This window comes from Variovorax sp. LjRoot290 (assembly GCF_964253985.1).
Lineage (GTDB): Bacteria > Pseudomonadota > Gammaproteobacteria > Burkholderiales > Burkholderiaceae_C > Variovorax.
Genome location: NZ_CAXURW020000001.1, coordinates 2,789,987 through 2,904,433, shown reverse-complemented (window position 1 = coordinate 2,904,433; position 114,447 = coordinate 2,789,987). Strand labels below are relative to the sequence as shown.

92 protein-coding genes and 1 pseudogene (2 of these 93 only partly in view) are annotated in these 114,447 nt (G+C 67.8%); 52 read left to right on the top strand and 41 right to left on the bottom strand.

Annotated features, from left to right (window positions below):
- The 3 genes from ACSQ9A_RS14485 to ACSQ9A_RS14475 all read left to right on the top strand — a co-directional run.
- Window positions 1–273, top strand: partial view of an EscU/YscU/HrcU family type III secretion system export apparatus switch protein gene (locus tag ACSQ9A_RS14485; RefSeq protein ID WP_436304124.1) — the 3' end only. 762 nt of this gene lie to the left of the window's left edge; only the last 273 of its 1,035 coding nucleotides appear in the window; the start codon falls outside the window, past its left edge; its stop codon occupies window positions 271–273.
- A gap of 28 nt (window positions 274–301) precedes the next feature.
- Complete coding sequence (locus ACSQ9A_RS14480) at window positions 302–14,104, top strand: glutamate cyclase domain-containing protein (RefSeq protein ID WP_436304123.1); 13,803 nt, start codon at window positions 302–304, stop codon at window positions 14,102–14,104.
- Window positions 14,105–14,244: 140 nt separating this feature from the next.
- The gene (locus ACSQ9A_RS14475) at window positions 14,245–15,177 is read left to right on the top strand and encodes an autoinducer binding domain-containing protein (protein ID WP_436304122.1); all 933 of its coding nucleotides are present in this window, start codon (window positions 14,245–14,247) and stop codon (window positions 15,175–15,177) included.
- A 14-nt stretch (window positions 15,178–15,191) separates the two neighbouring features.
- On the opposite strand, the gene ACSQ9A_RS14470 is transcribed toward ACSQ9A_RS14475, so the two are convergent.
- On the bottom strand, window positions 15,192–15,395 hold the full coding sequence (locus ACSQ9A_RS14470; RefSeq protein WP_436304121.1) for a LysR substrate-binding domain-containing protein: 204 nt from the start codon (window positions 15,393–15,395) through the stop codon (window positions 15,192–15,194).
- A 327-nt stretch (window positions 15,396–15,722) separates the two neighbouring features.
- Here ACSQ9A_RS14470 and ACSQ9A_RS14465 point away from each other — a divergent pair, with 327 nt between their 5' ends.
- Window positions 15,723–23,408, top strand: coding sequence for a DUF4781 domain-containing protein (locus tag ACSQ9A_RS14465; RefSeq protein WP_436304120.1), 7,686 nt, complete (start codon window positions 15,723–15,725; stop codon window positions 23,406–23,408).
- 12 nt (window positions 23,409–23,420) lie between these two features.
- Here ACSQ9A_RS14465 and ACSQ9A_RS14460 read toward each other — a convergent pair whose 3' ends face one another.
- On the bottom strand, window positions 23,421–24,338 hold the full coding sequence (locus ACSQ9A_RS14460; protein WP_436304119.1) for a helix-turn-helix domain-containing protein: 918 nt from the start codon (window positions 24,336–24,338) through the stop codon (window positions 23,421–23,423).
- A gap of 158 nt (window positions 24,339–24,496) precedes the next feature.
- On the opposite strand from ACSQ9A_RS14460, the gene ACSQ9A_RS14455 reads away from it, so the two are divergent.
- A complete protein-coding gene (locus ACSQ9A_RS14455) occupies window positions 24,497–25,441 on the top strand; it encodes an autoinducer binding domain-containing protein (protein ID WP_436304118.1) in 945 nt (314 codons plus the stop codon).
- On the opposite strand, the gene ACSQ9A_RS14450 is transcribed toward ACSQ9A_RS14455, so the two are convergent.
- Window positions 25,438–26,469, bottom strand: coding sequence for an aldo/keto reductase (locus ACSQ9A_RS14450; RefSeq protein ID WP_436304117.1), 1,032 nt, complete (start codon window positions 26,467–26,469; stop codon window positions 25,438–25,440). The genes ACSQ9A_RS14455 and ACSQ9A_RS14450 overlap by 4 nt on opposite strands.
- 29 nt (window positions 26,470–26,498) lie before the next feature.
- Entirely contained in the window at window positions 26,499–27,686 is a 1,188-nt protein-coding gene (locus ACSQ9A_RS14445; protein WP_436304116.1) for an MFS transporter, read from the bottom strand.
- A gap of 79 nt (window positions 27,687–27,765) precedes the next feature.
- Between ACSQ9A_RS14445 and ACSQ9A_RS14440 the strand changes: the two genes are divergently transcribed.
- The 10 genes from ACSQ9A_RS14440 (at window position 27,766) to ACSQ9A_RS14395 (ending at window position 37,780) form a co-directional block, all read left to right on the top strand.
- The gene (locus ACSQ9A_RS14440) at window positions 27,766–28,686 is read left to right on the top strand and encodes a LysR family transcriptional regulator (protein ID WP_436306298.1); all 921 of its coding nucleotides are present in this window, start codon (window positions 27,766–27,768) and stop codon (window positions 28,684–28,686) included.
- Complete coding sequence (locus ACSQ9A_RS14435; RefSeq protein ID WP_214693937.1) at window positions 28,683–29,306, top strand: paraquat-inducible protein A; 624 nt, start codon at window positions 28,683–28,685, stop codon at window positions 29,304–29,306. The genes ACSQ9A_RS14440 and ACSQ9A_RS14435 overlap by 4 nt, the downstream gene beginning before the upstream one ends.
- Window positions 29,303–29,980, top strand: a complete 678-nt coding sequence (locus ACSQ9A_RS14430) for a paraquat-inducible protein A (RefSeq protein ID WP_436304115.1) — start codon at window positions 29,303–29,305, stop codon at window positions 29,978–29,980. Before ACSQ9A_RS14435 ends, ACSQ9A_RS14430 begins: the two co-directional genes overlap by 4 nt.
- A 61-nt stretch (window positions 29,981–30,041) precedes the next feature.
- A complete protein-coding gene (locus tag ACSQ9A_RS14425) occupies window positions 30,042–31,673 on the top strand; it encodes an intermembrane transport protein PqiB (protein ID WP_436290319.1) in 1,632 nt (543 codons plus the stop codon).
- Window positions 31,670–32,272 (top strand): PqiC family protein, encoded by a 603-nt coding sequence (locus tag ACSQ9A_RS14420; protein WP_436290320.1) that lies wholly within the window; start codon window positions 31,670–31,672, stop codon window positions 32,270–32,272. Before ACSQ9A_RS14425 ends, ACSQ9A_RS14420 begins: the two co-directional genes overlap by 4 nt.
- A 1-nt stretch (window position 32,273) precedes the next feature.
- The gene (locus ACSQ9A_RS14415; RefSeq protein WP_436290321.1) at window positions 32,274–32,816 is read left to right on the top strand and encodes a methylated-DNA--[protein]-cysteine S-methyltransferase; all 543 of its coding nucleotides are present in this window, start codon (window positions 32,274–32,276) and stop codon (window positions 32,814–32,816) included.
- Window positions 32,817–32,969: 153 nt separating this feature from the next.
- Window positions 32,970–34,136, top strand: a complete 1,167-nt coding sequence (locus ACSQ9A_RS14410; RefSeq protein ID WP_436304114.1) for a DegT/DnrJ/EryC1/StrS family aminotransferase — start codon at window positions 32,970–32,972, stop codon at window positions 34,134–34,136.
- Window positions 34,130–35,080 carry a glycosyltransferase family 2 protein gene (locus tag ACSQ9A_RS14405; protein ID WP_436304113.1) on the top strand — a complete coding sequence of 317 codons (951 nt, stop codon included), beginning with the start codon at window positions 34,130–34,132 and terminating at the stop codon, window positions 35,078–35,080. The genes ACSQ9A_RS14410 and ACSQ9A_RS14405 overlap by 7 nt, the downstream gene beginning before the upstream one ends.
- A gap of 74 nt (window positions 35,081–35,154) precedes the next feature.
- Window positions 35,155–36,360, top strand: a complete 1,206-nt coding sequence (locus ACSQ9A_RS14400) for a multidrug effflux MFS transporter (protein ID WP_093110066.1) — start codon at window positions 35,155–35,157, stop codon at window positions 36,358–36,360.
- Window positions 36,347–37,780 carry an MFS transporter gene (locus ACSQ9A_RS14395; RefSeq protein ID WP_436304112.1) on the top strand — a complete coding sequence of 478 codons (1,434 nt, stop codon included), beginning with the start codon at window positions 36,347–36,349 and terminating at the stop codon, window positions 37,778–37,780. Before ACSQ9A_RS14400 ends, ACSQ9A_RS14395 begins: the two co-directional genes overlap by 14 nt.
- A 16-nt stretch (window positions 37,781–37,796) precedes the next feature.
- On the opposite strand, the gene ACSQ9A_RS14390 is transcribed toward ACSQ9A_RS14395, so the two are convergent.
- A complete protein-coding gene (locus tag ACSQ9A_RS14390; RefSeq protein ID WP_436304111.1) occupies window positions 37,797–39,218 on the bottom strand; it encodes a PLP-dependent aminotransferase family protein in 1,422 nt (473 codons plus the stop codon).
- Between the two features lie 69 nt (window positions 39,219–39,287).
- Here ACSQ9A_RS14390 and ACSQ9A_RS14385 point away from each other — a divergent pair, with 69 nt between their 5' ends.
- The 8 genes from ACSQ9A_RS14385 to ACSQ9A_RS14350 all read left to right on the top strand — a co-directional run bounded on the left by ACSQ9A_RS14385 (window position 39,288) and on the right by ACSQ9A_RS14350 (window position 51,300).
- A complete protein-coding gene (locus ACSQ9A_RS14385; protein ID WP_436290327.1) occupies window positions 39,288–40,676 on the top strand; it encodes an FAD-containing oxidoreductase in 1,389 nt (462 codons plus the stop codon).
- On the top strand, window positions 40,673–42,277 hold the full coding sequence (locus ACSQ9A_RS14380; protein WP_436304110.1) for an MFS transporter: 1,605 nt from the start codon (window positions 40,673–40,675) through the stop codon (window positions 42,275–42,277). The genes ACSQ9A_RS14385 and ACSQ9A_RS14380 overlap by 4 nt, the downstream gene beginning before the upstream one ends.
- Window positions 42,278–42,424: 147 nt before the next feature.
- The gene (locus ACSQ9A_RS14375) at window positions 42,425–44,950 is read left to right on the top strand and encodes a hypothetical protein (RefSeq protein ID WP_436304109.1); all 2,526 of its coding nucleotides are present in this window, start codon (window positions 42,425–42,427) and stop codon (window positions 44,948–44,950) included.
- 20 nt (window positions 44,951–44,970) lie between these two features.
- The gene (locus ACSQ9A_RS14370; RefSeq protein WP_436304108.1) at window positions 44,971–46,842 is read left to right on the top strand and encodes a GMC family oxidoreductase; all 1,872 of its coding nucleotides are present in this window, start codon (window positions 44,971–44,973) and stop codon (window positions 46,840–46,842) included.
- Window positions 46,843–46,903: 61 nt separating this feature from the next.
- Complete coding sequence (locus tag ACSQ9A_RS14365) at window positions 46,904–47,335, top strand: hypothetical protein (RefSeq protein WP_093110073.1); 432 nt, start codon at window positions 46,904–46,906, stop codon at window positions 47,333–47,335.
- Window positions 47,336–47,369: 34 nt separating this feature from the next.
- Complete coding sequence (locus ACSQ9A_RS14360; RefSeq protein ID WP_436304107.1) at window positions 47,370–48,647, top strand: hypothetical protein; 1,278 nt, start codon at window positions 47,370–47,372, stop codon at window positions 48,645–48,647.
- Complete coding sequence (locus ACSQ9A_RS14355; RefSeq protein WP_436304106.1) at window positions 48,629–50,077, top strand: Dyp-type peroxidase; 1,449 nt, start codon at window positions 48,629–48,631, stop codon at window positions 50,075–50,077. Before ACSQ9A_RS14360 ends, ACSQ9A_RS14355 begins: the two co-directional genes overlap by 19 nt.
- Entirely contained in the window at window positions 50,074–51,300 is a 1,227-nt protein-coding gene (locus ACSQ9A_RS14350) for a catalase family protein (RefSeq protein WP_212733697.1), read from the top strand. Before ACSQ9A_RS14355 ends, ACSQ9A_RS14350 begins: the two co-directional genes overlap by 4 nt.
- A gap of 4 nt (window positions 51,301–51,304) precedes the next feature.
- Here ACSQ9A_RS14350 and ACSQ9A_RS14345 read toward each other — a convergent pair whose 3' ends face one another.
- The 5 genes from ACSQ9A_RS14345 to ACSQ9A_RS14325 form a co-directional block, all read right to left on the bottom strand.
- Entirely contained in the window at window positions 51,305–51,823 is a 519-nt protein-coding gene (locus tag ACSQ9A_RS14345; RefSeq protein WP_093110076.1) for a nuclear transport factor 2 family protein, read from the bottom strand.
- Between the two features lie 423 nt (window positions 51,824–52,246).
- Window positions 52,247–52,954 carry a glutathione S-transferase gene (locus ACSQ9A_RS14340; protein WP_436304105.1) on the bottom strand — a complete coding sequence of 236 codons (708 nt, stop codon included), beginning with the start codon at window positions 52,952–52,954 and terminating at the stop codon, window positions 52,247–52,249.
- Window positions 52,921–54,267, bottom strand: coding sequence for an MATE family efflux transporter (locus ACSQ9A_RS14335; protein ID WP_436306297.1), 1,347 nt, complete (start codon window positions 54,265–54,267; stop codon window positions 52,921–52,923). Before ACSQ9A_RS14335 ends, ACSQ9A_RS14340 begins: the two co-directional genes overlap by 34 nt.
- 74 nt (window positions 54,268–54,341) lie before the next feature.
- Window positions 54,342–54,902 carry a DUF2239 family protein gene (locus tag ACSQ9A_RS14330; protein ID WP_436304104.1) on the bottom strand — a complete coding sequence of 187 codons (561 nt, stop codon included), beginning with the start codon at window positions 54,900–54,902 and terminating at the stop codon, window positions 54,342–54,344.
- A 57-nt stretch (window positions 54,903–54,959) separates the two neighbouring features.
- Window positions 54,960–55,457 carry a hypothetical protein gene (locus tag ACSQ9A_RS14325; protein WP_436304103.1) on the bottom strand — a complete coding sequence of 166 codons (498 nt, stop codon included), beginning with the start codon at window positions 55,455–55,457 and terminating at the stop codon, window positions 54,960–54,962.
- A gap of 94 nt (window positions 55,458–55,551) precedes the next feature.
- Between ACSQ9A_RS14325 and ACSQ9A_RS14320 the strand changes: the two genes are divergently transcribed.
- From ACSQ9A_RS14320 to ACSQ9A_RS14305, 4 genes are read left to right on the top strand one after another with little or no spacing between them, the layout of a single operon-like run.
- On the top strand, window positions 55,552–57,906 hold the full coding sequence (locus ACSQ9A_RS14320; protein WP_436290338.1) for a Tex family protein: 2,355 nt from the start codon (window positions 55,552–55,554) through the stop codon (window positions 57,904–57,906).
- 22 nt (window positions 57,907–57,928) lie between these two features.
- The gene (locus ACSQ9A_RS14315; protein WP_436304102.1) at window positions 57,929–58,975 is read left to right on the top strand and encodes an acyltransferase family protein; all 1,047 of its coding nucleotides are present in this window, start codon (window positions 57,929–57,931) and stop codon (window positions 58,973–58,975) included.
- Entirely contained in the window at window positions 58,972–60,042 is a 1,071-nt protein-coding gene (locus ACSQ9A_RS14310; protein ID WP_436304101.1) for a phospholipase, read from the top strand. The genes ACSQ9A_RS14315 and ACSQ9A_RS14310 overlap by 4 nt, the downstream gene beginning before the upstream one ends.
- 43 nt (window positions 60,043–60,085) lie before the next feature.
- Window positions 60,086–60,307: a hypothetical protein gene (locus ACSQ9A_RS14305; protein ID WP_093110083.1), complete on the top strand. Its 222-nt coding sequence runs from the start codon at window positions 60,086–60,088 to the stop codon at window positions 60,305–60,307.
- Window positions 60,308–60,311: 4 nt separating this feature from the next.
- Here the strand turns inward: ACSQ9A_RS14305 and ACSQ9A_RS14300 are convergent, their stop codons facing one another.
- The 3 genes from ACSQ9A_RS14300 to nthA are packed head-to-tail and all read right to left on the bottom strand — an operon-like array spanning window position 60,312 to window position 61,938.
- Window positions 60,312–60,677: a nitrile hydratase accessory protein gene (locus ACSQ9A_RS14300; RefSeq protein ID WP_093110084.1), complete on the bottom strand. Its 366-nt coding sequence runs from the start codon at window positions 60,675–60,677 to the stop codon at window positions 60,312–60,314.
- The gene (gene nthB / locus ACSQ9A_RS14295) at window positions 60,674–61,336 is read right to left on the bottom strand and encodes a nitrile hydratase subunit beta (RefSeq protein ID WP_436304100.1); all 663 of its coding nucleotides are present in this window, start codon (window positions 61,334–61,336) and stop codon (window positions 60,674–60,676) included. Before nthB ends, ACSQ9A_RS14300 begins: the two co-directional genes overlap by 4 nt.
- Window positions 61,333–61,938, bottom strand: a complete 606-nt coding sequence (nthA, locus tag ACSQ9A_RS14290; protein WP_436304099.1) for a nitrile hydratase subunit alpha — start codon at window positions 61,936–61,938, stop codon at window positions 61,333–61,335. Before nthA ends, nthB begins: the two co-directional genes overlap by 4 nt.
- A gap of 84 nt (window positions 61,939–62,022) precedes the next feature.
- Here nthA and ACSQ9A_RS14285 point away from each other — a divergent pair, with 84 nt between their 5' ends.
- Complete coding sequence (locus ACSQ9A_RS14285) at window positions 62,023–63,009, top strand: tripartite tricarboxylate transporter substrate binding protein (protein ID WP_436304098.1); 987 nt, start codon at window positions 62,023–62,025, stop codon at window positions 63,007–63,009.
- A 9-nt stretch (window positions 63,010–63,018) separates the two neighbouring features.
- Here ACSQ9A_RS14285 and bla read toward each other — a convergent pair whose 3' ends face one another.
- Window positions 63,019–63,897 (bottom strand): class A beta-lactamase, encoded by an 879-nt coding sequence (gene bla / locus ACSQ9A_RS14280; RefSeq protein ID WP_436304097.1) that lies wholly within the window; start codon window positions 63,895–63,897, stop codon window positions 63,019–63,021.
- Window positions 63,898–63,982: 85 nt separating this feature from the next.
- Here bla and ACSQ9A_RS14275 point away from each other — a divergent pair, with 85 nt between their 5' ends.
- The gene (locus ACSQ9A_RS14275) at window positions 63,983–64,855 is read left to right on the top strand and encodes a LysR family transcriptional regulator (protein ID WP_436304096.1); all 873 of its coding nucleotides are present in this window, start codon (window positions 63,983–63,985) and stop codon (window positions 64,853–64,855) included.
- A gap of 43 nt (window positions 64,856–64,898) precedes the next feature.
- Window positions 64,899–65,405, top strand: a complete 507-nt coding sequence (locus ACSQ9A_RS14270) for an autotransporter domain-containing protein (RefSeq protein ID WP_436304095.1) — start codon at window positions 64,899–64,901, stop codon at window positions 65,403–65,405.
- Window positions 65,406–65,579: 174 nt separating this feature from the next.
- On the opposite strand, the gene ACSQ9A_RS14265 is transcribed toward ACSQ9A_RS14270, so the two are convergent.
- Window positions 65,580–66,365 carry a sulfite exporter TauE/SafE family protein gene (locus ACSQ9A_RS14265; protein WP_436304094.1) on the bottom strand — a complete coding sequence of 262 codons (786 nt, stop codon included), beginning with the start codon at window positions 66,363–66,365 and terminating at the stop codon, window positions 65,580–65,582.
- A gap of 92 nt (window positions 66,366–66,457) precedes the next feature.
- Window positions 66,458–67,594 (bottom strand): iron-containing alcohol dehydrogenase, encoded by a 1,137-nt coding sequence (locus ACSQ9A_RS14260; RefSeq protein WP_436304093.1) that lies wholly within the window; start codon window positions 67,592–67,594, stop codon window positions 66,458–66,460.
- Window positions 67,595–67,652: 58 nt separating this feature from the next.
- On the opposite strand from ACSQ9A_RS14260, the gene ACSQ9A_RS14255 reads away from it, so the two are divergent.
- Together ACSQ9A_RS14255 and ACSQ9A_RS14250 are read left to right on the top strand one after the other, a co-directional pair.
- Entirely contained in the window at window positions 67,653–68,603 is a 951-nt protein-coding gene (locus tag ACSQ9A_RS14255) for an alpha/beta hydrolase (protein WP_436304092.1), read from the top strand.
- A gap of 7 nt (window positions 68,604–68,610) precedes the next feature.
- The gene (locus ACSQ9A_RS14250; RefSeq protein ID WP_436304091.1) at window positions 68,611–69,486 is read left to right on the top strand and encodes a YbgC/FadM family acyl-CoA thioesterase; all 876 of its coding nucleotides are present in this window, start codon (window positions 68,611–68,613) and stop codon (window positions 69,484–69,486) included.
- Window positions 69,487–69,496: 10 nt separating this feature from the next.
- On the opposite strand, the gene ACSQ9A_RS14245 is transcribed toward ACSQ9A_RS14250, so the two are convergent.
- The 7 genes from ACSQ9A_RS14245 to ACSQ9A_RS14215 all read right to left on the bottom strand — a co-directional run bounded on the left by ACSQ9A_RS14245 (window position 69,497) and on the right by ACSQ9A_RS14215 (window position 76,842).
- On the bottom strand, window positions 69,497–70,201 hold the full coding sequence (locus ACSQ9A_RS14245; RefSeq protein WP_436290346.1) for an ABC transporter ATP-binding protein: 705 nt from the start codon (window positions 70,199–70,201) through the stop codon (window positions 69,497–69,499).
- 13 nt (window positions 70,202–70,214) lie between these two features.
- A complete protein-coding gene (locus tag ACSQ9A_RS14240; RefSeq protein ID WP_436304090.1) occupies window positions 70,215–70,931 on the bottom strand; it encodes an ATP-binding cassette domain-containing protein in 717 nt (238 codons plus the stop codon).
- Window positions 70,928–71,980 (bottom strand): branched-chain amino acid ABC transporter permease, encoded by a 1,053-nt coding sequence (locus ACSQ9A_RS14235; protein WP_436304089.1) that lies wholly within the window; start codon window positions 71,978–71,980, stop codon window positions 70,928–70,930. The genes ACSQ9A_RS14240 and ACSQ9A_RS14235 overlap by 4 nt, the downstream gene beginning before the upstream one ends.
- Window positions 71,977–72,843, bottom strand: a complete 867-nt coding sequence (locus tag ACSQ9A_RS14230) for an ABC transporter permease subunit (RefSeq protein ID WP_436304088.1) — start codon at window positions 72,841–72,843, stop codon at window positions 71,977–71,979. The genes ACSQ9A_RS14235 and ACSQ9A_RS14230 overlap by 4 nt, the downstream gene beginning before the upstream one ends.
- A gap of 5 nt (window positions 72,844–72,848) precedes the next feature.
- A complete protein-coding gene (locus ACSQ9A_RS14225) occupies window positions 72,849–74,075 on the bottom strand; it encodes an urea ABC transporter substrate-binding protein (RefSeq protein WP_436304087.1) in 1,227 nt (408 codons plus the stop codon).
- Window positions 74,076–74,121: 46 nt separating this feature from the next.
- Complete coding sequence (locus tag ACSQ9A_RS14220) at window positions 74,122–75,639, bottom strand: amidase (RefSeq protein WP_436304086.1); 1,518 nt, start codon at window positions 75,637–75,639, stop codon at window positions 74,122–74,124.
- Window positions 75,640–75,762: 123 nt separating this feature from the next.
- On the bottom strand, window positions 75,763–76,842 hold the full coding sequence (locus ACSQ9A_RS14215; RefSeq protein WP_436304085.1) for a substrate-binding domain-containing protein: 1,080 nt from the start codon (window positions 76,840–76,842) through the stop codon (window positions 75,763–75,765).
- 158 nt (window positions 76,843–77,000) lie between these two features.
- Between ACSQ9A_RS14215 and ACSQ9A_RS14210 the strand changes: the two genes are divergently transcribed.
- The 6 genes from ACSQ9A_RS14210 (at window position 77,001) to ACSQ9A_RS14185 (ending at window position 82,692) form a co-directional block, all read left to right on the top strand.
- Entirely contained in the window at window positions 77,001–77,432 is a 432-nt protein-coding gene (locus ACSQ9A_RS14210; RefSeq protein ID WP_436304084.1) for a MarR family winged helix-turn-helix transcriptional regulator, read from the top strand.
- Between the two features lie 90 nt (window positions 77,433–77,522).
- Window positions 77,523–78,251, top strand: a complete 729-nt coding sequence (locus tag ACSQ9A_RS14205; RefSeq protein WP_436304083.1) for an alpha/beta fold hydrolase — start codon at window positions 77,523–77,525, stop codon at window positions 78,249–78,251.
- Between the two features lie 36 nt (window positions 78,252–78,287).
- Window positions 78,288–79,649: a cache domain-containing protein gene (locus tag ACSQ9A_RS14200; RefSeq protein WP_436304082.1), complete on the top strand. Its 1,362-nt coding sequence runs from the start codon at window positions 78,288–78,290 to the stop codon at window positions 79,647–79,649.
- Window positions 79,646–80,275 (top strand): response regulator transcription factor, encoded by a 630-nt coding sequence (locus ACSQ9A_RS14195; RefSeq protein WP_093110104.1) that lies wholly within the window; start codon window positions 79,646–79,648, stop codon window positions 80,273–80,275. Before ACSQ9A_RS14200 ends, ACSQ9A_RS14195 begins: the two co-directional genes overlap by 4 nt.
- Before the next feature lie 138 nt (window positions 80,276–80,413).
- Complete coding sequence (locus tag ACSQ9A_RS14190) at window positions 80,414–82,480, top strand: carbon starvation CstA family protein (protein ID WP_436304081.1); 2,067 nt, start codon at window positions 80,414–80,416, stop codon at window positions 82,478–82,480.
- Complete coding sequence (locus ACSQ9A_RS14185) at window positions 82,477–82,692, top strand: YbdD/YjiX family protein (RefSeq protein ID WP_093110106.1); 216 nt, start codon at window positions 82,477–82,479, stop codon at window positions 82,690–82,692. The genes ACSQ9A_RS14190 and ACSQ9A_RS14185 overlap by 4 nt, the downstream gene beginning before the upstream one ends.
- Before the next feature lie 13 nt (window positions 82,693–82,705).
- Here the strand turns inward: ACSQ9A_RS14185 and ygfZ are convergent, their stop codons facing one another.
- Window positions 82,706–83,629, bottom strand: coding sequence for a CAF17-like 4Fe-4S cluster assembly/insertion protein YgfZ (ygfZ, locus tag ACSQ9A_RS14180; RefSeq protein ID WP_436304080.1), 924 nt, complete (start codon window positions 83,627–83,629; stop codon window positions 82,706–82,708).
- An 85-nt stretch (window positions 83,630–83,714) separates the two neighbouring features.
- On the opposite strand from ygfZ, the gene mltG reads away from it, so the two are divergent.
- The 6 genes from mltG to ACSQ9A_RS14150 all read left to right on the top strand — a co-directional run bounded on the left by mltG (window position 83,715) and on the right by ACSQ9A_RS14150 (window position 88,266).
- Window positions 83,715–84,713, top strand: coding sequence for an endolytic transglycosylase MltG (mltG, locus tag ACSQ9A_RS14175; RefSeq protein WP_093110108.1), 999 nt, complete (start codon window positions 83,715–83,717; stop codon window positions 84,711–84,713).
- Complete coding sequence (gene tmk, locus ACSQ9A_RS14170; RefSeq protein ID WP_436290354.1) at window positions 84,710–85,348, top strand: dTMP kinase; 639 nt, start codon at window positions 84,710–84,712, stop codon at window positions 85,346–85,348. The genes mltG and tmk overlap by 4 nt, the downstream gene beginning before the upstream one ends.
- Window positions 85,345–86,364, top strand: a complete 1,020-nt coding sequence (locus tag ACSQ9A_RS14165; protein WP_436304079.1) for a DNA polymerase III subunit delta' — start codon at window positions 85,345–85,347, stop codon at window positions 86,362–86,364. The genes tmk and ACSQ9A_RS14165 overlap by 4 nt, the downstream gene beginning before the upstream one ends.
- The gene (locus ACSQ9A_RS14160; protein ID WP_093110111.1) at window positions 86,361–86,735 is read left to right on the top strand and encodes a PilZ domain-containing protein; all 375 of its coding nucleotides are present in this window, start codon (window positions 86,361–86,363) and stop codon (window positions 86,733–86,735) included. The genes ACSQ9A_RS14165 and ACSQ9A_RS14160 overlap by 4 nt, the downstream gene beginning before the upstream one ends.
- Before the next feature lie 65 nt (window positions 86,736–86,800).
- Entirely contained in the window at window positions 86,801–87,607 is an 807-nt protein-coding gene (locus tag ACSQ9A_RS14155; protein WP_436304078.1) for a TatD family hydrolase, read from the top strand.
- The gene (locus ACSQ9A_RS14150; protein WP_436304077.1) at window positions 87,604–88,266 is read left to right on the top strand and encodes an ankyrin repeat domain-containing protein; all 663 of its coding nucleotides are present in this window, start codon (window positions 87,604–87,606) and stop codon (window positions 88,264–88,266) included. The genes ACSQ9A_RS14155 and ACSQ9A_RS14150 overlap by 4 nt, the downstream gene beginning before the upstream one ends.
- A 477-nt stretch (window positions 88,267–88,743) precedes the next feature.
- Here the strand turns inward: ACSQ9A_RS14150 and ACSQ9A_RS14145 are convergent.
- A pseudogene (locus ACSQ9A_RS14145) lies at window positions 88,744–89,001 on the bottom strand (IS21 family transposase); the annotation flags it as partial.
- A gap of 137 nt (window positions 89,002–89,138) precedes the next feature.
- Between ACSQ9A_RS14145 and ACSQ9A_RS14140 the strand changes: the two are divergent.
- The 3 genes from ACSQ9A_RS14140 (at window position 89,139) to ACSQ9A_RS14130 (ending at window position 92,100) form a co-directional block, all read left to right on the top strand.
- Window positions 89,139–89,876 carry a type IV toxin-antitoxin system AbiEi family antitoxin domain-containing protein gene (locus ACSQ9A_RS14140; RefSeq protein WP_436304076.1) on the top strand — a complete coding sequence of 246 codons (738 nt, stop codon included), beginning with the start codon at window positions 89,139–89,141 and terminating at the stop codon, window positions 89,874–89,876.
- Complete coding sequence (locus ACSQ9A_RS14135) at window positions 89,764–90,831, top strand: nucleotidyl transferase AbiEii/AbiGii toxin family protein (RefSeq protein ID WP_436304075.1); 1,068 nt, start codon at window positions 89,764–89,766, stop codon at window positions 90,829–90,831. Before ACSQ9A_RS14140 ends, ACSQ9A_RS14135 begins: the two co-directional genes overlap by 113 nt.
- Window positions 90,832–91,833: 1,002 nt before the next feature.
- A complete protein-coding gene (locus ACSQ9A_RS14130) occupies window positions 91,834–92,100 on the top strand; it encodes a hypothetical protein (RefSeq protein ID WP_093110117.1) in 267 nt (88 codons plus the stop codon).
- 3 nt (window positions 92,101–92,103) lie between these two features.
- Here the strand turns inward: ACSQ9A_RS14130 and fba are convergent, their stop codons facing one another.
- The 10 genes from fba to ACSQ9A_RS14080 form a co-directional block, all read right to left on the bottom strand.
- Window positions 92,104–93,126, bottom strand: a complete 1,023-nt coding sequence (gene fba, locus ACSQ9A_RS14125) for a class II fructose-bisphosphate aldolase (RefSeq protein WP_093110118.1) — start codon at window positions 93,124–93,126, stop codon at window positions 92,104–92,106.
- 62 nt (window positions 93,127–93,188) lie between these two features.
- Window positions 93,189–95,225 carry a transketolase gene (gene tkt, locus ACSQ9A_RS14120; protein WP_436304074.1) on the bottom strand — a complete coding sequence of 679 codons (2,037 nt, stop codon included), beginning with the start codon at window positions 95,223–95,225 and terminating at the stop codon, window positions 93,189–93,191.
- Window positions 95,226–95,235: 10 nt separating this feature from the next.
- Window positions 95,236–96,114: a phosphoribulokinase gene (locus ACSQ9A_RS14115; RefSeq protein ID WP_093110120.1), complete on the bottom strand. Its 879-nt coding sequence runs from the start codon at window positions 96,112–96,114 to the stop codon at window positions 95,236–95,238.
- A 33-nt stretch (window positions 96,115–96,147) separates the two neighbouring features.
- Entirely contained in the window at window positions 96,148–97,221 is a 1,074-nt protein-coding gene (locus ACSQ9A_RS14110) for a class 1 fructose-bisphosphatase (RefSeq protein ID WP_436304073.1), read from the bottom strand.
- Window positions 97,222–97,236: 15 nt separating this feature from the next.
- Entirely contained in the window at window positions 97,237–97,947 is a 711-nt protein-coding gene (locus ACSQ9A_RS14105) for an HAD family hydrolase (RefSeq protein WP_093110158.1), read from the bottom strand.
- On the bottom strand, window positions 97,944–98,654 hold the full coding sequence (gene rpe / locus ACSQ9A_RS14100) for a ribulose-phosphate 3-epimerase (RefSeq protein ID WP_436290357.1): 711 nt from the start codon (window positions 98,652–98,654) through the stop codon (window positions 97,944–97,946). Before rpe ends, ACSQ9A_RS14105 begins: the two co-directional genes overlap by 4 nt.
- 1 nt (window position 98,655) lies before the next feature.
- Entirely contained in the window at window positions 98,656–99,408 is a 753-nt protein-coding gene (locus ACSQ9A_RS14095; protein ID WP_436304072.1) for an HAD-IA family hydrolase, read from the bottom strand.
- Window positions 99,405–100,319, bottom strand: coding sequence for a CbbX protein (cbbX, locus tag ACSQ9A_RS14090; protein ID WP_436304071.1), 915 nt, complete (start codon window positions 100,317–100,319; stop codon window positions 99,405–99,407). Before cbbX ends, ACSQ9A_RS14095 begins: the two co-directional genes overlap by 4 nt.
- 15 nt (window positions 100,320–100,334) lie before the next feature.
- A complete protein-coding gene (locus tag ACSQ9A_RS14085) occupies window positions 100,335–100,754 on the bottom strand; it encodes a ribulose bisphosphate carboxylase small subunit (RefSeq protein WP_436304070.1) in 420 nt (139 codons plus the stop codon).
- 24 nt (window positions 100,755–100,778) lie between these two features.
- Window positions 100,779–102,245 (bottom strand): form I ribulose bisphosphate carboxylase large subunit, encoded by a 1,467-nt coding sequence (locus ACSQ9A_RS14080; RefSeq protein ID WP_436304069.1) that lies wholly within the window; start codon window positions 102,243–102,245, stop codon window positions 100,779–100,781.
- Window positions 102,246–102,364: 119 nt separating this feature from the next.
- Here ACSQ9A_RS14080 and ACSQ9A_RS14075 point away from each other — a divergent pair, with 119 nt between their 5' ends.
- A complete protein-coding gene (locus tag ACSQ9A_RS14075) occupies window positions 102,365–103,339 on the top strand; it encodes a LysR family transcriptional regulator (RefSeq protein WP_436304068.1) in 975 nt (324 codons plus the stop codon).
- A 14-nt stretch (window positions 103,340–103,353) separates the two neighbouring features.
- On the opposite strand, the gene ACSQ9A_RS14070 is transcribed toward ACSQ9A_RS14075, so the two are convergent.
- Genes ACSQ9A_RS14070 through ACSQ9A_RS14045 form a run of 6 tightly spaced genes read right to left on the bottom strand, consistent with a single transcriptional unit; the run spans window position 103,354 to window position 110,500 of the window.
- A complete protein-coding gene (locus ACSQ9A_RS14070; RefSeq protein WP_436304067.1) occupies window positions 103,354–105,648 on the bottom strand; it encodes a TonB-dependent receptor in 2,295 nt (764 codons plus the stop codon).
- Between the two features lie 16 nt (window positions 105,649–105,664).
- The gene (locus ACSQ9A_RS14065) at window positions 105,665–106,660 is read right to left on the bottom strand and encodes a tripartite tricarboxylate transporter substrate binding protein (RefSeq protein WP_436304066.1); all 996 of its coding nucleotides are present in this window, start codon (window positions 106,658–106,660) and stop codon (window positions 105,665–105,667) included.
- Between the two features lie 58 nt (window positions 106,661–106,718).
- Window positions 106,719–107,597, bottom strand: coding sequence for an ABC transporter permease (locus tag ACSQ9A_RS14060; RefSeq protein ID WP_436304065.1), 879 nt, complete (start codon window positions 107,595–107,597; stop codon window positions 106,719–106,721).
- A complete protein-coding gene (locus tag ACSQ9A_RS14055; protein ID WP_436304064.1) occupies window positions 107,579–108,757 on the bottom strand; it encodes a branched-chain amino acid ABC transporter substrate-binding protein in 1,179 nt (392 codons plus the stop codon). The genes ACSQ9A_RS14060 and ACSQ9A_RS14055 overlap by 19 nt, the downstream gene beginning before the upstream one ends.
- A complete protein-coding gene (locus tag ACSQ9A_RS14050) occupies window positions 108,754–109,749 on the bottom strand; it encodes a PQQ-dependent catabolism-associated beta-propeller protein (protein WP_436290364.1) in 996 nt (331 codons plus the stop codon). The genes ACSQ9A_RS14055 and ACSQ9A_RS14050 overlap by 4 nt, the downstream gene beginning before the upstream one ends.
- Window positions 109,750–109,786: 37 nt before the next feature.
- Entirely contained in the window at window positions 109,787–110,500 is a 714-nt protein-coding gene (locus tag ACSQ9A_RS14045) for an ABC transporter ATP-binding protein (protein ID WP_436306296.1), read from the bottom strand.
- A 552-nt stretch (window positions 110,501–111,052) separates the two neighbouring features.
- Between ACSQ9A_RS14045 and ACSQ9A_RS14040 the strand changes: the two genes are divergently transcribed.
- The 4 genes from ACSQ9A_RS14040 to ACSQ9A_RS14025 form a co-directional block, all read left to right on the top strand.
- A complete protein-coding gene (locus ACSQ9A_RS14040) occupies window positions 111,053–112,828 on the top strand; it encodes a methanol/ethanol family PQQ-dependent dehydrogenase (protein WP_436306295.1) in 1,776 nt (591 codons plus the stop codon).
- Between the two features lie 99 nt (window positions 112,829–112,927).
- On the top strand, window positions 112,928–113,332 hold the full coding sequence (locus tag ACSQ9A_RS14035; protein ID WP_436304063.1) for a c-type cytochrome: 405 nt from the start codon (window positions 112,928–112,930) through the stop codon (window positions 113,330–113,332).
- Entirely contained in the window at window positions 113,329–114,219 is an 891-nt protein-coding gene (locus ACSQ9A_RS14030) for a substrate-binding domain-containing protein (RefSeq protein ID WP_093110135.1), read from the top strand. The genes ACSQ9A_RS14035 and ACSQ9A_RS14030 overlap by 4 nt, the downstream gene beginning before the upstream one ends.
- Window positions 114,220–114,247: 28 nt before the next feature.
- Window positions 114,248–114,447, top strand: partial view of a hypothetical protein gene (locus tag ACSQ9A_RS14025; protein WP_436304062.1) — the beginning only. 484 nt of this gene lie beyond the right edge of the window; 200 of the gene's 684 nt are visible here — the first part of the coding sequence; its start codon is at window positions 114,248–114,250; its stop codon lies off the right edge, out of view.

The window sequence follows — 114,447 nt, the reverse complement described above, 5'->3', positions numbered from 1 at the left end:
CGCGCGGCTTCGGCCGTGATCCATTCGCCGCGCGTCGCCGTCGCCCTGCAATACCTCGGCGAGACCGACCTGCCGCGCGTGATCGCGCGCGGCGAGGGCGAAGTGGCAGCGCAGATCCGGCGCTTCGCCGGCGAAGGCCTGGTCCCCACCGAATTCGAGCCCGCGCTGGCCGAGCGCATCTACGAGGACGTGCCGGAGGACCAGCCGATTCCGCGAGCGCTCTATGCGCCCGTGGCCAAGCTGTTGCGCTGGGCGCAGGGCAACGAGTCTTGAGAAACCGTTTGATCGAAAGGAACAGGCCATGGTCATGATTGCGGATGGTGGCAGCAGCGTGCGCGTGCCGGTGAGCACACCCAATCCCGTGAACCCGGCGCAGCAGCCTGCGAGTTCGGGCGAGTCGGATGCCGCGGCGCGCGCGCGCGAACTGCAGCGCCAGCTCGAGGCCCTGCTCGAAAAGCTGCGCGAAGCGCAGCGCCAGGCCGAAGAGGCCCGCAAGCGCGCGATCGAAGCGCAGAAGAAGGCGAAGCAGGCCAAGGAGCACGCCGAGGCCATGGAGGCGCAGGCGAAGAAGAGCAAAAAGGCGACCGACACCGACATCGCCAAGAAGGCCCGGCAGGACGGCACGCTGGAAGATGCACGCGCCAAGAAGGCCAGCGCGGAGGCCAACCTGAAGGACAAGGACGCCACGCTGCTCCAGGCCCACGTCAAGCAGAAGCGCGAAGAGAAGAAGAGTCCGGAGGCCAAGGCCAGCGCCGCCACGCACAAGAAGGTCCAGGACGCACAGACCGAACGCGACGACGCGCAGAAGACCGACGAGCTCTCCAAGCTCTACCTCGACTCGCAGGAGAAGGAGAGCAAGGCGCAGGACGCCGAAGCCAAGGTCGTCGAGCTGACCCCCGTGGCGGGCCGCCCGTCATACACGATCACCGAAGAGGAGAGCACCGCGCTCAGCGAGGCCCAGGCCAAGGCGAAGACGCTGCGCGGCGAGGCCGACGCCGCGAAAGCCAAGTTCGGCGATGCCGCCGGGGCGGAGGCCAGCACCGAGTTCTACGGCAGCCCGCCCGCAACGGCCGATGCCGCGCAGCCACCCGCGCCGACGGCCGACGACCCGTTGCATTCGCCGCTCACGCAGCTGCTTCAGGTGTCGCCGCAGGCCACGACCACGCCGGCCGCCAGCAACAGCCTGCTGTTTTCACCGACGCTCGCGTCCACGCCTTCCGGCACCACCGGCAGCAACAACCTGCTCCTGGCGCCGTCCGGTACCGCATCGACCACGAGCCTGAGCGCGACCACGCCCTTCAACTCCTTGCTGAAGAAGCCCGAGCCGGTGGTCACGCCGCAGGTGAAGAAGACCCTGGGCGACATCGCGGACGGCAAGAGCGTGGACCAGATCGCGAGCGAGCGGAAGCTCAGCGTCGACCAGGTGGTGGCCGAGGCCAGCGCGGCCGGCGTGAAGATCTCGTCGAGCGCGCCGAGCGCCGACGTGCAGGTGACCACCCTTCAGCGCGGCGATGCCTCGCTCACCTACACGCACGACACGAAGCACGACACCATCACCGTGAAAGGCAGCCTGGCCGATCCGCAGGCGCCCGGCGGCAAGAAGACCATCGATGCGATGGAAGACGGCAACGGCCGCTACAGCCAGACGACCAAGGACGCCAAGACCGGCGACACCGTCACCCAGACCATCGACACGCAGGCCGGCACCCGCACCGTGAGCGTGGTGGACAAGAACGGACTGCGAACCGACACCACCACCTCGCTCACCGGCGCGCAGGTGACGCGCCCGGTGGGCGAGTACGAGGGCTACCTGGAAGTGGCCGAGGCCGCGGGCCTGACGCCCGAGCAGTTGCTGGCGCTGAACCCCGACGTCGATTACGGCAAGGCGCTCGAGCCCGGCCAGGAGATGGTGGTGGCCGGCGTGCCCACCACGGTCAAGACCTTCAACAAGGACGGCTCCACCCTCGAGAAGACCACCGCGAGCGACGGCACCCTGCAGGTGGTGGCCACCAGCGCGAGCGGCCGGCGAACCGTGCTGATGGGCGAGCCCGATGCGAAGGACGGGCCCGGCGAAGCGGCGCGCAAGGCGATCTTCGAGGACAACAAATCCGTGACCGAGGTGGCCAAGAGCCTGGGCCTGACCGAAGACCAGGTGCTGGCGTCGCTGCCGGCCGGCACTGTCGACGTGATCAAGCCTACCACCGACAACGGCGACGTCGAGGTGCGCACGCTCTATGACCCGACCACCAACCGCGTGGTGGTGGAGACGCACGACTGGCAGCACGACGACGTCAGCCGCCAGGTCATCGACGACAAGACGGTGTTCAAGGTCCGGCAGACCGATCCGAAGACCCAGAAGACCGAGCTCGTCGAGGTCGCCGGCGGTGTCGGCTATCTGCAGAAGCTGGCAGACGACAAGGCCGCGCAGGCGAGCAGCTACGGCCAGCAGATCAGCGACCTGGACAAGACCATTCGCCTCTACAAGCGCATGGGCGAGCCGGTGACGGAGCTGAACGAGCAGCGCAAACAGCTGGTCGCCCAGCAGAGCACCGCCAGGGGCGAAGCCACGATCGCAAGCACCAAGGCCACCGCGGCGCTCACCAAGCACCAGCAGGTGGTGGTCGACGAGCAGGCCTCCGTGGCTTATCAGAACCTGGCCTACGCGCGTCCGGGCAGCGAGGAGCAGGCGGCCGCGGCCAAGACGCTGGACGAGAAGCTCGCCCTGCTCGACAAGGTCGACCGGCTCGTAGCTTCCGCCGACAAGGACGTGGATCTGTCGAGGGCCGGCCTCGACAAGCAGCAGAAGCACGACGCCAAGCTCGCCGCCGACGACGAGCTGCAGACCGAGTTCCAGAAGTGGAAGGACGAGGTCTGGATGTGGCAGGGCATCGACGAGGAAACCGCGAAGAAGATGAAGGCCGAGGGCCAGATCCCCACGATGCGGATGTTTCCCGATGCCCAGCAGGAGCACGACGCGGCATGGGAGGCCTTCGTCTACCAGCAGGAGTCGATGGACAAGTACGGCGACGAGGACATTCCCGCCGAATGGCGGCCGGCCCGCGATGCCTGGGTCCAACGCAATGCGGCGAGCGACGCCGAGCTGCAATCCAACATCAGGTACGACGATGCCTCCATTGCCAGCGGCGAGGCCAGCAACAGGCTGATCCAGGGCGACCTGGACCGCCTGCAGCAAAAGAAGGACGCCTGGACCACGGCGAACCCGACCCTCTTCTCCGAGAACTTCGGGGAACAGGACCAGCTCGACGCGCTCACGAAGAGCGTGGCCGACGGCAAGATCAGCGGCCTCCAGCTCGCCGAGGACAAGAAGCACACGCAGTACCTGCTGACGGTGTCCGCGCCCGACCGTGCCGATCCGGAGAAGCTCAAGGAGGCCGAGAACAAGTACACCGAAGACAACCAGGAGGCGACCAGCAAGCTCCAGGGGCAGATCAAGGACCTGTCGGAGCAGGCCATGCGCGACAAGACGAGCGCGGTCGACAGCTACATCGCCGATTGGAACAAGCGCAACCCCGATCTCAAGGCCCAGCTCGACCTGCTGGGCACCGACGACGAGCAGCGCAGCCTGCGCGCGGCCGAGCACAGGAGCGAAGAGATCGCCAAGCTGCTGTCCGCCTCGGACCAGGGCAAGGAGCTGCAGTCGGCGATGAACATGCGCTATGCGCTCAAGGGCCAGCTGCTGGGCCTCGGCGACCAGGACGACGCCCGCCTGCAGGAGGACCTCGACGGCATCGAGAAGGGCATCGAGGGCCACACCTGGGTGCGCGATGCCTGGGGCGGCATGTTCGGCGACTCGGCCGACGACGCGAAGGACTACACGCAGGAGCAGCTCGACAAGGCCCGGCAGCTGCGCAACGACCTCGCCTCGGGAAAGATCTCGATCTCCGAGTACGCGCGCCAGGAAGACGCGTTCATGGACAAGTACGACGTGAAGTCGGGCGAACTGGCCGAGAAGGTCGAGGACAGCGACGGCACCTGGAGCGTGGTCGACGACGCGGTGCGCATGACCGTCGTCGCCGCCGCCGGCATCACGGCCACCATCGCCTCCGGCGGCAACGTGGGCCTGGGCTTCGGCGTGGCGATGATCGTCAACGAGGCCTGGGACACGACGGGCGACATCGTCGCGGCTGCGCAGGGGCGCGACATCTACGCCGACGGCCACACCTCGCTGGTGACGCTCGGGGCCAAGTGGCGGACCGGCAACGCGAGCTGGGACGACGTCAAGTTCACGCTCAAGGAGGAGGCCATCGACGTCGCCACCAACGCCGTCACCGCCACCGGCGTGGGCGCGGGCATCAAGACCAGCACCGCCTTGACGGCCAAGCTGGCCGTCAAGCAGACGCTGAACACCGGCGGGCGCGTCTCGCTCAAGGTCGCCTCCGGGAACGAGCTCAACATCGCCGGCCGGGCCGTGGTCGGCGCGCGTGCGGGCGTCACCTCGCAAGCCGTCGACGGCACCGGCCGGGTGGCGGTGGAGACGATGCGCACCGGGCTCGACGGCAAGCTGGGCACGGAGGAGGGCGACAAGCGCATTGCATCCACCATCGTCAGCTCGGTGGCAGGCCTCGTGACCGCGCCGGTGACCGGTGGCGTGTCGGGCGCGATCCCGCTGATGAGGAGTGTGCCTGGCGCGAACCCGCTGAAGGCGAAGGTGTCGGGCGTGGGCCTCGGCGCGCAGTTCGCCAACGACGCCGTGGCAGGCCTGGGCACCGGCGACCTGATCGCGCTGGTGAACGAAGGCCGGCACATGAACCGGGGCGAGTTCATCGCGGCCTCGCTGCAGGTCGTTCCGGGCACGCTCAACAATGTGGCGCTGCACCCGCAGATGGCGGCGCGGGCCAGGAATGCGCAGGCCGGCAACGCCGAGCAGGCCGGATTGCCGCGAACCGGCGAGACCGACGCCTTCGACGTGCAACCCGTCGACCTGAGCACGCAGACGAGCAAGCTGGCGGACATCGACGGGCAGAGCATCACGAACCTGGTGGTGACGGACGTCGAGCTGCCCCATCTGCTGTCGGATGGGGACATGCCGACGCACGCCTCGGACGCGCTCGCGCCGGGCGGCAAGGTCGAGCTGCGGATCGCGCTCGACACGCAGAAGGCCGTGGTGTCGGCATCGGACGGCGATGGCGACACCGGGTTCTCGGGCAGCACGCCAGGCAAGACCAAAGGCACCGGCAGTGCGGTCCCGCGCAAGAGCGAGGAATCGCAAGCGGCTCAGGACCGCGACAACGACCAGGACGTGGCGATCCACGCGCGGCTGCGGGCCGCCGGCTTCGAAGACATCAAGATCATCCGCAACCCGAATCCCGATGCGGAGCATCCCGCGATCGTGGTGCTGGCCACCAAGTCGGCCGGCGAACACGTGGCCGGGGTCGTTCCCCTGCTGTCGCGCCCGGTCCCGCCCGAGTCGAGTGGGTCGGACGATGCGGCCGCGTCCGCTTCCGCGCCCGAATATGTGCTACCCCCGCCCGGCAGCGATGCGCACACCGTCAGCTGGAGCCAGACGCTCAAGGCCATCCTCCAGTCCGGCGGCACGCTCAAGGACACGGCCTTCTACCTGCACGCCGGCCCCTTCGACGAAGACACCGGCGTGGTGCTGAACGCCGCCGATCGCGGCCTGCCGCCGGCCACGGACAAGGTGACGCCGGCCCAGCGCCAGGCGGCCTACGCGGCGAGCAGCTCGGCCGAGGACTTCTTCGCCATGCCGCCCGCGCGCTACGCCACGCTGGACGAGGCGCTCGCCGCCGCGCAGGCGGGCGACAACCTGCGCGGGAACGACAGGATCGCGCTCGTCTACGAGCCGCTGCTTCGGGCCGACGGCTCGGTCCCGCCCGAGTCGGTGTTGGCCACGCTCGGCATCGACAAGAACGGCGCCGAACCCGCGAAGCTCGTCGACGTGTCGCCCAACCCGCACAGCGACAACGCGGAGACGCTGCCTTTGCGCGTGGTGTATCCGCAGGTCGCGCCGCGTAAGTCGGGGCTCATCCTGCCGGGCAGCGTGGCCCGCGACACCTTCCTCACCGTGCCCGACGATGCCACCGTCTACTACGTCGACAAGTCGAAGCGGGTGACGCAGATCGCGGCCAATGACCCGCGCGTGGCCGAAGCGCTCGAACGCGCACAGCAGTCGCGCGCGCAGCTGCTGGCGCTGCCGAGCCGGGAACACGGCCTCGATCTCGACAGCGTGCGTGCATGGGGCGAGCAGCTCGGCATGGCGCCGATCGACCTCCGGGTGGTCGGGCCCGAGACCGTGCCGAACAACCGGGGCATCTACCACCGGCGCGACGGCGTGGCCCTGGTGGTGCGCGACCCCGCGGTCGAGAACGAGCACGGCACCGCACCGACCTTGCGAACCGCCGCGCACGAGCTGGCGCATGGCAATGAAAACAAGCGCAATGTCTTCGTGCTCAGCGAGACGCAGGATTCGCACACGCTCAAGCCGACCTTCGTCATCGAGCCGATGTCGGGCCTGCTGCGCTTCGACCCGGCCCGGCAGCGGCCGACCGGACTGGCACTCGAAGAGGCCTACGCCGAGCGGAAGGCTCAGCAGTTCGCCGAGGCGCGCTTCGGCCCGCGGCCCGGTGACCCGAGCTTCGATGGTCAGCTCGGCCGCTACAGGCTCGAAGACGGGCAGAGCCTCGACCACGGCGCCTACACCGCGGTCACGCTGGACGCGCTGCTGCGCATGAACCCCGAGCTCGAAGGCCTGATGGAGCGCGCACGCTTCTCGAGCGCGGCGCACGAGGAGCTGATCTCGGTGCTGGGCGAGAAGCTCGATGCCTTCTATGCCTACCGCGGCGAAGACCTTTCCACGGCATCGCATCAGGACTGGGCCGAGAAGGTCTACGACGCCGTGCAGCGCAACCAGGCGCTGCCGATGGATGCGGGCGAGGGTCCCTCGCCGACAGGTCCGGTGACGCTGAGCAGCCGCGCGGTGCAACGCGCGGCCGGCGCCGGCGACGACGGCCTTCCGCTCAAACCCTCGGCCTTCGGGACCGACGGCGACTGGATGGCTGCCGCCCTCCATCTCGAAGGCACCATCGTGCAGCAGCGCAAGGCCGGCCAGGCCGACCAGCTGCCGACCGGCATGATCCTGTCGGACGCCGACAGGGCCGTGACGCAGGCGCTCATGAAGAATCCGGCGCCGGGCTCCGAAGAATGCTTCGTGGTGTCGGGCCGGGAACCCAGCAAGGGCATCTTCGCGGGCGACGACGTGCGCGCCAAGCGCCGCGACGTGTTCGACACGATCGAGAAGGCGCTCGACGCGGTCGCGAAGCGCAATGACGGCGCGTGGATCTACCGCGTCGCGCCCGAAGGCGGCATCGGCGCGATGACTTCCGCCGGCAAGGCGCGCTCGCACAACATCCTGGGCGCGTTCTACGCCAACAAGGACAAGAGCACCTTCCCGGTGGGCATCGCGAATCCGCAGTTCGATCGCTGGGACCTGACGGCCGCCCCGCCGACCGGGCGCGCGCACGTGTACAACGCCGCGCTGACGATGCCGGTGGGCCGGCCGGCCGAAGGCATCTTCCGCCAGGGCGGCATCGAGGAGGGCGCCGACGCGGCCACGGCGGCGATCGACCGCGCCGTGGCCGCTGGCCGCAAACCGAGCGTGATGATCGCCGCCGGCTACTCGATCGAGACGGGCCGCGCCGAAACCAGCGGTCCCGGCGGCGCGGCCGTGGCCGGCAAGGCGGTGCGCCTGTACGCGGGCCAGACGCACGGGGTGGACGCCAAGGTCACCTACGTCGCCGCAGGCCGGAGCCAGCGCAAGGTGCTGGAAGCAGCCCTCGAAGCGCTCGGCGAGCGCAAGGGCGAGCATTACGACATCGTGAGCTTCAACGCGCGCGGCAAGCGTGCCGAATGGCGCTCCGCCACCCTGCTCAGGCGGCACCAGCCCGACCTGCTGATGGGCTTCGACGTGCCAGGCCGCACCGAGAAGGGCGAATACCACAACAGCCAGGGCCACGCGATCGGCTACCACACGGCGGCGCGCGACCAGCTCTTCATCGATGCCACGCGCAACGACAACATCACCACCATCGCCGGCTTCGACCTCGGCAACGAGGTGGGTGGTGGGCATCCCGACGTGCACACGCGCGTGCAGCCGGCGCCCAACGGCACGCGCATCGCGTCGATCGTGACCGCCGACGTGGCGATGACGGGTGGCCGCACCAACTGGGTCGGCTATGCCTTCGGTACCGAGATGGTGCGCCGCACCGGTGCGCTGAGCGCCGTGCCCGACGAGAAGACCGTGCGCGGCATGGTGATGGGAATGATGAAGGCCGGCGGCATCGACAGCGAGACCCGCAGCCGCGTGCCCTTCAGCACCGATGCGCGCGGGCGCACGTCGGGTGTGGGCGGCATGTCGCCCGACGTCGAGGCCGCGGTGGCCGCGATGCTGCGGGTTCGCGCGGAGAAGATCCAGATGGCGCCGAGCATCGACCTGCGCGGCGTGCGGCTGCGGCTGGGCGTGTTCGATTCGGGCTCGGGCGGCATCATTGCCGCGGCGGAGATCAAGCGCGTGGTGGAAGAGACGACCGGCGCGCGCGTCGACCTGGTGATGGTGGGCGACCATGGGGCCGGCACCTACGGTAGCCTGGGGGGCAAACAGCCCATTGCCGATCACACGCGCATGGGCCTCGAGACGCTCGACAAGGTCGGCGTGGACCTGATCGTGATGGCGTGCAACACGGCCTGCACATCGGGCAAGGGGGACTACGCGCGCGGCATCAAGGCCCCCGTGATCGACTTGATCGACAGCACGCGCAGCTTCCACGAGAACCTCGTCAAGCAGGGCGAGCATGTGGTTGCGTTTTCCACGGAGCCGACGGCAAGGCTCCCGCTGCCGGACACCGACATCGTTGGCGTCTACCGCGACAAGGACGTGCTTCCGGTGGGCGGAACCGACGAGGGCCTGGACGTCGCGTCGATCGTGAACCAGTTCCTGCCCGACCCGATGAACAAGGACATGCAGCAGCTGATGCAGAGGGCTGCCGACCACTATGTCGACAAGATCCTGACGGCGAAGCCCGAAGTCACGACCGTCTCCTGGTGCTGCACCCACTACCCCGAGCTGGAGCCATTCTTCGCCAAGGCGCTTCAGGCGCGCGGCAGAGGGGACGTGAAGATGATCAACCCGATGGCCCACCAGGCCATGATGGCGATCAAGGTGGCGGCGCAACTGCCACCGGGCACCGGCACAGGGCCGAGCCGCGCCATCGGCATCACCACGGCCGTGGTGGACAAGATCAAGGCCGTCAAGGATGGTCTTGTCGAACCGAAGCAGGCCACGGTGCAGCAGAGCGAGGTGCTGGACACCCTGCGCATCGCACTGCAGCGCGACGACGTCACGCTCGTTCCCCTGAAAAAGCTGGGCGCCGATGTGGACGTCGAGGCAGTGCGCAACTTGTTGAACAAGGACGAGGCGGGCGATCCCATCGACGCGCTGCAGGCCTTCGACCCCTCGGGCCGCGGCTTCCCGATCCACGTGCCCGGCGGTGCCTACGCCGCGGCCAGGTTGCTGGGGGATGCCGGCAAGGTGGTGGTGGTGGCGGGCTTTCCGGTCCGCACCGCCGCCGGCCGTGTGGCACCCGAGTCGGACAGCACCAAGGGCGCGGCGGTGCTGGCCTCCGCGCTGGCCAAGCTGGGCAAGGACACGACCTGCATCACGGTGCCGTCCAACGTCAAGCCGCTGAAGGCCGCGCTGGCGGTGCTGGGGCGCGAGGACATCGAGGTGAAGGCCTTCGGCCTCCAGATCGGCCCGCACGCCAAGGGCGAAGCCCTGCGCATGCTGCAGGATCTGGACCCGGACGCGCTGGTGAGCGTGGAGGCGCCGGGGCGCGATGCGAACGGCGAATACTGGAGCTCCAACGGCGAGCGCATCACCGACCATGTGGCGGCGCTGGACGAGTTCTTCTACGCGGCGCGCGAAATCAACGGCGGCCGCGCCGACGACGCAGCGAAGATCACGCAGATCGCCATCCTCGACGTGGGCAACGAAGTCGGCGGCGGCAGCGTGGACAAGCGCGTGCGCCGTGCGCCCGACGGCCAGCGCATCGCCTCGGAGGTGACGGCGGACCAGCTCGTAACGGCCGGCATCGGCAGCTGGGGCGCGGACGCGACCGTGGCCGCGCTCGAGGTGGCGCACAAGCGCAGCGACCTGCTGCCCTCGGCGGACGATGTGCCGCGCGTGATCCGCGCCATCACCCGCGAAGGCGGCGTGGACAGCCAGTCGCGCACCGGCATCGACAACGCCGCCGGCTACAGCCCGACGGTCCACGTCGGCATGACGGAGTTGTTCCGACAGGCGGCGCTCGATGTCAAGGCCGACCACGGTGCGGACCCTGCGGCGACCGCGGCAGCGCCGAAGAGCGGCACGCCGAAACCCGCCGCGGCGCGCCCGGCCGAGCCGCAGAGCGCCGCCTTCCGCGGCGACGAATGGCCCGAGGTGCATGCCAGGCTGACGAGCGGCGGCTTCGGCAACGACAACGTCTACGTCTACCGCGTGAAGGGCCAGCCCGACCTCTATGCCGACCCGGCCGCGGCCGTCGACCTGAGCCTGCAACAGATCGACGGCAAGGGCCGCGTCGCGGCGGGCACCGACACCGTTCGCTGGTACGGCAACAGCACGCCGGGCAAAGGTGTTGGCGGGCTGATGCCGCGCCGCGAGATGGGGGCCAAGTTCGGGCTGGAGCCGAAGGGCGACAAGGAGACCGTCTATCGCATCAAGAACCGCGAGACGGGCGAGATCACGCGGCAGACCGACAAGCCGACGGCCGAACAGCGCCGGGATCCCAACCTGCTGATCCGCTCGAGCAAGGTGCGGCCGCCGCGCGAGGCCTTGCCGCAATCGACCGACGACTGGTTCATCGTGTCGAACCAGTCGCCAACCCGCGTCAAGGCGGTCAACGGCCTGCGCGACGTGCCGCGCGGCGACGGCAACTTCACGCTGCCGAGCCTGGAGAACAAGGCCAAGCCGCCCACCGGCTGGAGCATGAGCAAGACGATCAAGCGGCAGATCACGCTGGGCCTGGTGGCGGCGGTGGGCATCACCACGGCCAACGCCATCAGTCCGATCGACGTCGGCCATGACGTGCCGACCGGCATCGTCGGGCTGCCGCGCAATCCGATCTCCGCGACCACACCGCATCAGCACAGCGAGCCTGCTTTCCGCGCGTCGCCCGATGCCTTCTCGGTACCGGCCGAAGTGACGCTCGGCCTGGCCCTGCACCAGCAGCACGAGGCCGACGCGCTGGCCAGGCAGCCGGGCCACGATCCCGCAGCCGCACAGTCGTTGCAGGCGACGGCCGACCGCCACTGGGGCGCCTTCTCGGCCGAGATGCTCAAGGCCATCCGCAGCGACGTGCAGCGCGGCGAGAACCCCGTCGCCTCGGCCAACCAACAGCGCGCCCAGTTGATCGCGCTCGGCAAGTTCGACGTGCGCAGCGACATCGCGGTACGCGATGCGCTGCGCGATTCGGGCCTGCTGAAAGGCACCACGGCCGACGTCGAGGCGCAGATGGACTACGCGCAGCTCGTCGCCAAGCATCCCGCGCTGGTGAACGACAAGAGCCGCGAGCTGGCGCGCCAGGACCCGGCCGCTTTTGCCGCCGCGACGCTGATGGAGATCGGCCCGGACGGCCGCGCCTACCAGTCGCTGGTCGGGAACAACGCGTCCATGCTGGGCCGGCTGTATTCCGAAGGCGTGGTCAAGGAGCGCCTGGCCGAGGGCGACGTGGCCGGTGCCGCCAGGGAAGCGCGCACGCGGCTCGATGCCAGCCGCGACGCGGCCGAACGCGACAAGGCCGCAGCGGGCCTGTTGCCGCTGTTCGAGTCGGAACGCACGCGCGCGATGGGCCTGCTCGACGATCTGCAGATGCACGACGTGGGCGACTACCTCGCGCAATACCGCGATGCACCCCCCGAGATCGCCGAGCCGGTGGCGCAGGGCATGCTCGACCTGTTGCACCGGAACCTGCCCCGGGCAAGCGACGATGTTGCCAGCATGACCCAGTTCGAGCAGCTCGTCGAAGGCCTGTCCATCGTGGCCGAGGCCGCCGATGCGCGTTCGCCGACCTCGGCCTGGTCCGAGCGCTTCGCCACCGAGCTGCTGAAGGACCGCTTCGTCGAGCGGCCGGAATTCGTCGTCAGTCTTCAGCGCGCCGTGTCGGGGGCGGTGGAGCAGGGCGGTGCGAAGCTGCCGGTCGAGCTCGCGAATGCGCTGGAGAAGCAAGGCAACCACGACCTGCGCGACAGCGTGCTGGCCGGCATCGACGAGGGCCTGCAGGCGCAGGACAAGCACCTCGCGGAGGCGATGGGCAACCTGCGCGGCAGTGCCGGCTACAACGCGACCGGCGCCTCGATGTCTTTCTACGTGGCGAACTTCTCCGACGGCACGCCGCAGGGCGCGGCCGCGGCGATCGCGCAGTACCGGCGCGTGAATCCGGGCGTGGCGGACAAGGTCGATGCCGCCACGCGCGTGGTCGGCGAGTGGGGCCGCACGCTGTCCGACACGCACGACAGCCTCAACGGCCTGCGGCTCGGCAAGTCGAGCAGCGAGGCCGAGCAGGGTCTGGAAGGAACGCTCGGCACGGTCTACAACAAGTCCGACGTCAACCTGGCCATCAGCCAGAGCCCGCAGCTGCGCCAGGAGCTTCTGAGCCGCAGTGCGCAGGGCGTGGCCGACCCGCGCACGATGGTCGAGTACCTGATCAACCCGGTCATGTTCGTCACGCGCCACGTGTCGGGCACCACCCGGATGGTGTGGTCGATGCTGGCCGATGCACAGTTCAACGGCATGGTGACCGACCCATCCAACTATGCCAAGCGCTGGGATGCCTTCAAGCTGAAGACCGAGCGCATGGCGAAGGTGCTGGGCCTGAACGCGGACGAAGTGAGGCAGGGCACCGCGCTGGTCGACAAGTACGTAGGCATGGTGAAGGAGGTGGATGCGAAGAAGCTATCCGACGCCGCCCGGATCGACGAATATGCCCGCCTGGGTGCCGAGCTCGACAGCGAGCTGCAGAAGCTGCTCGGCGTCGGCGCGAAGACGATCAACAACGTCACCAACGCCAACACCGCCTTCGGGCAGGTCCTGCGCTGGGTCGCCAACGCGGGCTTCGTGACGCACAACGTCAGCACCGAGCTCACCAACCTCAGGCCCATGGCCGACGGCGTGCAGGACTACGCCCAGTGGTACCACCGCGTCTACGCGCCGACGCAGGCCTTCTTCATGGCCAAGCCCTACACCACGCTGATGGCCGCGCGCTCGTTGGCCGGCAACCGGGTGATCGACGGCGCCGCGGCGGACATCGAGGGAAAGATGGCCTGGAAGTACTTCTTCGGCCTCGGCACGGCCGGCGTGGGGGTGGCCGACCTGTCGCTGGCCGTCGGGCAGGCGAACACGGTGCCGGCCTGGGTGACCTATACGAACGTGGGCATGGGCGTGAGCGGGGTTGTGGACGGCGGCGTCGGTCTGATCAATGTCACCGGCGCTGCGCTGACGCGCGCGGGCGCCGTCGAGCTGGGCGCGCTGCTGGCCATCCCGGGCGAGGTGGCGAGCATCGCCGGCATAGGCGTGGCAGTGTTTACCGGCATCAAGCAGTTCTACAACATCGCCCACCACTACGACCAGGTCGATGCCCGCGAGGCACAGCGCGATCCGGCACTGCGCAATGCGCTGATGGACAGGGGATTCACCGACGCGCAGGCCAAGGCCATGCTGGACTGCACGCATGAAGGCGTGTCGCCGATGGTGGCGTGGAACGCCTTGATGAAGACGCAGGGCAGGACGGTGGACGAGGGCCTGGAACTGCTGCGCGACCGGCTGGCGAAGGACGGGCCGCAGGGCATTCCCGCCAAGGACTGGATCAGCGTCATGCACGGGCTCACCGATCGCAGGATGAACGACAACGACAGCAGCTTCCCGGCTACCGATTCGGGCGCGGCGCAGGCCGGGCAGATCGTGGTGCGGAAGATTCGCACGCGCGGCGGCGAGGTGACTTCGAAGTCCACGGTGCTGCCGGAGAGCGTCGAAGGGCTGGACAACTACGCGCGCATGGTCTGGGACCTGCACCCCTGAGCGCCGGGCGCACGCAAGTGAGATCGGGAATGCGGCGCCGCGCCGGGCGCTGCTGCCGCGTGCGGGCTATGCATTTGGGTTATGGCGCATGCCGCAATTGCCATTGGTGCGCCCGTGGGGACGCTCCTAGACTGGGCGCGATGAATGCATTCGCGAGTCTGATCCGCCCTGCGCTGGCAGCCAGCGCCAATCCTCGATCGGTCGCAGCGAGCTCGCGCGCGAGCCAAGACGGCCACCAGCCGCAAGGCGGCGGTCCGCCGCTTCCGCAGTTCTATTCGGAGGCGCAGCTGTATCTGCCGCAAGCGAGGCCCCCGCATGCGGATGGCGCGCCGGGCTTCGTCGGCGAGCTGCTGGACGCGGGCAGCATCGAGGCGCGCGGCGATCTGATTCGCGCCATGTTGCATGCGATCGGCTTCGAATGGTTGAGCTACGGCGTGATCACGCAGCTGCGCGGGCAGCTGCTGCACTTGAGCTTCTTCACCGGCCATGCGAACCCGCAATGGACAGAGCGCTATTTCTCGCAGCGCCATCACGAGGTGGACCCGCGGTTCCGGGACGCGCCTGCGTCCGGCCTGCCGCTGGTGTGGGATATCGATCGGCTCGAAGCCTCGTCAGGTTCTGCCGGACGGCGGCAGCGATTCCTGGCCGACCTCCGCGGCAGCGGCATCCGCAGCGGCGTGTACTTTCGCCTGGCCTCGCCCACGCATGTGAACGAGCACACGGTCATCAGCCTGCTGTCCCGTTCGCCCGGCCGCGACTGGATCACCGACGCCGTGGTCGGCCGCGCCCTGGTGCTCGGACTGAGCCTGCACGACTATCTGTCGCGCCATTCGCGCCTCCCGGCCGCCCCGGCGGCCGCGCGCGCGGAGATGTCCGCCATGTCGGCGACGCAGCAGTACGTCCTTCAGCTTCTGCTCGAAGGCTGCAGCGACAAGGAGATCGCGCACCGGCTGCGCCTCTCGGCCCACACGGTGGACTACCACATGCGGCAGCTGCGGCGCCGTTTCGCAGCGCGCAACCGCGTGCAGCTGGTGAACGCCGCGAGCCAGGGGCAGCAGGGTGAAGGCTCCTGAGCTTTGTGGTCGCATCAACTCCCCAGCTCTGCGACCATGAGATCGATGAACCGCCTGACCCGAGGTTCCAGAAGCCGCTTTTCAGGATAGACCGCCACAATTCTTGCGTCGTCAGTCTCCAGATCGGGTAGCACCCGCTGGAGGCGGCCCGCGGCCGGTTCTTGAGCGACGAGGAAGTCTGGAAGAAGCGCAATGCCGAGACCGCTCGATTGCGGCATCTCGAATCGCTTCTCCGCTATCGGGTCTTAGCCGGCTGCGGCCTTGTGCCTTGACCCAGGTCCCGCCTTCGTGATCTTGCTTGCGAACAGCGCAGGCGGGCCACTACTGCAGCCATCGAAGATTAGCCCAGAATCTTTCGCCGGCGGCCACGTTTTCCTTGGGGATCGGTATCAACTCCGCGCGTTTCCGCTACCGGCGCGGACTCTTCTCGCACCCCACAGACCCGCACTACGAATTCTCGTCGTTGCTGGCCATCTGCCTGTCATTCTTATCGACCATCCTTTGGAGCGAATCGCCACTGAATCAACGCATCCACCGGAGCGCTCATGGTCGCACCCGCCACCGCATCCTCGCCAAGCCTGTCGCAAGCGGCCATCGACCATGCAGCGGCAGTCAGAGCCGCCGAGGAGCAGCGGCGCCGCGCCGAGGAGGCTGCGCGCAGGGCAGCGGAAGAAGCCCAACGGATCGCCGCGGAAGCCAGAAGGCTGGCCGCGGAGGCGCGCAAGAAGGCCGACGATGCGAGGAAGCTGGCGGAGGCTGCCGAGGCCAAGAAGGCGCAGACCCAGGCCGAGCAGGACGCGGCGGCCAAGCTGCGCGCGCAAGCCAAGATCGATGAACTTGATGCGCTGAAGAAGGAGGCCACCGCCAATCTGCGCACCAAGGAAGAGACGCTCGCCAATTCCAAGCTCGACGACGTGCGCCAGCGGCGCGCGCCGAACGATCCGTCGGAGGCCACGCGCGCGGCGCAGAGCGAGGTCGACGCCGCGCAGAAGACGCAGGCGCTGTACGAGCCCGCGGCCGGCGCGCAGGTCGCCGACCAGCCGGCCCCCAGCGCGGGCACGCAGGCCCTGCTCGACAAGGCGCAGAAGGCCGCCAAGCCGGTGTTCGACGCGCAGGCCAGGGGCGGCGACGGCACCAATGAAGAGAAGGCCGCGCTCAACGTCGCCGTCACGGAATGGCTGGAAGCTGCGCAGCAGGACATGCGCATCGCGGGCCTGAAGGCGCAGGTCGAAGGCAAGGACCCGAGCGCCGCCATCGACCAGGAGGCCGCCAGGATCAACCAGGCGATCGACAAGGGCGGCGTCTTCGACCCGGAGGCGATGGGCGCCTACGTCGACAAGGCACAGGCCGGCGTGAAGGCGGAGACGCCGGAGATCCGCCAGCTGCGCAGCGAGCAGTACAACGTCAACCAGTCGGGCAAGAAGCAGGTTGCCGATGCACGCACCGAAGCGACGGATGCCGACGCCGCGGCCGACAAGGCCGAGGCCTACGCGAAGAGCTTCGGCGACGGCCCCGGCGGCAACGACACCATCATCACCGCCAAGCAGAACGCCAAGGACGAGGCCGCGCGCCTGCGCGGCGTGGCGAACCGGGCCGACGCGAAGCTCGACGGACTGAACAAGGCCGTCGGCACCAGCGATCCGGCCGACCCGGCCAATCCGAAGACCAACGTCGTCGGCGCGGTCAACGCGGACTACAACGCGCGCGTGGCCGATCTCGAGGTCAAGGACCTGAGCGCCAAGTACGACCAGGCGGTGGCCGGCGGCGATGCCGGCAAGATCGCCGAGGCCGACGCCGCCCTGCGCGAGGCGCAGGAGGGGCAGCGCTACATGCACGCGCTCGCCGACGACGAGGCCGCCAAGCTCGATCGCAGCGACGCCGAGATCGAGTACACCGATGCCGAGGGCGCCTGGAATGCCGAGTCGCAGACGCGGCCCGGCACCTACACGGTGACCGAGCACGACGGCGACAAGCAGACCACCAAGACCGTCAAGGCCGAGGGCTACGACCCCGCCTTCTGGGCCAAGCCGGGCAGCGAGGAGGGCAAGAAGGTCCAGGCCAGCGACGGCAAGTACTACTACGTCGACGGCGACAAGAAGACCGAGCTCGATCCCGTCACCTCGCGCCTCTGGGCCGCGCACGACAAGCGCGAGGCCGCCACGAAGCGCATGGGCGACACCGGCTCCACTCTGGGCAAGGTCAAGGAGGACTTGATCGGCGGCACCGACGGCAGCGGCCCCAAGCTGGATGCGGCGCGCTACCTCGACAACGCCGATGCCATCAACCAGCGGCTGGCCGATGCCAATGCCGACGTGGCGGCGGCCCCGGCCGGGCTGAATTCAAAGCATCCGCCGGGATTCATCGGTCCGGTGGCCACGCCGACCACGCCGCAGCAGCTCGGCGAGGCGCTGGAGAAGCAGCGCACTGCGCAGGCCGAGGCCGACGCGCTGAAGGCGATGCAGGATCTGCGCAGCGCCGAGCGCGACCAGGCCGCAGGCAAGCCGGTGGATGCGGCGAAACTCGAAGGCCTGCGCGAGACCGCGCGCGAGAAGCAGCACAAGCACGAGGAATCGCAGCCCAAGCTCTCCGCCGCCGACGAGAAGAAGATGCGCAACGAGCAGTTGCCGCAGGCGCGCAGCGACTACCAGGCCAAGTCCGGCGAGGTCGACAAGCTCACCGCGCCCGGCAGCACCGCCACCGAGGCCGAGCGCAACAAGGCGCTGGACGAGCTCGACGCGCTGAAGCTCGCGGTGCGCGACTACGAGACGCAGCTCGAGCTGATCGACGCCGAACGCGACTGGTATGCGGCGCAGAACCAGTACGGCCAGACCGCCTTCGCCAAGCCGCAGCTGTCGATGTTCATGAAGAACGGCGAGTCGGTCACGGGCGACGTCTACCCGCAGAACTACGACCCGACCTGGAACCTCAAGCCCGGCGCGGACGGCAAGGTCAGTGCGGAAGGCCTGCCGCGCGGACTCTCGCCCGACGACATCGAGGTGCGCCACGACCAGTGCGGCGGCGGCTACACGGTGATCATCAATAAGGACTCCGAGGTCATCGGCTGGCAGAAGTCCGAGCGCTACGGCGACATGCGCAACTTCACCGTGCGCGAGGGCGAGTACAGGATGAATCCCGCCACGGCGCGGCTGTGGGACACCTCGGTGTTCGGCAACGGGCGGCTGGCGCAGGCGCGCAGCGAACGCGGAACGGTCGAGCAGCAGTTGGGCGACGCCAGGGCCGAGGCCCCGCCCGCGCCCGGCGAACAGCCGCTGATCGGTCCGGACGGCAAGCCGGTGCCGACGCTGCGCCTGGGCGACGACCTCACGCAGCGCAAGAAGACGGTGGACCAGAACGTCGGCACCGCGACCAGCGAGCGCGACAAGGCGCAGGCCGCCTACGATGCCGGCACCGGCGATCGCACCGAGCTGAAGAACGCCCTGGACGATGCCAACTCGCGCCTCGCCATCGCGAAGAACGAGCAGGCGGCGGTGGACGCGGTGCTGCTGTGGCAGGAGGCGCATCGCACGCGCCAGCTCTACGAGGCCAACGAACGCGCAGGCCGCGCGCAGCCCATGTGCTACGCCAAGCCGCCGGCAGAACTGGAGAGCGATGCACGCGCCAGCGCGCTCGCCGCACGCAGCAAATGGCTGGGCTCGCACAACAAGTTCTACACCGACACGGCCAAGCGCGATCTGGGCGCCGCGCAGGCTGCGCACGACAAGTGGAAGCGCGAGAACCCGGCGCTGGCCGAGACCGGCAGCGACACCTGGAAGGCGCTGCAGGCGGCCCAGCGCAAGGCCGACGTCGCCAAGCGCTACCAGGCGGCCGGCGCCACCGAGAGCGCGAGCGCGCGCGAGCAGAACTTCATCGCCCAGAACCTGCGGCCCGACCAGCACGGCGACGGCGCCGAGCTCTACAAGCTCTTCATGAAGGATCCGGAGCTGATGGCGCAGTCCATCATCAACACCCACTACGTGCAGTTCGGCGGCCAGTTCACGCAGATGCAGAACCGCACGCAGCTCGCGAACCAGGTCGCAATCGCGCTCGGCTGGAAGCCCGACATCGAACTCGATCCGGCGACGCCGGCCAACAACGAGCGCCTGCAGCAGACGCAGAACCTGTTCGGAAATCTCGACAAGGACCAGAAGGAGATCCTCGACAAGACCGTGAACAAGCTCGTCGAGCTGGGCGGCGACAAGGCCAGGGTGATGGTGCTGCCGGTGGTCTACGGACTCGAGGGCGAGCAGGGCGGCATCGTGAAGACCGCGCTGTTCAAAGTCGAAACCAAGCCCGGTGAAGCGAAGTACGTCGACGAGCAGGGCTGGGAGTACGACAGCCTCGACGACTACCGCGCCAACAACAACCTGCCGGTGGAAGGCGTGAACCTCGTGACGCCGGAGGACGGCAACTTCACGCTCGACGCCGACGGCAACGTCAAGCTCTTCAGCGGCGACGCGCGCACCGAGACCGGCTGGGAGACCTTCAGGCGCAAGTCTCATCTCGACGTCGTGGTCGGCGTGGCCGGCCTGGTGGCCGGGGTGGTGCTGACGGTGGGTTCGCTCGGCACCCTGTCGGCGCCCGGCGTGATGCTGATCGCCGGCTCCGCGGCGGCGCTGGCGGCCGGCTACGGCATCGCCACCTCCACGGAAAGCCTGGTCAAGCAGGGCGGCCACGGCCAGGACATCAATCCGTTCACCAGCACGCAGGCGCGGCTGGACTGGCTGAACCTCGGCCTGTCGGCGGTCAGCGTGCCGGTGGTCGGCGCCTCCACGCGCGCCACCATGCAGGCGATGCGCGCGCGCAATGCGCTCAAGGCCGCGACGGCGGCGCGCGGAGCCGGCGATGCGACCGCGGCCGGCAAGCACCTCGACGACTTCGTGCGCTACTCGCAGAGCGCCCAGGCCTGGGGCAAGCCCGCCGCGGCGGCGGCCAAGCCGCTGGGCGTGGGCAGCGTCGCTGCCTTCGAGGAAGGTGCGCGCTACACGATCGACAACTGGGAGCACATGAACTCCGCCGACCGCGAGAAGCAGCTCGGCATGCTGGGCCTGAACCTCGCCGGCTTCGCCTCGCCGGTGTTCGCACGCGGCTACGTCCGCGTGCACAACGCAGTCAAGCCGATGGTGAACACTGCGCACGCGCAGACGCCGCCGGCCACGCACGCGACCCGGGCGAACGAAGGCGCGGCGGACGGCAGCAAGGTCGTGCCGCTGGCCAGCCGGCGCAACCCCGTGGTGATCGACGATCCGCAGCGGGTCACGGCCGCGGCGGCGGAGGACCCGCTGCTGCCCTTCCGTGAACAGCCCGCGCCGCCAAGCGAAGCGCCGCCGGGCGACGTCCGCCTGCTGCATCCGGATGGCCCGCCGGTCATTGCGGCGGAGGCGCCCGACGCGCCGCTGGCCCAGGTGCTCCCGCTGCTCCTGCGCCGCGCCGGCGACGGGCCGGACCCGGGGCCGGGCTCTGTGCCGGCATCGGCGCGCAGGCCGCAGGAGCAGCAGTTGCTCCTGGCTGTCGGTGGAGACGCCCAGGCGCCCAATGCGCCGTTCACGCGTTCGCCGCATCGCCAGGCGACGCTGCGCCAACTCAACCCGCAGGCATCGGCGAACAACCAGGGCGGTACCGGCGCGCATGGGCAGGGCGGGCAGGGGCAGCCGTCGGTCAATCCGCAGAGGCAAGGGCAGCAGGGGTCGGGTCCCCCGGCATCCCTGCCTTCCAGCGGCGCGGGTTCGCGACCGCCCGCCGCGAACCCGGGAGCGCAGGCTTCTTCCGGCACCGGCGGTCGCGCCAGCCCCGGCTTCGATGCCGACGGCGTGCCGCTGCCGCCGACGACGATGGGCCGCGATCGCGGTTGGGAAAGCGTGGCCAATCACGCCAACGGCATGATCCGCCGGCAGCAGCTGGCGGCCGATCCGGATTCGCCCGCGACGCCGCTCGTGCCCTCGGCCGACGAGGCCGCGGTCACGGCCGCGCTGATGGCCGACCCGCCAGAGGGTTCCGGCGTGCGCTACGTGGTCTCGAAGCTGGGCCCGCGCGACACGATCTACGGCAGCGAAGGCGGCGTGCGCACGCGCAACCGCGACACCTACGACAACTTCGCCGACGCCAGCGCGGCCGCCGCGCGCGAGGGCGGTGGCTGGATCAACCGCGTGCAGCCCGATACCGCCTGGTTCCCGCTGGCCGCTCGCTGCCGCGTCGGGGCCGACGAGATCATCGGCGCGGTCCATGTGAACGGCGACGGCCAGGTGCTGCCGATCGGCGTGCCCAATGCAAGGGATGCGGCCACCCTGGCCGCGACCACCCGCGTGCCGAGCTGGAGGCAGGGCATCAAGGGCGTGCTGTCGGAGCAGCCGAAGGACGCGCTGATCCGCGCCAAGGGCATGACCATGATCGCCGGCGGCGTGCGCGTCGGCTTCGAGGCGATGAAGCCGGTGTTCGGCTTGCCGGCGGAGCTGGCCGGCGGGCGCACGGCGGGCTACCTCAGCTATCCGCTGTCGAGCTTCGGGCGCGCCGCCTACCTCACCGCATCGCAGCGCATGAAGGAATCGATGGCCGCGGCCACGCGCGGCGATCGCGCCACGGCCGAGAAGCTGGTCGAGAAGGTGATCAACGGCAGCGGCTGGCGCGGCGACAAGATCATGGATGAGGCCAAGGCCCAGTCGCTGCGCGACAAGGTGGACGAGGTCGCGACGCTGGGCGCAGCCTTCAAGGCCAGCCGCGAGGCCTGGGCCGACGCGCCTTCCGACAGGAACTTCCAGCTGCACACCATTCGATCGCCCGGCGACACCGCCGAGACGCTGGCGCCTGCCCACTACATGAAGGGCGTGCCGGGGCTGCGCGACTTCTTCGGCGGCTTGCGAAGCGAGTTTCCGGGCAGGAACAAGTCGGAGATCCGTAGCGAGCTATTGCTGCGCATCGACAAGATGAACGCCGATCAGCTCCGGATGGCAGCGGATCCTTCGCACGCGGACACCTCGCCAGAGGCCCGGCTCTTGCGCGAGTTTCCGGAGGTGCATGCCAGGTTCAGCGACTCGGTGAAGCATCGGGCGGAGTTGCGCGAGGCGCATGCCGCGCTCTACGAGAAGCTGCAAGCGCTTTTCCCGGGCAAGAAGGGCGTCGATCCGAAGGGGGCCGAAGGCCTGGGCGGCAGCACCAACTCGCCCAACACGCGCCTGGGCCTGTTCAGCCGCCGCGCGACCATCGCGGTGAGCCTCAACACCTTCGTGGGTACCGTCTTCAAGCCGCTGAATGCAGGCGACTCCATCCAGACGCATGCAGGCAATTTCGCCGACGTCCTGTCGATCGGAACGCTCGGCGCGAACTACATCTACAACAACAAGGTGGATGCGCTCGCGACCGTCGAACTCAAGATCGCCAACGAGGCCAAGGCGGCCAACATGAAGGTCGACGACTACCTCGAGGCCCATCCCGAACTGCAGGCCGATAAGGCCGCCGCCCAGACAAAGAAGAACGACTGGAACAAGTACCGCGACTACGCAGGGCTGCTGAGCGCCGGGCGGGCCATCGCGGTGGGCATGGGCTTGATGGAGACGGGCCCCGAGATCCTGGCCTACGGCGCCTTCGCCCAGGCTGCACTCACGGGCACCTGGGTCGGCCTGCAGCAGATTCCGGCGCTGCGCAACGGCGCCTTCCCGACCGCCACCAAGATCCTCAAGTGGTCGGCGGTCGGCTCCATCGCGATCGTGCCGGCGGCGACGGTGCTGTACAAGGCCATCGCCGGCACCGAGCAGGAGAAGAAGGACAGTGTGGTGCAGATGGTCTGGAACGGCTTCACCGGCCTGTTCGAAACGGATCCGGCCAGGCCGGGCCACCCGACGCCTTCGACGGGCACGACGCCGAGCAGCCCGCCTTCGAGCAGCCCGAGCACGCCTCCGGGACACGAGCCTGGCGAGCCGGAAAAGCCGGACGAAGGCGAGGAGCCGAAGCCGCAGAAGGAACCGGTCGTCAAGCCGATCTTCGTCAGCGTCGGCGGCGACCGCCGCGAGACGGCGACGCTGTGGGGCATCACCGAGAACAACCTGCAGACCCTGCTGACGCCGCCCGAGCTCGGTGCCGCGCGGCAGGAGGGCAGCAAGAACCACGTCGTGAATGAAGCGCTGGCGCAGCTCTTCAACCTCAATCCGCGCTTCGACAAGCGTCTGATGGACGGCATCGCGACGAACATCGAAGGAGACCCCGACACGCTGATCGACGGTTGGCAGATCAAGGTCGGTTAGATCGCTGGCGGCCTATCCCGCGGCTGCGTGGTCCTCGACGATGCCGTTCCTCGCCGAGGGCGGCTGCAAGGCATCGTGCACCGAGAGCCTGCGGTACTCGCCGGGCGTCACGGCGTAGGTGCTGAGGAAGGTCTTGTGCAGGTGGCTCTGGTCGCTGAAGCCGGCGGCATGCGCCGCGTAGATCACGCGCGCACCGCCGGCGAGGAGGTCGCGTGCGTACTCGACGCGGTGGCCCACCAGCAGCTCGTGCGGCGTGAATCCCAAGGCGCTCTTGAAGCGGCGCTGAAGATGTACCGGGTGCCAGCCCACCGCATCGGCCAGCGCGTCCAGCGTGAGCCGCTGGCGAAAGCCCTTGGCGATCAGCTCATAGAGCCGGTTCACGCGATCGTCGCCGCTGTCGATCGTGACCGCGTAGTCGCGCGCGTGCGTCCGGGCTGCGGCGGCCTGCGGCGGAATCCATTGCGCCAGCCGCTGGCGCAGCAGGGAGCGGCCGGCCGCACCGATTTCCTCGTTGCCGGAGTGCGCCGCTTCGTACAGCAGCCGATGGCATTCGATGAACTCGCGCGCCGAGGTGGCCTGCGCAAAGATCGATACCGCTGCATCGCCTTCCTCCCGCGCCGTTCGCACGATGTCGTGCGAAGGGTTCACGCAGCGCGCGACGGCGAAGCTGCAGTACATGGCGTCTTCCCGCCAGGGCGCGGAACGCGCCTGCACCGAATGCCACACGTGCGGCGCGATGCGCAGCAGCGTGCCCGGCGGCACGACCGTGATGCCGGCGATGGTTCGCACGCGCAACTCCGTGTCGGAAACCGAGAGCGTGAAGCCGCCGTGCCTGTGCGGCCGGATTTCGCGCTGCAGGAATCGATTGGCGGTGAATTGAAGACCTGCAAGGTCGACATCTCGCCAATAGGAGGAAGCAAGGAGTTCCATCGAGGCCCGAATTTATCGCCTGGTTGTGTCGACGTTAAGAATTTACAAGGCGGCGCAGCCGGCCTTTGGTAATTTGCTGCACAAGTCGCGGCGTCGCCGGGCCAACGAGAACTCTTTTCTTATCGCCGGGCAATCGACGGCGTCGACTGGTCATCAACATGATGCTGTCTTCCTTGTTGCAACGTGCGGCCGCGGCATCGCTGCCGGGCACGCCGATTCACGAATCGCCGCCGCCGAACGACGGTGGCCTGCATGGCGGTCCGGTGCCGCAGCTGTATTCGGAGGCGCAGTTGTGCTTGCCGGAAACGATGGGGCGGCTCGCCGAAGCGTCCGGCATCGTCGGTGACCTGCTGGACGCCGGCAGCAGCGAGGCGCGCGTGCGCCTGGTGCGCGGCATGCTGCATGCGATCGGCTTCGAATGGCTGGGCTACGGCACGATCACCTACCTGCGCGGGCAGCCGTGGCCGCTGAGCTTCTTCACCGGCTATGCGAACCGGGAGTGGGCGCAGCGCTATTTTTCGCAGCGCCATTACGAGGTGGACACGCGGTACCGGGATGCGCCCGCTTCCAGTCTGCCGCTGTTGTGGGACATCGACCAGCTGGAGGCGTCGCCGGTGAACCCGGATCCGAGCGGACGCCGCCGCCGCTTTCTCGACGACCTTCGCGCGAACGGCATCAGGAGCGGCCTGTTCCTGCGCCTGGCCTCGCCCACGCACGTGAACGAGCACACGGTGATCAGCCTGTCGTCCAGCGCACCGAGCCGCGGCTGGATCACGGACAGCGTGGTCGGCCAGTCGCTGATGCTGGGTCTCAGCGTGCACGAATACCTGTCGCGCCACGCGCGCGTGCCGGCCGCGCCGCCGGCGGCGCGGGCCGAGATGTCAGGCATGTCGACCACGCAGCAGTACATCCTCGAACACCTGCTGCAGGGGCGCAGCGACAAGGAGATCGCCTACCGGTTGCACCTGTCGGCGCACACGGTGGACTACCACATGCGCCAGCTGCGGCGCCGTTTCGCGGCGCGCAACCGGGTGCAGTTGGTGAATGCAGCGACGCAGTCGCCGTACGCCGAGAGCAACTTCGGCACGATCGAACAGACCTAGACAGCGATCGGGCTGCGTTCGGCGAACTGGCCGTTCCAGTAGGGGTAGTAGGGGTAGGGCGGCGTGACCGCGCTGGCCGCATCGAGTCTCTCGACCTGCTCCGTCGTGAGCTGCCAGCCGAGCGCGCCCAGGTTCTGCTTGAGTTGTTCCTCGTCGCGCGCGCCGATCAGCACGCTGGCCACGGTGGGACGCTGCAGCAGCCAGTTGAGCGCGATCTGCGGCACGGTCTTGCCGGTTTCCTCGGCCACCTGGTCCATCGCATCGACCACGCGGTACAGGCGCTCGTCGTCCACCGGCGGCGCGAAGCCGGCGGTGTCGTGCAGCCGGCTGCCCGCGGGCAGCGGCTGGCCGCGCCGGATCCTGCCGGTCAGGCGGCCCCAGCCCAGCGGGCTCCAGACGATCGCGCCCACGCCCTGGTCGATGGCGAGCGGCATCAGCTCCCATTCGTAGTCACGTCCTACCAGCGAGTAGTAGGTCTGGTTCGCGACGTAGCGCGAAAGGCCCAACCGGTCCGACGCGGCCAGCGACTTCATCAACTGCCAGCCCGAGAAGTTGGAGACGCCGATGTAACGCACCTTGCCCGCGCGCACGAGGTCGTCGAGCGTGCGCAGCACCTGCTCGACCGGCGTCATCGCATCGAAGGCGTGCAGCTGCAGCAGGTCGATGTAGTCGGTGCCCAGGCGCTTGAGCGCGGCGTCGGTGCCGGCGATCAGGTGATGGCGCGAGGAGCCGACGTCGTTCGGCCCGTCGCCCGCGCGCAGCGAGAGCTTGGTCGAGAGGATCACCTTGTCGCGCCGGCCCTGCACCGCGGCGCCGAGGATCGATTCGGAGGCGCCGCTCGAGTACACGTCGGCGCTGTCGAAGAGATTGACGCCGGCCTCGAGGCAGATGTCGACGATGCGGCGCGCGCCGGCGACGTCGGTGTTGCCCCAGGCGCTGAAGAGCGGACCCTGGCCGCCGAAGGTGCCGGCGCCGAAGCCGAGGGCCGGCACCTTGAAGCCGGAGTTGCCGAGATAGCGATGTTCCATGACGAGTCCTTGCAGTTGGAATGAATGATTCAGGTGCGTGCGGGCGCGCAGGCTAGCGGCAGCTCGCGCCGGTCGAGCGCACGGCTCCAGAGCGCGATCGCGAGGCCTGCCAGCGTCAGCAGCGCGGCGACCCAGCCGAGTGCGCCGAGCCCCGGGCCGCGGTCGATCACCATGCCGCCGACCCAGGCGCCGAGCGCATTGCCGAGATTGAAGGCCGCGATGTTGAGGCTGGACGCCAGGTTCTGCCCGGCGCCGGATGCTTTCTCGAGCACGCGCAGCTGGAGCGGCGCGACCGTGGCGAAGGAAGCGATGCCGAGCAGGCCGACGAAGAGCGCCGCCGTCACGCCCGAGTGGAGCGCCGGCTGCATCACGGCCAGCACCACGGCGAGCGCCACCAGCGTGCCCAGCACGGCCGGCATGAGCGCGCGGTCGGCCAGCTTGCCGCCGAGGATGTTGCCCACCGCGAGGCCGCCGCCGAAGAGCAGCAGGGTCGGCGACACCGCCGCTTCGGACAAGCCGGTGATGCGGGTCAGCAGCGGCTGGATGTAGGTGAACACCGCGAACACGCCGGCAAAGCCGAGCACCGTCATCGCGAGCCCGAGCAGCACCTGCGGCCGGGCCAGCACCGCGAGTTCGTCGGCGAGCGAGGCGGGGGCCTGCTTGTCGGAGGCCCGATCGCGGGGCACGAAGACCGCGAGCACGGCGAGGGCGAAGACGCCGATCAGCGCCACGGCCCAGAAGGTCGAGCGCCAGCCGAACTGCAGGCCCAGCCAGGCGCCGGCCGGCACGCCGAGCATGGTCGCGGCCGTGAGGCCGGTGAACATGATTGCGATCGCCGAGGCGCGCTTTTCCGGAGCGACCAGTCCGGTGGCAACGACGGAGCCGACGCCGAAGAAAGTGCCGTGCGCGAGCGAGGTGATCACGCGCGCGGCCATCAGCATCTCGTAGCTGGGCGCCAGCGCACAGGCGATGTTGCCGAGCGTGAAGATCGCCATCAGCGCGAGCAGCACGGTCTTGCGCGGCACGCGGCGGGTGGCGATGGTGAGCAGCGGCGCGCCGACCGCGACCCCGAGCGCATAGCCCGAGATCAGCAGGCCGGCGGCCGCGATGGAGACATGAAGATCCGCCGAGACCTGCAGCAGCAGGCCCATGATGACGAATTCGGTGGTGCCTATTCCGAAGGCACCGGCGGTGAGGGCGAGAAGAGCGATGGGCATGATGCCTCGTACTGTGCGGGCGCTGGGCTTGCGTGACTAGAATGCCGCTCGGACACACAACTGTGACTTGAATTCACATATGGCGCGCATCGAGGTCAACCGCTCCGGCGAGATGGAAGCCTTTGTCCAGGTGGTCGACCGCGGCAGCTTCTCGGCCGGCGCGCGCGTGCTGGGCATGACGCCTTCGGCCATCAGCAAGCTGGTCGCGCGGCTGGAGGCGCGGCTGGCCACGCAACTGGTGCACCGCTCCACGCGCAAGCTGCAGCTCACGCCCGAGGGCCAGAACTTCTACGAGCGCAGCGTGCGCGTGCTGGCCGACATGGACGAGGCCGAGCGCTGCGCCGCGGCCGGCGCCGCGCCGCGCGGGCGGGTGCGCATCAACGCCAGCATCTCCTTCGGCCACCGCCTGCTGATGCCGCTGGTGCCGCGCTTTCTGGAACTGCATCCGCAGGTGACGCTGGACATCGTGCTGACCGACCGCGTGGTCGACCTGATGGACGAGCGCACCGACATCGCGATCCGCTGGGGTCCGTTGCCGCCCTCCGACCTGGTGGCGCGCCATCTCTTCGATACCGGCCAGGCCATCGTCGCTTCGCCCGCGTACCTGGAACGCTACGGCACGCCGCGCACGCCGCAGGAGCTGGAGGCGCACAACCGCATCGGTTCCAGCTACCACCGCAGCGCACCCGACTGGCCGCTCGCGGTCGACGGGCGCGTGGTCGAGATGCCGGTGGTGGGCTCGGTGCGTGCCGGCGATGGAGAAACACTGCGCCGGCTGGTGATGGAGGGGGTCGGGCTGGGCCGGCTCTCGCTCTATCACATCCAGCCCGACATCGACGCCGGCCGCCTGGTGCCGGTGCTGGAGGAATTCAATCCGCGCGACATGACGCCGGTGCATGCCGTCTACCTCGGCAAGCCGGGCCGCCTGCCGGCGCGGGTGCGCGCCGTGCTCGACTACCTGTCGACGCGGCTCGCGGACAATAGCCGTTCACGACCATGAAGGAAGTTCCCGACGCCATCGTCTGCGAGGGCTGCGACGCGGTCTACCGCCGCACGCCGCTGCGCCCGCGCGAAGTCTCGCATTGCGCCCGCTGCGGCACCGAGCTCGACCGGCATGCGGGCGACCAGGGCGCGCGCGTGCTGCCGCTCACGGTGGCGAGCCTGATCCTGTTCGCGATCGCCAACCTGTTTCCGATCGTCGAGATCGAGTTGCGCGGCCTCAGCAGCGAGACCACGCTGGCCGGCGCGGTGATCGTGCTCAGCACCGAGGGCATGTCGGTGGTGGCGCTGTTGGTGCTGGGCACCACCATCCTCTTTCCCTTGCTGCAGCTGTGCATCCTGTTCTACCTGCTGGTGCCGATGGCGCGCGAGCGGCGGCCCGCCGGCTTCGGCGTGCTGGTGCGGATCCTGCAGTCGCTCAGGCCGTGGGGAATGATCGAGGTCTTTCTGCTCGGCGTGCTGGTGGCCATCGTCAAGCTCTCGAGCCTGGCGCAGGTGGTGGCCGGACCGGCGCTGTGGGCCTTCATGGGCCTCACGGTGCTGCTGACGGCGGTGCTGTCCTTCAATCCGCGCACCTTCTGGGAAATGGCCTTCGAGCCGCGGCCGGGGCAGAAGGCATGACGGCAACGGCGCCGATCAGGACAGCGGCGCAGCTCGGGCTCTTGAGCTGCCCCCACTGCGGCACGGTCTGGCAGGGCGCCGCGGAGGGCGAGGCCTGCGGGCGTTGCGGCACGCACCTGCATCGCCGCAAGCCTCACAGCATCCAGTGCACCTGGGCCTTGCTGATCGCGGCCTGCATCATGTACGTGCCGGCCAACCTGCTGCCGGTGATGATCACCAAGAGCCTGCTGGGCACGCAGTACGACACCATCCTGAGCGGCGTGATCTACTTCTGGGTCTCCGGCGCCTACGGGCTGGCGGCGATCATCTTCATCGCCAGCTTCCTGGTGCCGTTGTTCAAGCTGACCGCGCTGATGCTGCTGGCTTACATGGCCCAGCGGCACCGCCCCGCCGGGCAACTCGAACGCGCGCGGCTCTATCGCATCCTCGAGGTGATCGGCCGCTGGTCGATGCTCGACGTCTTCGTGGTGTCGCTGCTCGCCGGCCTGGTGCGCATCCAGGGTTTTGCCGAAATCACCGCCGGCGTCGGCATCGGCGCCTTCGGCGCGGTGGTGGTGCTGACGATGCTGGCCTCGCTGAGCTTCGATCCGCGCCTCACCTGGGACAGCGAGGACGTCATGAACGAAACGGAGCCCGCACACGACATGCACGCAAGAAACGAAAGAACCGCATGAGCGCTGCGCCGGGCCGCTCCAAGCAAGCTCGCACCGCAGTGCGAAGCACGAAGATACTCCAATGAGCGATGAAGACAAGACGTCGGCGCCCTCGCTGGCCGAACCGGTCGTCGTGAAGCGCCGCAACTGGCTGCCCTCGCTGATCTGGCTGATTCCCATCGTGGCGGCGCTGGTCGGCATCGCGCTGGTCGCGCGCATCCTGCTCGATCGCGGGCCCGAAGTGGTGCTGACCTTCAAGACCGCCGAGGGACTGGAGGCCGGCAAGACCGCGGTCAAGTACAAGGACGTGCAGATCGGCACGGTGCAGACCATTCGGCTGGCCGGCGACCGCTCGCATGTGCGCGTGCTGGTGCAGCTCACGAAAGAGGCCAAGAGCTTCACCGCCGAGGACACGCGCTTCTGGGTGGTGCGGCCGCGGCTCGACACCTCGGGCATCTCGGGCCTAGGCACCTTGCTGTCGGGCGCCTACATCGGTGCCGACGCCGGCAGCTCGAAAGAGACGGCCGGCGAGTTCACCGGGCTCGAGGTGCCGCCGATCGTCACGCGCGATGCCTCGGGGCGGCAGTACCTGCTGCGCGCCCGCGACGTGGGCTCGCTCGACATCGGCTCGCCGGTGTATTTCAGGCGCATCAAGGTGGGCCAGCTCGCGGCCTACGAACTCGACGGCGACGGCCGCGGGGTCACGCTGCGCGTGTTCGTCAATGCGCCCTACGACAAGTTCGTCGGCGTCAACACGCGCTTCTGGCATGCGAGCGGCTTCGACGTGGAGCTGAGCGCGAGCGGTGTCAAGCTGCGCACCCAGTCGCTGGCCACCGTGCTGCTGGGCGGCATCGCCTTCCAGGCGCCCGACGATGCGATGGGTCCGGCGGCGCAGGAGAACGCCGCGTTCACGCTGGCCGCCGACGAAACCGCGGCGATGAAGGCACCGGACGGGCCCTCGCAGACGCTGCTCTTGTACTTCAACCAGTCGCTGCGCGGCCTGTCGCCGGGCGCGGTGGTCGACTTCCGCGGCGTGGAGATCGGCGAGGTCAAGTCCATCGGCGTCGAGTTCGATCGCCAGGAGAACCAGTTCAAGATGCCGGTGCTGATCCAGGTCTACCCCGATCGCCTGCGCCGCGGCGCGGGCAACGAGCCGGACGAGTCGCGTTACGCGCAGACGGAGCGCCTGCGCTTCCTGGTCAACAAGGGGCTGCGGGCGCAGCTTCGCACGGGCAACCTGCTCACGGGCCAGGTGTACGTGGCGCTCGACTTCTTCCCGAAGGCGCCGCCGGCGAAGATCAACATCAACCAGAACCCGATCGAGATGCCGACGGTGCCCAACAGCCTGGACGAGATCCAGGCGCAGATCGGCGAGATCGCGAGCAAGCTCAACAAGGTGCCCTTCGAGGAGATCGGCGCCGACCTGCGCAAGACACTGGTCACGCTCAACAAGACGCTCGGCAGCGCCGAGCAGCTTGCAGGCCGGCTGAACAACGATGTCGCACCCGAGATGACGGCCGCCATGAAGGATGTGCGCAAGACGCTCAACGCCGCCGACAAGACGCTGGCCGACGATTCGCCGCTGCAGCAGGACATGCGCCAGACGCTGCAGGAAGTCACGCGCGCGGCCGGGTCGCTGCGCATCCTGACCGACTACCTGGAACGCCACCCCGAATCGCTGATTCGCGGCAAGCCGGAGGACAAGAAGAAATGAGAACGACAAACACCCGGGCGGCGGCCTTGCTCGCTGCCGTGCTGCTGGCGGGCTGCGCCAGCACCGCGCCGCAGTACTACAGCCTGGCCGATGCGACGCCGGGCGCGATGCCCGCGTCGGGCACGGCGCCTGCCTTCGTCGAGCTCGCGCCGGTGGCCATGCCCGAGCGCTTCGCGCGCCCGCAGCTGGTGGTACGGCAGAAGGCCGCCATCGACGGGCCGCAGGTCGACATCCTCGAAGAGCACCGCTGGTCCTCCTCGTTTGAGAACGAACTGCGCGACGCCTTGAGCAGCGGCATCGCGGGCCGCCTCGGCGCTGTCGATGCAACGAAGAGCGGATCGCCGCGCGGCCAGGCCGTGACGCGCATCGCGGTGCAGTTGCGGCAATTCGATGCGGTGCAAGGCAGCCGCGTCGATGCCGGCTTCAGCTGGACCGTGCGCCGCGGCGATCAAGGACCGTCGCTCGCTTGCCAGCGCTCGCTGTCGGAGCCGGTCGAGGGTGCCGGCATCGATGCGCTGGCACGCGGCGCCCAGCGCACTACGGCGAAGCTGGCCGACGCTATCGCACGCAGCGTGACGGCGAACGCCTGCCCGGGTTGAGATGAACGACACCGGTTTCGCACTGTTCGACACTGCCATCGGCGCCTGCGGCATCGCCTGGGGTCCGCGCGGCATCGTCGGCGTACAGTTGCCCGAGGTCGGGGAGGGCGCGACGCGAGCGCGCATGCTGCGGCGTTTTGCGCAGTTGAACGAGACCGAGCCGCCGCCCGAAGTGCTGAGGGCGACGGCCTCGATTCGCGCCCTGATGGCGGGCGAGCCGCTGGACCTGGCGGAGATCGTGCTCGACTACGCGGGCGTCTCCGACTTCCATCGCCGCGTCTACGAGATCGCACGCCGCATCGTGCCGGGCTGCACGCGCAGCTACGGCGAGATCGCCGCCGAGCTCGGCGACAAGGGCCTGGCGCGCGCCGTCGGCCAGGCGCTGGGCCACAACCCTTTCGCGCCGGTGGTGCCCTGCCATCGCGTGCTCGCCGCCGGCGGAAAGCCCGGCGGTTTCTCGGCGCACGGCGGTGCGACGGCGAAGCTCAAGATGCTGATGATCGAAGGCGCAAGGCCGCAGAGCGATACCGCGTCCTTGTTCTGAAATACCGCGCAACTGCCATGGCAAGGCGAGCAGTTGTCCGACATCACATACTGTTGAGGGTGCGACATTTCGTACTAGTGTTCGACTCAAGAGCAGAAGCATTTGTCCGCGTAAGCGGGGGACTCGATGCCGATACGAAGCAAGGACAATTTCTTGATCTTCGGTTCCCCGAAGATCGAAGAGGACGAGATTCTGGAGGTCGAGGCCGTCATGCGATCGGGCTGGCTCGGCACAGGTCCGCGGGTGGCGCAGTTCGAGCATGAGTTCGGCCTGTACCGCGGCGCCGCGCATGCCGTTGCGCTGAACTCCTGCTCCGCCGCCCTGCATCTTTCCTTGCTGGCCTCCGGCGTCGGGCCGGGCGACGAGGTCATCACCACGCCGCTGACTTTCTGCGCAACGGCCAATGCCATCATCCATACCGGAGCGACGCCGGTGCTGGCCGACATCGATCCCGACACGCTGAACATCGATCCGGCGCAGGTGCGCGCCAAGGTGAGCAAGCGCACGCGAGCCATCGTGCCGGTTCATTTTGCAGGGCGGCCCTGCGAAATGGACGAGCTGATGTCGCTGGCGCGGCAGTATGAACTCAAGGTCATCGAGGACTGCGCGCATGCCATCGAAACGCAGTACCACGGCCAGAACGTCGGCACGATCGGCGACTTCGGCTGCTTCTCGTTCTACGTGACCAAGAACGTCGTCACCGGCGAGGGCGGCATGGTCCTGGCGCGCAAGGAGGAGGACGCCGCCCGCATCAAGGTGCTCGGCCTGCACGGAATGAGCAAGGACGCGTGGAAGCGCTTCGGCGACGAGGGCTACAAGCACTACTACGTCGTCGAAGCCGGGTTCAAATACAACATGATGGACCTGCAGGCGGCAATCGGCCTCAAGCAGTTGGCGCGCGTGGAGGTCTACTGGCAGCGGCGCAAGGCCATCTGGAAGCGCTACGGCGACGAACTGGCGGACCTTCCGCTGGCACTGCCCCCGAAGCCGGCGCCGGACACGCGCCACGCGCACCATCTTTTCAACGTGCAGATCGACGCGGCGCGTTGCGGCATCTCGCGCGACGACTTCCTCAACGCCATGACGGCGCAGGGCATCGGCGTCGGCGTGCACTACCTGGCGCTGACCGAGCATCCTTACTATCAGCAAAACTTCGGCTGGCGGCCCGAGGACACGCCGCATGCCACGCGCGTGGGCAGGCGGACCGTCTCGCTGCCGATCTCGGCCAAGCTGAGCGATCAGGACGTCGGCGACGTGATCTCCGCGGTGCGGCTGATTCTGGAGCAGCATGCAGCGCTGGCATCGGCTGCGCCGTGTTGATCTCCATCCTCATCCCGGCCTACGCGCGGCCGGAACAGTTGAGTGAGGCGCTGGGCAGCATCGCGCAGCAGGACCGCTCGCTGATCGGCGAGATCATCATCGGCGACGACAGTCCGCGCTCCTACTGGGCAAGCAACCAGGCGGTCATCGCGGCGAGCGGCCTGGCGGAGCTCATCGAATATCTGCCGAGCGAGCCGTCCAAGGGGACTTACCCCAACCAATGGTTCCTGGCTTCGCGGGCGAAGTTCGACCATCTGCTTTTCCTGCACAACGACGACCAGCTTTGTCCCGGTGCACTGAGCCTGCTGGCGAATGCCTGCGTCAGCGAGACCGATCCGCGCGTGAAGCTGTGGTTCGGCACGCACCTGATCATGGACGCGGCGGGCGTGGTCGACCCCGAGCGATCCGCCGCCAGCGACCAGTGGTTCGGCAGACAGGGCCCGGGCGCGACGCGGCCGGTGTGGGAGTGGTGCTTGACGGAATCCATCCCCCCCGATGCCTTCCTGGTGGAGAGGGCGACCTATCTGCAATACATGCGCGGCGAACGCGACGGCAACGTGGGGGACTTGGCCTTTTCGGTGCGTCTGGCCAACAACGGCGGCTGGGCGCGCTTCATTGGGCAAACCGTGTCCCGCTACAGGGTGCAGGCCGGATCCGTCACGAGCGCCGGGCGCGGCGTCGACGCTCACCGGGCCTACGAGCTGGCGCGCGAGTTGCGCGTGCCCCCCGAAATGGAAGCCGCGAAGCGCAAGCGCTTCAACCGATACATGCTGGTGGTGGCCGTGCGCTATGCGCGGGATGGCGAACGCATGAACGCATGGCGAGCCTTCCTTTCGCCCGATGTTCCCTGGCGGGAGAGATTTTCCCTTCGCGCGGGCCTGGTGCTCTCGATGCTGCTGACGCCGCGGCCGCTCTGGCTCTGGGCGCTGCACTACAAGACCTGAGCGGCGCCATCGCTAGCACAGCGCTCGGCATCGTGCTGCGCAACGCCCATTGCCTCCTTGGAGACAATGGGCGCATGACTTCATCGCGCTTCTTCAAGATCGCGCTCGTGCTGGGCCTCTTGTCGGCCATCGGCCCGTTCGCGATCGACATGTACCTGCCCGCGCTGCCGGAGATCGGCGCGAGCCTCGGTGCCGGCATCGGCCCGGTGCAGATGAGCCTGACGGCCTTCTTCATCTCGCTCGGCGTCGGGCAACTGCTGTACGGGCCGGTGTCGGACATGGTGGGACGCAAGCCGCCGCTGTACTTCGGGCTCGGGCTGTTCGCGCTGGCCAGCATCGGCTGCGCGCTCGCGACCGATATCCAGACCCTGATCGCGCTGCGCTTCGTGCAGGGCCTGGGCGCCGCGGCCGGCATGGCGATTCCGCGCGCGGTGGTGCGCGACCTGCACACCGGCAACGATGCGGCGCGGCTGATGTCCTTGCTGATGCTGGTGTTCAGCGTGTCGCCGATCCTGGCGCCGCTGGCCGGCAGCGGCGTGATCGCCTTCGCCGGCTGGCGCGGCGTGTTCTGGGCCGTGATGCTGGCCGCCGTGGCCGGCCTCGCAATGATGAGCGTGATGCTGAAGGAAACGCGGCCGGCCGAAGAGCGGGTGGAAAGCAGCCTGGGCAGCGCGCTTCGCGCCTACGGTGTGCTGATGCGTGACGCGCACTACCTCGGCCTGGTCTTCATCGGCGCCTTCGCGATGGCCGGTTTCTTCACCTACCTGGCCAACTCCTCCTTCGTGATGATCGACCACTACGGCCTTTCGCCGACGCTCTACAGCCTGGCCTTCGGCATCAACGCCGCTGCGTTCTTCGGTGCCGCGCAGCTCAACGGCGCGCTGTGCGAGCGTTTCGGCATCGTGCGCGTGGTCAAGGCCAGCGTGAGCGCCTGCGGGCTCGTGATGGCGGCGATGTTCGCCTACTACCTGGCCGGCGGCGACCGCCTGGCGGTGCTGATCGTGCTGTACTTCGTTGCCAGCGGCTTCATGGGCTTGGTCATTCCCACCACCTCGGTGCTGGCGCTCGAGAAGCACGGCGCGATCGCCGGCACCGCATCGGCCCTGCTGGGCACGCTGCAGATGCTGACCGGCGCGGTGGTGATGGCGGTGATCGGCCTGTTCACCGACGGCCGGCCCTTGCCGATGGTGACGGGCATGGCCGCCGGTGCGCTGATCGCGGTGGTGCTCACATGGTTCACGCTCGGCGGTCGGCAACCGGCGCCTTATGCAGCGCGCTGAGCCGGTGACCGGAACGCCAACGCCCGTGCTCGACGGCCTGCCGCTGCCGCAGCGCCGGCACGCGATGCTGGTGATCATTCTCGGCATCGCGGTCGCGGTGCTCGACGGCACCATCGTCAACCTCGCACTGCCCGGGATCGCGCGCGAGCTCCATGCCGATCCGGCGCATGCGATCTGGGTGGTCAACGCCTACCAGATCGCCACGCTGGTGATGCTGCTGCCGCTGGCCTCGCTCGGCGACCTGGTGGGCTACCGGCGCGTCTACCTGGTGGGCATGGCGCTGTTTGCCTTTGCCTCGCTCGGCGCCGTGCTGGCCGATTCGCTCGCGACGCTGATCGCGGCGCGCGCGGTGCAGGGGCTGGGTGCGGCCGGCATCATGAGCGTCAACGCGGCGCTGGTGCGGCTGATCTATCCCAGGGCGCAGCTCGGCCGCGGCATGGCGATCAATTCGATGGTGGTGGCGACCGCATCGGTGGCAGGGCCCTCGGTGGCGGCCGCGATCCTGTCGGTGGCTTCCTGGCCCTGGCTGTTCGTGCTCAATGTGCCGCTGGGCGCGCTGGTGCTGGCGCTGGGCTTCTACGCACTGCCGGCCAATCGCGTGGCGGCCGCGGCTGGCGCGCGCTTCTCGTTCGTCGACGTGGCGCTCAACGTGCTGATGTTTTCGCTCATCTTCATCGGCGCCGACCGGCTCGGCGTGCGCAGCAGCGACGCAGGGCAGGGCGCGCAGCCCATCGCCTGGGCGCTGCTGCTGGCCGGCGTGGCGGTGGGCTTCGTCTACCTGCGGCGCCAGCGCGCGCTGGCCGTGCCGCTCTTTCCGGTCGACCTGCTGCGCATCCCGGTGTTCGCGCTCTCGATGGGCACTTCGGTGGCGGCCTTCTGCGCGCAGATGCTGTCCTTCATCGCGCTGCCTTTTCTGCTGCTCGACACCTACGGGCGCTCGCATGTGGAGGCCGGCCTGCTGATCACCGCCTGGCCGCTGGCGATCGTGGTGATGGCGCCGATCGCGGGCCGGCTGATCGGCCGCTATCCCGATGGCCTGCTCGGCGGCATCGGCCTCGGCCTGCTCGCCGTCGGCCTGACCTTGCTCGCGGCGCTGCCCGCACAGCCGGGCAATGCCGACATCGTCTGGCGCATGGCGCTGTGCGGCCTGGGCTTCGGCCTGTTCCAGTCGCCCAACAACCACACCATCGTGACCTCGCCGCCCGCGCATCGCAGCGGCGCCGCGAGCGGCATGCTGGGCACGGCGCGGCTCACGGGCCAGACCCTGGGCGCCGTGATGCTGGCCGCCATCTTCAGCGTCTGGAGCCCGCACGACGGCAAGGGCCAGGTGATCGCGCTGGGGCTGGCCGCCTGCTGCGCGGCCGTGGCGGCGGTGTGCAGTGCGTTGCGCACGCGCGAACCCAGCGCCCGCCACGCCTGAGCGGCGCTCCCTTGCTTCAGCGCCGTGCGGCGGCCGTGACGATGCGCCCCAGCGTTGCCACCGCCCGCTCGCTGCGCGCATCCCACGGATGCCCGTAGTTGAGCCGCAGGCAGTTCGGGAAAGCGCGCTGGGCCGAGAAGATCGGTCCCGGCGCAATGCTGATGCCTTGCGCGAGCGCCTCGCGGTGCACTGCCAGCGCGTCGACCTCGGGCGGCATCTCGATCCAGAGGAAATAACCACCCGCCGGGCGCGTGGCGCGGGTGCCGGACGGAAAGTGCTGCGCGATGGCCTGGGCGTAGGCGGCCTGCTGGTCGACCAGCGTGCGGCGCAGCTTTCGCAGGTGCTTGTCGTAGCCGCTCTTCTCGAGGTAGCTCGCCAGCGCCGCCTGCGCCGGCGCGGAGGTGCTGAGCGAAGTGCCCAGCTTCAGGCGAGCGACCGCGCGTGCCAGGCGCCCCGGCGCGGCCCAGCCGATGCGCCAGCCCGGCGCCAGGCACTTCGAGAACGACGAGCAGTGCATGACGATGCCCTGCGTGTCGAAGGCCTTCGCCGGCGGCGGCCGCTTGTCGCCGAAGTAGAGCTCGCCGTAGACGTCGTCCTCGATCAGGAGCACCTCGTGGCGCGCCAGCAGTTCGACCAGCGCCTTCTTCTTCGCATCCGGCATCAGGCTCCCCAGCGGGTTCTGGAAGCCGGTCATCAGCCAGCAGGCCTTGGGCCGATGGCGCAGGATCGCGCGCTCCAGCGCGTCGAGCTCGATGCCTTCGCGCGGATGGGTCGGGACCTCTATGGCCTCCAGCCCGTTGCGTTCCAGCGCCTGCAGCGCGGCATAGAAGGTCGGCGATTCGATCAGCACCGCGTCGCCCGGGCGCGTCGCGGCCTGCAGGCACAGGTTGAGGGCTTCGAGCGCGCCGTTGGTGATGACGATCTCGTCCACGGGAACGTGCACGCCGTCGGCCAGGTAGCGCCGCGCGATCTGCCGGCGCAGGCGCGCATTGCCGGGCGTGAGATCGTCCACCGCGCTCCACGGGTCGAGCTGCTGCGCGCTGGCGGCCATGACCCGGCCCAGCCGCTGGAGCGGAAAGAGCAGGGGACTCGGGAAGGCCGAGCCCAGCGGCACGACTTCGCGCACCATGGTCGATTCGAGGATCTCGAACACGCGCTCGCTGACGTCGAGCGAGACCGCATCGTCCTCGGGTTGCGACGAGGTCTCGGGTTCGGGAGGCCGCTGTCCCGCGCCCGCGGCCACGTAGTAGCCGGAGCGTTCGCGTGCGCGCACGAGCCCTTGCGCCTCCAGCAGGTAGTAGGCCTGGAACACGGTGGAAGAACTCACGCCGCGGCTGGCGCGGGCCTGGCGCACAGAAGGCAGGCGGTCGCCGGGACGCAGCACGCCGGCGCGGATGGAGTCCGCCATGTCGGCGGCCAATGATTCGTAGCGCTTCATGCCGCTTTGGTTATCTGCATTTCGCATCTATCCTGAGTGTCCTGTTTCCCTGATTGGAGCAGCATCCAAATGAGCGAGAGATACGATTCCATCGTGATCGGGACCGGGCAGTCCGGGCCTTCATTGGCCGTGCGCCTGGCGCAGGCCGGCCGCAAGACCGCCATCGTCGAGCGCAAGCTGTTCGGCGGCACCTGCGTCAACACCGGCTGCATCCCCACCAAGACCTTGATCGCGAGCGCGCGGGTCGCTTACCTGGCGCGCCGCGCGGCCGACTTCGGCGTGATGGTCGAGGGCTTGCGCGTCGACATGGCGCGCGTCAAGGCACGCAAGGACGCCGTGGTGCGGGCCTCCAACCAGGGTGTGGAGCAATGGCTCAAGGGCACGCCGAATCTCACGGTCTACCAGGGACATGCGCGCTTCGAAGGCCCGCGCACGGTCCGGGTCGGCGACGCGCAGCTCGAGGCCGGCGAGATCTTCATCGACGTCGGCACGCGGGCACATGTGCCGGACCTGCCCGGCCTGGGCGAGGTCGACCATCTCACGAACGGCGCCATGCTCGAGCTTGACACCTTGCCCGAGCACCTGGTGGTGGTCGGCGGCAGCTACATCGGCCTGGAGTTCGCCCAGATGTACCGGCGCTTCGGCGCCCGCGTCACCGTCGTCGAGATGGGCCCGCGGCTGATCTCGCGCGAGGACGAGGAGGTGTCGGCGGCGATCCGGGAGATTCTCGAAGGCGAGGGCATCGAGGTCCGGCTCAACGCCAAGTGCATCACCTTGGCGCGGCGCGGCCGCGGCATCGGCGTCGGACTCGACTGCCAGGACGACCCGCACGAGATCGAGGGCTCGCACCTGCTGCTCGCGGTCGGACGCCGGCCGAACACCGACGATCTCGGGCTCGACCAGGCGGGCGTGAAGACGGATGCGCGCGGCTACATCACGGTCGACGAAGAGCTGCGCACCAGCGTGCCGGGCATCTGGGCGCTGGGTGACGTCAACGGCCGCGGCGCCTTCACCCACACCTCGTACAACGACTACGAGATCGTGGCGGCCAACCTGCTCGACAACGATCGCCGCCGCGTCTCCGATCGCGTGCCCGCCTATGCGCTGTACATCGATCCGCCCCTGGGCCGGGCCGGCATGACCGAGCGCGACGTCATGCAGGACGGACGCCGTGCGCTCGTTGCCAGGATGCCGATGAGCCGTGTCGGCCGCGCGAAGGAGCGCAGCGAAACGCAGGGCTTCATGAAGGTCCTGGTGGACGCTTCGAGCCAGAAGATCCTCGGCGCCGCGATCCTCGGCATCGAGGGCGACGAAGTCATCCACTCGATCCTCGACGTGATGGTCGCCGGCGCACCGTACACCGTGCTCCAGCGGGCGATGCACATCCATCCGACCGTCTCGGAATTCATTCCCACGCTGCTGGGCAAGCTGGAACCTCTGGGAGCGCTCGCCTCATGACGCAGATCGGCAAGCCGCCGGGCGACGACACGCTGATCCGGCACGGCTGCGAAGCGATGCCGTGCCCGAAGGCCTCCAAGCCCTGGGTGCTGGCCGCGGCGATCGTCGGATCGAGCATGGCCTTCATCGACGGCACGGTGGTGAACGTGGCGCTGCCCGCGATCCAGAACGATCTGCGCGCGACGGCCTTCCAGGCCCAGTGGGTGGTGGAGTCCTATGCGCTCTTCCTCGCCGCGCTGCTGCTGGCGGGCGGCGCGCTCGGCGACCGCTTCGGACGGCGGCGCATCTTTGCCCTCGGCGTCGTGATCTTCGCGCTGGCCTCGGTGGGCTGCGCGCTCGCGGGCAGCGTGCAGCAGCTCATCCTCGCGCGCGCCGTGCAGGGCATCGGCGGCGCCCTGCTGGTGCCTGGCAGCCTGGCGCTGATCAGCGCCTCCTTTCCCGAGAAGGAGCGCGGGCGTGCGATCGGCACCTGGTCGGGTTTCAGCGGCATCACGGCCGCGGTTGGGCCCGTGCTCGGCGGATTCCTGGTCGACCACTACTCGTGGATCTGGGCCTTTCTCGTCAATGTGCCGATGGCCATCGCGGTGCTCCTGATCGTATGGCGTCATGTCCCGGAAAGCCGCGGCAGCGCCGCCGATGGCGAGCTGGATTTCTGGGGTGCAGCACTCGCCACCGTCGCGCTCGGCGGCATCGTCTATGCGTTCATCGAAGCGCCCACGCAGGGCTGGAACTCGCCGGCCGTGCTGGCGGCGCTGGCCGCGGGCATTGCGACGAGCGCGGCCTTCGTGGTGGTCGAAGGCCGTGTCCGATCGCCGATGCTGCCGCTTTCGCTCCTGCGCATCGGCAATTTCGGCGGCGCCAACCTGCTGACGCTGCTGCTCTATGCGGCGCTGGGCGGCGGGCTCTACTTCTTTCCGCTCAACCTGATCCAGGTGCAGGGCTACTCGGCCACGGTGGCCGGCGCGGCGCTCCTGCCCTTCATCCTGATCATGTTCGCGCTCTCGGGCTGGGCCGGGCAACTGGTGGACCGCTTCGGCCCGCGGCTGCCGCTGGTGGTGGGCCCGGCCATCGCGGCGGCGGGCTTTGCGCTGTTCGCGGTGCCGGGCGTCGGCGCCAACTACTGGACCGCCTTTCTTCCGGCCGTGGTGGTGCTCGGCTTCGGCATGACGATCACGGTCGCGCCGCTCACCACCACGGTGATGAACGCGGTCGGGCCGGATTCGGCGGGCATCGCCTCGGGCGTCAACAACGCGGTGTCGCGCGCGGCCGCGGTGCTCGCGATCGCGGTTTTCGGCGTGGTGATGGCCTGGGCCTTCGATGCGATGCTGGCCCAGGGCCTGCGCGAGGCGGGCGCGTCGGCGGAGACCCGCGCCTTCTTCGAAGACCAGCGCAGCAGGCTCGCCGGCGCAGAGATGCCGCCGGGCATCGACGCGGCCGCTGCGGCGGCGCTCAAGAAGGCGGTCGCGGAATCCTTCGTGGCCGGGTTCCGATGGGTCATGCTGCTCAGCGCCGGCCTGGCGCTGCTGAGCGCACTGAGCGCCTGGATAATGATCGGCCGCGACCCCGATCGCGCGGCTGTTCCCGCCTCTGCATCCCGATAGCGGGTTAGCGCGCGGCGTCTTCCATCGGCCTCGGCCTACGTCCTTTGCGTTAGCGCGCATGGCCGATAGGCAAAGCACTACCCCGCATCGACACTGCGCCTCGTGTTTGCCCATTCACCGACGTTGTCGGACGCAGGAGGAATGGCAATGATCCAAAGTTGCTGGGACGCCGCGAAGTTGTTGCCGCTTGTTGCCTGCATGCTTCTCGCGGCATGTTCTGACGCGCCGCGGCCCGGTGAGGTGTTCGATGAGGCGAAGCAAGCCGGCCGCGATGCGGCCTCGTTCCCGCATGCCTCGGAGCCTTACTTCCGCGACATGGACGGCGGCATCGCGCTCTCGCCCGAGGAGGAGAAGGGGCGCAACATGTGGCTGGTCTGGAGCGGCGGCAACGACCGCTTCTGGACCCAGATGACCGACTACACCTTCGGTGCCTTCGACCTGCTGAAGGTGGTCAGCACCCATCCGAGCCTCGGCTACTCGCGCGCCAGCCGCTGGGAATATTTCGGCCTGGTCAACGAGCCCTGTTTCCAGCCTGCCACCGGCCCCGACAAGAACCGCCGCGGCCTGTGGCTCGACCTGCGCAGCAAGGACTGCGCGCCCGACCCCTTCGAGAACGAGAGCAAGTACCCGGGCGTGAAAATCGGTTCGCGCGGCAAGCCGCTCGGCGACGGCAGCACCCAGCCGGTGGGCTCCTTCTACGGCTGGGGTACCGGCATTGCCGGCCTGCGCCTCTTCCCCAACCCGGCCTTCGACGAGAAGGCGGCCAAGGAATGGGACGCCGAGAAGTACTACACCGACCCGAACTACTACAACCGCAAGGATCTGGTGCGGCCCTACCGCGTGGGCATGTCCTGCGGCTTCTGCCACATCGGGCCCAGCCCGGTGAAGCCGCCGGCCGATCCGAACAACCCGAAGTTCGAGAACCTCAGTTCTTCCGTCGGCGCCCAGTACATGTGGGTGGACCGGCTCTTCATCTACAACGCCAACAAGCCCGAGGGCCGCAAGAATTACATGTACCAGCTGGCCCACACCTACCGCCAGGGCACCATGGACACCTCGCTGGTTTCCACCGACAGCATCAACAACCCGCGCACCATGAACGCGGTCTACGACTTCGTCGCGCGCCTGGAGATAGCCAAGCGCATCGGGCAGGAAAAGATCGACGGCGGCGAGCTCGACAACAAGCAGTTCAACGACTATGTGACGAGCGGCCCGCTGACCGAATTCTTCAACAAGTCCGAGGCCACGGTTCGCACGCCCCATGTGCTGAAGGACGGCGCCGATTCGGTTGGCCTGCTGGGCGCGCTCAACCGGGTCTATCTCAACATCGGCCTGTTCAGCGAAGAGTGGCTGCTGCACTTCAATCCGGTGGTCGGCGGCAAGACGATCAGCCCGATCCCGATCGTCACCGCGCAGAAGAATTCGAGCTACTGGCAGGCGACCGAGGCGGGCACGCCGAACACGGCGCTGTTCTTCCTGAAGGGGGCGAAGCCCGATCGCCTGAAGGACGCGCCAGGCGGAGACAAGTACCTCGCCGCCGGCGAGACCACGCTGGAGCGTGGCAAGGTGGCCTTCGCCGACACCTGCGCGCGCTGCCATTCGAGCAAGGCGCCGTTGCCGCCGCCCACGCTCGAGCTCACGGCCGGGAAATGCGCCGGACCCGGCTACGTCGATTGCTTCAAGCGCTACTGGACCTGGACCCAGACCGACGACTACAAGGCGCAGATGCGCAAGATCGTCCAGGCGCCGGACTTCCTGAAAGACAACTACCTTTCCACCGAAGCCCGCGTTCCGGTGACCCTGCTGCGCACCAATATCTGCAGTCCGCTCGCGACCAACGCGATCAAGGGCAACATCTGGGACAACTTCTCCTCGCAGACCTACAAGAGCCTGCCCTCGGTCGGCACCGTCACGCTGCGCGATCCATTCACCGGCGAGCTGCGGCCCTACGCCATGCCGGGCGGCGGGCGCGGCTACACCCGCGTGCCCTCGCTGATCAGCGCCTGGTCGACCGCGCCCTTCCTGCTGAACAACACGGTCGGTCCCTTCGACAGCAGTCCTTCGGTCGAGGCTCGCCTGAAGGTGTTCGAGGCCTCCATCGAACAGATGCTGTGGCCCGAGAAGCGCGAGCGCGATTCGGAACTCGGCGGCAAGGCGGTCGGCTTCATCGACCGCACCACCGAGCGCAGCACCGTGACCGTGCCGATCGGCTTCGTGCCCGAGGCGATGCAGCCCCTGCAGGGCCGGCTGCATCGCTGGTTCCCGTGGCTGGTCGAGCAGGACGGCGACATCGTGCTCGGGCCGATTCCGAAGGGTGTTCCGGTGGCCTTGCTGGCCAACCTCAAGCTGCGTGCGGAGGGCGATGGCTTCGGCGAAAAGGCCTCGCATGTGCGCGACGTGGGCGAGCTGCTGATCAAGCTCAAGCTCGCACTCAAGAGCGCGCCGGACGGTGCCTCCGACGAGCAGCTGCGCGAACACTTCGCCAGCCTGCGCGGCCCGATGATGGAGCTGAGCAAGTGCCCGGACTTCGTGGTCAACCGCGGCCACTATTTCGGCACCGCGCAGTTCAACCAGCAAGAGGGCTTGAGCGAAGACGAAAAAGCCTTCGGCCGCGAACCGGAGCTCGGCGACGACGACAAGCGCGCGCTGATCGCCTTCCTCAAGACTTTCTGAACATCACCTGCGCCGAGGCCATGTCCGATGCCGAATCAGCTGTCTGGGACTACGTGATCGTCGGCTCGGGCGCCGGCGGCGGCACGCTGGCGGCCCGCCTGGTCGAGGCCGGCATGCGCGTCTTCCTGCTCGAAGCTGGAGGCGATCCGCGCGCGGCTGCCGAACGCCTGCCCGAGGACTACGACGTGCCGGCCTTCCATGCCTTCGCCTGCGAGAACGCGGCAATGAGCTGGAACTTTCGCGTGCGCCACTACGCCGACGAAGGCCGGCAGGCGAAGGATTGGAAATACGAAGCGGGGCAGGGCGTGCTGTACCCGCGCGCGGCCGCGTTGGGCGGATGCACCTCGCACAACGCGATGATCTTCATGCTGCCGCACGATGCCGACTGGAACCACGTCGCGCAGCTCACCGGTGACCGTTCCTGGCGCGCCTCGCGCATGCGCCGCTATGCGCGGCGCGTGGAAGATTGCCGCCACCGGCCGGTATGGCGAGCCCTGCGTCATGTGGGGCTCGATCCGACGGGACATGGATGGGGCGGCTGGCTGCGCACCGAAAAATCGATCCCGCTGTCGGTGCTGGGCGACGAGGGCCTGGTGCGCGTGCTGCGCGACACGGCCAGCGTCTTCACGAGCAGCCTGCCCACGCCCTTGCTCAGCACCCTGCGCTGGCTGCGTAGCGGACTGGGCGACCCCAACACGCGCCGCCTGCGGCCGGGCAGCTTCGAAGGCATCTGCTACACGCCGCTCGCCACCTCGGAGCACCGGCGGGCCGGCGTGCGCGAGCGGCTGCTCGATGTGGCGGCCAGGCATCCGGGCCGCTTGCAGCTGGAGCTCGATGCGCTGGCCACGCGCGTCCTGTTCGACGCCGACGGCGCGGCTTGCGGCGTCGAGTACCTGAAAGGCAAGCGGCTGTACCGGGCCCATGCGGCACCCAGCAGCGCAGAAGGCGTGCGGCGCGACGTGCGCGCGCGGCGCGAGGTGATCCTGTGCGGCGGCGCATTCAACACGCCGCAGCTGCTGATGCTGTCCGGTATCGGCCCGGCCGCCGAACTGGAGGCGCACGGCATTCCGCTGCAGAAGAACCTGCCCGGCGTCGGCCGCAATCTGCAGGACCGCTACGAGGTCGCCGTCACGCACCGCATGCGCGAGCCCTGGGAGGTGCTGGAGGGTGCGCGCTTCGATCGCGACGACACGCTGTGGCGCCACTGGCACGAGGAGCGATCGGGCATGTATTCCTCGAACGGCGCCGCGCTCGGCGTGGTGAGCCGCTCGGCCACGGCCGATCGGACCGGACAGGAGCCCGACCTCTTCTGCATGGCGCTGCTGGCAGGCTTCGAGGGCTACTTCCCCGGCTTCTCGAAGCGGGTTCGCGATCAGCCGGACCAGCTGACCTGGGCCGTGCTGAAGGCGCATACGCTAAACCGCGCCGGCACCGTGCGCCTGCGTTCGGCCGATCCGCGCGACACGCCGCTCGTGAACTTCCACTACTTCGAGGAAGGCGACGACCAGGCCGGCGAGGACCTGCGTGCCGTGGTGCAGGCGATCCGCTTCGTGCGCCGGATGACGGCGCCGCTGCTCGCCAAGGGATGGATCGCCGAGGAGCTGGCGCCGGGGCCGGCCGTGCAGAGCGACGAGGCGCTGGCCGACTACGTGCGCAACACGGCATGGGGCCATCACGCTTCGTGCTCCTGCCCCATCGGCCCGCCTGAGAAGGGCGGCGTGCTCGACAGCGCCTTTGCCGTGCACGGCGTGCCACGGCTGCGTGTGGTCGATGCCTCGGCCTTCCCGCGCATACCCGGTTTTTTCGTGGCGGCCGCGGTCTACATGATCGCGGAGAAAGCGGCCGATGCGGTGCTGCGCACAGCGATGCGCACACCACTTTCGGCAAGTTGACGGCCTCCCGACCCAGGGCCGACACTCTGTGAACGACGGGTCTTCAACGAGGGGAAAGCCCATGGCCTATGACGTACAGCAACTGCTCGACATGTCGCAAGAGAAGCTCGACGAGCTCTTTCGCGCCAGCCCGCCGGGCGACATTCCCTCGGGCGAAGCCGAGGGCACCGCGATCATCGCGCCCGGGACCCGCTACACCGAGTCCATCGCCAAGATGATCAACTTCTTCGGATGGCAGGGGAAGGTGTTCGATGCCGAGAAGGGCGTGCTGAAGAACAAGGTCAGCCCCTTCGGCGTGCAGGCCATCGTGGCCAAGGTCTACAAGGGCGACAGCTGGCTGGACCAGAAGGAGTGCATCGTGCTCGACTACTCCGAGACCTCGCTGGTGGCCCACTGGATCCGCGACGAGATCCGCCTGATCTCTCCGGGCTTCTATCTCGGCAAGGTGTACTGGGGCAAAGAGCGGCTGATCGATTTCTGCCTCAAGTTCTAGCGACGCCGATGCGGTGACTCCCCAATCACACTTCATGGTGGTCGCAGCCATCGCCCCCGGCCGCGAAGCCAGCCTCCGGAAACTGCTGGCCACCATGAACGTGAGGCCCGGTGTGGTCGACCCGGCCAATACGCTGCTGCCTTTTGCTGCCTTCCCGCGATTGCATTTCGCGCGCTTCGCCGTGCTTGGCGATGCGACCATGGCCGACCTCGAGGTCTTCGGCCTGCCGCGGCCCAGGCTGCCCATCTATCTGGTGTTCATGGGCGACTGCGACGGGCCCGGACGGGAGCAGCTGGCCGAGCTGGTGCAGCGCGCCGGCGAGGGTCTGCGCCGCATCTTCTCGCACTGCAAGGCCCTCGATCTGCGCGACGATCTGCTCGACTGGCTCATCGAACACGACCGGCCGGTGGCTGCGCCCTACGTCAACTGGATCGGGCGCACCGTGCAGCAGATCCGCGAAGAGAGCGCATTGCAGCGCGCCTTGTCGGCGCGGGTGCCGCGCGGCGTGACCGACGCCGCCGTCGATCCGCAAACGATGCGGCGCCAGCTGCTGGCCTTCGCGCGCGCCGAGCAGGCCGCCGGACGCCTGGTGCTGACTCCGCCCGCGCAGACGCCGCTCGACTGGCAGATCCGCAATCTCCTCCATGCGATCGGCCTGCCGCTCGCCGGGCTGGTCCTGCTGCCGTTGCTGATCGTGCTGCTGCCGGTCTTCCTGGTGCTGCTGCGCCGCCACGAGAAGCGCGACCCCGAATACTGTCCGCGGCCGCGCGCAGCCGCCGTGCGTGAGATGCAGGAGCTCGAAGACCACGACCTGAGCAACAGCTTCACCGCGCTCGGGCCGGTCAAGCCGGGCTTGTTCCGGCGCTGGCTGGTGCAGCTGCTGCTGGTGCTGATCGCCTACGCCTGCCGCCATGTGTTCGGCCGCGGCCACCTGGGGCGCGTGCGCACCATCCATTTCGCGCACTGGGTCTTTCTCGACGACAAGACCCGCGTGCTGTTCGCGAGCAGCTACGACGGCAGCCACGAAAGCTACATGGACGACTTCATCAACAAGGTCGCATGGGGCCTCAACCTGATCTTCAGCAACGGCTTTGGCTGGCCGCGCACCGACTGGCTCATCAAGGGCGGCGCGCGCCATGAGCTGCGCTTCAAGTACTACCAGCGCGGCCACCAGCTGCCGACCCAGGTCTGGTACAAGGCCTACCCCGGTCTCACGCTGGCCGATCTGGACCGCAACCGGCGCATCCGCGAAGGCTTCGAGCGCGTGGAGATGAGCGATGCGCAGGTGCTCGCATGGCTGAGGCTGCTATGAGCATCGAGTTCGAAGACATCCAGGGCCTGGTGCGCTTCGGCTACAAGCACCTGACGCAGGCCTGCTTCCTGCTGCTGCGCATCCGCGATGCCGAGGCCGCGCGTGCCTGGCTCGCGAACGCGCCGGTCACCAGCGCCATCATGCGCAAGCCGCCGCCCCGGACCGCCGTGCAGATCGCCTTCACTTGCGCAGGCCTGCATGCGCTGGGCGCTGCGGAGGACATCGTCGAAGGCTTCTCGGCCGAGTTCCTGGCCGGCATGAGCAGCGACGAGAGCCGCGCGCGGCGGCTCGGCGACCTCGGCGCGAACGACCCCGCGCACTGGCAGTGGGGCGGCGCGCAGGACCGCATGCCGCACGTGCTGGTGATGCTCTATGCGGTGCCCGGCGGGCTCGACGAGTGGCTGCGGACCGTCCGTGCGCAATGCGAGGCGGGCTTCGAGCAGTTGGACTGCCTGAGCACCTGCGACATGGACGGCGTCGAACCCTTCGGCTTCGTCGACGGCATCTCGCAGCCGCGCATCGACTGGGCGCGAGAACGCGCGGCGCACGACGAGGAACAGTTCGATTACACCAACCTGTCGTGCCTCGGCGAGTACCTGCTCGGCTATCCGAACGAGTACGGCGCCTATACCGATCGGCCCCTGCTGGACCGCGTGCGCGATCCCGCGGCGCTGCTGCCGCGCGCCGAGGACGACGCGGACAAGGCCGATCTCGGGCGCAACGGCAGCTACCTGGTCATGCGGCAACTGCGCCAGGACGTCGAAGGCTTCTGGCGCTTCGTCGGCGGCCAGGCCGGCGGCGACGCTGCCTTGAGCGAGAAGCTGGCCGAAACGATGGTTGGCCGCACCAAGAAAGGCAAGCCGCTGGTGGAGCCGTCCGGCGAGACGGACGATCTCAATGCCTTCACCTACGACGGCGATCCCGAAGGCATGCGTTGTCCCTTCGGTGCGCACATCCGCCGCAGCAATCCGCGCAATGCCGATCTGCCGCCCGGCTGGTCGGATCCGATCTCGCGCCTCGTGCGCAGGCTCGGCTTCGGTTCGGACGCGCTGCGCAACGACCTGATCGCCTCGACGCGCTTCCACCGGCTGCTGCGCCGGGGCCGCGAGTACGGCGGAGCCCCGGGCGAAGACGTGGGACTGCACTTCATCTGCCTGGGCGCCAACATCGCGCGCCAGTTCGAGTTCGTGCAGGGCGCCTGGCTGGCCGGCACCAAGTTCGACGCCCTGCCCGGCGAGGGCGATCCGCTGCTCGGCCATCGCCTGGCGGGGGCGGACGGCATGCCGACCGATGGCTTCTCGATGCCCGCGGCCTCGGGGCCCGATCGGCGCCTGACGGGTCTTCCGCAATTCGTGACCGTGCAAGGCGGTGCCTATTTCTTCCTGCCCGGCATCCGTGCCTTGCGCTATCTGTCAAAGGTGCAGCCATGAATTCGAATGTCAGCCGTCCCGCGCCGCGGGCCAACACGGGTTCTTTGCTGAAGAATTTCATCAGCGATTCGGGCCTGGCCCTGCTGCGGCTGGAACGCAGGTTCGATCCCTTCGTTCGCCCGGCCTTCGACGCGGTGCTGCGCGATCCGCTCGCGCGCCTGACCACGGCGCTGATCAACAGCCGGCGGCCCGACGAAGGGCTCGCGATCGCGCAAGAGAAGCTCATGGTCGACGAAGAGAGTTTTACCGACTCGATCGTGCGGAGCTTCACCCGGCAGATGGGCGACCTCTGGAAGCCCGGCGGCTTCGAGCGCGGCGGCAACACCAAGACGCAGGGCATCGTGCGCGGCGAGTTCACCGTGCACGAGGACATCCCCGAGCACATGAAGCGCGGCATCTATGCCAGGCCCCAGACCTTCAGAGCCTGGGTGCGCTTCTCTGGGCCCGGCCCCTACATCACGCCCGACATCGACGACGTCGGCTTCATGAGCATCAGCATCAAGCTTCTGGGCGTGCCCGGCCCGAAGCTGATGGAGGAGGAGAAGCACACGCTGGACATGTTCGGCGTCTCCACGCCCACCTTCGTGACGCCCGATGCCAAGGCCAACGCGGCGCTGCAGATCGAAAGCGTGAAGAACGCGCAGATCTTCTACTTCGTCAACTTCCGCGACTCGCATGTGCTGGACCTGATCATGCAGTCGCTCTTCATCAAGACGCAGTCCAGTCCCTTCGAGGCGCCGTACTTCAGCTGCGTGCCCTACCTGATGGGCGAGGGGCAGGCGATGCAGTACTCGGTGTGGCCGAAGACGAAGAAGCGCACGCCGATCCCGCGGCTGCCGCTGCGCCCGCCGGACGACTACCTGCGCCAGGCCATGGTGGCTTCGCTGGCCGAGGGCGACGTCGAGTTCGACATCCGGCTGCAGATGCAGACCGACCCGCATCGGATGCCGATCGAGAACGCCGGCGTGCTGTGGCCCGAGAAGCTGTCGCCGCGCATCACGGTGGCCACGCTGCGCCTGCCGCGCCAGACCTTCGATTCGCCGGCGCAGATGGAATTCGCGAAGAGGCTCTCATACAACCCCTGGCACACGATTGCCGAGCATCGGCCGCTGGGCAACCAGAGCCGCGCGCGCAAGAGGATGTACTGGGAGCTTTCGCAGCTGCGGCACCGGATGAATGCGGTGCCGCATTTCGAGCCTACGGGGGATGAGGTGTTCGAGTAGGCCGCTACTCCAGTCCGTCCTTCTTCATCTCGGCCAGCGCCCAGCCCTTGTGGGAGGTGAAGAAGAACAGCCGCCACTTGCCGCCCTCGAAGCGCCAGCGGCTGAAGCTCGGATCGCTGACGTCCTCGCGCTTGTATTTGCCATCGGTCTTGGGCGGAATCAGGCCGACGTGGCGCAGCACGACGCTGGCGGTGCCGTCGGGCATCATGCGCACGCGTTTCACCTCCCATTTCAGGTCGGTATTCTTGACGTCGTATTCGAAGGTGGTCTTCACCGCCTTCTTGCCTTTCATGCGCTCGTAGAAGTCCTGCGCTTGCGTGAACCAGACGTCATCGGTCATCAGCGCCAGCCAGGCTTTTACGTCGTGCCGGTTCCAGGCCTTCTCGAACTCGGCGATGGTGTCGCGCAGCGTGGCTTCGGTGCCGGCCGCCTGGGCCTTCTTCGCGGGTTGCGCGCGGGCGCCGCCACCGATCGCCAGCACCGCGGCTAGCGCCCCGATCAGGAGAGTGCGTCGCTTGTTCATGGCCGGTACCTCCTGACGCGAGCATGGGCTAGAGCGCAATCTTTTTCAACTGGCCGGCCATCGCGGCCGCAGGGCAACGGCGCTGGATTGCATCACGTCGACAACGCGACGTGCGACCTTCGATGAGGAGGCTCACCATGGCGATGCGCTTGGTTCCCGCCCGTTTCCGCCCTCTGGCGGGTGCCTTGCTGGGGCTGACGCTGGGTGCCCCGGCCACGGCCGCCGCGCCCCCGGAGGGTCGTGCGAAGTGCGCGGCCCGTTCGCAGGGCAAGCTTCATGCGTGGTGAACGTCCAGCTCTCGCCCAAGGCCAAAGGTGCACGGGCGGGCAAGCTCGAGTTTCTTTTTGCGCCCCCGCCGCCGGTTTGACGCCGCAGAAAGCGCGTCACAGCCCTGACCGGCGCAGGCGTGGCGCGCTGATCGCTTCAGGAAACCGGCAGGCTCTGGCCGGGAAAGGCGATGCCGGGCTGTCCGGTCCGCCAGGGCGTGTACTTGGCCATCACCTGCGTGAACACCGGCGCATCGAGCCGCGCGGCCAGCCAGGCCCGCAGCCGCGGCCAGGGCTGGGCCTCGAACCAGGCTGCATCGACCTGCGCGAACTGGCGCACGAACGGCGCGATCGCGATGTCGGCGAGCGCTGCATGCTCGCCGTGCAGACAGCGCGTGACGACAAGCCGGGTCTCGAGCCGCATCAGGAAGAGGGCGCCCTGCGCGCGATGCGCCTCGCCATCGGCGCCCGGATGCCGCTCGGGGTACTTGTAGCCGTCGAGATGCCGCTTGAACTCGCCGTCGCATTCGGCGACGAGCGCAAGCATCTCGTCCAGCGTCGCGCCTTCGGCTTGCAGCCAACCTTCGGGATCGTTGCGCCGCAAGGCCCACAGCATGATGTCCAGGCTCTGGTCGATCACCATGCCGTCTACGTCGACCAGCACCGGCACCGTGCCCTTGGGCGATGCAGCCAGCAGCTCGGCCGGCTTGCCGCGCAACACGACCTCGCGCAGCTCGCAGCGCTGGCCGCTCGCGGCGATCGCCATGCGCGCGCGCATCGCATAGGGGCAGCGGCGGAACGAATAGAGCACCGGCCGCGTGCTGCCTGCGCTCAGATCAGCCTGCGGATCGTCTTCTTGCGCCATGCGAAGCGGTAGTAGCTGGCCTGCAGCGTCAGCATCGCGATGAAGGCCACCGGGTAGGCGATCCAGATGCCGTTGAGCCCCATGCGATGGCTCAGCCACCAGGCCACCGGCACCTCGATCAGCGCGATGCAGAAGATCGAGATCGCGGTCGGCACCAATACCGAGCCGCTGGCGCGCATGATCCCCGACAGCGCCGCGCCCATGCCGAAGATCACCGTGCTCCACAGCATGATGTGCAAGAGCGTCTGCGCCACCTCGATCACAGGCTCGCTGGTGATGAAGAAGCCCATCAGCGGGCGCGAGAACAAATAGCCCAGCAGCACCAGGCCGCCGGTCAGCACCAGGTTCATCTGCAGCGCGGTGCGCGTGATGGCGCCCAGGCGCTGCGCCTGGCCGGCGCCGATGGCCTGCGCGCCGAGGATCGAGGCGGTGATCGCGATCGAGATCGCCGGGAACTGCACATAGGCCACCACCTGGTTCACCGCGCCGTAGGCCGCGGTGGCGCTCGAACCGTAGGCATTGACGAAGGACAGCAGCGCGAGCTCGGCCAGCGAGACCACGATCATCTGCACGCCGGTGGGCACACCGACCTTGAGCACCGCCTTCAGCAGTGCCGGCCGCACGCGCAGGTGCCGCACGAAGTCGGCGTCCGGCGCGAGCGGACTCTTCGTGCGCCGCAGGTGAAAGGCCAGCCAGGCGGTCGCGACCACGAAGGAAATCACCGTGGCCCAGGCGCCGCTCGCCACGCCGAGCATCGGCAGGCCGAACCAGCCGCGGATGAGCGCCGGCGTGATCATCAGGCCGAGCACCGTCGAGATCATCAGCGTGTAGAGCGGCGTCACCGTGTCGCCCACGCCGCGCAGCATGGCGGTGGAGAGCAGGAACACGAACAGGCCCGGCATCGCGATCAGGATGATCCGCGCGTAGGCCGTGGCATCGGCCAGGATGTCGGGCGGCGTGCCCAGCGCTGTCAGCATCGGCTGCGTGAAGGTGCCGCCGAAGACCGCGACGGCCAGCGCGAACAGCACGCCCACGGCGAGCGTGGTGCCGGCCACGGCGCGCGCCTTCTCGGGCTCGTGCGCGCCCCAGGCCTGGCCGATCAGCACCGAGGCGCCGGCGCCGAGGCCGATGGTGAAGGCGATGAAGAAGAACATCACCGGAAAGAAGCTCGACACCGCCGCCAGCGCGCCGACGCCGATCATCTGCCCCAGGTAGACGTTGTTGAGCGTCCCCGAGAGCGACTGCAGGATGTTGCTGAGCAACATCGGCGCGAGGAAGAACAGGAAGGTCTTCCACAGCGGGCGCGAGGCCATGGCCGCCGCACGCGGGTTGAGGTGCGGGGCCGGTGGCACCGGTTCGGCGACCGTCGTCGCGGGCGTGTCGCCGTTCATTGGGCGCTCCAGGCGTTCGCCGCCAGCTTGTGCAGATGCAGGCGCACATCCTCGGGCCAGGGCGCGACGAGCTCTTCGAAGCGCGCACGGTCGCCGGCGAACAAGGCGCGCGTCGATTCCTCGAAGCCGGGCAGGTTGCCCGCGATCGCGGTCATGAAGCGGTAGGTGGCTTCGCGCGCCGCGCGCTCCGCATCGCGGTCGGCGTGCACGCGCCGCGCCTCGTCGATCAGCCGGCGCAGCGCCACCGAGGCGCCGCCGGGCTGGCGGTTGAGCCAGTCCCAATGGCGCGGCAGCAGGGTGACTTCGCGCGCCACCACGCCCAGCTTGGGGCGGCCGACGCCGCGCGTCGCGAGTTCATCGTGTTTCGTGTTTTCGGACACGGTATTGGCGGATTCGCGCAAATCGAGATCGAGCCGCTCGCCCGTGCTGTCGTCGAACACGAAAGGCGGCGGCTCGTCGGCGCGCGCACGCAGCAGGGCGATCACCTCGGCGCGCGGGCCGGCAGCGATGCGCCTGAACCCGGCGAAGGCGGTGAGGGTGGATTCGGAAGAAGGCATGGCGGCGAATAATACCCGGACAAAACGAGTTCTGCAATCTACCCGGGTGAAATATTCTCAGGCCGTTCGGCGCAGGCTGCGCCACCAGCGGCGGGCGCCGTTTTTCAAGCGCCGGGCGGCGCGCCAGGGCGCGCTCTGGCGCACGAAGCCGAGCACGCGATCCTTCCACTGCTTCCAGCGCGGATACCAGCGCGCGAACAACGGGAAGCGCATCAGCGCCGGCTCGACCAGCTGGAACAGCCGGGCCACGACCGCGGTGCCGGCCAGCTTGGCGCCCACCAGCAGCAGCACGGCGCTGGTGGCATGGCCGCGGCCCAGCAGGAAGAGCGCGAGCAGCTTGAGCGGCAGCAGCATCAGCACCGGCACCAGGAACACCAGCAGCGCGCCCCAGGGCGGCAGGGCCTGCACCGCGCGTTCGAGCCGCGCCCACAACGGCAGGCGGGCCAGCCGGGCAGCCAGCGCGGCGAGCGGCTCCCAGCCCCATTCCTCGAACAGCAGCAAGGGGACGAGGAGGGCGGCAGCGAGTGCGCGCAGGAGTTTCTTCAAGATACGCATGGCCGGGGCATTGTGACCCCAGGCCCTATGGCAAACTTCCGCGCTTTACCCGCAAGGCGCCCACGGCGTCGTCAGCCAGGGCCCCCCCTCAGACATGCAGAAAATCATTCGCCAGCTCGCGGCCGAGATCAAGGTCGGCGAGCACCAGGTGAAGGCCGCGATCGACTTGCTCGACGGCGGTGCCACCGTGCCTTTTATCGCGCGCTACCGCAAGGAGGCCACCGACGGCCTCGACGACATCCAGCTGCGCGAACTCGAGGCGCGTCTGTCGTACCTGCGCGAGCTCGAAGAGCGCCGCGCCGCGGTGCTGAAGAGCATCGAGGAGCAGGGCAAGCTCACGCCCGAGCTGCGCGCCGCCATCGACGCCGCGCCGACCAAGCAGGAACTGGAAGACCTCTACCTGCCCTACAAGCCCAAGCGCCGCACCAAGGGCCAGATGGCGCGCGAGGCGGGCATCGAGCCGCTGGCCGACAAGCTCTTCGCCGACCCGACGCTGAACCCCACCGAGGAGGCCGCGGCCTTCGTCAAGCCGGCTGCGGACGGGCTGGACTTCTCGACCGTGCAGCTCGTGCTGGACGGCGTGCGCGACATCCTCTCCGAGCGCTGGGCCGAAGACGCGGCGCTGGTGCAGCGGCTGCGCGAATGGCTCTGGGCCGAAGGCCTCTTCAAGTCCAGCCTGATGGCCGGCAAGGACGAGAACAACGCCGACATCGCCAAGTTCCGCGACTACTTCGACTACGACGAGCCCATCGGCCGCGTGCCCTCGCACCGCGCGCTGGCCGTGTTCCGCGGCCGCGCGCAGGACATCCTCGATGCCAAGCTGGTGCTGCCCGTCGAGCCCGAGCCGGGCAAGCCGAGCATCGCGGAGGGCAAGATCGCATTGCACTTGGGCTGGAGCCATGCAGGCCGCCCGGCCGACGACCTGATCCGCAAGTGCGTGGCCTGGACCTGGCGCGTGAAGCTCTCGCTGTCCACCGAGCGCGACCTGTTCACCCGGCTGCGCGAAGAAGCCGAGAAGGTCGCGATCAAGGTCTTCGCCGACAACCTGCGCGACCTGCTGCTGGCCGCGCCGGCCGGCCCGCGCGTGGTGATGGGCCTGGACCCGGGCATCCGCACCGGCGTCAAGGTCGCGGTGGTCGACGCCACCGGCAAGCTGGTCGACACCGCCACCGTGTTCCCGCACGAACCGCGCCGCGACTGGGAAGGCTCGCTGCACACCCTCGGCAAGCTGTGCGCCAAGCACGGCGTGAACCTGATCGCGATCGGCAACGGCACCGCGAGCCGCGAGACCGACAAGCTGGCGGGCGACCTGATCAAGCTGCTGGCCAAGATGGCGGCTCAGGCGGGGGCGCCGGAGATGAAGGTCGAAAAGGTGGTCGTGAGCGAGGCCGGCGCTTCGGTCTACTCCGCGAGCGAATTCGCCTCGCAGGAAATGCCCGACGTCGACGTCAGCCTGCGCGGCGCGGCGAGCATCGCGCGCCGCCTGCAGGATCCGCTGGCCGAGCTGGTGAAGATCGACCCCAAGTCGATCGGCGTCGGCCAGTACCAGCACGACGTGAACCAGAGCGAGCTCGCGCGCACCCTGAGCGCGGTGGTGGAGGATTGCGTGAACTCGGTCGGCGTCGACCTCAACACCGCGAGCGTGCCGCTCTTGTCGCGCGTCTCGGGCCTGTCGGCCGGCGTGGCCAAGGCGGTGGTGCGCTGGCGCGAGGCCAACGGCGCGTTCGCAACGCGCAAGCAGCTGCTCGAAGTCAGCGGCTTCGGCGGCAAGACCTTCGAGCAGAGCGCGGGTTTCCTGCGCATCCGCGGCGGCGCCAACCCGCTCGACCTGACCGGCGTGCATCCCGAAACCTATCCGGTGGTCGAGCAGATGATCGAGAAGACCGGCAAACCCATCACCGAACTGATGGGCCGCGCCGAGATGCTGAAGACGCTCAAGCCCGAGCTGTTCGCGAACGAGAAGTTCGGCGTCATCACGGTGAAGGACATCCTCGGCGAACTCGAGAAGCCGGGCCGCGACCCGCGCCCCGACTTCAAGGTGGCGCGCTTCAACGACGGCGTCGAGGACATCAAGGACCTGGTCGAAGGCATGGTGCTCGAAGGCACGGTGAGCAACGTGGCCCAGTTCGGCGCCTTCGTCGACCTCGGCGTGCACCAGGACGGCCTGGTGCATGTGAGCCAGCTCTCGCACAAGTTCGTCAACGATGCGCGCGAGGTCGTGAAGACCGGCGACATCGTCAAGGTCAAGGTGATGGAAGTCGACGTGGCGCGCAAGCGCATCGGCCTGTCGATGAAGCTCGATGCGGCGCCGGCGCGGCGCGACGGTCCGCGCGAGAACCGCTTCGAAGGGGCAGGGCGCGGCCAGCAGGGCCCACGCCGCGACAACGCGCCGCAGCCGGCGGGGCAGATGGCCAGCGCCTTCGCCAAGCTGCAGGGGCTGCGCAAGTAGCGGGCCGAACCCGAGGAGCCTCATGCCGGACACGCACAACACGGTCGATCGCGCCGGCACGCGCCTGGATGGTGCCGCTGTCCCTGCTGCCACCGCTGCCGCCGCCGGCGTGCGCGACCTGCATGCGGACTGGCTGAAGGCCGCCGCGATCGTGGGGGTCGTCAGCATCCACGCGGGCTTGCCCTTTCACGACGTGTTCCGTTTCGGCGTGCCGGTGTTCGTCGGCCTCTGGGCCTTCTATCTGGAAAAGGCGCTTTCTCGCCGGCGCCCCGAAACGCATGCGCGCTTCCTGGTGCAGCGAATGGTCGAGCTGGCCGTTCCGTACCTCGCGTGGACCTTGCTCTACATCGAGAAGTTCTACGCCTCGCGCTGGTCGGCCACGCCGCTGCACACCATCGTCGGCGGCTGGTTCGGCGGCTATGGATGGTCGGGGCAGTACTACTTCGTCATCCTGTTCCAGCTCACGCTGCTTTTTCCACTGCTGCGGCGCTGCGTGGCGCAGGTGCCGACCCTGCCGGTGATCGTCGCAGGCGTCGCGCTCAACGTGCTCGCCGGGTACTGGCTCCTCGACCACCGGTGGATCGGGGCCGTCGGCGACCGGCTCTTCATCTACTGGATTCCCTATGTGGTCATGGGCATCGCGCTGGCGCGCGGCCAGTTCCGCCGGACGCCGGGGCTTGTCATGGCGGCCGTGCTGTTGCTGCTCGCAGCGCCCTTCGAAACCGAATCTCCCAGCGAACACTCGGCCTACCTGGCGTCGACCGTGACGATCGCTTCCTTGCTGCTTCTCGTTGCCGCCGTTGCGGCCGATCGCGCGGCGCCTGCTCGCTCGAATCCGGGCCTGCTGGCGCGGGCCGTGGCCTTCGTGGGGAGGAATACCTTCGCGATCTTCGTTGGCAACGTCGCGATGCTGGAGGTGCTGAAAAGCACCGGCTTCACCGCCTCCGCGGTGTCGCGTGCGGGCCCCTTCGGTTTGCTCGCGGTGGTCGCCGCGACGCTTGCCGGATGCCTTTGCATCGGTTGGCTGCTGAAGAGGCTGGGCCAGGGCATCCTGGTCGGCAAGCCGTGAAAGCGCTGCGCATCCATGCCGGCCCGCTCGCGCGCGAACACATCGCCCAAAACGGCCTGCATCCGCAGGACGTGCGCACCATCCCCGGCGCGGCCGGCGGTCCCAAGGGCCTGATCCTCGGGCCCATCGATCGCTTCCTGTTCGGCGAGTGGCTGCCACAGTCGACGCAGCCCATCGATCTGGTCGGCGCCTCGATCGGCGCCTGGCGGCTCGCCAACGCCTGCCTCGACGATCCGAAGACTGCCTTCGAGCAGTTCGAGCACGGCTACATCCATCAGCATTTCGATGTGCCGCCGGGCCAGAAGCGCATGACGGCGAAGCAGGTCAGCGCGCAATTCGGCGAAGGGCTGCGCAACTTCTACGGCGGCCGCGCCGGCGAAGTGCTGCGCCATCCGCGCTACAAGCTGCACGTGATCACCTCGCGCGGGCGCCATATCCTCGGGCGCGAGGGCAGGGCACGCACGCCGGTCGGCTACCTGGGGGCGTTCATCACCAACAGCGTGCACCGCAAGAGCCTGGGCGCCTGGCTCGAGCGCGTGGTGTTCTCCAGCGCCGGTGCGGCGCTGCCTTTCGGCACGCGGGACTTTCGCACGCGGCAGGTCGAGCTCAGCGAAGCCAACTTCGAACTCGCGCTGCAGGCTTCGTGTTCGATCCCCTTCATGCTGGAGGCGGTGCACGACATTCCCGGTGCGCCGCCCGGCGCCTACTGGGACGGCGGCATCACCGACTACCACCTGCACCTGAACTACAGCAACACCGACGGCGTCGTGCTGTACCCGCATTTCCAGAAGGCGGTGGTGCCGGGCTGGCTGGACAAGGGACTCAAGTGGCGTCACAAGCCCACGCGTTTTCTCGAACGCACGGTGGTGCTGGCGCCGGACCCGGAATGGGTGCGCAGCCTGCCGAACGGCAAGCTGCCCGATCGCAACGACTTCGTGCGCTACGGCAACGATGCGCCGGCACGCATGAAGGCGTGGAGCACCGCGGCGCAGGAGGCGCGCCGGCTGGCGGACGAGCTGGCCGAGTGGCTGGAGCGCGGCGACGCCGGCTGTGTGCTGCCGCTTTGAGGGCGGCTAAAGTCGGGCTAGCATCAATCCCGGAGGATCCCCCATGAACGTAACCCGCATCGTCGGCCTCATCCTGATCGTCGCCGGCATCGCCGCCATCGGCCTGGGCGGCTTCAGCTTCACCAAGGAAACCCATCAGGCCAAGATCGGACCGATCGAGCTGACGGTGAAGGAAAAGCAGGACGTCAACTTCCCGACCTGGGCCGGCGTGGCCGCGATCGTGGTGGGCGGGGCGCTGCTGGTGTTCGGCGGGAAGAAGGGCTGAGCCCTCAGCCCAGATCCTGCTCGCGCAGTTCGATCGCCTGCCCATGCGGCGTGCGATCGGCCGCGCGGTCCCAGGCTCGCTGGTAGCGCGTCAGTTCATCGGCGGAACTTGCGCCTTTGCGAGCCACCAGCGTCTCCAGTGCGGCGAGCCAATGACGGTAGTAGGTGTCGCCGAGGTCGGCATCGCCGGCTGCCTGCGCGGCACCGATCTGCTGCGCCAGCGCGTCGGCCCATTCGGGCCAGGTGAAGAGCCCGCGCTGGTGCAGCGAGACGGCCAGCGCAAAGGCATGCGCCTCCCACGGTTCGCGAAACACCGGCTCTGCGCCGTCCACGCGCATGCCGGGCAACAGCGGTGTGGTCGAGGCGCTCATGCGGCCTCCGTCAAATAGCTTTCCCAGGCATCCACCGACACGCGCAGTCCGGGTTCGGCCTCAGCGCCCCACAACTCGGCACCGTCGAAGACCACGGTGTAGAGCCATTGCGGCTGCTCGCCCAGGCCCTGCGCGTGCGCATCGGCGAACACGTGCATGCCGTGCAGGCGTTCGATGGTGCCGAGCTTGCCCTGCACATAGCCGGGCAGGCGAGTGTGGTGGTCGACATGGCCCGCGCGCGTGCGCACCTGCTGGCCGAGGGCGAAGTGCGCAGGTGCAGTCGCCGGGCGCTCGGTTGCGGAACCCTTGGCCAGCGCGGCCGGCACGTCGGCGGCATGCAGCACGCGCCGGATGGGCGCGGCCGCATGCAGCATGCGCCCGGCAGCGATTTCATCGGGCAGGACCTGCGAACGCTCGGCCATGAGCTTCTCGAGCGCGGCGAGCCAGATCTGGTAGTAGCTCAGCCGTGCGTAGGCCGGCAAGGTTTCACGTGCGCTGCGGCTGGCGTCGATGTTCCAGGAGCCGGTGGCGCCCATCGCGAGCGTCAGGGCCAGCGCGCGCGGCTCCCAGCCGGCGTGGAAGAGTTCGCCTTCGGGCTCGGGCACGATGGCGCCGGGCATCTCGCGTCCGCCGAGATCGGCATGCGTGACGTACGTCATGGCGCGGTCTCCGGGCTGCTGGCCAGACCGGTGCCGATCATCGAATCGCGCGTCACCAGATCGGCCAGTGCCTCTTCGCTCCAGCCTTCGGTGCCGGCCGGCCGCTGCGGGATCACCAGGTAGCGCACCTCGGCCGTCGAGTCCCACACGCGGATCGAGGTCGAAGCGGGCAGCTCGACGCCGAACTCGGCCAGCACGCCACGCGGATCCTTGACTGCACGCGAGCGGTAGGGCGCGCTCTTGTACCAGGTGGGCGGCAGGCCCAGCACCGGCCAGGGGTAGCAGCTGCACAGCGTGCAGACCACCATGTGGTGCTGCGTGTCGGTGTTGACCACCGCCACCATGTGCTCGCCCTGGCGGCCGGTGTAGCCCAGCGAGGCGATCGCCGCGGTCGCGTCCTCCAGCAGCCAGTCGCGAAAGGCGGGATCGGTCCAGGCCTTGGCAACGACGCGGGCGCCGTTGCGCGGACCGATCTTGGTCTGGTAGGTGTCGATGAGCACGTCGAGCGCGGTGGGGTCGATGTAGCCCTTCTGCGTCAACACCGTTTCGAGCGCGCGCACGCGCAGGTCCATTTCGCCGAGCTCGCTGTGGTCGTGTGCCATGCGTGCATGCTAGCGCGGAGGGCAAACCCTGAGGGGGTTGTCGTGGCGGCCTTCCAGAATCGTCGCTCCACCGGAGACCCTTCCATGCCGCAAGCCTCGTTGTCCCGCCGTGCCTTCAATCTGTTGTCCGCTGCGGCCGCGGCGTCGGTCGCGGCGCCTTCTTTCGCGCAGGCCGCCTGGCCGAACAAGCCGATCCGCATCATCGTGCCGTACACGCCCGGCGGCTTCACCGACCAGATGGCGCGGCTGGTGCAGGCGGGCCTTTCGACGCGGCTCGGCCAGCCGGTGGTGATCGACAACAAGCCCGGCGCCAACAGCCTGATCGGCGTCGATGCGATCGCCAAGGCGGCGCCCGACGGCAGCACCTTCGGCGTCGTGATCGCGGCCTATGCGGCCAACACCACGCTCTATCCGAAGCTGCCCTACGACCCGAAGAAGGACCTCACCGGCGTCTCGCTGATGGGCATCTCGCCGCTGCTCGCGGCTGTGAACAACGACGCGCCCTTCAAGACCGCGAAGGAGCTGATCGACTATGCGCGCGCGAACCCGGGCAAGGTGAGCTTCGGCTCCTCGGGCAACGGCTCGGCCGCGCACCTGACCACCGAGCTGTGGAAGTCGCTGACCAAGACTTACATGATCCACATCCCGTACCGCGGCGCGGTGCCGGCGCTGACCGACCTGATGGGCGGGCAGATCCAGCTCTTCTTCGATGCGCCCACCGGGCTCATCAACCAGGGCAAGGCCGGCAAGGTGAGGCTGATCGGCGTGGCCAGCGACCGACGGCTGCCCGCGGTGCCGGACGTGCCCACCTTCATCGAACAGGGCTTCGCGGGCTTCACCGGCAGCACCTGGGCCGGCATGCTGGCGCCGGCAGGCACGCCGCGCGAGATCGTCAAGCGCATGTCGGACGAGGTGGCGCGGATCATCAAGAGCGACGAGACCCGCGCCAGGCTCGATGCGATGGGCACCTTCCCGGCCGGCAGCACGCCCGAGGAGCTCGATGCCTTCATCGACGCGGAGACGGCCAAGTGGGCCCGCGTGATCAAGACGGCGGGCGTGAAGGCGGATTGAGACGCGGCCTCAGGAGCCCTTCGTCGCCCATTCCGCGGCCACCGCAGCCACGGACGCCAGTGCGCGGTTGCGCACCGCCGCCGGTGCCCTTGTCTGCGTGAGATAGACGGACAGAAGGATCGGCGCACGTCCCGGCGGCCGCAGGATGGCGACGTCGTTGGCGCCGTTCTCGCCCGAGCCCGTCTTGTCCCCCACCTTCCAGTCCGCCGGCACGCCGGCGCGTATGCGCTCGTCGCCGGTCTTGTTGGCGTCCAGCCATTGCAGCAGCTGGGCGCGCGAGGCGGGCGACAAGACATCGCCCAAGAGAATCTTTTGCATGCTGCGGGTCATCGCGGCCGGCGTGGTGGTGTCGCGCGGATCGCCCGGCCGGCCTTCGTTGAGCGCGGGCTCGGTGCGGTCGAGCCGCGTGTTCGTGTCGCCGATCGAGCGCATGAACGCCGTCAGGCCCGGCGCGCCACCGAAGCTCGCGAGCAGCAGGTTGCCGGCCGTGTTGTCGCTCAGCGTCATGGTGGCTTCGCACAGTCCGGCCACCGTCATCCCGCCGGCGCCGACGTGCTTCTCGGTCACCGGCGAATAGGTCACCAGGTCGCGCGGCCGAATGACGACGCGGCGTTCCAACTGCTCCTTGCGCCGGTCCACGCGGGCCAGCACGAGCGCAGCGGCCAGGAACTTGAAGGTGCTGTTCAGCGGGAAGCGTTCGTCCTCGCGGTGCCCGGCGCGCCGGCCGGTGGCGGTGTCGAGCACGCCGACGCCGAGGCGGCCGCCGCTGGCTTTTTCGATGTCTGCCAACTGCTTCGAAAGGTTGCTGGCCCCTTCGGCCCGGACGCCGAGGGATGCGGCGGCCAGCGAGACGAAAAGGGTGCTTGTGAATTGCCGTCGATGAATCATGGGTGCTCCTGAAAGGAAGCGACTTTCGGCCATACGATGCGGCGGCACAAACGATAGTATTTGCTGTCTCGCACAAGAAAATCTTATGGCGCGTACCCATCTCCCTCTCAACGCGCTGCGGGCTTTCGAATCTTCCGCACGCCACCTGAGCTTCACGCTCGCCGCCGCCGAGCTGAACGTGACGCAGGCGGCGGTCAGCCAGCAGGTCCGCGGCCTCGAGGCGCGGCTCGGCGTCACGCTGTTCAGGCGCCTGCCGCGCGGGCTGGCGCTCAGCGACGAAGGCCATGCGCTCTTGCCGGTGCTGGCCGATGCCTTCGGGCGCATGGAGGCAGTCGTCCAGCAGTTCGACAACGGCCATTTCTTCGAGGTGCTGACGGTGGGCGTGGTGGGCACCTTCGCGGTCGGATGGCTGCTGCCGCGGCTGCGCCTGTTCCAGCAGAGCTGTCCTTTCATCGACCTGCGCCTGATGACGCACAACAACGTGGTCGACCTGGCCGGCGAGGGGCTCGATTTCGCGATCCGCTTCGGCGATGGCACCTGGCAGGGCCTGCAGTCCGAGCATCTGCTGGCGGCGCCGCTCGCGGTGCTGTGCACGCCGGCCATCGCGGCGCGCATCGCGCGGCCGCACGACCTCGCGCACGAGACGCTGCTGCGCTCCTACCGTCCCGACGACTGGCCCGGCTGGTTCGCCGCGGCCGGCGTCGCCTGTCCGGCGATCCGCGGGCCGGTGTTCGACTCGTCGCGGCTCATGGTCGAGGCCGCGATGCAGGGCGCCGGCGTCGCGCTTGCACCGGCCTCGATGTTCGAGCGCGAGCTGGGCGAGGGCCGGCTGGTGCGGCCGCTGGCGATCGAGGTGATGACCGGGAGCTACTGGCTCACGCGGCTGCGCTCGAAGGCGCCGAGTCCCGCGATGCAGGCCTTTCGCACCTGGCTTTCCCGCGCCGTTCTCGCTGGCTAAACGAACGCTTCGCGGCCACACTGGCGCCCGCCAGCGCTACACCGTGCGCCCGGACATCAACCCGAGCATCTCGGGCAAGGCCAGCAGCTTCGCCGCCTCGATCGAAACGGGCAAGCCCTTCGCGCTCAACGAGCGCTGGAGCATCGAGCCGCAGGCGCAGCTGATCTATCAACGCCTGCGCCCGGACGACACGACGCTCAGTGGTGCGCAGGTGCGCCACGATGCAGCGGGCGGCTGGATCGCCCGCGTGGGCGTGCGCGTCAAGGGTGACATCGCGACCGGCGCCGGACGGCTGCAGCCCTACGCGCGACTGAACATCTACCGGGCGAGCTTCGGCGACGACGTGGTCAGCTTCGTCGGCCCGGCGGGCACGACGGCGATTGCAAGCGCGGCCAGCTACAGCGCGGCCGAAGCGGCCGCAGGAGCGACGCTGGCGCTGACGCCGGCCACCAGCCTGTACGGCGAGATCGGCCACCTGTGGAACATCGGCGGCGAGGCCACCGTCAAGTCCTCCGTGCAGGCCTCCCTCGGCATCAAGCTGCGCTGGTAGTGCAGAAGCCGACGCCCCCTACATCGAGGCTTCGAGCATCTGAACTTCTGATGCACCTCCTGCGACGGTCCGCATGCGCATATCCCGCATCTGTCGCTCCAACGGCACGCACTGCGGCCAAGAAGGCAGACGTCGTATCGAAATTCATTGTTCTTACTCCCTGTGCACAAAACGCTAAAGCAAGATGCGTATGCCGGCGATCGCGAGGAACACCGAGAAAACGCGTTTGAGCGTGTCTACCGGGAGTCTGTGCGAAATCAACGCTCCCAGCGGCGTGAAGGCAAGGCTGCAGATCGATATGCCCAACCATGCCGGCCAATAGATGTAGCCGACGCTATGAGCAGGAAGATCGGCTTGCCCCCAGCCCGCGACCACGAAGCCGATCATCCCGGCCAGGGCCAGCGGAGCGCCGCAGGCGGACGCTGTGCCAACAGCGGACTTCATGTTCACGTTGCACCAGGCGAGAAAGGGCACGACCATGCTGCCACCGCCGACCCCGACGATGGCCGATGTCCAGCCGATCAAGCTTGCGGTGGTCGTGGTTCCTAGCACACCGGGTAGCACTCGCTGGGGTGAAGGCCGCAGTGAAAAAGCCATCTGCACCGCGAGGATCAACAAGAAGACGCCGAATGAGATCCGCAAGACCCGCGCCGGGAACAGTCCCGACATGAGCCCGCCGATCACCGCGCCGATCACGATGCCGGGCGCGAGCCTGCGAACCAGATCCCAGCTGACCGACCCACGGCGGTGATGGGAAATCGCAGATGAGATTGAGGTGATGACGATCGTGGCGAGCGAGGTGCCCAACGCCATATGGACCGCAACGACGGGAGCGAGGCCCTTGTGGTGAAAGATGTAAAGAAGCCCGGGCACCACCACTTGACCGCCCCCGACCCCGAGCATTCCCGACAGCAACCCGGCTCCTATGCCGAGCAGCACATACAGTGTCCACACATCCACTTGTCGCCCTCCCTATTTTTTGGGCGCACTATACCTTTACGAGATCGGGGCGTAACGCGTCATCGCCTTGGCCGCTGGCTGGGCCGGGCCCCCTACATCGAGGCTTCGAGCATCTCGCGGTAGTCCTCCCGCGTCGCGACGCGCGGGTTGGTCTTGTGGCAGTGGTCGGCCAGCGCGCCGTCGATCACCTGCTCGAAGATGGCAGGGGTGACACCGACCTCGGCCAGGCCCTTGGGCAGGCCGATCCGCGCGTTCATGTCGCGGATGGCCGTGCCGAGATCGCCGGCCGAGTCGAGGTGCATGGCCTGCGCCATGCGTTGCAGGCGCTGGTCCTTCTGCACCGATTCCGCGCCCGCGTTGAAATGGATCACGGCCGGCAGGAAGAGAGCGTTGAGCGTGCCATGGTGCAGGCGCGGGTCGATGCCGCCCAGGCTGTGGCTCAGCGAATGCACGCAGCCCAGTCCCTTCTGGAAGGCCAGCGCGCCCTGCATCGACGCGCTCATCATGTTGAGGCGCGCCTCGCGGTCGCTGCCGTCCTTGGTGGCGCGCTCGATGTAGGCCCAGGCGCGCTGCAGCCCGTCGAGGCCGATGCCGTCGGCCGGCGGATTGAAGGCGGCCGACATGAAGGTCTCCATGCAGTGCGCGATGGCGTCCATGCCGGTGGCGGCGGTGAGCCGCGGCGGCAGGCCCAGCGTGAGCTCGGGATCGCAGATCGCGGCCTTGGGCATCAGCGACCAGCTGTGGAAGCCGAGCTTGCGATGGTCGTCCACGATCACGATCGCGCCACGCGCCACCTCGCTGCCGGTGCCGCTGGTAGTGGGCACCGCGATGATCGGCGCCACGCGCTCGGTGATCTTCGGCGAGCCGCCTTCAACGGTGGCGTAGGTCTTGAGCGGCCCCTCGTGCGTGGCCGCGATCGCGACGCCCTTGGCGCAATCGATGGCCGAGCCGCCGCCGACGGCGATCAAGCCGTCGCAGCGCCCTTCGCGGTACATCGCCGCAGCGGCGCGCACGGCGGCCTCGGTGGGGTTGGACGGGGTCTGGTCGAACACCGTGACCGGCAGCTCGCCGAGCGCATCGAGCGCTTTCTGCAGCACGCCGGCCGCGCGCACGCCGGCGTCGGTGACGACCAGCGGCCGCGTGATGCCGACGCGCGCGCACTCGCTGCCCAGCAGCTTGACGGCGCCGAATTCGAACTGGATCTGGGTGAGGTACTGGATGAGGGCCATGGGGTGTGAACGGTACGATGCGGGCCTTCCAATTTAACAACTGCCGCCTCTCTTGCCCATGAGCCAAACCCTTGCGCCAACGCTGACTCCCAAGATGACCGGCGTGGTCGACCGGATGGCGCGTGCCCATCAAGCGCCGTTCTACACCCTGACGCCCGTGGAGGCCCGGGCTGCCTACGAGAAGGGCGCCGGCGTGCTCGAGGTGCCGAAGCCGCAACTCGAACGCATCGAAGACTTCACGCTGCCCGCGCGCGACGGCCATGCGCTGCCGGCGCGGCTCTATGCGCCCTCGCGCGCCGTGCTGCCGGTGCTGCTGTTCTTCCACGGCGGCGGCTTCACGGTCGGCAGCGTCGCGACCCACGACACGCTGTGCCGCGTGCTGAGCCAGAAGAGCGGCTGCGCGGTGATCTCGCTCGACTACCGGCTGGCGCCCGCGCACAAGTTCCCGACGGCGTCGAACGACGCATGGGACGCGCTGCAGTTCCTCGCGAAGCAGGCTGGCGAACTGGGCCTCGACGGCACGCGCATCGCGGTCGGCGGCGACAGCGCCGGCGGCACGCTGGCCGCGGTGTGCGCCATCCTTGCGCGCGACGCCGGCTTGCCGCTCGCCTTGCAGATGCTCTTCTATCCGGGCACGACTTCGCACCAGGACACGGCTTCGCACCGGCGCTTCGCCGCCGGCCCGCTGCTCGACGAGCCGCTCATCACCTGGTTCTTCGCCCAGTACCTGAACACGCAGGCCGAGCGCGAGGACTGGCGCTTCGCGCCGCTCAAGGCCGAGGACGTGGACGGCGTCGCACCGGCCTGGATCGGCCTGGCCGAATGCGACCCCGTGGTCGACGAGGGCATCGCCTATGCCGACAAGCTGCGCGCGGCGGGCGTGGCGGTCGATCTGGAGATCTACCGCGGCGTGATCCACGAATTCGTCAAAATGGGCCGCGCCATCCCCGAGGCGCTGCAGGCGCACGCCGACGCGGCCCGCGCATTGAAGGAAGCATTGCAACCATGAGCACCCCATGAGCACCGAGACCCAGCACAAGAAGACCGACTTCCGCTTTTTCCACCGCCTGCGCGTGCGCTGGGCCGAAGTCGACATGCAGAAGATCGTCTTCAACGCCCACTACCTGATGTACTTCGACACCGCCATCGCCGACTACTGGCGCGCGCTGGCGCTGCCCTACGAGGAGGCGATGAATGCGCTCGGCGGCGACCTCTACGTGCGCAAGGCCACCATCGAATTCAACGCCTCCGCACGCGTGGACGACATGCTCGAGGTCGCGATGAAGTGCGTGCGCGTGGGCAATTCGTCGATCGTGTTCCACGGCGGGCTGTTCCGCGGCGACGAGCTGCTGGTGAGCTGCGAGCTGGTCTACGTGTTCGCCGATCCGGCCACGCAGACCTCCAAGCCGGTGCCGCCGCTGCTGCGCGAGATCTTCACCGCCTACGAGGCCGGCGAGACGATGCGCGAGGTCGCGACCGGCAGCTGGGCGCAGCTGGGCGAGGGCGCCGGCGCAGTACGTCGCAGCGTCTTCATCGAGGAGCAGCGCATCCCCAAGGAACTCGAGTGGGACGCGCACGACGAGACCGCCGTGCATGCGGTGGCGCGCAACCGCATCGGCCAGGTGATCGCGACCGGGCGATTGATCGCAGACGCCGATGGCCTGAGCCGCATCGGCCGCATGGCCGTGCACCGCACCCTGCGCAGCGGCGGCCATGGCGCCGCCGTACTGCGCGCGCTCGAGGAAGCTGCCAAGGCGCGCGGCGACCACGAGGTGGCGCTGCACGCGCAACGCAGCGCCGAAGCCTTCTACACGCGGCTCGGCTATCTGCCGCACGGCGAGCCCTTCGAGGAAGCGGGCATCGCGCACATCGAGATGCGACGCAAGCTCTAAAAAAAGCTTCTCAGCCGTGTACGCCGGCGTACTGGCTCATGATCTCCAGGTCGCCCAGGTGCTCGCGCGGAATCTCGCCGCCGATCTGGCCGCGCTTGATGACCAGCACGCGCTGCGAGACCGCGGCGATGAAGTCCAGGTTTTGCTCCACCAGCACGATGGTGAGCTTCATGCGCTTGCGCAGCGAAGCCAGCGTCTCGGCGATCTCTTCGATGATGGACGGCTGGATGCCTTCGGTCGGCTCGTCCAGCAGCAGCAGGCTGGGCTTGCCGGCCAGCGCGCGCGCCAGTGCCAGCAGCTGCTGCTCGCCGCCGGAGAGCGAGCCGCCCGGCCGGTCGAGCAGCGGCTTCAGGCGCGGGAAGTGTTCGAGCAGGGATTCCACATGCGCGAGCGACTTCTCGCCGGTCTTGACCAGGCCCATGCGCAGGTTGTCCATCGCGCTCAGCGTCGGGAAGATCTGGCGGCCCTGCGGCACGTAGGCCATGCCGAGGCGCGCCCGGACGTTGGGCGCCATGCGGGTCACGTCCTCGCCGGTGAATTCGACCGCGCCCGCCGTGGCGTGAAGCGCGCCGATCAACGTGCGCAGCAGCGTGGTCTTGCCCATGCCGTTGTGGCCGAGGATGCCGATCGACTCGCCGGCTGCGATGGACAGCGTGATGTCGTGCAGCACGGGGATTGCGCCGTAACCGGCGCAGAGACCGCGGGTCTTTAGCATGGGCAAACAGGTCCTAGTGCGGTTTCTTGCCGAGGTAGATCTGCTGGATCAGCGGGTCACTCATGATGCGGTCCGGCGAGTCTTCCTTGATGATCGCGCCTTGGTGCAGCACGGTCACCTTCTTCGCGATCATGCGGATGAAGTTCATGTCGTGTTCCACCACCACGAGCGCGTGGCGCTGGTTGATCTCGAGGATGAGTTCGGCCGTGCGCGCCACTTCGCCGTCGCTCATGCCGGCGGCCGGTTCGTCGAGCAGGATCAACGGCGGGTCGGCGGCGATTACCACGCCGATCTCGACCCACTGCCGCAGGCCGTGCGCGAGCACGCCGGCCAGGGCGTCCTTGTAGGCAGTCATGCCGACGCGCTCCAGCGTCTCGCGGGTCACGCGCTCGGCCTGCCGCGCGCTGTTGACGCGGCGCGCCGAGAGCCAGATGTTCTCCCACACGCTCAGGCCGTTGAACAGGCTGGGCACCTGGGTCTTGATGCCGATGCCCAGGCGGCCCGGGTCGTGGGCGCGCATCCTGGAGATGTCCTGTCCGCGGAAGAAGATCTGCCCCGAGCTGGGTTTGACCTGCCCGGTCAGCAGCTTGAAGAAGGTGCTCTTGCCGGCGCCGTTGGGGCCGATCACGCAGCGCAGCTCGGTCTCCGCCAGCGTGAAGTTCACATCACGCGTGGCATGCACGCCGCCGAAGCGCACGTTCAGGTTGCGGGTTTCGATCAGCGGGGTCACGTGCGGGCTTCCTGTGCCTGCGGCAGCGCTTCTTCGCGGTGCGGGCGGCGCGGGCGGCGCTGCAGCAGCCAGTCGATGACCAGGCCGAGGCTAGGCACGATGCCCTTGGGCACCATCAGGACGAACACCATCAGGATGGCGCCGAGCACCAGGTTGGCGTTGAAGGTCTGCTGCGTGCCGATCTGCGTGGTCAGCCACTGGATCGCGACGCAGCCGACCACCGGGCCGATCAGCGTGCCGAGGCCGCCGACGATGACCCAGATGATGATCTGCGCCGACTGCGCGAGGCCGAAGATCGTCGGGCTGGTGAACGCGCCCCAGTTGGCGAACAGGCAGCCCGCCAGCCCGGCGATGGCGCCGCCCAGCGTGAAGGCGAAGAGCTTGTAGGCGCGGGCGTCGTAGCCCAGCAGCAGCACGCGCTGCTCGTTCTCCTTGCTGGCGATGATCACGCGGCCGATCTTGGAACTGATCAGCACGCGCAGTCCGAGGTAGACCACCAGCAGCGCCGCCATCGACAGGTTGAACATGCCGCGCGGCGTGATGACTTCGTCGAGGTTGCCCGGCGCGTTGAGCGGCGGGATCGCCGGGATGCCGTTGAAGCCGCCGAGCGGCGCGCTGCCGATCTTCCATTCCGGCCCTGCGGTGGAGTTGATCAGGTTGAACAGGATCAGCGTCACGGTCAGCGTGATCACGCCCATGTAGACGTCGGACAGCCTGCCGTAGAAGATCACGTAGCCCAGCAGCGCGGCGAACAGCGCCGGCAGCACGATGGCCAGCAGAAAGGGCACGCTGCTGTCGCCCATGTTGATGACCGCGATCGCATAGACGTATGCGCCCAGGCCGAAGAAGGCCGCCTGCCCGAAGCAAAGGATGCCGCCGAAGCCCCAGATGAAGCCCAGGCTCACGCCGAGGATCGACATCACGACGTAGATCGTGACCTGCAGCAGCATGAAGTCGTCCAGCACGCCGGGCAGCCCGAACAGCAGCGCGATGCCGATCAGCAGGCAGGCTGCCGCGCTCACCCACGATTGAGCGAATTTCTGGCTCACAGCGATCCCTTGAAGAAGCGTCCGGTGATGCCCTGCGGCAGCAGGCGCAGCATGACGATGGCGGCCAGCAGCAAAGCCACTTCGCCGATGACCGGCGTGGCGAGGAAGGTGCTGACCTGGTTGATGAAGCCGAACAGCGTGGAGGCGCTCACGAGGCCGGCCAAGATGGCCGGGCCGCCGCCGATCACGGTGATGAAGGCCTTGGCGACAAAGGCCGCGCCCATGGTCGGTACCACGCCGGTCAGCGGCGCCATCAGTCCGCCGGCCAGGCCGGACAGCGCCGCGCCCACCGCGAAGGTCACCGAGTAGACCTTGCTCGGGCTGATGCCCAGCGCATCGGCCATGGCGGGGTTCTGCATGGTGCCGCGCGCGATCAGGCCGAGCTGGGTGCGCGTGAGCACCCAGCGCAGCGCCGCCGCCAGCACCGCGGCCACCGCGATGATCACCAGCGTGTAGCCGCTCACCGAGTAGCTGCCGATCATGAAGCTGCCGAGCGGCGCCGACACTCCCGCCGTGGTGTTGCCGGCGATCGAGGTGACGATGCCCACCAGCAGCAGCGACAGGCCCCAGGTGGCCAGCATCGTGTCCACCATGCGGCCGTACAGGTGCCGGATGAAGAGGCGCTCCAGCACGATGCCGATCAACCCGACCGCGATCGGTGCCACCACCAGCACCGCGATCCAGAGGTTGATGCCGAGCCCGATCGACCAGATGGTGCCGTAGGCCCCCAGCATCATGAATTCGCCGTGGGCCAGATTGATCACCCGCATCATCCCGAAGATGACCGCCAGCCCGGCGGAGATGATCACCAGGCTGGCGACGGCATAGAGCACCTGTACGGCGACGACAGCGACAAGATCCATGGCACTCAGAGCTTGATCACGTACTGCTGGTTGTCCTTCGGGTTCTTCACGAGGTTGCAGACCGCGCTGGTGTCGCTTGGCTGCTGCTGCTCGAACGTCTTGACGATCTCCAGCTGCTTGTTCTTGACCTCGGCGATGCTCACGTTGAGCACGCAGTGGTGGGTGGCCGGATCGAGCGAGACCTTGCCGCTGGGCCCCTGGATCGAGATGCCGGATTCGAGCGCGTCGAGCAGCTTGTTGCGGTCCAGCGTGCCGGCCTTCCTGACGCCCTCGGCCCAGAGCTTGAAGCCCTGGTAGGTGCCCATCGCGAGCTCGGTGATGTTGGGGTAGTCCTTCCCGAAGCGCTTGTAGAAGCGCTCCTTGAAGGCCTTGTTGTCGGGCGAGTCGAGGTTCTGGAAGTAGTTGTAGGAGACCAGGAAGCCGTCGGTTTCGGCCGGCGACAGCACGATGTGCTCGTTGCCGCCGGCAAAGGTGGTGGAGGCCAGCGGAATCTTCTTCTGCAGCCCGGCCGCGGCCCATTGGCGATAGAACGAGATGTGCGCGCCGCCCACCAGCGCCGACACCACCATGTCGGGCTTGGCGGCCTCGATCTTGGAGATGGTCGGGCCGAAGTTGGTCACGTCGAGCGGAAAGAAATCGATGGAAGCCACCGAGCCGCCGTTGTCCTGCACGAACTTCTTCACCCACTGCGAGGTGATCTGGCCGTAGTTGTAGTCGGCCGCGACCACGTAGACTTTCTTGCCCCACTTGGACATCGCATAGGGCACCAGCTTGGCGACCGTCTGCGCCGGCGTCACGCCGGTGCAGAAGGTGTTGCGGTCGCACACGCCGCCTTCGTACTGCGTGTTGTAGAAGTAGACGGTGCGGTAGCGGTCCAGCACCGGGCGGATCACCTCGCGCGAGGCCGAGGTGATGCCGCCGTGCAGCACCGCGACCTTGTCCTTCAGCGCCGCCTGCTGCGCGAACTGCGCGTACATCTGCATGTTCGACTGCGGGTCGTAGCTCATCAGCTTGAGCTTCTTGCCAAGCAGGCCGCCGGCGGCGTTCTGCTCCTCAACGGCCAGCGTCAGGCAGTCCGCCATGGGCTTGCCGTAGATGTCCAGCCCGCCCGACAGGTCGTGGATGCTGCCGATCAGCATCTCGTCGGCGGCCAGCGCGGCCAGCGGAAGCAGGGGGCCGGTGGTGCCGGCCAGGGTCAGGCCGGAGGCCTTGATGAAGGAACGTCGGTCCATGGTGCTTGAACTCCAGGCAATGAGTAAAGAGTGGGAAGCAGGGGGATCAGATCGACTTCCAGTCACCAGCCTGCTCGAAGGCATAGGCGGCGCGGTAGATCGTGGCCTCGTCGTAGTGCTTCGCGACCAGCTGCATGCCGACCGGCAGGCCGTCGACCAGGCCGCAGGGCAGGCTCATCGCGGGGTGGCCGGTGATGTCGAACGCGCAGGTGTTGGGCAGGACCTCGAAGGCGCGCTGGATCACTTCCTCGATCGGCGCGCCCGGCTTCGGGATCGGCGTCGAGGTGATGGGCAGCGTCGGCATCAGCAGCAGGTCGACGTCCGCCAAGGCGGCGTCGTAGGCCTGCGCGAGCTGGCGCGACAGGTTCTGGGCCTTGGCGTAGTAGTGGCCGCGATAGTGCTTGATGAAGTATTCGCCGAGGATCATCGTGATCTTGAGCGTCTCGGACAGCTCGTCGGCACGCTCCTTCCAGCCAGCGTGATGGTCGACCATGCTGGTGACGTAGAGGCCCTTCCAGTTGAAGCCGTGGCCGTTGTCTTTCATCATCTGCTGCGTCGCGCCTTCGGCGGCGATCGGCAGCCAGATGGCCGGACCCACGCTGTGCATCGGCACCGAGATCTCCGACACGCTGGCGCCGAGGCGGGTGAACCATTGGGCGGCCTTGCGGACCTTGTCGTTGACCGCTTCGCTGGATTGCGGCCATCCGAAACCTTCGGTGACGATGCCGATCTTCAGGCCCTTCACGCCTTCCTTCATCAGTTCGGTGTAGGGCTTCGCCGTCTGGCCCGCATGCTGGCGCGGGTCGAGCCCGTCGGGGCCGGCGAGGACTTCGAGCATCAATGCGTTGTCGCTCACGCTGGCCGTCATCGGCCCGGTGTGGTCGATCGTCAGTTCGATCGGCATCACACCGGTGTAGGGCACCAGGCCGTGCGTGGCCTTCATGCCGTAGATGCCGCAGAACGAGGCCGGCATGCGAATCGAGCCGCCCTGGTCGCCGCCGATCGCCATGTCGACCTCGCCGGCGGCGACCAGGGCGGCCGAGCCCGACGAGGAGCCGCCCGCCGAGTAGCCCATGCGATGCGGGTTGTGCACCGGGCCGGTGGCGCTGGTGTGGGAGCCGCCGGAGAAGCAGAAGTACTCGCAGACCGCCTTGCCGACGATGGTGGCGCCGGCGTCGAGCAGCCGGGTCGCGACCGTGGCGTCCACATTCGGCACATAGCCTTCGAAGGTCGACGCGCCATTCATCATCGGCACGCCGGCCAGGCAGACGTTGTCCTTGAGCACGACCGTCCTGCCCAGCAGCTTGCCGCTGGCGGCGCCCCTGACGGTGGTCTTCACATACCACGCGCCGTACTTGTTTTCTTCGCCCGTCGGGCGGTAGCCGGGCGTGCGGGCATAGCTCACCTGCGGCAGGAAATCGGGCATCTCGTCGACTACGTCGTAGGCGTCGAAGTTGCCTTGCAACAGGGTGTTGTAGGTGCTCAGTTGCTCGGGCGAGAGATGGATGCCGAGATCCAGGGCGACCTGGTCGAGCTGGGCGAGGGTGGGGCGTTTGACTGCCATGGCGGGACTCCGTGAATAAGACGTCGATCGGCAGTCAGTGTGGGAGATTTTATTTTCCTGGTCAAGCATTTTGCTTGCCTTGGAAAATAAAAAAGGGATCGGAATCCCTCTGTGGCACGTTATTCAAAGGCGCGCGATCACCTTGTAGTGGTGGCCTTCGGCCTGGGCGAGATAGATCGGCACCTTGCAGGCCTGTCCGCCGGCGTACACGGCGCCGCGCGCGCTGCGGTAGTGAAAGGGCTCATCGCCCAGACGGCGGAAATCGGTCCAGGGCGCGGCCTCGCGCCCCAGCAGTTCCGCGAGGAAGTGCACCCCTTCATAGGTCGACTGGCCGAAGGTGTTCAGCGTCGGCGCGCGTTCGCCGAAATGGCCGTAGTAGCGCTCCTTGAATGCGAGGTTGTCGTCGGTGTCGAGCGTGGCGAAGTAGCCGCAGGCGACATAGAGGTTGTCGGTGTTGTCGGCGCCGATTCCCAGCAGTTCGTTCTCGCCGATGGCGCAGGACAGCCGCACCATGTCGCGCGCCAGCCCTTCGCGCCCGAAGGCCCGGTTGAACTCGATCGCGTCCTGGCCGATCAGCGAGAGCAGCACCGCATCCGCACGGCTTCGGCGCAACTGCGACAACACCTCCGCGTAGTCGCTGGTGCCCAGGGGCAGGTACCTTTCGCCCACCACCGTGCCGCCCGTCTCGGCGACGTAGTCGCGGGCCATCGCATGCGACACATGCGGCCACACGTAGTCGTTGCCGATGAACATCCAGCGCTTTGGCCGCTGGTGCCGGCCCAGCCATGCGATGGCCGGACGCAGTTGGCTCGCCGTGGTCTCGCCGATGGCAAACACCCCGGGCGTGTGTTCCCCGCCTTCGTACAAGGGCGTGTAGACGAAGGGTAGCTGTCCGCCGACTGCCGCCAGGATGCGTTGCCGCACGGCGCTGGTGTGCATGCCGATCAGCGCATCGACATCGTCGTTTTCCACCAGCTCCAGAAGCGTGCGCTCGAGGTCCGGCGCATCGTCCGCCGCGTTGATGGTCAGCAGCTGGCAGGCCTGGCCGTTGATGCCGGCGCGCTGGTTGAGCTCGGCGACAGCCAGCCGCGCCGATGCCAGGGCGGAAGGCCCCCAGATGCCCACCGTTCCGCCCAAGGGGACGCACAGGGCGATGCGCAGATCATGCTGCGGTGGCCTGCGCGGGCGTGCGGCGAATCCCATCGGGCCCGGACTTGCGGATATTGACGCCATGAGTTGCTCCAGGGGGTGCACCAAGATGGCGCCGGATGACCAAACGCCACGCAGCATGCACCGATCCTTTCCAAGGAAATAGATCGGTCCTAAAATAAGCGCCTGCGTTCCGACTCGATGCACTAACCATGCCCACTGAAAACATCTCCAGTTACCTGGCATTCCTGCTGGCCTCGGCCAACCGGCAGATGCGCATCGGCCTGGCACAATCCATCGCCGCCGAAGAAGTGACCGAAGAGCACTGGCGCATCCTCCAAGTCCTGTCGGACGAAAGAGGGCGTTCGATGGGCGAGCTGGCGCAGGCGGTGCTTCTGAACCATCCGGCGCTGACCAAGAACATCGACAAGCTGGTCAACCGCGGCCTGGTGCTGCGCGCCGCCGACAGTGTGGACAGCCGCAAGGTCGTTGTCTACATCAGCGATCTGGGCCTGGAGACCGTGGCGCGGCTCAAGGCCAGCGTGGATGCTCATCATGGGGCCATCGAGGAAGCACTGGGCCCGCGCAAGACACAGCAGCTCAAGCGGCTGCTGGAGCAGTTCATCGAGGATTCGGCTTCCTGAGCGGCGCAGACCACGCTGCCGGGAATACCCCGTGGCAGGTGGTCCGTTCACCAACCAATATTCCGGCTTCCTTTTCTTCGAGGATTCAGCATGGCCAATTTCGTTCTGGTTCATGGCGCCTGGCATGGCGGCTGGTGTTGGCGCGAGACGGCGCAGGCATTGCGCGCGGCCGGGCATACGGTGTTCACGCCCACGCACACCGGCGTCGGCGAGCGCTTCCACCAGTCGGCGGAAAACATCACGCTCGAGACGCACATCCGCGACGTCTGCGGCTGCATCGAATGGGAAGAGCTGCAGGACGTGATCCTGGTCGGCCACTCGTACGGCGGCATGGTCATCACCGGCGTGGCCGACCGCATGAGCGACAAGGTGCGTTCGCTGGTCTACCTCGATGCCTTCGTGCCCGAGAACGGCGACTCGCTCAACGGCCTGCTGTCGAAGGCGCTCGCGCCCGAAGTGGCGGCGCAGTTCCTGGGCGCTTTTCGCGGCACGGCGCTGTCCGGCAACAGCGGGCTGATGCAGCCGATTCCGGCCGAAGCGTTCAACATCGCGCAGGGCAACCGTGACCGCGTCGACCGCCTGTGCCGGCCGCAGGCGCTGGCGACCTTCGAGATGCCGCTGCTGCTCACCGGCGCCGTCGACACGATGGCGAGCCGGCTCTACATCCTGGCCGATGGCTGGGATCCGAGTCCGTTCCGCTATTTCGCGGCCAAGGTCGATGGCGCGGCCGGCTGGCGTGTCCTGAAGATGCCGGTCAGCCACGACGTGATGGTCGACATGCCGAATGAACTCGCCGCGGAACTTCTGAAACTGGCTTGAAAGCGCGAGCGACAGGGGTGGTAGTCTTGCCGCCCCATGAATCTCCGCACCAAGATCGTTGCGCTCGCCGTCGCGCCGCTCCTGATCGCGCTGGTGCTGGTGGCGCTCGCAGTGCGCCACCAGGAGCGCGACCTGGCACAGCGTGAACGCGCCCTGATCGAGCAGACCTACATGGCACAGCGGCGCAGCGAACTGCGCAGCTATGTCGAACTGGCCCTCAGCACCGTGCGGCCGCTGTACGACGCAGGGCTGGACGACGAGGCGACGCGCACCGAGGCCCTGCGCCGGCTTGCCGCGCTCGACTACGGCGACGACGGCTACTTCTTCGTCTACGACCTGCAGGGCCGCTCGCTCATGCACTCGCGCCAGCCCGACCTGGTCGGCCGGAACCTGTGGGAGCTGCGCGATTCGCAGGGGCGCTTCACGATCCAGGACCTGCTCGCGCGGGCCCGCGCAGGCGGCGGCTACGTCGAGTACCAGTGGCGCAAGCCCTCGAGCGCGCAGACCGCGCCCAAGCTCGGCTACGTGACGGCGCTGCCGCGCTGGAACTGGATGGTCGGCACCGGCCTGTACCTCGACGACATCGAGGCGACGATGCAGACGTTGGACCGGCAGGTGAGCCTCAACGTGACCACCACCATGCTGTGGATCGCCGGCATCGCCGCGCTGTGCCTGGGTGTGGTGAGCGCCACCGGCCTGCTGCTGAACCTGAGCGAGCACCGCATCGCCGAAGCCAAGCTGCGGCTCCTGGCGCGCCAGGTCGTGCAGTCGCAGGAAGAGGAGCGTGGCCATCTCGCGCGCGAGCTGCACGACGGCACCAGCCAGACGCTGGTGTCGGCCAAGCTCTTGATCGAATCGGCCGTCGATGCGCTGGAGCGCGCGCAGCAGAACGCGCCGCCGGCGCTCGGTAAAGCCCTGCAGCGGCTCAACGAGTCGCTCGCCGAAGTGCGGCGCATCTCGCACCGGCTGCGGCCGGCCTTGCTCGACACGCTGGGGCTGCCGGCCGCGCTCGAGCGGCTTGCGGCCGAGTTCGGCGAGGAGGGCGCTGTCCATGCGGCGGTCGCCGTCGAAGGCTTGCCGCGCGAGCTGACGGAGGAAGTGAAGACCGCACTGTTCCGCGTGACGCAGGAAGCATTGACCAACGTGCGCAAGCACGCGCAGGCGCGGCAGGTGCGCATCGCGCTCGATTTCTCGGACGATCGCGTGCGGCTCGAGGTGGCCGACGACGGCGTCGGCTTCGACGTGGAAGCCATGCAACTGGACCCGAAGCGCGGCATCGGGCTGCGCAACATGCGCGAGCGCGTGGCCTCGGTCGGTGGACGGCTCGAAATGCGATCCGGCAGCGGCGGAACGACCATCGTGGCCGATGTGCCGGCGCACAGCCTGGAGCTCGCATGACGCAGCCATCCGCGGTTCGCCTGTTCCTCGTCGACGACCATCCACTGGTGCGCGACGGCCTGCGCGCGCGCCTCGATCCGCTGCCGGGCATCGAGATCGTCGGCGAAGCCGGCAGCGCCGCCGAAGCCCTGGTGCTGATCGAGCGACTGCAGCCCGATCTCGTGCTGGCCGATGTCGGCATGAAGGACATGAACGGCATCGAGCTCGCGGCTTTGCTGCAGCAGCGGCAGCCCGCGGTGCGCGTGGTGATGCTCAGCATGTACGACAACCCCGAGTACGTGCAGCAGGCCCTGCAGGCCGGCGCGCGCGGCTATGTGCTGAAGGATGCACCGGCGGCCGAGATCGTCGCCGCCATCGATGCGGTCTCGGCCGGCGGCACTTTCCTGAGCCCGGCTGTTTCGCAGCGGCTGTTCCGCAACCAGGCGCCCAAGCCGCTGCTCACGCCGCGCGAGAGCGAGATCCTGTCGGCGCTGGGCCGCGGCCAGTCGAGCAAGCAGATCGCGCGCGAGCTGGGCTTGAGCGTGCGCACGATCGAGGCGCACCGCCAGAGCATCAAACGCCGGCTCGGCATCGAAGGGCAGGCCGAGCTGATCAAGTACGCGGTGGAGCACGCACGCATCAAATAGCTCTCCCCCAGGCTTGGTGTTCCTGGAACTAGGGTTTCCCATTACGCAATGCCACGTGGGCGATCCGCGCGGTGTGACGGATGCCGGCGCGGCCAAGGCTCGCCAAACTCCCGGGGTTCAAATCAAGGAGACATCCGCATGCACAGCATCCGCCGCCACCTGGTGTGGCTCGTCGTGGCCGTGATCGGCGCATTCGCGCTGGGAACCGTGGCACTGGCCCGCGGCGAGGCGATCAGCGCCTTGTGGGTCGTGATCGCAGCGATCTGCACCTACCTAATCGCGTACCGCTACTACAGCCTCTTCATCGCCGAGCGCGTGCTCCGTCTGGACGGCAATCGCAAGACGCCGGCACATCGCCACAACGACGGGCTCGACTACGTGCCGACCGACAAGAACGTGCTGTTCGGCCACCACTTCGCGGCCATCGCGGGTGCCGGTCCGCTGGTCGGGCCGGTGCTCGCCGCGCAGATGGGCTACCTGCCGGGCCTGCTGTGGATCTTGGCCGGCGTGGTGTTCGCCGGCGCGGTGCAGGACTTCATCGTGCTCTTCATCTCGACGCGGCGCGACGGCCGCTCGCTCGGAGACCTGATCAAGCAGGAGATGGGCACGGTGCCGGGCCTGATCGCGCTCTTCGGCACCTTCATGATCATGATCATCATCCTCGCGGTGCTGGCGCTGATCGTGGTCAAGGCGCTGGCCGAATCGCCGTGGGGCACCTTCACGGTGGCGGCCACGATTCCGGTCGCGGTCTTCATGGGCGTCTACCTGCGCTACATCCGGCCGGGGCGCATCGGCGAGATCTCGGTGATCGGCTTCGTGCTCTTGATGCTGGCGATCTTCGGCGGCCAGGCGGTGGCGCAGAGCGCGACCTGGGCGCCGCTCTTCACCTTCGACGGCAAGGCGCTGACCTGGATGCTGATCGGCTACGGCTTCATCGCCGCCAGCCTGCCGGTGTGGCTGCTGCTGGCGCCGCGCGACTACCTCTCGACCTTCCTGAAGATCGGCACCATCGTCGCGCTGGCGATCGGCATCGTCTTCGTCGCGCCGACGCTGCAGATGCCTGCCATCACGCAGTTCGCTCAAGGCAATGGTCCGGTGTGGTCGGGCAGCCTGTTTCCCTTCCTCTTCATCACCATCGCCTGCGGCGCGGTGTCGGGATTCCATGCGCTGATCTCCTCGGGCACCACGCCGAAGATGCTCGACAACGAGCGCCATGCACGCTTCATCGGCTATGGCGGCATGCTGGCCGAGTCCTTCGTCGCGGTGATGGCGCTGGTGGCCGCCGCCTGCATCGAGCCGGGCGTCTATTTCGCGATGAACAGCCCGGCCGCACTGGTCGGCAACACGCCGGCGGCGGTGGCGCAGACCATTTCGAGCTGGGGCTTCGTGATCACGCCCGAGATGCTGGTCCAGACCGCGAAGGACGTGGGCGAAAGCACCATCCTCGGCCGCGCCGGCGGTGCGCCGACGCTCGCGGTGGGCATGGCGCACATCCTGCACCAGGCCATCGGCGGGCCGGCCATGATGGCCTTCTGGTACCACTTCGCGATCCTGTTCGAGGCGCTGTTCATCCTGACCGCGGTGGATGCGGGCACGCGTGCCGGGCGCTTCATGCTGCAGGACCTGCTGGGCAGCTTCGTGCCGGCGTTGAAGCGCACCGACTCGATGGTCGCCAACCTGATCGCGACCTTCCTCTGCGTCGGCGCCTGGGGCTACTTCCTCTACCAGGGCGTGGTCGATCCGCTGGGCGGCATCAACACGCTGTGGCCGCTGTTCGGTATCTCCAACCAGATGCTGGCCGCGGTGGCGCTGATGCTGGGCGTGGTGGTGCTGTTTCGCATGAAGCGCGAACGCTACGCCTGGGTCGCGATCCTGCCGGCCGCCTGGCTGCTGGTGTGCACGCTGACGGCGGGCTGGCAGAAGATTTTCTCGGCGGACCCCAAGGTCGGCTTCCTGTCCCATGCCGCGAAGTACGCCGACGGGCTGGCGCAGGGCGTGCTGATCGCGCCGGCCAAAACGCCCGAGGCCATGGCGCGCATCGTCTTCAACGACCGGCTCGACGCCGGGCTGTGCGCGCTCTTCATCTTCGTGGTGCTGAGCGTGCTGTTCTACAGCGTGCGTGCCTGTCTTGCGGCGCGCGCGGCCCACAAGCCGACCGCGCGCGAGACGCCCTTCGAGCCGCTGGCGCCGTCGGCCGCCGCATGAGAACGGCGAGCGCCACCTTGCCGGAAGCCGGGCGCTATCTCGCGCGCTCGCTCGGCGCCACGCTGCGCCTGATGGTGGGCTTGCCGGACTACGACGCCTACCTGAGCCACATGGAACGCACGCATCCGGAGCAGGCGCCGATGAGCTACGAGGCCTTCTTCCGCGAACGTCAACAGGCCCGCTACGGCAGCGGCAGGGGGCGCTGCTGCTGACGAGGCCGCGGCCTCAGATGTCTTCGAGCAGCGGGTAGGGCAGGGGCTCGACCGTGAGCGCCGGTCCGTCGGGCGCGCCCGCGCGCAGGCCGCCCGCATCGAGCGCCGCGATCTGGATCGAGATCAGCGCGGCCGACCCGCCGCCCGGCGCCGGCGCGGCCTGCGCCACGGTGCCGACCGGCTGCTCCGGATCGTTGGCGGCAAAGACCTCCTGGCCCGCGGCGATCGGTGCATCGGCCTGCACGAGGTAGGTGCGGCGCTTCAGCGTGCCGCGGAACTGGCTGCGCGCCACCACCTCCTGGCCCGGGTAGCAGCCCTTCTTGAAGTTCACGCCGCCGACCGATTCGTAGTTGAGCATCTGCGGCACGAAGGTTTCGACGATCGGCGTGCTCAGGGTGACGATGCCGCTGCGCACTTCGCTCCATTGCCACAGCGCGAGGTCGAGGGCAGCGCCCTCGGGCGCGGCGCTGCCGGCCGGCGCGATCCAGAACGCACGCGGAATGCCGTCGGACGGATAGAGCGAAACCACATTGGCGTCGCCGATCTGACTGCAACGGCCCGGCACCGCGCCGGCATCGACGCCATTGGCGGTCAGCGCAGTCCCGGCCAGGCCGTAGAGCGCAAACTCCTCGCTGGCATCGCTGAGCTTGACCTTGGCGCGCAGCACGAACATCGAAAGCCGCTTCAGGGTGACGGCAAGGATGTCGCGGCTCACGGCCAGCAGCACGCGCTCGGGCTCGGGCCGGATGCCGATGAAGCTCGCGATCATGCGGCCCTTGGCCGTGCAAAGCGCGGCCAGGCGCGCTTCGGAAGCGCCGAGCAGTGCGAAGTCCTGGGTCAGCTGGCCATTGAGGAAGTTGGCGGCTTCGGGGCCCTCGGCGCGAATCACGCCGAGGTGGGAGAGGGCTGTTACGCCATTCAGAACGACTGAGGTCATCGCTGAATTATCATGGTCGGCCTCGTCCCGTTCAGTCCGCAGGGCTACCCCGCGTCTCTTCCTCTCCGTCTTCTCCATCGGACCCGTGCGCCGCTTCTTCCTCACCATTTTTCTTCTCGCCGCCTTCATCGTGCTGGGCGCCGGCGCGGCAGGGCTTTGGTGGTTGCAGCAGCCGCTCGAGCTGCCAGCGCCCACGGTCGATCTCTCGGTCGAGCCGGGCACCACGCCGCGCGGCGTCGCGCAGGCAGTGGCCGACACGGGCACGGACGTGTCGCCGCAGCTTCTCTATTGGTGGTTCCGCTTCTCGGGCCAGGACCGGCAGATCCGCGCCGGCAGCTACGAACTGGAGCGGGGCATCACGCCGCGCACGCTGCTCAACGTGCTGGTGCGCGGTGAAGAGGCCACGCGCAGCCTGGTGCTGGTCGAGGGATGGAACTTCCGCCAGGTGCGTAGCGCGCTGGCCAAGGCCGAGCAGCTGAAGCCCGAGACCTTCGGCCTGGCGGACGAAGAACTGATGGCCAGGCTCGGCAAGCCGGGCCTGCACCCGGAGGGCCGCTTCTTCCCCGACACCTACACCTATTCCAAGGGCTCCACCGACATCGCGCTGCTGCAGCGGGCGATGCGCGCCATGGACAAGAAACTCGACGCCGCCTGGGCCGCGCGGGCCTCCGATGTACCCCTCAAGACGGCCGATGAGGCGCTTATTCTGGCCAGCATTGTCGAAAAGGAGACAGGAAAGGCCCAGGACCGGACCCAGATCTCGGCGGTGTTCGCCAACCGCCTGCGCGCGGGCATGCCGCTTCAGACCGATCCGACCGTGATCTACGGGATGGGCACGCGCTTCGACGGCAATCTGCGCAAGAAGGATCTGCAGACCGATACGCCCTGGAACACCTACACCCGTCCTGGCCTGCCACCCACCCCGATCGCGATGCCGGGCAAGGCAGCGCTGCTGGCGGCGGTCCAGCCGGCGCAAAGCAAGTCGCTGTACTTCGTTTCCAAGGGCGATGGCTCGAGCCAGTTCAGCAGCTCGCTCGAAGAGCACAACCGCGCGGTGAACCGCTATCAACGGAGCGGGCAATGAAGGGTTTGTTCCTGACGCTCGAAGGCATTGATGGCGCCGGCAAATCGAGCCACATCGATGCGCTCGAAGCGTTGTTCAAGGCCCGGGGCCGGCAGGTCACGCGCACGCGCGAGCCCGGCGGTACGCCGATCGCCGAAACGCTGCGCACGATGATCCTCACGCAACCGATGGATCCGCTGACCGAGTCGCTGCTGGTGTTCGCGGCGCGGCGCGATCACATCGTGCGCGTGATCGAGCCTGCACTGGCGCGCGGCGAAGTCGTCCTGTGCGACCGTTTTACCGATGCCACCTTCGCCTACCAGGGGGCGGGGCACGGCTTCGACACCGCGGTGCTGTCCGCGCTCGAACAATGGGTGCAGGGCCGGCCTGACGATGGCGCGCTGCTGCAGCCCGACATCACCCTGTGGTTCGACCTGTCGCCCGAACTGGCGGCCGAGCGGCTGGCCGGCGCGCGCCTGCCGGACAAGTTCGAGTCGCAGCCGGTCGAGTTCTTCCGTCGCGTCGCCGCAGGCTATGCGCAGCGCGCAGCCGCGGCATCGCGCTTCGTGCGCATCGATGCCGGCCAGTCGCGCGACCAGGTCTGGCAGCAGATCGAGGCGGCCCTGGCCGCGCGCGGCCTGATGGGGTCTCGATGAGCGCGCCCGCGCTGTCGCCCTGGCTGCAGCGGCCGCTGGGCGAACTGCTGCGCCAGCGCGGCCATGCCTGGCTGCTGCAAGGGCCTTCGGGCCTGGGCCAGTACGAGCTCGGTTTGGCACTGGCCGCCGCCTGGCTCTGTGAGCAGCGCGACGAGGCAAAGGGGGAGGGCGCCTGCGGCCACTGCCCGAGCTGCCACGCGATTTCCGTGCGCACCCATGCCGATCTCTGCGTGCTGATGCCCGAGGTGGCGATGCAGGAACTCGGCTGGCCGCTCGACGAAAAAAGCCAGGCCGACATCGACGACAAGAAACGCAAGCCCAGCCGCGAGATCCGTGTCGAGGCGATGCGCGATGCGGTCGGCTTCGCCCAGCGCACCAGCGCGCGCGGGCGCGGCAAGGCGGTGCTGGTCTATCCGGCCGAGCGCATGAACACGATCACGGCCAATGCCTTGCTGAAGACCTTGGAAGAGCCGGTCGGCGACGTGCGCTTCGTGCTGGCGAGCGAAGCCGCCTGGCAACTGCTGCCCACCATCCGCAGCCGCTGCCTCGGCTTCACCTTGCCCTGGCCTGAAGACGAGGACGCGCGCAACTGGCTGGTGGAGCAGGGCGTGCCCGCCAACGATGCGCCCGCCCTGCTGCGCGCGGCCGGCGGCCGGCCGAGCGATGCGCTGCGGCTCGCCGCCGCGGGCCAGTCGCCCAAGGCCTGGGGATTGCTGCCCAAGGCCATGCTGCGCGGCGACGTCGCCGCGCTGGCCGACCATGCGCCGGCCCAGGCCATCAGCGCGCTGCAGAAGCTGTGTCACGACCTCATGGCCACCGGCAGCGGCGCTGCGCCGCGTTTCTTCGAGGTCGCGGACCTGCCGGCCGTGCCGCCGAAAGTCGCGTTGGCCCGCTGGTCGAAATCGCTCGCGAATGCTGCAAAAACCGCAGAACACCCGTTCAATGCGGGCCTGATGCTCGAAGCGCTTGTGAGCGAGGCGCGAAGCACCCTAAACTCGGCAGGCCGCCGCCCATGAACACACCTGCATCCACCACCCCCTCCGCACCTGCCCGGCCCAGCGTCATCCAGCTGGCCATCAAGGAAAAAGGCGCGCTCTACGCGGCGTACATCCCGCTGTTCGCCGAAGGCGGCATCTTCATTCCGACCTCGCGCGAGTACCGCCTGGGCGACGACGTCTACGTGCTGCTCACGCTGCCCGAAGATCCGCAGCGCTATCCGGTGGCCGGCAAGGTGGCCTGGATCACCCCGGCCCGCGCCGCCGGCAACCGGGCGCCGGGCGTCGGCATCCGCTTCCCGTCCGACGACAAGTCGCGCCAGCTCAAGGCGCGCATCGAAGAAGCGCTCGGCGGCACCATGGCCTCCGACCGGCCAACCCAGACTATTTGAGTCCCCGTTCACGAGACGCGGACCGCAGGCAGTGCGGATGCACAGCCGTTTCTTGAAGCTCCGCGATGTTCACAGACTCCCACTGCCACCTGACATTCCCCGAGTTCGCCGGCCAGATGCCGCAGATTCGCGCCGCGATGGCCGCCGCGCAAGTCGACCGGGCGCTCTGCATCTGCACCACGCTGGAAGAATTCGCCGAGGTGCAGGCCCTGGCGGCGCGTTTTGACAACTTTTGGGCCAGCGTAGGCGTCCATCCGGACAACGAGAACATTGCAGAGCCTTCGGTGGAAGACTTGGTGCAGCGTTCCGCGTTGCCCAAGGTCATCGCCATCGGCGAGACCGGCCTCGACTATTACCAGATGGAAGAACGCAAGGGCGGGCGCAGCATCGCCGACATGGAATGGCAACGCGACCGCTTCCGCGTGCACATCCGTGCCGCACAACAGGTGCGCAAGCCGCTGGTGATCCATACGCGCGAAGCCTCGGCCGACACGCTGGCGATCCTGAAGGAGGAGGGCGAGGACGGCAGGCCCCAAGCCGCGGGCGGCGTGTTCCATTGCTTCACCGAGACCGCCGAGGTCGCACGCGCCGCGCTCGACCTCGGCTTCTACATCTCCTTCTCGGGCATCCTGACCTTCAAGAAGGCGCAGGATCTGCGCGACGTCGCGGCCTTCGTGCCGCTTGACCGCATGCTGATCGAGACCGACAGCCCCTATCTGGCGCCCGTGCCGTACCGCGGCAAGACCAACAATCCCTCGTATGTGCCCTTCGTGGCGCAACAGATCGCGCAGCTGCGCCAGTTGCCGCTGGAGACCATCGCGCAGGTCACCAGCGACAACTTCGAAACCCTTTTCGCTGCCGTGAAAGCATGAAAAACTACTTTAAGAAGATCCTATATCTATCTGTTTTTACAGCAACTTTTGTCGTTCATGCCGGCTCGTTCGAGGATTTCTTCCGGGCCGTGCGCAGCGACAACGCGAGCGTCGTCAATGAGCTGCTGAACCGAGGATTCGACCCCAATACCCCCGACGAGCAAGGCCAGACCGGCTTGCTGATCGCGCTGCGGGAGCCGTCGCCGAAGGTGATCCAGGCCTTGCTGGATTCGCCCAAAACCAATGTCGAGCTGCGCAATGCCAAGGACGAGAGTCCTTTGATGATGGCTGCGCTCAAGGGCCAGCAGGATCTCGTGGCCAAGCTGATTGCGCGCGACGCCGACGTCAACAAGCCGGGCTGGGCGCCGCTGCATTACGCGGCCACCAACGGCCACGTGGCCGTCATAAAGCAGTTGCTGGACAACTACGCCTTCATCGACGCGCAGTCGCCCAACGGCACCACGCCGCTGATGATGGCCGCGATGTACGGCTCGACCGCGGCCGTACAACTGCTGCTTGACGAAGGCGCCGACACCCAGATGAAGAACGAGCAAGGCCTGACGGCGATCGATTTCGCCCAACGAGCCAATCGACCGGATGCGGTCCGGCTGCTGAGCACGGCCGTCCGAGCCAAGAGGCCCAGCGACGGCAAGTGGTGACGGGCTTGGGCCGGCCTGACTCATGGGCCTCTGGGCCTCAAGCAATACAATGTGCATTATGTTAAATTAACAGGGGCTCAGCGTAGGAGCCCTGCCGTCCGTCCATTTGCTGAAAGTTGTTCGTACTAGTCACGGTAAATTTGTTCGCGACTTCGTCCCCGCTCTTCCACTTCCATAGGTTCGAGTTGCAAGCGCTTGTCTGCACTGGCGTTCGACCGAACCAGCCACGGCGCGATCCCATCCGCGAATAGCCGGAACTGAGCAACGCACTCCGGCCGCGCGCTCATGGTCCGCAGCCCGGTGACTGCACGCGCACGGGTCATTCGATGGCTACTCGCGTGGTCTCGGTATGGGTAGAGGCGAATCGGTGCCTAAGCTTTCCGCCCAAGCGAGCACTGCCTCATGGTTTACAACCCGGCCCGCCGCTACGTCAGCCAGCGCCTCACAAGTCAAGCGGGTGCGTTCACTTTCCTGGTGGATCTCCTCGCCGGGCGCAAAGCTCAGACGATCGAACTGCTCGGGCTCCTTGTGGCGAAGCTGGGCGCAGAAGCGCTTGACCGAGTTGTAGGCGCCGTCAAAGCCGTGCAAGTCGACCAGGTCCTGGTAGATGGCGGTGGCGTTGCGGCCCAGGCGCAACTGGGCGTCGATGAAGGCGCGATGGGGTTCGCACTTGGAGGTGGCCAGCGGCAGCGACACTGGCCCGGAAGTCGGTGGCCAGGATGGAGCAGTTTGGGTGGCCATAAGTGGGGCACTTTGGGTGGCCGCCGGGGCACTAGCGTGTTTGAAATTGAACGACTTATCGTAGTCTGGCTACGACAACTCTCACAAAACAAAACATTGCACATGCTTAGGAATATCGGAATAATCGTAGCATGACTACGATAACTCGGTCAAAACTAAACAACCTGCTGGCGCAGGTTCCCAGCGGCACGCCCGTCACCAGTGACGACCTCGCCCTCGAAGGCATCTCCGCCGACCTAGCAGTCCACTACGTTCGCGCGGGATGGCTCAAGCGACTCGCACGCGGTGTGTACGCCCGCCCCGATGCCTCGCTGCAGCGAGACCCCAGTCTTTGGCTGCTCCAGCGACAGATACCTGGCCTCCACGTTGGCGGCAAGACTGCGTTGGATTGGCATGGCGTGCGTCACTATGTCTCTCAGGAGCCCAAACTACACCTGTACGGCCTGAAGTCGGCCAAGCTGCCGGAATGGTTCACGGCCCCCTTCCCGGCTGAATACCACCGCAAGCAGCTCTTCAGCAGCGACGCATTCGGCATGAAGCATGTTGGCCCCTTCGAAGGCCGTGCGCACGGGCCGAATGTCTCCGCCCCTGAGCGCGCGTTCCTGGAGCTGTTGAGCGAAGTGGGCGTGCGGCAGCCGCTGTCCGAAGCGCGCGAGCTTGCCGAAAGCACCTACAGCCTTCGCGCATCTGTTCTTGGCGAGCTGCTCCAGGAGTGCACGAGCGTCAAGACGGTCCGCCTGTGCCTACAACTCGGGCGTGACCTATCCCTGCCCTGGGCGAAGAAGCTGGATCCGGCACGCCTGCCGGCCGGTGGCGCTCGACGCTGGGTCTCTCAAACCAACGAAGGACTGCTGGTCCTCAAGAAATGAACGACATCTACCTCAAGACCGCGCGCCTGCTGACCCAGGTCCCCCCTTCGTCTTTACCGACGACACGTTCGCTCTCAAGGGCGGCACGGCCATCAATCTGTTCGTTCGCGAAATGCCCCGCCTGTCCGTCGATCTCGACCTGGTCTTGCCCGACCACACCTTGTCTCGCGCCGCGGCGCTCGAGCAGATCAAAGCGTCGCTCGGACGAGCAGCCGACCAGCTCAAGTCGAAGGGATTCCAGTCGCATCTCTCCGGAGCGCCGGAAGCGGGCGAGACAAAGCTCCTGGTGAAGCGGGACGGCATCGAGGTCAAGGTTGAGGTGAACTATGTGATGCGCGGCACCGTCAGGCCCGTGGCGATGGCGGGGCTTACGCCCAAGGCACAGGAGGTCCTCCAGGCCGACTTGGAGATACCCGTGGTGTCGGAGGATGATGTCTATGGCGGGAAGCTTGTCGCTGCGATGGATCGCCAGCATCCGCGGGATCTGTTCGACGTGATGCACCTGTTGGCAAACGGCGGCATCACCGATGGAATTCGACGGGCGTTCGTGGTGTACCTGGCAAGTCACAACAGGCCGATACACGAGGTGTTGTTTCCTCCGCTGCACGATATGACATACGAGTTCGAGGCCAACTTCAAGGGCATGACCACGGAGCCGGTTGAGCTGGGTGCACTGCTCGCCGCACGGGAACAGATGATTTCCAGATTGCACGAAGACCTGGACGTGGACGAACGAGCTTTCCTCATCTCCCTCGCAGACGGAGAGCCCGATTGGGACCGGATGGGGCTGGACCATCTCAGCGCGTTGCCCGCGATTCAATGGAAGCTGCAGAACCTGATGAAGCTGAGGAAGGCCAACCCGGGAAAGTTCAAGGAACAATCGCAGGAACTGGCCTCGAAGATCACGGCGCTCGCGCCGGGTGACGCGAGCCCCCCGGCGGCCCCTATGGGCTAGCGCTTCGCAACGTGTTGTTGGCGCTGTCGCGGGCGCACTTCGCCGACCGACTGCAGCCACTGTCTCGTCTGATCAAGCTGCTTCTCACGCTATGCGATCGCCAAGTCCAGTGCGCGTTCGCCACTCATCTTTGACCTGCCTCCAGAGGTCGATCAGGCGCTGCTTGGGACTGACGGAACGAGTTGGCTTCAGCCAACGAACGCTAGCAAGTCGTCGATGGCCTGACGGGCCAGCCACTCGAGACCACGTGGAGCGGGGTCTTTCAAGTGGGCGACTGTCCGCATCCGATTCCATCAGTTCCCGCCAGCCAGCGTAGATCAAGAACGTGGTGAACTTCGCGCTTGCCGTCGCCGAGTTGTGAGCTCAGCGACCGTGTTAACGCCGATCTGAAACTGACCCACTGCCGAAGCAAAAGTGGCCCACCTGGGCGAGGATCATGCACACCCACGCGGCGCATCGCTCGATGAGCTCATAGCCCCGCGCTCAGCGCCGTCGAGCTGCGACAGAGTTCAGCGCGTGACGCGAATGCGCGCCGCGCGCCGCCTGTCTTCCGATGACTTGGCAGGGGGCCAACTATTTTTGTGAGAAATTTGCAAAGCCGACTTGTGGCTAAGTGAGTTCTTCATCTATCCCAGGGGACGCGAATTTCACTGCGAAAGTTGTCCACCGAACATGTGGGCAACTCTGTGGGAAACGCCGTCTGCAACCCGGTTTGGCGTTGTACGACGAGCGCTTCGCACCCGTGCCTCCAAAACAAGCATTCGTAGCTCCAGGGCCACCGGGCCTTTCGACGGCCTCCAGCTTTTTGCGATTCGCACATTGTTCGAAAACTCGGCGAGCGCGTGGCACACAGTGTCATGACGGCGGCGCAGGACCGGCTCCGGCGAGCCGGCGAACGGTTGGCATGAATTTTGATTACCGAAGTACTACGCCGGTCACCCAGGCCGGTGTCGTACGTTGTGATCGGATTCACCTGAGACCTCTACAGGGAGACTGGAAAACATGGCATACATCGATCGTGTATCGGCGGCGCAAGCGCACGCGGGCGAGAGCAGCGAAGCGAGACATTCCGACCAGACCACAGGCCCGCGCTACGAATTGCGTTTTCGATCCCTGTTTCGGGAAGGCCGGGGCTGGGCCTTCCCCTGCGATGCGGCAGGTCACGTCGACATGGATTCCATGAGCGAGCGGGCGCGCAACAACTACATGTTCGCACGAGCACTCATCGGGATCGACGTCGCCCCGCCCTGCGTCCAAGCGGCGCATTGAGCCTCAGCGCTCCGCCAGTGCCGCTGGTTTGATTCTGCCCGCCATACCGGCGCTGCCGAAGGCCTGGAAGCGATCGACGCAGAGATTGCGTGCGGCGGCGGTGGCGTCCTTCAGGAATTTCCGCGGATCGAACTCGCTGCGATCGCGCCCCATGGCACGGCGCATGGCGCCGGTCATGGCCAGCCGGATGTCGGTGTCGATGTTGATCTTGCGCACGCCGTGGCGGATGCCCTCCTGGATCTCCTCGACCGGCACGCCATAGGTCTCCTTGATCTCGCCGCCGAATTCGCGAATGACCGCCAGCCATTCCTGCGGCACCGACGAGGAGCCGTGCATCACCAGGTGCGTCTGCGGAATGCGCGCATGGATGTCCTTGATGCGGTCGATCGCCAGGATGTCGCCGGTCGGCTTGCGGCTGAACTTGTAGGCGCCGTGCGAGGTGCCGATGGCGATCGCGAGGGCATCGACGCCGGTCCTGGCCACGAAGTCCGCCGCCTGCTGCGGGTCGGTCAGCAGCTGGTCGTGCGAGAGCACGCCGTCGGCGCCGCTGCCGTCTTCCTCGCCGGCCATGCCGGACTCCAGCGATCCGAGGCAACCCAGTTCGCCCTCGACCGAGACGCCGACCGCATGCGCCATTTCCACCACCCTGCGCGTCACGCCGACGTTGTAGTCGTAGCTGGCCGGGGTCTTGGCGTCTTCCATCAGCGAACCATCCATCATGACGCTGGTGAAGCCCGAGCGGATGGCCTGCATGCACATCGACGGACTGGCGCCGTGGTCCTGGTGCATCACGACGGGAATCTCAGGGTACATCTCCACGGCGGCCTCGACCATCTTGCGCAGAAAGGGCTCGCCGGCGTACTTGCGGGCGCCGGCCGAGGCTTGCAGGATGACCGGGCTGTCGGTCTTCCTGGCCGCCTGCATGATGGCCTGGATCTGCTCCAGGTTGTTGACATTGAAGGCCGGAACGCCGTACTGATGCTCAGCAGCGTGGTCCAGCAGTTGGCGCAGTGAAATCATGGCCATGGCAGGCTCCTGTGGAAGTGGGATGGGAATGGGAACGAAGCGTCAGCGCGGGGTGTAGCGCCTCATGCGGTCTCCCTCACGCCTGCATGCGAGACGCTCGCCAGCAGGCGCCGGGCACGCTCGGCCACCGCCTCGGCAGTAATTCCGAACAGCCTGAAAAGCTCGCCGGCCGGTGCCGACTCGCCGAAGCGGTCGAGCCCGACCACGTCGCCGTGCTCGCCGACGAACTTCCACCACAGGCCGGTGCTGCCGGCCTCCACTGCGAGCCGCGGCAGGTGGCGCGGAATCACCGCGTGGCGCCAGTCCGCATGCTGGCGCTCGAACACATCCATGCACGGCACCGAAACCACACGGGCCGCAATGCCCTCCTTGTCCAGCAAGGCCGCGGCCGCCAGTGCGACCGCGACCTCCGAGCCGCTCGCCAGCAGGGCCACGCGCTCCGCTTCCGGACGCCACAGGATGTAAGCGCCCCGCGCGATGGATTCGACGCGCTCGCCGCCGCCGGCATGCGGCAAGGCCTGACGCGTCAGCAGCAGACAGCTCGGCCCGTCCATGCGGCGCAATGCCTGCCGCCAGGCCACGGCCGTTTCGGTGGCGTCGGCAGGACGCCAGACATCCACATTCGGGATCAGGCGCAAGCTCGAGGCATGCTCGACCGGCTGGTGCGTCGGGCCATCCTCGCCGAGCCCGATCGAGTCGTGCGTGAAGACGTAGATGACCGGCAGCTTCATCAGCGCCGACATGCGCACGCCGTTGCGCGCGTAGTCGGAGAAGGTCAGGAAGGTACCGCCGAAGGGCCGCAGGCCGCCGTGCAGCGCCAGCCCGTTCATGATCGCCGCCATGCCGAACTCGCGCACGCCGTAGTGCACGTGATTGCCCGTGCCCGCACCCTTGAGCGCGCGGTGCCCTTTCCAGTCGGTCAGGTTCGAGCCGGTGAGGTCGGCCGAACCGCCGATCAGTTCCGGCATCGCCGGCCCGAGCTCGTCGAGCACCTGCTGCGAGGCCTTGCGGGTGGCGACGGCCGCCTGCCGCTGCTGCGCAGCCGCTGCCGCCGAGGCCAGCGCTGCCTCGACCTGCGCAGTGAGCGGTGCGTCGGCGCGATGGCGACGCAGCAGCTCGCGCGCGAGCGCCGGATATTCCTGCGCATAGGCGGCGAAGCGCGCCTGCCACGCCGCGTGCAGCGCGGCGCCCGACTCGCGCGCCGACCACGCCTCTGCAACATCCGGCGGCAGCTCGAAGGGCGGCGCACTCCAGCCCAGCGCCTGCCGCGTGAGGGCGATCTCGGCTTCCCCCAGTGCCTCGCCGTGCGCCTTCGCGCTACCGGCTCGATTCGGCGAGCCCTGGCCGATGCGCGTCTTGCAGCACACCAGCACCGGCCGGTCCGCGGCCGCGGCCTTGGCGATGGCCGCGTCGAGGGCCGCCGCGTCATGGCCGTCGACATCGCGCAGCACGGTCCAGCCGTAGGCTTCGAAGCGGCCCGGCGTGTCGTCGCTGAACCAGCCGCAGACCTCACCGTCGATGGAAATGCCGTTGTCGTCGTAGAAGGCCACGAGCTTGTTCAAGCGCCAGGTGCCCGCCAGCGAACAGGCCTCGTGGCTGATGCCTTCCATCAGGCAGCCGTCGCCGAGGAACACATAGGTGCGATGGTCGATCACCGCATGGCCGGGACGGTTGAACTCCTCGGCCAGCAACTTCTCCGCCAGCGCCATGCCGACCGCATTGCCGATGCCCTGCCCCAATGGCCCCGTGGTGGTCTCGACCCCGGGCGTGACGCCGACCTCGGGATGCCCGGGCGTGCGCGAATGCAGTTGGCGAAAGCGCCGGAGTTCCTCCATCGGCAGCGCGTAGCCGCTCAGGTGCAGGAGCGCATACAGCAGCATCGAGCCGTGCCCGTTGGAGACGACGAAGCGATCGCGGTCGATCCACCGCGGGTGGGCCGGGTCGTGCCGCAGGCGATGCCGCCACAAGGCCTCGGCGATGTCGGCCATGCCCATCGGCATGCCTGGATGGCCCGAGTTGGCGGCCTGCACCGCGTCCATGGCCAGCGCCCGGATGGCGTTGGCGCACTGCGTGCGCAAGGCAAGAATTTCAGTTGTCATGACGAAGTTCCTAGATGGCATACGCTTTCTTGCGGCGCTCCATGAGGCGCAGGATCATCGGCGTGAAGATCAGCTGCATGGCCAGCTCCATCTTTCCGCCCGGCACCACCAGCGTGTTGGCGCGCGACATGAAGGAGTCGTGCAGCATGCTCAGCAGATAGGGAAAGTCGAAGCCCGTCGGGTTGGCGAAGCGGATCACCACCAGGCTTTCGTCCGGGCTCGGGATGGTGCGCGCGATGAACGGATCGGAGGTGTCGACCACCGGCACCCGCTGGAAATTGATGTGGGTGCGCGTGAACTGCGGGCAGATGTAGTGCACATACTCGTGCATGCGGCGCAGGATCACGTCGGTCACGGCCTCGGTGGAGTAGCCGCGGGTGCTCTTGTCGCGGTGCAGCTTCTGGATCCACTCGAGGTTGATCACCGGCACCACGCCGATCAGCAGGTCGACATGGCGCGCGATGTCGACCTTGGCCGTCGTCACGCCGCCATGCAGGCCTTCGTAGAACAGCAGTTCGCTCGCCGGCAGCGTTTCCCACGGCGTGAAGGTACCGGGCTCCTGCTCGTAGGGCGCCGCCTCGTGCTCGTCATGCAGATACTTCCGGCTGCGGCCGACGCCCGCTTCGCCGTAGTCGCGAAACAGCGCTTCGAGCTCGGCGAACAGGTTGGCATCCTCGCCGAAATGGCTGAAGTTCCGGTTGCCGGCGGCCTCCTCCTCGGTCATTGCCGCTTTCATGGCGTTGCGGTCGTAGCGGTGAAAGCTGTCGCCCTCGACGATCGCTGCCTTGACGCTCTCGCGGCGGAAGATGTTCTCGAAGGTTCGGGTGACGGAAGTGGTGCCGGCGCCGGAGGAGCCGGTGATGGCAACGATCGGATATTTGGCTGACATGGTGGCCTCGGGAATGAAGAATTCGTGCCTGGTTCAGGCCGCGGTCGCGAACAAGCCACGCTTGCCGAACAGCGGCGCCTGGTAGGTGTCCTGCGGCTCCTCGGCGTGGTACGCCTCCACGCGCGCGACCTCTTCGGACGAGCCGAAGACCAGGCCGATGCGCTGGTGGATCGCCTCGGGCTCGACCGTCATCAGGCGCCGGCGGCCGGTGCTGGCCATGCCGCCAGCCTGCTCGATCAGGAAGGAGATCGGATTGGCCTCGTAGAGCAGGCGCAAGCGCCCCGCCCGGCCCGCCTCCTTGCTGTCGCGCGGGTACATGAACACGCCGCCGCGCATCAGGATGCGGTGCGTCTCGGCCACCAGAGAGGCGATCCAGCGCATGTTGAAGTCGATGCCGCGCGGGCCTTCCCGGCCGGCCAGGCATTCGTCGACATAGCGCTTCACCGCCGGCTCCCAGAAACGGCTGTTCGACGCGTTGATCGCAAACTCGCTGGTCCGCGCAGGAATGCGCAGGTTCGGATGGCTCAGCACCCATTCGCCCAATTGCGGATCGAGCGTGAAGGCATGCGTGCCGTTGCCCAGCGTCAGCACCAGCATCGTCGAAGGGCCGTAGATCGCATAGCCGGCGCCGACCTGCTGCGTGCCGGGCTGCAGAAAGTCCTCCGGCCTGGCGTCGCGCTCGGGCGTCGGCGCGCGCAGGATCGAGAAGATGCTGCCCACCGCCACGTTGACGTCGATGTTGGATGAGCCGTCCAGCGGGTCGAACAGCAGCAGGTACTTGCCGCGCGGATCCTGCTGCGGCGGCACGTAGGGCGCCTCCATCTCCTCGGACACCATGCCCGCCACGTGGCCGCCCCACTCGTTGGCGCGCAGGAACATGTCGTTGCTCAGCACGTCGAGCGTCTTCTGTTCCTCGCCCTGCACGTTGTGGCTGCTGGCGCTGCCGAGCATGTCGCCCAGGGCGCCCAGCGCCACCTTTCGCGATATCGCCTTGCAGGCGAGCGAAACGTCCGTGATGACGGCATTGAGCGCCCCCGTGGCGCCTGGATGGCGGCGGCGTTCCTCGATGATGTACTGGGTCAGCGTGGCCTTGCCTGCGATTGGCATGTCGATCTCCTGGTTCTAGTCATTCGTCGTTTCTTCTTCGCTGCGCATGGCGCGCGACGCGAGTGCGTTCAGCAGCAGTTGCTGCGGCGTCGCCAGGCGCCACGCCGGCACCGATGCGGTCCCGACCGCGCGCCCGCCGTAGCCCCATGCGACCAGGGCGGCCGGACATCCGGCGGCCTTCGCGGCGAGCAGGTCGGGCGGCCCGTCGCCGACCATCAGCAGGCGCGCAGGCGCCACCCCCAGCCGATGCGCCGCGGCCAGCAGCAGGTACGGCGCAGGCTTGCGCTGGGCTTGCGCATCGGCGCCATAGACCCCGGTCAGAAAAGGCAGCAGTCCGGCCGCATCCAGCACGGCGCGTGCCAACCGCGTCGGCTTGTTGGTGACCACCACCATCGGCAGCGTCCGGGCCAGGCCGGCGACCAGCTCGGCGATGCCGTGGAAGACGCTGCCCGATCGCAGAGGCGCCGCCAGCGTGTGCGCATCGAAGGCCTTGCGCAGCCGGGCCTGCAGCGCTTCGTCGGCGTCGATGCCGTGCCAGCACAAGGCGTGCGCGATCAGCGCGTCGGGCCCGTCGCCGATCCATGCGCGCACGGTGTCCAGCTCGAAGCCCTCCAGGTCCGCCTCTTCGAGCGCGGCATTCAAGGCATGCCGGATGTCCGGCGCGCTGTCGACCAGCGTGCCGTCGAGGTCGAAGGCGATGGCGTCGATGGCGCGCAGATCCTTCATGCCGCGCACCCCGCCAGCGCCCGAGTGCGGATGGCGTCGATGGCCTCGCGATAGCGGCCGCCGGCAAACACCGCCGAGCCGGCCACGAGCGTGTCGGCGCCCGCGGCGCCGATGCGCTGCGCGTTGTCGGCTTTCACGCCGCCATCGACCTCGAGCCAGATGTCGCGCCCGCTCGCATCGATGCGGCGGCGCGCTGCCTCGATCTTCGGCAGCACGCTCTCGATGAAGCTCTGCCCGCCGAAGCCGGGATTGACCGACATCAGCAACACCAGGTCGAGTTGGTCCAGCACATGGTCGAGCACCTGCAGCGGCGTCGCCGGGTTGAGCACCAGGCCGGCCTTGCAGCCGCTGGCCTTGATCAGACGGATGGTCCGGTCCACGTGCTCGCTGGCCTCGGGGTGGAACGAAATGATCGAGGCGCCGGCCTCGACGAACATCGGGATCAGCGCGTCGACCGGCTTGACCATCAGGTGCACATCGATGGGCACCGTGGCGTAAGCCTTGATGGCCTGGCACACCAGCGGACCGGCGGTCAGATTGGGGACGTAGTGGTTGTCCATCACGTCGAAATGGATCAGATCGGCGCCGGCTTCGATGACCGCCCTCACCTCCTCGCCCAGGCGCGCGAAGTCCGCCGACAACAGGCTGGGCGCGATCCGCATGGTCGAGGCGGACCCGGGCCGCGCGGAGATTTCTTTCTGCTGCATCTCATCCCCCCCGGTAGAGCGCTTGAACCGCATTCAGCGGCGGCACAGCAGTGGCCCTGCGCGTGAGTTCCTCAACGCTGAGCCATGCGTCTGCGAGACTGGGCAGGACCAGCCCGGCGCCGCTGAAGTCGCCGCCTTCGGTCCAGAAGGTGGGCGCAACCAGCGTCCAAAGGCCGGCAGCGACGGCCGAGCGCACTCCGTTGGGCGAGTCCTCGACGGCGATCGCCCGCTCGGGCGCCACGCCCATGGTGTCGAGCGCGAGCCGGTAGATGTCGGGCGCAGGCTTCTTCGCGCGCACCTGGTCGCCGCAGGCGATCACGTCGAACATCGACAAGCCGCCCGGGCCCAGCGTCGCCAGCAGCAAGGCGTCGATGTTGACGGCCGTCGTGGTGCTGGCGATCGCCAGGCGCAAGCCGGCGCCGAGCGCCTCGTCGAGCAGACGCGCCACGCCGGGACGCAGTTCGATGCCGCCCTGCCGCGCGATCTCGGTGTAGTGCCGCGTCTTCGCGGCGTGGAGCTCCGGCACCCGCTCGTGCAGGCGCTTCTTCTCGGAGGCGCTCGAGGCCAGGCCATCGATGTAGGCCCTCAGCCGCTCCTTGCCGCCCGTCACCGCGAGCAGGGCCCGGTACTCGGAGCGCTCCCAGCGCCAGTCCAGGCCGAGCTCTTCGAAGGCCAGGTTGAAGGCGCGGCGATGCACCTCCTCGGTGTCGGCCAGGGTGCCGTCGACGTCGAACACGAGGGCTTCGATGCTCATTGGGCAAGCTCCGTGCTCATGCGTGCGCTCGGGTCGAACACGCGGCTCGCCAGGATGTCCTGCGCTTCCAGCGTGCAGAGCTGTTCGCGCGTCAGGGCCTCTTCGCTGCCGAACAGCCGCGTGGCGTGGCGCAGCCGGATGCGGTCGAGCGCATTGCGCACCGATCGCGCGTTGGCGAAATGCGGCTGCCGCCGGCGCAGGCTCACATAGCGCGCGAAGGTGGATGCCGCGCCGTCGTCGAAGCTGTAGTTCAGCCGCTTGAGCATCAGCTGCGCGATCTGCATCAGTTCGGCCTCGCTGTAGTCCGGGAAATCGATGTGATGCGCGATGCGCGAGGCCATGCCCGGATTGCTGCCGAAGAAGGTCTCCATGCGGTCCTTGTAGCCCGCAAGAATCACCACCAGGTCATCGCGCTGGTTCTCCATCACCTGCAGCAGGATCTCGATCGACTCCTGTCCATAGTCGCGTTCGTTCTCCGGCCGGTACAGGTAGTACGCCTCGTCGATGAACAGCACGCCGCCCATCGCCTTCTTGATCACTTCCCGGGTCTTGGGCGCCGTATGGCCGATGAACTGGCCCACTAGGTCGTCGCGCGTCACCGCCACCAGATGGCCCTTGCGAACGTAGCCCAGCTGCTTGAGCACCTCGGCCATGCGCATCGCCACCGTGGTCTTGCCGGTGCCGGGATTGCCGGTGAACGACATGTGCAGCGAAGGCGGCTGCGATTGCAGTCCTTGCGCCTGGCGCAGCCTGTCGATCAGCAGCAGCGCGGCGACGTCGCGGATGCGGCCCTTGACCGGCGCCAGGCCGATCAGCTCGGCATCGAGCTGGTCGAGCAGGGCCTTCACGCCCGAGGACTCGAAGAGCTGCCTCGGCGCGGTGGCGGTGGCGGTGGACTGGGCGGTATCCATGCGGGTGGCTTCGCCTCAGTACCGCGCGCCTTCGGGCCGCGCCTGCACGGCGTAGCTCTCGATGCTGTAGCGGATGGTGCGTCCCGGCTCCTCGGTGCGGATCAGGCGGAAGCCCGGCTCGTTGGCCGGCCGGTTGACGATGAAGGACATCACCACCGACTCGGTCCCGTGGGTCGAGTCGAATGCCGTGACGCGGATGTACTGCTGCGCGAAGGTCTTGCGGCAGGCCGCGAGCTCGAGCATGACGCCGGCCGGATCCTGGATGTCGAACATCGGGTTGCCGAACATTTCCCAGAAGGTGTTGCGCGGGTGCGGGTCGTCCGTGTATTCGATGCCGAGTGCCCAGCCCTTGCCGAGGCAATACTCGACCTGCCGGCGGATCTGCTCGTCGCTCAGGTCGGGCAGGAATGAAAAGGTGCCTTGCGTGATTCGCATGTCTGTCTCTCCTCGTGGACCGGTTCAGGCCACCGACGGCGTCGGCACATAGTCGGACGTGTCGGTGGAGGCGTAGTTGAAAGAGATCTCGCCCCAGGTATCGAGCGCCGCCGCCAGCGGTGTGCACCACCGGGCCGCGTCGCGCAGGATCTGCGGCCCCTCGTTGGCGATGTCGCGGCCCTCGTTGCGCGCCAGCACCATGGCTTCCAGCGCCACGCGGTTGGCGGTCGCCCCAGCCTGTATGCCTTGCGGGTGCCCGATGGTGCCGCCGCCGAACTGCAGCACCACGTCGTCGCCGAACAGGTCCAGCAGCTGGTGCATCTGGCCGGCGTGGATGCCGCCCGAGGCCACCGGCATCACCTTGCGCAGCGCGCCCCAGTCCTGGTCGAAATAGATGCCGCGCGGCAGGTCCACCTTGGTGTGCGTATCGCGGCAGACGTTGTAGTAGCCCTGCACCGTCATCGGGTCGCCCTCGAGCTTGCCGACCGCCGTGCCCGCGTGGATGTGGTCCACGCCCGCCAAGCGCATCCACTTGGCGATCACGCGGAAGCTCACGCCGTGGTTCTTCTGCCGCGTGTAGGTGCCGTGGCCGGCACGGTGCAGGTGCAGGATCATGTCGTTCTGCCGGCACCAGTTGCTCATCGACTGGATGGCCGTGTAGCCGATCACCAGGTCCACCATCACGATCACCGAGCCGAGTTCCTTGGCAAACTGCGCGCGGCGGTACATCTCTTCCATCGTCCCGGCCGTGATGTTCAGATAGCTGCCCTTGACCTCGCCCGTCGCCGCGCTCGCCTTGTTCACCGCATCCATCACGAACAGGAAGCGGTCGCGCCAGTGCATGAAGGGTTGCGAGTTGATGTTCTCGTCGTCCTTCATGAAGTCCAGGCCGCCGCGCAGGCCCTCGTACACCACCCGGCCGTAGTTGCGCCCGGACAGGCCCAGCTTCGGCTTGGTCGTGGCGCCCAGCAGGGGACGTCCGAACTTGTCGAGCCGCTCGCGTTCCACCACGATGCCGGTCGGCGGCCCGGCGAAGGTCTTGACGTAGGCGACCGGAAAGCGCATGTCCTCCAGCCGCGCGGCCTTCAGCGGCTTGAAGCTGAAGACGTTGCCGATGATGGAGGCCGCCACGTTGGTGATCGAGCCTTCCTCGAACAGCGACAGGTCGTAGGCCACGTAGCAGAAGTACTGCCCCGGATTGTTGGGCACCGGCTCGACCTTGTAGGCCTTGGCGCGGTACATGTCGCAGGCGGTGAGCCGGTCGGTCCACACCACGGTCCAGGTCGCGGTGGACGATTCGCCGGCCACCGCCGCGGCGGCCTCGATGGCGTCCACGCCTTCCTGCGGCGTGATGCGAAACAGCGCCAGGATGTCCGTGTCCTTCGGCTGGTAGTCGCCGTCCCAGTAGCCCATCTGTGCGTACTTCAGCACACCGGCCGAGTACCGCTTCTTGGCATCGGTGATCTGCGTTGCTTCGTTCATGTTGCCCATGGATTCGCCTCTAGAGATGAATGGATTCGTGCTGTCGGTGAGGAGAATGTAGGCCTCGCCAACGATTAGGAAAAATTAAATCTTTTGACATTGGCATGTTGTAAACCTAATATCGTCCGATGCCCCTTTCCAAGCACGCAAGCTTTCGCCAGCTCAACACCTTCCACGCGGTGGCCCGGCTCGGCAGCGTGTCGCTGGCGGCCGACGAGATGCACCTGACGCAGCCCGCGGTATCGATCCAGATCGCCACGCTCGAGGAATCGGCCGGCACACCGCTGCTGCAGCGCACCGGCCGCGGCATCCGGCTGACCGAGGCCGGCGAGCTGCTGGCAGGCTATGCGGGGCGCATCCTCGACCTGTGGCGCGAGGCCGGCGAGGAAATGGCCACGCTGCAGGGCGTCTTCTCGGGAACGCTGCGCGTCGGCGCCATCACCACCGCCGAATACCTGCTGCCGCCCATCCTGGTGAACTTCGCCAAGGAGCACCCGAAGGTGAAGCTCAAGCTGCAGGTCGGCAATCGCGACGAAATCGTGCGCATGCTCGCGGGCCAGGAGATCGACGTCGCGATCATGGGCCGCCCGCCCGCCGAGCTGAAGACCGATTCGAGCGCCTTCGCCAAGCACCCGATGGCCTTTCTCGCGGCGCCCGGCCATCCGCTGATGTCGGCGCCCAAGCCCAGCCTCGCCCTCCTGTCGGACACGCGCATGCTGGTGCGCGAGCGCGGCTCGGGCACGCGCACCACGGTCGAGCGCTTCTTCAAGGACAACGGCCTGCCGCTGCGCATCGGCTCCGAGCTGTCGAGCAACGAGGCCATCAAGCAGATGTGTGCCGCGGGCTTCGGCATCGCCTTCCTGTCGATGCACACCTGCGTGCTCGAGATGAACGCGGGCCTGCTCGGCCTCCTGCCCGTGGCGGGCAATCCGATCGTGCGGGACTGGTACGTCATGCACCTCGCGTCGCGGCAATTGCCGCAGGTCGCGCTCGCCTTCGAGGACTATCTGCGTACGCATGGCCAGGCCCAGATCCAGCAGCAGCTCGGCCATCTGCCGGCGGCGCGGAAGCCGGCGCGCAAACGCAGCGCGCAGCGCGGCTGAAAACGAATCTGCCCTCAGGCGCCAAGCTGCATCCGCACGCCGAGCCACATCGCGCGCGGCGCGCCCGGGGCCACGAATTGCTCGTTACGCCATGCATCGGGCGGCAGCACCGCGCCGCCGGCGTCGAAGCCGTTGCGGCCGAGCTGGCCGGCGCTGGCGTAGCGGCGGTTGAACACGTTCGCCACCTTGGCGAAGAGTTCGACGCTGCGGCCCAGCTTCCAGCTCGTCGTGAGATCGAGCAGCGCATAGCCGCCCACGTAGCCGGTGCCGCTGAATTCGACCCCGTCGGGCGTGTGTGCGCCGTTATCGTTGCCGCGTACGGATCGCCGCGAGTAGGCGCGGTATTGGGCTCCCAGCGTCCAGGCCGGCGTCACCCGCCAGTCGACGTTGAACTTGAGATGGTGGGCGGGCAAACCAGGCAGCCGATCGCCGCGGCGCACCGCGATCTCGCCTTCGCCGCCGCACGCGGAGCTGGTTTCGGCGCTGCTGTTGGATTCGGACACCAGGCACGCCGGAGAGTCGTATCTCGCCTGCAGGTAGCTGTAGGACAAGGACCATGTCAGCGGGTCCGTCCGCTGCTCGAGTCCGAGTTCCACGCCCCGGCGCAATGTGCGCCCGAAGTTCGTGAAGTAGCCGCGCGACAGCCCACTGCTGACGAACAGCAGATCGTCTTTGTTCAGGGTGCGAAAGACCGAGGCGTTCCAGCTCAGGCCCGGCGCGAAAGTGCCTCGCAACCCGGCCTCGAGCGTCTGCGACACCACCTGCTTGAGGGGCGGGTCGGACTGCAGCGCATTCGGCAGCACGCAGGCGTTTTGCGGATCGGAGCAGCCCAGCTCGATCGGGCTCGGCGCACGGCTGCCCTGGCTCCAGCCGCCATAGGCCGTGAGCCGCGGTGTGGCCTGCCAGGTGAGGCCGGCGGCAGGATTGAACTTGCGGTAGCGGCCCTCGCCGTCGAGCTGCGTGGAAAGGCCGAGCAGCGCCCGGCCTTCGTCGCGGGTCGTCACACGGGTGTCGTTGTAGCGGCCCGAGAGGTTGAGCTGCAGGTCGGGCCTGAGCGCCACCAGGTCGTGGAAGTAGATGCTGGCCGTGCGGCTCTTGCCCGCCAGCAGCGCGTCGACCTCGGCTTCTTCCTGCGGCACCACCGAACGCGTCGCGTCGAGGAAGCCTTCGGCCTCGGTCTGCGCGAAGCGCGTGCGCGCCCGGTCGACGGAAGCGCCGAAGGTGAAGCGATGAATGCCCGCGCTGACCGTCGACTGCAGCGCCAGGCCTTCGCCGTGCTGCCGCGTCCTCGTCCGGTTCTCCACGCCCGACTCCTCGACGTCGGGCGGATCGAAGTCGTTGTTCAAGTCGCCATTGAGCGTCGAGTAGCGCGAGCGCCGCGTGTACGCCGTCATCGAGATCGTCTGCACGTCGCTCAGCTGGTAGCTGGCATTGAGCGTCAGCATCGACATCCGGTTGTCGGTGCGGTCCGGCCGCGTGTAGACCTGCTTGCGGTTCTGCATGAGCATGGACTCGGGCAGCAGGCCGTTGCCTACCAGCCGGTTGTCGCCATGGGTGAAGCTCAGGTCCCAGGAAAGCTTTCCGCGGTCCTGCCCCACCTTGGCGAAGAGCTGGCGCACGCGCGAGGGCGAGTGGTCGCGCCAGCCGTCTTCGTTGAGGCCGCCGAGCGCCAGGAACAGATGCCCGTCTTCGCCCAGCTTGCGCCCGTGCGTGAGCTCGGTGCTCACCCGGCCGAAGGAGCCGGCCTGCAGCTCGAGCTCGGTGCCGGGATGCGTATCGCCGCGCTTGGTCTGCAGCGACAGCGCGCCGCCGAGCGTGTTGAGGCCGAACAGGGGGTTGGAGCCCGGCAGCAGCGTGATGCTGGAGATCGCCGCCTTGGGAATCAGGTCCCAGTTCACCACGTCGCCGAAGGGTTCGTTGATGCGCACGCCGTCCTGGTACACCGACAGGCCCTGCGGCGTTCCGAGCAACGGGCCCGCGGTGAAGCCGCGGTAGTTCACGTCCAGCTGGTAGGGATTGCCCTGGATCTCGTTGACGCTGACGCTCGGCAAGCGGGTGGCCATGAAGTCCGGCAGATTCAGGCTCTGCGCGCGGCGCAGCTGCGCGTCGTCGGCAGTCTGCACATTGGACGGGATCTGGTCCTTGGGCACCTCGATGCCGGGCACGGGCGTGGTGCCCACCACTTCCACGGTGGGCAATGCGGCCACTGGCGCGGCTTGCGCCTGTGCCTGCGATTGCATCGGGCAGGCCGCCGCAACGACGGCCAGCCCGATCAGCCGGCGGGTGGTCTTCTGGTTCGGTTGGCTCATCGGTGCGATTTCCTGTTCAGCTGCCGGTGCGGGCAAGGCCCAGCTTGTCCACCATGGCGCGCTCCTGCACGAAGATCTCGCGGCAGGACTGCGCATAGGCCTGCGGCCCGAGGTAGTCGATCTCCTGGTCGTACTTCGCCAGCTCGTCCTTGAAGCGCTGATCGAACATGGCCTTCTTGAAGGCCTCGTGCAGCACCGTCACCACCCCGGGCGGCAGGCCGCGCGGGCCCGCCAGGCCGAAGGGCGACTTGGCCACGATGTCGAAGCCGAGCTCGCGCAGCACCGGCACCTCGGGCCAGCGCTTCGAGCGCTCGGCGCCGAAGGTCACCAGCAGCCGAAGCGTGCCCGTATCTACCGCCGGCCCGAAGCCGGTGGAATTGACGCCGGCCATCACCTGCCCGCCGGCGATCGCGTTCAACTGTTCGGCCGTGCCCTTGTACGGCACGTGGATGTAGCGCAGGCCGCGGGCAGTGAACAGCTCCTCGAGCACCATGTGCGGCGTGGTGCCGATGCCGTTGGTGGCGATGGTCAGCTCGCCGGGACGCGCGCGTGCGAATGCGAACAGATCGTCGAGCGAACGGATGCGACTGGCGGCCGCAACCAGCACGCCGAAGGTGACGCCGGAAACCTGAATGATCGGCGTCACGTCGCGAATCGGGTCCCACAACACCTTCTGCGTGTGCGGCACGCGAAAAACCGGCTGCGGCATCTGGGCGACGGTGTAGCCGTCAGGCCGCGCCTGCTGCAGCACCGGCATCGCCAGCGTGCCGCCGGCGCCGCCGCGGTTTTCGGTGAGGACCGGCTGGCCGAGCCAGACCGAGGCCAGCTCGGCGAGCAGCCGCAGCGACACGTCGGTCGCGCCGCCGGCGGGCCACGGCACCCACAGCGTGACGGGGCGCGAAGGAAAGATTTCGGGGGAAGCCATCGCGCCGCCCAGCGGCAGCGCGCCCAGCGCCAGTGCGGCGGCCCGCCGCAGCCAGCCGCGCCGGTCGATGCGATCGTGCAGGCTCATTGGATAACCTCCGTGCTCCGCACCGCGGTGCGAGCCCCTTCGGGCGGCCGGGCGGGGCTCATGTGCCCCCTCCCCGCTTGGTCAGGCCGCCGAAGCCGCGCTGCGGGTCGTAGCCCCAGCAGGCCAGGCCGAAGAAGACGATCAGGCAGCCGAACACGACATAGGGCGCGAGGCCCGGGTCCTTGCCGTAGAGCGCGAAGCGAATCCACTCGACCGCGTAGGTGAAGGGATTGAAGCGCGCCAGCTGGTACACCCACTCGGCCCCCGACTCCTGCAACTTCCACAGCGGGTAGAGCGCGGTCGACAGGAAGTACATCGGGAAGATGACGAAGTTCATCGTGCCGGCGAAGTTTTCCAGTTGCTTGATGTGCACCGACAGCAGCAGCCCGAGCGCGCCCAGCATGAGCGCGCCGGCCGCCAGCGCCGCGAGCGCATGCAGGCCGGCGAGCGACAGCAGCGGCACTTCGGTGCCGATCAGGGCGGCCACCACCACGAACGCGAGCGCCTGCAGCACCGACAGCAGCGCGGTGGCGCACAGCTTGGAGAACAGCAGCCAGGGCCGCGGCAGCGGCGCGGTAAGCAGCAGGCGCATCAGGCCCATCTCGCGGTCGTAGACCATCGCGAGCGACGACTGCATGCCGTTGAACAGCAGCACCATGCCGACCAGCCCGGGCACGATGTACACGTCGTAGGGAATGTAGGTGTCGTAGGGCTCGACGATCGCGACGCCGAAGACGTTGCGAAAGCCCGCGGCGAAGACGGCAAGCCACAGCAACGGGCGCACCAGCGCCGACACCAGCCGCCCGGTCTGCTGCGAGAACTTGTACAGCTCGCGCAGCACGATGGCGCGCATCGCCTGCAAGGCGTGGCCCAGCCCGCGCCGCGCCAGTGGCTCGGCACTCGCGCTCTCCGGCGTTTTCAGCGCGCGCTCGGACATAGCTTCTCCGGCGCATCGGCGCCCAGCGTGTCGAGCACGTTGCGCGGATGCAGTACGCCGTCGGCCGGTGCCTGCGCGATCACGCCCTGCCCGTCGCTCAGCAGCATGGGCTGGCGCAGCTGGCCATCCCAGGCGCGGAAGCTCAGGCCGGTGCCCTTGGAACCGTCCAGCGAGCTCTTCGCCACGGCCTGCGCCCAGGCCGCATTCGGCCCCTTGGGCGCGGCGATGGCCGCGGCCGTCAGCGTCTTGCCGGCCATCCACGCCGCCCAGTCGTGCGCCGTCATCGGCCGCTTCGTGGCCTTGGCGAAACGCCGCGCGACCTGCGGCGCGCCGTAGCGCTCGAACTGCGCGTGCCAGGCCAGCGCCACCAGGCCGCCGTCACCCACGACCGGGCGCGGCAGCACGGTGCGATAAGGCAGCGTGCGGGCGAATTCGCCGTCGCTATCGACCACCCAGACGGCGTCGTAGCTGCTGCCGGCCGTCAGCAGCAGCGGGTTGGCCAGGTCGCGCTCGCGCGGGTCCGCCGACAGCTTGAAGGGTTTGCTGCCCACCAGTTGCAGCCCGTAGCGTTTGATCGACGCCTGCGCGGTCGCCGCACGCGAGGCATCCTGCGGGCTGCCGCCCACCAGCAGGAGCAGCTTGCTCCATTTGCGCGACACCAGCGTCTGGGCCAGCGCATCGCTGCGCATGCGCTCGCTGGGAATCAGATGGAACAGTCGCTCGCGGCAGTCTTGCTGGCGCAACCGGTCGGACGCGTCGCTCAGGTTCAGCACCGGCAGCTTCACGGCATCGGCCACCGCCAGTGTCCATTCGGCAGGCAGGTCGGTCAGCAGCACCGCGGCGCCGTTCTTCTCGGCCGCCACGGCCGCCGCGCGCGCCGCATCGACCGAAGCGGCCGGCACGCTGGCCAGGGCCACCTCCGCGCCCGCGGCTTCCAGCTCGAACCTGGCCTCATCGACGGCCAGCTCGAGGCCCTCTGCGAGCGGGCCGCCCGGATGCCCGAGGTAGGCGCGCTCGACGCGCGAACGCTCCAGGCGCGCATCGTCTGCGGGCGTGATCAGGGTGGCCTTGAGCACCGCCGCGGCCGCCGGCGCAGCGTCGATCAGAACTGCCGCCAGCGACGCGAGCGCAAGCCAGGATACCGGTGTGCGCTTCCTCATTCCACGATCACGAGTCCATAAGGCACGCGTCCGACCGGAACGCTCTTGATCGCCTTGGCGAGCGCCACGTCGACCACCGTCACGTCGTCGCTCAGCCCGTTGACGACGTAAAGCCGCGCCTCTGCCTTGTCGAGCGTGACGTTCCAGGCGCGCTTGCCGACCAGCACCAGCGAGCCGACCTTGCGGCTCCCCACGTCGACGAAGGCGACGTGGTTCGCGCGCCCGAGCCCGACGAAGGCCCGCCGGCCGTCCTTCGTGATCTGGATACCCACGGGCGTGATGTCCTCGGCGCGCGCGCCCTTGAGCTCGAACTTCAAGGTGGCGATCACCTCGTGCGTGGCGGTCGAGACGATGCTGACGCTGGCGCCCAACTCGTTGGTGACCCACAGCTCCTTGCCGTCGGGCGTGATCGCCATGCGCCGCGGCCGCTTGCCGACCCGGATGTTCTTGGTGACCTTGCCGCTGGCGGTGTCGATCACGTGCACCAGGCTCGCCACCTCCGAGGTGACGTACAGGGTCTTGCCATCGGCACTGACCTTGACGCCTTCCGGTTCCGCGCCCACCTTCACGGAGCGCAGCTTCTTGCCGCTGGCCGCGTCGATGAAGCTGGCCTCGCCCGCGTCTTCGTTGGAGACATAGATGACCTTGCCGTCGGGCGACAGATCGAAGGCCTCGGGCTCGTCGCCCAGCGGGATGCGCCGCACCGACTTGCCGCTGGCAGGGTCGATCAGGTCGGCCTCGTTCGAGTCAGTGCAGGCGACCATCAGCTGGCGCTCGGGCGTCAGCTGGATGTGGCGCGCGCGCTTGCAGGTGGGGATCGTGCCCTTCACTGCCAGCGTCCCCAGGTCGATCACAGTCAGCGCGCTGTCTTTCTCGCTGGACACGTAGGCGGCGCCCTGCGCCAGCACGGCCTGGCTCGCGGCCGCCAGCGCCAGTGCGCCGGCGGCGGCGCGAAGCCGCGTGCGCAGGATCGGACGAGAAGGTCTCGGCATACATGTCTCCATCTTTTGTTTTCGGGATTTTCAAGTTTCAAGTTGTGCGCGCGATGAAGCCCTCCTCCAGCGTGTCGCCGCCGAGCAGCCGGCTCACCTGCGCCGGCGTGCCGTCCGCCAGCAGCGCTCCCTTGTGCAGCACGAGCACGCGGTCGGCTTCCTCGGCTTCGTCCACCCGATGCGTCGCCCACAACACGCACACCCCGCGCTCGCGCACGTCCGCGCGCAAGGCGGCCAGCAGATCCTGGCGCGATTTCGGATCCAGCCCGACCGTGGCTTCGTCCATCAACAGAACGGCCGGACGATGCAAACCCGCGCGCGCGAGCTCGACCTTGCGCCGGTTGCCGCCCGACAGCTCGCGCACCTTGCGGTCCAGATCTGCGTCGATGTTCAAGCGCTCGCAGGCCGACGCAATGCGCTCCTGCGCCAGCCGCCGCGGAAGGCCATGCAGGTCGGCCTGGAACAACAGGTTGCGCCGGATGCTGAGGTCGAGATCGAGCGACATCTGCTGAAACACGACGCCGATATGCCTGAGCGCAGCGGTCGCGGAATGGCGCAGCGAATGGCCGGCCACTTCGACCTCGCCTTCGTCAGCGGCGAACATGCCGGTCAGGACCTGGAACAGCGTCGACTTGCCGGCGCCGTTGGGCCCCAGCAGCGCCACGAACTGACCCGCAGGCAGACGCAAGGACAACGACTGCAGGGCCGTGCGCGTGCCATAGCGCTTGGTTAAGTCAATGGTTCGCAGCATGGAGGCCGAAGGGATTCGTCGAGCTGTCGTAGTTTCAATGATCAAGGGTATTTGCCGTTCGCTATCAATCCGCAAATTCTGTGCCTCTTCCCTTCGCAGGGTTTTCACTGAAATCCGTCCTACACATTTGCCCGCGCAAGCGCCTCTGCAACCCATCGGCACTCGACATCCGTACTTGGCGCGAGACACTTTGCGTCAAATTTGGATGCGCATGCGGCGCATTGCCGCCGCGACGCGTGACGTGCGGCGCGGCGAAGGCATCCAACGCTGGGGATTTCCCTAGGTCCGATAGTCCTCTTGCAGCCCTCGAAAACCGGCATCCGCCGAGGAGACAGCGCACCCTGCCGATCGAAGCCGCATCGGTGAGCTCGACGACTGGGTGGCGGCATGGTGGGCATGGATGTTGCGGTCCGCAGCCTTCGCCAAACCGATCGAATAGATCCGAAGGCTGCTGCCAATTCGTGTTCGATACCCACTGTCAAATGTGAGGAGACATTTATGAAATTTTCCAGGCAGATCGTCGGCCGTCTCGTGCGGCACGTCGGTGTCGCGATGCTTGCTCTTCCGGCCTTGGCGCTTGCCAATGCCGATGTAGAGAAGAACGTCGCGAACTCGAAGAACTGGGCGATGCAAGCGGGCGATATGTTCAACCAGCGCTACAGCAAGTTGAACCAGATCACCAAGAGCAACGTCGGCAAGATGCAGGTCGCATGGACCTTCTCTACCGGCGTGCTGCGCGGCCACGAGGGCTCGCCCCTGGTGGTCGACGGCACGATGTACCTGCACTCGCCGTTTCCGAACAAGGTGTTCGCGCTCGACGTCGAAACCCAGAAGATCCTGTGGAAGTACGAGCCGAAGCAGGATCAGTCGGTGATCGCGGTCATGTGTTGCGACACGGTGAACCGCGGCCTGGCCTATGCCGAGGGCAAGGTCTTCCTGCAACAGGCCGACACCACCCTGGTCGCACTCGACGCCAAGACCGGCAAGGTGGCGTGGTCGGTGAAAAACGGCGATCCGAAGGTCGGCGCCACCAACACCAACGCGCCCCATGTCTTCAAGGACAAGGTCATCACCGGCATCAGCGGCGGCGAGTTCGGCGTGCGTGGCTTCCTGGCTGCCTACAACATCAAGGATGGCAAGCTGGCCTGGAAAGGCTACAGCACCGGGCCGGACGAAGAGATGCTGATGGACCCCGGCAAGACCATGACCTGGACCGACGGCAAGCTCGCGCCGGTCGGCAAGGACTCTTCGCTGAAAACCTGGAAGGGCGACCAGTGGAAGATAGGCGGCGGCACCACCTGGGGCTGGTACAGCTACGACAAGGCCACCAACGCCGTGTACTACGGCACCGGCAACCCGTCGACCTGGAACCCTTCGCAGCGCCCCGGCGACAACAAGTGGTCGATGAGCATCTGGTCGCGCGACGTGGACACCGGCAAGGTTAACTGGGTGTACCAGATGACGCCGTTCGACGAATGGGACTTCGACGGCATCAATGAAATGATCCTGGCGGACATCAACGTCAAAGGCAAGCCGACCAAGGCGCTGGTGCACTTCGACCGCAACGGCTTCGCCTACACGCTGGACCGCGTGACCGGTGCGCTGCTGGTGGCCGAAAAATTCGACCCCAAGGTGAACTGGGCCTCGCACGTCGACATGAAGACCGGCCGGCCGCAGGTGGTGGCCAAGTACTCGACCGCGCAGAACGGTGCCGATGTCAATACCAAGGGCGTCTGCCCCGCGGCGCTGGGCAGCAAGGACCAGCAACCGGCTTCCTACGACCCCAACACCAAGCTCTTCTACGTGCCGACGAACCACGTCTGCATGGACTACGAGCCGTTCAAGGTCGAATACACGGCTGGCCAGCCCTACGTGGGCGCCACGCTCTCGATGTATCCCACGCCGGGCAGCCATGGCGGCATGGGCAACTACATCACCTGGGACGCCGGCACCGGCAAGATCGTGCAAAGCAAGGCGGAGAAGTTCTCGGTGTGGAGCGGTTCGCTGAACACCGCCGGCGGGATCTCCTGCTACGGCACGCTGGAGGGCTATCTCAAGTGCGTCGATGCCAAGGACATCAAGAAGGAGCTCTTCAAGTTCAAGACCCCGTCAGGCATCATCGGCAACGTGTTCACCTATGAGCACAAGGGCAAGCAGTTCATTGGCGTCCTCTCCGGCATCGGCGGCTGGGCCGGCATCGGCATGGCAGCGGGCATCGATCCAGAGAAGAGCACCGAAGGACTCGGCGCTGTCGGCGGCTACAAGGAGCTGAGCCAGTTCACCGAGCTCGGCGGTTCGCTGACCGTGTTCGCGCTGCCGAGCAACTGAGCCGCAAGCCGCAAGCCGCGATGTGCGGGCGGGCCGGGAGAGCACTCATGAGAGGGCTCTCCCCTCTACTTTCCCAAAGATATCGGAGACCCAGGAGCCATGAAATTTCGTACGTCAACGTTGCTGCCGTCCCTTCTTCTGCTCGCCGGCGTGGCCTGCACAATGGCCGTCGCAGCGACAGACCCGGCGCCTTACAAAGTAACCGAGGGCTACAAGGTGGACCCGGAAACCATGAAGGGATTTCGCGCCTGGCGCTCCGCCGCCTGCGATCGCTGCCACGGTCCCAACCAGGAAGGCATGGTCGGCCCTTCTCTCATCAACAGCCTGAAGACGCTGAAGAAGGAAGAGTTCGTCAAGATCGTGCGCGACGGAAAGCTCGACAAGGGCATGCAGAGCTTCGGCAACAACCCCGCGGTGATGGACAACATCAACCAGCTCTACGCCTACCTCAAGGGCCGATCCGACGGCGCGATCACCCGCGCCAGAGTGGAAGAAAACAAATGACCGTCCGGCAGCCCGCTGGCAGGCCCCGGCCCATCGGCGCCCGCCTGCGCGCGGGCGTCGTGGGCGCGGCATGCTGTTGCGCGCTGATTCCCGCCGTGGCCCAGGACACGCCGGCGCGCAAGGCGCTGCGCGTGTGCCAGGATCCGAACAACATGCCCTTCTCCAACACCAAGGGCGAGGGCATCGAGAACCGCATTGCCGAGCTGTTCGGCAAGGCGCTCGGACTTCCGGTGACCTACTACTCGTTCCCGCAGCGGCTGGCCTTCTTCCGCAACACGCTGCGCTTCAAGCTGCCGGGACAGGACTACCCCTGCGACATCGTGATGGGCGTGCCGGTCGGCCTCGACGAGGTCTCCGTCACCAAGCCCTACTACCGCTCGACCTATGCCCTGGTTTTCCCCAAGGGCAAGGGAATGGACCACGTGGCCTCGGCCGAGGATTTCCTCAAGCTCGATCCGGCCAAGCTGAAGGCGCTGCGCATCGGCATCTACGACCGCTCGCCGGCCTCGCAATGGCTCAACCGGCACGGCCTGCTCGAACAAGGCGTGCCTTACAAGCTCATGAGCGCCGACCCGGCGCAGTATCCGGGCGAGATCGTCGAGCGGGACCTGGCCGAGGGCAAGCTCGACGCCGTCGTCGTCTGGGGTCCGATCGCCGGCTTCTTTGCCCAGCGCGTCAAGACGCCGGCCCTGGTCGTGGTGCCGCTGAAGTCCGAAAAGGGAATCCGGCTCGACTACCAGATGGCCATGGGCGTGCGCTACGGCGAACGCGAATGGAAGCAGCAGGTCGAGGGGCTGATCGAATCCAAGGCGCCCGAGATCCAGGCGATCCTCAAGGAATACGGGGTCCCGCTGGTCGATGCATCGTTCGGGGCGCCCAATAACTAGAGCCTGTACAGACTCCAAGCCGACTTCCATGCGCTTCGCCGTCGCCGCCTCGCTTTGCGCCTTGCTCGTCTCGCCACTGGCCTCCCGGGCCGAGGGCGAGAAGCCCGACTTCTCGGTCGCGGAGCGCCTGCTGTTCATGACCCCGCAGCTGCAGAGCGTGCAGGCGCCGACCCTGCTGCGCTACACCTTCAGCAAGACAGGCAGTCTCGAAGAGGGTTTTGTCGACAG

What these genes read in the sequence shown, in the direction of transcription:
- ACSQ9A_RS14450 (WP_436304117.1), bottom strand. Translation starts at nt 26,469, where the DNA reads ATGGAACATCGCTATCTCGGCAACTCCGGCTTCAAGGTGCCGGCCCTC.
- ACSQ9A_RS14035 (WP_436304063.1), top strand. Translation starts at nt 112,928, where the DNA reads ATGAAATTTCGTACGTCAACGTTGCTGCCGTCCCTTCTTCTGCTCGCC.
- ACSQ9A_RS14445 (WP_436304116.1), bottom strand. Translation starts at nt 27,686, where the DNA reads ATGCCCATCGCTCTTCTCGCCCTCACCGCCGGTGCCTTCGGAATAGGC.
- ACSQ9A_RS14420 (WP_436290320.1), top strand. Translation starts at nt 31,670, where the DNA reads ATGAGAACGACAAACACCCGGGCGGCGGCCTTGCTCGCTGCCGTGCTG.
- ACSQ9A_RS14045 (WP_436306296.1), bottom strand. Translation starts at nt 110,500, where the DNA reads ATGCTGCGAACCATTGACTTAACCAAGCGCTATGGCACGCGCACGGCC.
- ACSQ9A_RS14200 (WP_436304082.1), top strand. Translation starts at nt 78,288, where the DNA reads ATGAATCTCCGCACCAAGATCGTTGCGCTCGCCGTCGCGCCGCTCCTG.
- ACSQ9A_RS14415 (WP_436290321.1), top strand. Translation starts at nt 32,274, where the DNA reads ATGAACGACACCGGTTTCGCACTGTTCGACACTGCCATCGGCGCCTGC.
- ACSQ9A_RS14260 (WP_436304093.1), bottom strand. Translation starts at nt 67,594, where the DNA reads ATGGCCCTCATCCAGTACCTCACCCAGATCCAGTTCGAATTCGGCGCC.
- ACSQ9A_RS14400 (WP_093110066.1), top strand. Translation starts at nt 35,155, where the DNA reads ATGACTTCATCGCGCTTCTTCAAGATCGCGCTCGTGCTGGGCCTCTTG.
- nthA (WP_436304099.1), bottom strand. Translation starts at nt 61,938, where the DNA reads ATGGCACACGACCACAGCGAGCTCGGCGAAATGGACCTGCGCGTGCGC.
- ACSQ9A_RS14460 (WP_436304119.1), bottom strand. Translation starts at nt 24,338, where the DNA reads ATGGAACTCCTTGCTTCCTCCTATTGGCGAGATGTCGACCTTGCAGGT.
- ACSQ9A_RS14430 (WP_436304115.1), top strand. Translation starts at nt 29,303, where the DNA reads ATGACGGCAACGGCGCCGATCAGGACAGCGGCGCAGCTCGGGCTCTTG.
- ACSQ9A_RS14220 (WP_436304086.1), bottom strand. Translation starts at nt 75,639, where the DNA reads ATGGCAGTCAAACGCCCCACCCTCGCCCAGCTCGACCAGGTCGCCCTG.
- ACSQ9A_RS14305 (WP_093110083.1), top strand. Translation starts at nt 60,086, where the DNA reads ATGAACGTAACCCGCATCGTCGGCCTCATCCTGATCGTCGCCGGCATC.
- tkt (WP_436304074.1), bottom strand. Translation starts at nt 95,225, where the DNA reads ATGACAACTGAAATTCTTGCCTTGCGCACGCAGTGCGCCAACGCCATC.
- ACSQ9A_RS14030 (WP_093110135.1), top strand. Translation starts at nt 113,329, where the DNA reads ATGACCGTCCGGCAGCCCGCTGGCAGGCCCCGGCCCATCGGCGCCCGC.
- ACSQ9A_RS14155 (WP_436304078.1), top strand. Translation starts at nt 86,801, where the DNA reads ATGTTCACAGACTCCCACTGCCACCTGACATTCCCCGAGTTCGCCGGC.
- ACSQ9A_RS14040 (WP_436306295.1), top strand. Translation starts at nt 111,053, where the DNA reads ATGCTTGCTCTTCCGGCCTTGGCGCTTGCCAATGCCGATGTAGAGAAG.
- ACSQ9A_RS14050 (WP_436290364.1), bottom strand. Translation starts at nt 109,749, where the DNA reads ATGCCGAGACCTTCTCGTCCGATCCTGCGCACGCGGCTTCGCGCCGCC.
- ACSQ9A_RS14455 (WP_436304118.1), top strand. Translation starts at nt 24,497, where the DNA reads ATGATGCTGTCTTCCTTGTTGCAACGTGCGGCCGCGGCATCGCTGCCG.
- ACSQ9A_RS14390 (WP_436304111.1), bottom strand. Translation starts at nt 39,218, where the DNA reads ATGAAGCGCTACGAATCATTGGCCGCCGACATGGCGGACTCCATCCGC.
- ACSQ9A_RS14275 (WP_436304096.1), top strand. Translation starts at nt 63,983, where the DNA reads ATGGCGCGTACCCATCTCCCTCTCAACGCGCTGCGGGCTTTCGAATCT.
- ACSQ9A_RS14060 (WP_436304065.1), bottom strand. Translation starts at nt 107,597, where the DNA reads ATGTCCGAGCGCGCGCTGAAAACGCCGGAGAGCGCGAGTGCCGAGCCA.
- ACSQ9A_RS14425 (WP_436290319.1), top strand. Translation starts at nt 30,042, where the DNA reads ATGAGCGATGAAGACAAGACGTCGGCGCCCTCGCTGGCCGAACCGGTC.
- ACSQ9A_RS14085 (WP_436304070.1), bottom strand. Translation starts at nt 100,754, where the DNA reads ATGCGAATCACGCAAGGCACCTTTTCATTCCTGCCCGACCTGAGCGAC.
- ACSQ9A_RS14130 (WP_093110117.1), top strand. Translation starts at nt 91,834, where the DNA reads ATGGCATACATCGATCGTGTATCGGCGGCGCAAGCGCACGCGGGCGAG.
- ACSQ9A_RS14215 (WP_436304085.1), bottom strand. Translation starts at nt 76,842, where the DNA reads ATGGGATTCGCCGCACGCCCGCGCAGGCCACCGCAGCATGATCTGCGC.
- ACSQ9A_RS14300 (WP_093110084.1), bottom strand. Translation starts at nt 60,677, where the DNA reads ATGAGCGCCTCGACCACACCGCTGTTGCCCGGCATGCGCGTGGACGGC.
- ACSQ9A_RS14105 (WP_093110158.1), bottom strand. Translation starts at nt 97,947, where the DNA reads ATGAAGGATCTGCGCGCCATCGACGCCATCGCCTTCGACCTCGACGGC.
- ACSQ9A_RS14370 (WP_436304108.1), top strand. Translation starts at nt 44,971, where the DNA reads ATGTCCGATGCCGAATCAGCTGTCTGGGACTACGTGATCGTCGGCTCG.
- rpe (WP_436290357.1), bottom strand. Translation starts at nt 98,654, where the DNA reads ATGCAGCAGAAAGAAATCTCCGCGCGGCCCGGGTCCGCCTCGACCATG.
- ACSQ9A_RS14250 (WP_436304091.1), top strand. Translation starts at nt 68,611, where the DNA reads ATGAGCACCGAGACCCAGCACAAGAAGACCGACTTCCGCTTTTTCCAC.
- ACSQ9A_RS14165 (WP_436304079.1), top strand. Translation starts at nt 85,345, where the DNA reads ATGAGCGCGCCCGCGCTGTCGCCCTGGCTGCAGCGGCCGCTGGGCGAA.
- ACSQ9A_RS14480 (WP_436304123.1), top strand. Translation starts at nt 302, where the DNA reads ATGGTCATGATTGCGGATGGTGGCAGCAGCGTGCGCGTGCCGGTGAGC.
- ACSQ9A_RS14070 (WP_436304067.1), bottom strand. Translation starts at nt 105,648, where the DNA reads ATGAGCCAACCGAACCAGAAGACCACCCGCCGGCTGATCGGGCTGGCC.
- ACSQ9A_RS14330 (WP_436304104.1), bottom strand. Translation starts at nt 54,902, where the DNA reads ATGCCTTCTTCCGAATCCACCCTCACCGCCTTCGCCGGGTTCAGGCGC.
- tmk (WP_436290354.1), top strand. Translation starts at nt 84,710, where the DNA reads ATGAAGGGTTTGTTCCTGACGCTCGAAGGCATTGATGGCGCCGGCAAA.
- ACSQ9A_RS14255 (WP_436304092.1), top strand. Translation starts at nt 67,653, where the DNA reads ATGAGCCAAACCCTTGCGCCAACGCTGACTCCCAAGATGACCGGCGTG.
- ACSQ9A_RS14110 (WP_436304073.1), bottom strand. Translation starts at nt 97,221, where the DNA reads ATGCCAATCGCAGGCAAGGCCACGCTGACCCAGTACATCATCGAGGAA.
- ACSQ9A_RS14365 (WP_093110073.1), top strand. Translation starts at nt 46,904, where the DNA reads ATGGCCTATGACGTACAGCAACTGCTCGACATGTCGCAAGAGAAGCTC.
- ACSQ9A_RS14055 (WP_436304064.1), bottom strand. Translation starts at nt 108,757, where the DNA reads ATGAGGAAGCGCACACCGGTATCCTGGCTTGCGCTCGCGTCGCTGGCG.
- ACSQ9A_RS14325 (WP_436304103.1), bottom strand. Translation starts at nt 55,457, where the DNA reads ATGCGTATCTTGAAGAAACTCCTGCGCGCACTCGCTGCCGCCCTCCTC.
- ACSQ9A_RS14380 (WP_436304110.1), top strand. Translation starts at nt 40,673, where the DNA reads ATGACGCAGATCGGCAAGCCGCCGGGCGACGACACGCTGATCCGGCAC.
- ACSQ9A_RS14225 (WP_436304087.1), bottom strand. Translation starts at nt 74,075, where the DNA reads ATGGACCGACGTTCCTTCATCAAGGCCTCCGGCCTGACCCTGGCCGGC.
- ACSQ9A_RS14335 (WP_436306297.1), bottom strand. Translation starts at nt 54,267, where the DNA reads ATGGCCTCGCGCCCGCTGTGGAAGACCTTCCTGTTCTTCCTCGCGCCG.
- ACSQ9A_RS14115 (WP_093110120.1), bottom strand. Translation starts at nt 96,114, where the DNA reads ATGTCAGCCAAATATCCGATCGTTGCCATCACCGGCTCCTCCGGCGCC.
- ACSQ9A_RS14470 (WP_436304121.1), bottom strand. Translation starts at nt 15,395, where the DNA reads ATGCCGCAATCGAGCGGTCTCGGCATTGCGCTTCTTCCAGACTTCCTC.
- ACSQ9A_RS14245 (WP_436290346.1), bottom strand. Translation starts at nt 70,201, where the DNA reads ATGCTAAAGACCCGCGGTCTCTGCGCCGGTTACGGCGCAATCCCCGTG.
- ACSQ9A_RS14320 (WP_436290338.1), top strand. Translation starts at nt 55,552, where the DNA reads ATGCAGAAAATCATTCGCCAGCTCGCGGCCGAGATCAAGGTCGGCGAG.
- ACSQ9A_RS14080 (WP_436304069.1), bottom strand. Translation starts at nt 102,245, where the DNA reads ATGGGCAACATGAACGAAGCAACGCAGATCACCGATGCCAAGAAGCGG.
- ACSQ9A_RS14075 (WP_436304068.1), top strand. Translation starts at nt 102,365, where the DNA reads ATGCCCCTTTCCAAGCACGCAAGCTTTCGCCAGCTCAACACCTTCCAC.
- ACSQ9A_RS14315 (WP_436304102.1), top strand. Translation starts at nt 57,929, where the DNA reads ATGCCGGACACGCACAACACGGTCGATCGCGCCGGCACGCGCCTGGAT.
- ACSQ9A_RS14210 (WP_436304084.1), top strand. Translation starts at nt 77,001, where the DNA reads ATGCCCACTGAAAACATCTCCAGTTACCTGGCATTCCTGCTGGCCTCG.
- ACSQ9A_RS14095 (WP_436304072.1), bottom strand. Translation starts at nt 99,408, where the DNA reads ATGAGCATCGAAGCCCTCGTGTTCGACGTCGACGGCACCCTGGCCGAC.
- ACSQ9A_RS14285 (WP_436304098.1), top strand. Translation starts at nt 62,023, where the DNA reads ATGCCGCAAGCCTCGTTGTCCCGCCGTGCCTTCAATCTGTTGTCCGCT.
- ACSQ9A_RS14205 (WP_436304083.1), top strand. Translation starts at nt 77,523, where the DNA reads ATGGCCAATTTCGTTCTGGTTCATGGCGCCTGGCATGGCGGCTGGTGT.
- ACSQ9A_RS14230 (WP_436304088.1), bottom strand. Translation starts at nt 72,843, where the DNA reads ATGGATCTTGTCGCTGTCGTCGCCGTACAGGTGCTCTATGCCGTCGCC.
- ACSQ9A_RS14350 (WP_212733697.1), top strand. Translation starts at nt 50,074, where the DNA reads ATGAATTCGAATGTCAGCCGTCCCGCGCCGCGGGCCAACACGGGTTCT.
- ACSQ9A_RS14385 (WP_436290327.1), top strand. Translation starts at nt 39,288, where the DNA reads ATGAGCGAGAGATACGATTCCATCGTGATCGGGACCGGGCAGTCCGGG.
- ACSQ9A_RS14140 (WP_436304076.1), top strand. Translation starts at nt 89,139, where the DNA reads ATGACTACGATAACTCGGTCAAAACTAAACAACCTGCTGGCGCAGGTT.
- ACSQ9A_RS14065 (WP_436304066.1), bottom strand. Translation starts at nt 106,660, where the DNA reads ATGAGCCTGCACGATCGCATCGACCGGCGCGGCTGGCTGCGGCGGGCC.
- ACSQ9A_RS14355 (WP_436304106.1), top strand. Translation starts at nt 48,629, where the DNA reads ATGGCTGAGGCTGCTATGAGCATCGAGTTCGAAGACATCCAGGGCCTG.
- ACSQ9A_RS14195 (WP_093110104.1), top strand. Translation starts at nt 79,646, where the DNA reads ATGACGCAGCCATCCGCGGTTCGCCTGTTCCTCGTCGACGACCATCCA.
- ACSQ9A_RS14475 (WP_436304122.1), top strand. Translation starts at nt 14,245, where the DNA reads ATGAATGCATTCGCGAGTCTGATCCGCCCTGCGCTGGCAGCCAGCGCC.
- nthB (WP_436304100.1), bottom strand. Translation starts at nt 61,336, where the DNA reads ATGACGTACGTCACGCATGCCGATCTCGGCGGACGCGAGATGCCCGGC.
- cbbX (WP_436304071.1), bottom strand. Translation starts at nt 100,319, where the DNA reads ATGGATACCGCCCAGTCCACCGCCACCGCCACCGCGCCGAGGCAGCTC.
- ACSQ9A_RS14395 (WP_436304112.1), top strand. Translation starts at nt 36,347, where the DNA reads ATGCAGCGCGCTGAGCCGGTGACCGGAACGCCAACGCCCGTGCTCGAC.
- ACSQ9A_RS14150 (WP_436304077.1), top strand. Translation starts at nt 87,604, where the DNA reads ATGAAAAACTACTTTAAGAAGATCCTATATCTATCTGTTTTTACAGCA.
- ACSQ9A_RS14190 (WP_436304081.1), top strand. Translation starts at nt 80,414, where the DNA reads ATGCACAGCATCCGCCGCCACCTGGTGTGGCTCGTCGTGGCCGTGATC.
- bla (WP_436304097.1), bottom strand. Translation starts at nt 63,897, where the DNA reads ATGATTCATCGACGGCAATTCACAAGCACCCTTTTCGTCTCGCTGGCC.
- ACSQ9A_RS14435 (WP_214693937.1), top strand. Translation starts at nt 28,683, where the DNA reads ATGAAGGAAGTTCCCGACGCCATCGTCTGCGAGGGCTGCGACGCGGTC.
- ACSQ9A_RS14345 (WP_093110076.1), bottom strand. Translation starts at nt 51,823, where the DNA reads ATGAACAAGCGACGCACTCTCCTGATCGGGGCGCTAGCCGCGGTGCTG.
- ACSQ9A_RS14375 (WP_436304109.1), top strand. Translation starts at nt 42,425, where the DNA reads ATGATCCAAAGTTGCTGGGACGCCGCGAAGTTGTTGCCGCTTGTTGCC.
- ACSQ9A_RS14185 (WP_093110106.1), top strand. Translation starts at nt 82,477, where the DNA reads ATGAGAACGGCGAGCGCCACCTTGCCGGAAGCCGGGCGCTATCTCGCG.
- ACSQ9A_RS14465 (WP_436304120.1), top strand. Translation starts at nt 15,723, where the DNA reads ATGGTCGCACCCGCCACCGCATCCTCGCCAAGCCTGTCGCAAGCGGCC.
- ygfZ (WP_436304080.1), bottom strand. Translation starts at nt 83,629, where the DNA reads ATGACCTCAGTCGTTCTGAATGGCGTAACAGCCCTCTCCCACCTCGGC.
- ACSQ9A_RS14440 (WP_436306298.1), top strand. Translation starts at nt 27,766, where the DNA reads ATGGCGCGCATCGAGGTCAACCGCTCCGGCGAGATGGAAGCCTTTGTC.
- fba (WP_093110118.1), bottom strand. Translation starts at nt 93,126, where the DNA reads ATGGCCATGATTTCACTGCGCCAACTGCTGGACCACGCTGCTGAGCAT.
- ACSQ9A_RS14340 (WP_436304105.1), bottom strand. Translation starts at nt 52,954, where the DNA reads ATGGCGCAAGAAGACGATCCGCAGGCTGATCTGAGCGCAGGCAGCACG.
- ACSQ9A_RS14360 (WP_436304107.1), top strand. Translation starts at nt 47,370, where the DNA reads ATGGTGGTCGCAGCCATCGCCCCCGGCCGCGAAGCCAGCCTCCGGAAA.
- ACSQ9A_RS14160 (WP_093110111.1), top strand. Translation starts at nt 86,361, where the DNA reads ATGAACACACCTGCATCCACCACCCCCTCCGCACCTGCCCGGCCCAGC.